The following is a 113,473-nucleotide window of genomic DNA, read 5'->3' on the forward strand; positions in this document are numbered from 1 at the left end:
TCCCCGCATGCGCCTTATTCCTGCGGGCCGGAGATGTTTCGCCGGGTGCGTGAGGTGGCCGATGCCTATGGCCTTGTCATCCACACGCATCTGTCGGAAGGGCCGCAAGAGATCGCCTATGTGGCGGAGACATATGGCACGCGGCCGGTGCAGTGGCTGAACGATCTCGGCTTCCTCAAGCCTGACGTAACGGCGGCGCATTGCACACAGCTCGACGACGCGGATATCCGCATTCTTGCCGAGACAGGCACGAAGATCGCGCATTGCCCCTGCTGCAACGCCAAGCTCGATTCCGGCACGCTTCGGCTGCGCTCGGTCCGCGAGGCGGGCATTACCGTGGGGCTGGCGACGGACGGGCCGGCGAGCCACAACAGCCTCGACATGTTCCAGGAAATGAAGTTCGCGGGGATGATCCACAAGGACAAGAACCACGACGTGGAGTTCCTGAAGACACGGGAATTGCTGGAAATGTCGACCTGCGAGGCGGCGAAGGCGATGAACCGGCCCGAGACGGGAACGCTCACGCCAGGACAGAAGGCTGATGTCATCATCCTCGATCTCGACAAGCCCCATTGCCTTCCTGTCTACGACGTTGCCGCCGCACTGGTCTATTCCGCCCGTGCCGACGATGTGGTGACGACGATCTGCGATGGCCGGATCCTGATGGAGAACCGTGAGGTGGCGGGCATCGATGAGGCGGAAATCAGGGCACGCTTCCGGGAGCGGGCTCTGGCCCTGCGCGACCGCAGCCTGTAGGACGCGGCTCGAGTCCGGTTTCCGGTCCGGCTTTTCCTCGTCAAAGGAGTTTTCATGGCAGACATGCGCGGCAAGGTTCTTCTGGCTTCCGGCTTTCATGCGCCCGTTGCGGGCGAGGTCGATGTTCTGGAGGATGCGCTGATCGCAGTCGATGGCGAAGGGGTGATCCTGTCGGTCACGCGCCGTGGCGAAGCGGATTACGATGCGGTGAAGGCGCGGGCCGTTGCCGAGGGTCGTCTGGAGCGGTTGCCGGAGGGGTCGTATCTTCTGCCGGGCTTTGTCGATTGCCACGTGCATGCGCCTCAGTATCCGCAGCTCGGCGGCGCGCTCGATGTGTCGCTCGAGGTCTGGCTGCAGAAATATACCTTTCCGCTGGAAGCCCGCTATGCCGATCTCGCTTTCGCAAAGCGGGCCTATGGGCTGCTGGTCGAAGACCTGATCGCCAACGGCACGACGACCACGCTCTATTTCGCAACCGTGCATCAGGACGCGACGCGGGCGCTGGTCGACACTTGCCTCGAAAAGGGCCAGCGCGCGCTGATCGGCAAGGTCGTGATGGACAATGTCGAGAGTTGCCCGGACTATTACCGCGATGCATCCGTCGATGCGGCGCTGGAGGGCACGCGGGCGCTGATCGACTATGTGCGCATGCATCCGGATAACGCGGCGGGTCTGGTCAAGCCGGTCGTTACGCCGCGCTTCATTCCGTCCTGTACCGATGCGACGCTGGAAGGGCTTGGCGCGATTGCCGGGGAATGCGGCTGCCATGTGCAGACCCATTGCTCGGAAAGCGATTGGGAGCATGGTTACGTGCTTTCCCGGCATGGCATGACGGATACCGAAAGCCTCGACCGTTTCGCCCTGCTTGGACGGCATACCATGCTCGCGCATTCCAATCTGCTGACCGCAAGCGACATGGAAAAGATCAGGGTGCGGGAGGCGGCCGTTGCCCATTGCCCGCTGTCCAACGCCTATTTCGCCGGTGCGGTCTTTCCGCTCAGGGCCGCGCTGGAAAAGGGACTGCATGTCGGTCTCGGAACCGATATTTCTGGCGGGCCGAGCGCTTCCATGCTGGAAAACTGCCGCGCCGCGGTGACGGTATCGCGGATGCTGGAGACGGGGGTGGACCCGGCTGTAGACGCGGCGACAAGGGCCAATGGCCAGCCGGCACGGATCGATTTCCGTCATGCCTTCCATGTGGCCACGGCCGGCGGCGCCAAGGCGCTCGACCTGCCGGTCGGGCAGTTTTCACCGGGATATCGCTTCGACGCGATCGTCATCGATACCACGGCGAAGGCAGGGTCGATGCGTCTGTGGGACGAGTTCGACAGCGGCGATGGCGTTCTCCAGAAAATCGTATTCACGGCATCGAAGGCGAATATCGCGACCGTGTGGGTCGATGGAAAGACGGTGTCCAGCCGTTGATCATGGCGTCGTGACAACAAAAAACCTCCCCGCATCGGCGGGGAGGTCTTGTGACCTGTTCATCAGGCCGCGTGAGGTTACGACTTGTCGTCGTGTCAACGTTTTGCGTCTACCGCATTGTCCGACGACGAAGCGATCACCGCTTTGGCTGAAATGCTTTAGTGACGTCCGAGCCAGGTGTCGATTTCGCGGTCGGCTTCTTCCTGGGTCTTGCCATAGGCTTCCTGGATCTTGCCCGAGAGCTGCTTCCGGTTACCGTTGATGACATCGAGGTCGTCGCCGGTGAGCTTGCCCCACTGGGCCTGCGCCTTGCCCTTGAACTGCTGCCAATTACCTTCGATCTGATTCCAGTTCATCTTCAGTCTCCTTGGGTTTGGTTCACTTTCAGAGGTCGCGATCTCCGGGGGTCAACGCCTCAGGCCGGCACAGGTTCCTTCTTTAAATGCTGACCAGGAGTTGGATGGTCATTAAGGAAGGAATGAACCAGCCAGGTTTCATTTGCCTCTTGCCAACGCGGAAAAAGCAGATCTTTCTGGAACCGATCCGCACCCGTAAGTGTTCTACGGAGTGGAACGAAAAACAAAGGAGACTTCAGATGGCTTCAGTATCGGGCTCTGAAAAGGCAAACGGCCTTGCCGCCGAAGGTCGTGGCAAGGGCAATAGTGACGATGCCACGGTCCAGGACGTGCAGGCTGAGCTTGAAAGACTTAGAAACGATATCGCAGCGCTCACCCAAACGCTGGCCTCGTTCGGAAACGGCAAGCTCAAGGAAGCGGGAGACCGTGCAAGCCAGCTCGGCGCGGATGTTGCGGAAGCCTCGGCTCAGTATGTCGATACTGCCCGAAATAGTCTGGCCGTCGCCGAACAGGATCTGGAGGCACACATTCGCAGTCGTCCTTTGCAGTCGGTTGCGATTGCAGCCGGCATCGGTTTCGTGGCTGCCCTCCTGACACGACGTTGAGCATGAACAGTATTATCGCACAGATTCTGGCCATGGCGCTGGGGCGGGTTGATATGCGCTCGACTATTATCGAGACAAAGCGTTCCGCCATCGGCGGAGTGCTGATCGCGCTTTTCCTTCTTACGGCCTATGGAGCGCTGGTGACGGCGCTGGCTCTCTGGGTATCCACAGAGGCAGGGGCGGTGGCCGCCGCGCTCGTGGTCGCCGCCGCGGCGATCGCCGCGGCATTGGTCACGCTTGCTGTGGTCGCGGTCATGAACCGTCAGACGGAACAAGCTCGGATCGCGCGTCAGCTAGCGATGCGCAGCCAGGCGGATCCGCTGGCGAGCGGCCTGATGCGGGAACTGCCGGAGATGGTGCGCCAGAGCCCCATTGCATCAACCGCGCTGGTGGCGGCCTTCGTCTATGTTATGGCTAAAAGCCGGGGCTTTGGACGGCCACCCGCGGAATAGCGGCTGGCCGCCAGCATCAATGGCGTGGTGATGGAGGGCTGACGGCGGCGCTAGTCCTTGCTGTTTCGCTCGGCCTCGTCCAGCCGCTCGAGGAGATCGAGAAAATGCGATGGGGTGCCTTCATCGATAATGCTGTCGTAGTAGCTGCGAAGCTTGGAGGCGATAAGAGCGTGGTCGTTCTTTCTTTTCGTTTCGACGGTCCTGCGGCCGTCCTTGCTACCCGAATTCTTGCCTGCCATGATCCTGAAGTCCGTTGAGCGTGTCGCCGAAAATGAAATTAATAAGGTAAGCAAATCCGATGAAAAAAGTTCCTCAGGCGGGGAACTATTTTTGCCGGGGTACGTTCTCAGCCGAAGATTTAATCATACAATGATCCTGATTGGAGGACTTGAATGTCACTGACTGCCCGTGTTGCTGCCCATCTGCCCTATCTGCGACGCTATGCCCGCGCCGTTACAGGGTCGCAGACATCCGGCGATGCCTATGTGGCGGCCGTTCTCGAAGCGCTGATCGAGGATATATCCATCTTCCCTAAGTCGGGCGATGACCGTGTGGCACTCTACAGGCTTTTCGTTACCATTTTCGATTCGACTTCGGTCGAAATCCCGGAGGTCGTGTCGCCCTTTGCCTGGGAAAAACGTGCTGCCGCCAACCTTGCTGCAGTCCCGACGCGGGCGCGCCATGCTTTCCTTTTGATCACCGTCGAAGGTTTCACTCCTGTGGAGGCCGCCGAAATTCTCGGTGTCGGTGAGGAGGAATTCAGCGCGTTGTTCAATGAGGCATCTGTCGAGATTTCGCGTCAGGTGGCAACCGACGTAATGATCATCGAAGACGAACCGCTGATCGCGCTCGATATCGAGCAGATGGTGGAAGATCTCGGGCACCGCGTCACCGGCATTGCCCGCACGCATGGCGAGGCAGTCGATCTCTACAATCGGACCAGCCCGAAGATGGTGCTGGCCGATATCCAGCTTGCCGACGGCAGTTCCGGCATCGATGCGGTGAACGACATCCTGAAGGTGGACTCGGTGCCGGTGATTTTCATCACCGCCTTTCCGGAGCGACTTCTGACCGGAGAACGTCCGGAGCCGGCTTTTCTCGTCACCAAACCGTTCAATCCGGACATGGTGAAGGCCCTGATCAGCCAAGCGCTGTTCTTCAACGAGCGAGTCGCCGAGCAAGCCTGAAAAAAGGTCCTGACAGAAGACAACGGTTCCAGGGGCTGCCTCTGCGACCGGGAACATGGGAACGCTGCCGGAAGTGGATGGCCGGGGCGGCGGTGTGAAGACTTGGTCCATAGGTTGACATGGTTTGAACCTCAGCGCGGCGATGATCAACTGCGCGAGTTTTTCATAACCGCCCTTATCGATATGAGCGCCAGCCTTACGCTGCAGGATTGTCAAGGCAAGTACATCTGCATCACGACCCTGCCGTCACGCTGGTCGCTGCCTGCGGGCATGCAGCCGAGTGACGAGGCGATCTTCGGGCCGGATATCGGCGCTCGCCTAGTGGAGTTGAAGGCTGGCCTGAGCAAGGCGGGAGACCGTGCCGAACTGGAGATCGAGGCAGGCGACGACACGTTCTTCGAATTCCGCTGCCGTCTGATCGAAATGTCGAACCGTAAGCTGCATCTGATAACCATCGTCCTCGACCGGACGGAGGATCGAAGACGCGAACGACTGCTGCGTGCCCTGCTCCGGGAGGTTAGCCACCGCTCCAAGAACCTGCTGGCGATCATCCAGAGTATCGCGTCTCAGACGGCGCGCTATTCAGGCACCCTCGAAATGTTCCTTGGGAAGTTCCGTGGTCGTTTGCACGCGCTTTCGCAATCCCAGGATCTGGTCACCGATTCGAGTTGGCGCGGCGCCTATTTCCGCGATCTGCTCAAGCAGCAGGTCGAACGCTATGTGCCGGATAATCCCGATCTCGTGCGTGCCGTGGGTGAAAACATCCTTCTTACGCCGAATGCATCGCTACATATCGGTCTCGCGCTGCACGAACTCATCGTCAACGCGGTCAGCCATGGCGATTTCGTTGTCCGCCGCAGGCCAATAGAGGTGAGTTGTTCGCGTGTTGAGGGAGAGGGCGGGCCGGAGATCCACATTCTCTGGAAGGAGCCGGTCGACAAGGCGGACAGTGAAAGTCTGGAGGCTTCCCGCGCTGCGCGTTTCGGTAGTACCGTGCTGGAGCGGGTGGTGCCATCGTCGGTGAACGGGACGGCTACTCACACGGTGGAGGGCGGCGAGGTTCGTTACGAACTGAGTTTCCCGCTCGAAGTCATGGATTGATTGACGGTGAGCCGCTCGTTCGTAGCGGGTTTCGGACGCGATCTGCATTTTTCTTTCTTCGCGATATGACGGAGCCTCCCCGATGCGCTTATTCAGTTGCAGCAACTGCGCCAACGTCGTTCATTTCGAGAATGATGCCTGCGTGACCTGTGGCATGGGGCTCGCTTATCGGCCAGGCCATTTTGACATTGTGGCCATTCAGCTATTGCCGGATGGCGGTTGGGCGGATCCCCGCGAGCCGGCGGTGATGGTTCAGCCCTGCGCGAATGCGGCGATGGGAGGCTGCAACTGGCTTGTCGAGGATAACGATCCATCGGGTTTCTGCATCGCCTGCCGGCATAACCTGGTTATCCCCGATCTCGACATTCCCGAGAACGTGGAGAACTGGAAGAAGCTCGAACTTGCGAAGCGCTATCTGTTTTATTCGCTAATGCGTTTCGGCCTGCCTCTGGTTACCCGCACTGACGACCCCACGGGTGGGCTGGGCTTCGAATTTCTGTCCGACAGCAATTCTACCGGCGACGGTCCGGTACTGACCGGGCATGCGAACGGTCTCATCACGCTCAATGTCGCGGAGGCATCAGACGCCGAACGCGAGGCGCGCAGGGTTTCCCTCGGCGAGCCGTTCCGCACGCTGATCGGCCATTTTCGCCACGAGGTGGGACATTATTATTGGGAAAAGCTCGTCCGTGACCGAGGCGCCATCCAAGACTTCCGGGCGCTCTTTGGGGACGAGAGCGAGGACTATGGCGAAGCCCTGCAAAGGCACTACGTCAACGGACCTCTTGCGGGCTGGGAGCAGAGTTTCATCAGTGCCTATGCCGCAAGTCATCCCTGGGAGGATTTTGCTGAAACCTGGGCGCATTACTTCCACATCGTCGATGCGCTCGATACGGCCGATGCCTTCGGTTTGAGAACCAGCCCGGAAACCAATGCCGGCGGCCTGGCTCTGACCACGACATTCGACAGTTATCGTGCAGTCAATGCGCAGGTTTTGATAGATGCATGGGTTCCGCTGACCATTGCCGTCAACAGCATCAACCGAAGCATGGGGCAGCGGGATCTCTATCCGTTTGTGCTTTCGGCTCCCGTTGTGGAAAAATTGCAATATATTCACGATATAATTCATTTGAATTAATTGCAATTGGTGGATTGACGGCCTGCAAACTGCCGTAAATCAATTTCGTGTTATAGTAATACTTTGCGGAACCATCGGTTTTGTTTTGCGTTAAAATCCTGTTCAAGGAGAACGCAGATGGACACGCTCGCAGCACTGATGATTCTCGTTGCATGCCATCCCGAGACCAGCAATTGTCTCGATGAACCGGTTGCCGTTATCTCGTATCAATCGACGGACGAATGTCGCGCCGCGATGCCCGGTGAGATCGAGCGAGCTGAGAAACTTGCCCGGCTTATCTATGGCAACTGTGTTCCTGTCGATCCGGAGTTGCTCGTCGGGCGGCCGCAAATTCACCAGGTCATCGAGCCCGAAAAGCTCGCCAAGCTGTCGCGCGGTGCGAGGCCGGTGGTGAATGCCCAGGCTTTGGCGGATAACCGCACAATGGCGGATCCATTCGCATTGACGAGAGGTCGGCGTTGATCTTCAGCGCGTCGCTTTCGTAGTGAAGGCGTGCTCCGGCGCTTCCCAAATTCACGACCACTCTTCCTACGTAAAACGCCCCGCATCCGGATCTGTCATCCGGATGCGGGGCGTTTCAAATCCGGCGATCAGACCCGACGGAAGAAGCGCGCAGCAAGCGAGATCAGGAACAGGACGATAAAGACCAGGAACAGGATCTTGGCGATGCCGGCGGACGTGCCCGCAATGCCGCCGAAGCCCAGCAGACCGGCGACGAGGGCCACGACAAGAAAAACCAGTGCGTAGTAAAGCATGACGTTCCTCCATTGATGCAGCCGGAAAACGCGGTTTCGCTCCAAATGTTCCACGGTGTCATTGAGCGAAAAAATGAAAACCCTTGGAACCTTAAGGGATTTCCCGCCGTTAAGGCTGCAAACGTAACAAAGTCTGTTGGAACAGAATGACCAAGTCACCAGAAAATGCATCGGCAGTGAGCAAGGGCGATGGTCCTGTCAGCGCGCATACCGGAATTTCCGCCCAGCTTCGCGCCTTCTATCTCTCGGTGGAAGAGGAGGGGATACCGGATCGGTTTCTAACCTTATTAGAGAAGCTGGACATGGCGGAACGACAGGTGAATAATGATTTCAATGTTGAGGACGCAGCACGATGACGGCTGATAACCTCTCGAACGATCGCTCTTTCAAGCGGGAGATGCTTGCTGCTCTGCCGAACCTCCGCGCGTTTGCCGTTTCGCTGACCGGACGCCATCATATGGCAGATGATCTGGTACAGGAAACGATCATGAAGGCGTGGGCCAAGCAGGATCATTTCGAACCCGGTACCAACATGAAGGCGTGGCTCTTCACGATCCTGCGGAACGAATTCTATTCGCAGATGCGCAAGCGTGGTCGCGAAGTGTCCGATAGCGACGGCATTTTTACCGCGCAGCTCGCGACGCATCCCCAGCAATATGGTTCGCTCGATCTTCAGGATTTCAAGCGGGCGCTCGACCAGTTGCCCAGTGACCAGCGCGAGGCGATCATCCTGGTCGGGGCTTCCGGCTTTGCCTATGAAGAAGCGGCAGAGATCTGCGGCTGCGCCGTCGGCACGATCAAGAGCCGTATCAACCGCGCCCGCAACAGGCTGCAGGAAATCCTCGGCGTTAGCGGGCAGGGGGATTACGGTCCCGATGCCGACAGCTCCGCCGTGACGAAGCGTGCTTTCGCCGTCTGATCGTCGCCTCAGACCCGGCGGCTGGCCGCTTCGCGAACAATCGCAATGAGATCGGCTGGGTCGAAAGGTTTTTCCAGTTTTGGAAGGCCGGCCGTGGAGGGGGCTTCCTCGGCGAAATCCTCATAAGATGAAAGCAGAACCGCGGCGGCTCCCGCTGCCCGGATCTGCTCGACGCGGGCGAGGTTCGCCTTCCACGATGGGGCGGCCTCTACCAGAACCACATCGTACGGGCCGTCGGAGAGCGCGTCTTCATATCGGGCAAGGGTGGTTAAGGTAACGTCACATCCCAGCTTTTCCGTGAGGATGTATTCAATCTCCACCGCGATCAGGAGCTGACTCTCCACGACAAGAACACGAAGTAACGGGTTTTGCATGGCTTTTCCTTCCTGTGCCGCGGGACCTTGGCGGACGTCGTCAGCGCGGTCATTTAAAAAAGACATGTCCCAGTCACGGATAAGCACTTCAATGGAACATTCTACGAATGCTACTCTTTTGGGGTAGAAAAGAGGATATTGCATGGCAAGCGACTTCCGCCAGAGTTCCACCCGCGTACGTTGCAGCGAATGCCCGCTTCGGGTGAAGTCGCATTTTCGCGCTTTTTCGGGCGAAGAGCTTGATTTCGTTTCCAATTTCAAACGCGGTGAACTGAACACCGATGCCGGGGCCACGGTGCTGGTCGAGGGAGCCAACAGCGCGCATCTCTATACCGTGCTCGAAGGATGGGGCTTTCGCTACAAGATCCTCGAGGATGGCCGGAGGCAGATCCTCAACTATGTGGTGCCGGGCGACATGGTCGGCCTGCAGGGCGCGGTGATGGCCGAGATGCAGCATTCCGTAGAGGCGCTGACACCAATGGTCCTCTGCATGTTCGAGCGCAGCCGCCTGTTTTCTCTGTTCGAGAGGCATGCGGGGCTTGCCTACGATCTCACCTGGCTTGCTGCCCGGGAGGAGTCGATCCTCGACGAGCACCTGCTCAGCATTGGCCGGCGCACGGCGCTGGAAAGGGCAGCCTATCTTCTGGCCTTCCTTCATGAGCGCGGCAGACTGGCGGGGCTGCTCGATGACGACAGGCGTTATGTGCCAGTGACGCAGGCGCATGTTGCCGACACGCTGGGCTTGTCGGTAGTCCACACCAACAAGACGCTCAAGCGGTTGAGCGATCGGGGGATGATCCGCTGGCTCGACCGCGGCTGCGATATCCTCGACGTCCGGGCGCTGTGCGAGGTTGCGAACTGGCAACCGGATGAGACGCGTCAGCGTCCCTTCATCTGACCCTTCTTCACCCGTTTCTATCGACAAAAGAAATCGGCCGGCTTGTGGGCCGGCCGACAGGGTGAGGAATCATGGCTGAGATTCAACTCGGGCCTCAGGCGACGATGATCACGCCTGTGAAAAGAGCGATGATAAGGATCACGAGAACGATGAAAATGAGGATTTTCGCAATGCCGGCCGAGGCACCCGCAACGCCGCGAAATCCGAGCAGGCTGGCGACGGCGGCAATCAGAAGCAAAATCAGGATCCAGTGCAGCATAATCATCTCCATTATTCAGAAAAACCGAGGGGTTAACAGGAGTTGACGCGAATTGTTCCCTGGTGGCTGATTGCGACGTGTGGGAGGCAAAATCTGTCGCATCTGTGGAAACATTCGGTAATGGAAAATTGCCCCATTGGCAAAACCGAACACATGGGGGTTCATTTGGGCTAGACATGTAACGGCGGTTCTGCTCGTGTCCGCCGACTGAAATTTCGACTTGGCCAAGGATTGGGGATATGGGATTGAAGATCGGTTCGCCAAAGGAGACTTTTGCCGGCGAGGCGCGCGTGGCCATGACGCCGGACAGCGCCCTTCAACTGCAGAAGCTCGGATATGAATGTTTGATCGAGGCCGGTGCCGGCAAGGCTGCGGGTTTTTCCGATGACGCGTATCGTACCGCCGGCGTCACCGTCGTCGAAAATTCCGCGGCGCTTTTTGCGCAGGCCGACGTCGTTGCAAAGGTTCGTCCGCCAGAAACGGCCGAGATCGAACGGTTGGCTTCCGGCAAGACGCTGATCTCCTTCTTCTACCCGGGCCAGAACAAGGAGCTTCTTGAACAGGCCAGGGCGACTGGCGCAAACGTCATCGCCATGGACATGGTGCCCCGCATCAGCCGCGCGCAGAAGATGGACGCTCTCTCCTCCATGGCGAACATCGCGGGTTACCGCGCCGTCATCGAGGCAGGTAACAACTTCGGCCGTTTCTTCACCGGTCAGGTCACCGCCGCCGGCAAGGTTCCCCCGGCCAAGGTGCTGGTCATTGGTGCGGGCGTTGCCGGTCTCGCGGCCATCGGTACGGCTACATCGCTCGGCGCCATCACCTACGCCTTCGACGTTCGCCCCGAAGTGGCCGAACAGATCGAGTCGATGGGCGCGGAATTCGTCTATCTCGATTTCGCGGACCAGCAGCAAGACGGCGCTGCGACCGGCGGTTATGCTGCGCCTTCCTCGCCGGAATTCCGCGAGAAGCAGCTCGCCAAGTTCCGCGAGCTTGCTCCCGATATGGATATCGTCATCACCACGGCTCTCATCCCGGGTCGCGATGCGCCGAAGCTGTGGCTTGCCGATATGGTGGCCGCGATGAAGCCCGGTTCGGTCGTGATCGATCTTGCGGCCGAGCGCGGCGGCAACTGCGACCTGACGGTAGCCGACCAGAAAGTCGTGTCGGACAACGGCGTCACCGTCATCGGCTACACGGACTTCCCGAGCCGCATGGCTACCCAGTCGTCGACCCTCTATTCGACCAACATCCGCCACATGATGACGGATCTGACGCCGGCCAAGGACGGTGTCCTTGTTCACAACATGGAAGACGACGTCATCCGCGGCGCGACCGTGACCTATCAGGGCGAGATCACCTTCCCGCCGCCGCCGCCGAAGGTTCAGGCCATCGCCGCGCAGAAGCCGAAGGAAAAGCCCAAGGAGCTGACGCCGGAGGAAAGGCGCGCTCAGGAAGTCGCTGCCTTCAAGGCCCAGACCCGAAATCAGGCCGGTCTTCTTGCCATCGCTACGGCGCTGCTGCTGATCGTCGGCGCCTACGCGCCGGCCAGCTTCATGAGCCATTTCATCGTTTTCGTGCTCGCCTGCTTCATTGGCTTCCAGGTCATCTGGAATGTCAGCCACTCGCTGCACACGCCGCTGATGGCGGTGACGAACGCCATTTCCGGTATCGTCATCCTGGGTGCGCTCCTGCAGATCGGGTCAGGCAACTGGCTGGTGGTGATCCTTGCCGCGTTGTCGGTCTTGATCGCCACGATCAACATCGTCGGTGGCTTCCTCGTCACCCGGCGCATGCTTGCCATGTTCCAGAAGTCCTGATCGGGGAAGGAATTTTATCATGACGATCGGTATCGTTTCCGCCGCCTACATTGCCGCGGCCGTTCTTTTCATCCTTTCCCTCGGCGGCCTCTCCGGCCAGGAAAGCGCCAAGCGCGCCGTCTGGTATGGCATCATCGGCATGGGCCTTGCCGTCATCGCCACGGTCTTCGGACCCGGCGTCGGCAACTGGTTCATCATCCTGCTGATGATTGCGGGTGGCGCCGTGCTCGGCCACTATGTGGCAAGCCGCGTGCAGATGACCGAGATGCCGCAGCTTGTTGCAGCACTCCACTCCTTCGTCGGTCTTGCCGCCGTCTTCATCGGCTATAACGCCCATATCGAAGCATGGCGCGTGGCAACCATGGACGAGGCGGGCCGCGCGGCGCTTACGGGCTTTGCGGCGATCCTCGCCCACAAGGAGCCTGTCGAACTCGCCATCATGAAGGTAGAGGTCTTCCTCGGCGTATTCATCGGCGCCGTCACCTTCACCGGTTCGGTCATCGCCTTCGGCAAGCTTGCCGGCAAGGTCGACGGCAAGGCCAAGAAGCTGCCGGGCGGCCACATGCTCAATGCTGGCGCGGCGATCCTGTCGTTCATAATGCTGGTGATGTATTTCAACGGCGCGGGCGTCTGGACGCTGATACTGATGACGCTGCTCGCCTTCTTCATCGGTTATCACCTGATCATGGGCATCGGCGGCGCCGACATGCCGGTGGTGGTGTCGATGCTGAACAGCTATTCCGGCTGGGCGGCTGCGGCCATCGGCTTTACGCTGGGCAACGATCTTCTGATCGTCACCGGTGCGCTGGTCGGTTCCTCGGGTGCGATCCTCTCCTACATCATGTGCAAGGCGATGAACCGATCCTTCGTCTCGGTCATTCTTGGCGGCTTCGGCACGACGACGGGGCCGGCGATGGAAATCACCGGCGAGCAGGTGGCGATCGACGCCGAGGGCGTTGCCGCTGCACTCAATGAGGCGGATTCGGTCATCATCGTGCCGGGCTACGGCATGGCCGTCGCGCAGGCGCAGCAGGCGGTTTCCGAACTGACCCGCAAGCTGCGCGCCGCCGGCAAGGAAGTGCGTTTCGCTATCCATCCGGTTGCCGGCCGGCTGCCGGGCCACATGAACGTGCTGCTCGCCGAAGCCAAGGTGCCCTACGACATCGTTCTGGAAATGGACGAGATCAACGACGACTTCCCGAACACGGACGTTGTCATCGTCATCGGCTCTAACGACATCGTCAATCCGGCCGCGCAGGAAGACCCGAACTCGCCGATTGCCGGCATGCCGGTTCTGGAAGTGTGGAAGGCCAAGCAGGTGTTCGTGTCCAAGCGCGGTCAGGGCACCGGCTATTCCGGCATCGAGAACCCGCTGTTCTACAAGGAGAACACGCGCATGTTCTATGGCGACGCCAAGAAGTCGGTTTCCGAACTTCTGCCGATGATCAAGTAGGATCAGGTATCACGCTACATGGAAAGCCGGGTGGAGACGCCCGGCTTTTTTTGTCTCCAGCGATGACCGCTTCAGGATCATATGGCAGCGATCAGGAAGTCGAGGAGTGCGCGCAGCCTCGGCAGACGGCGCATGTCACGGTGGTAACCCAGCCATGTGTCGCGTCCCGGCGGAGGTGCCTGGAGTTCGACGCGGCGAATGCCCGATGTCCTGTTGCCGAGCGGCACCGGGAGAACCGCCATTCCCGCCCCGCCGGCGCATAGGCGGGCCTGGACATCCCGGTTGTTACTGCGCATGGCAACGAATGCGCCGGGAAAGCTCTCGCGGAGCCAGGCCACGTCCGGCATGCTGCCAAACGCCTCGTCCATCGTCACCACGCTCAAGCTCGCGCCGTCGCCAATCACCGGGTCGGGGAAGCCCTCCGGTACGTAAAGCCCGTACTCGACATGCGTGAACTTGCGGGAGATGACATCCACCTCGGTGAAGGGCCGGATGCGAAACACCAGATCGGCCTCGCGGCGGGAAAGGTTGAGCAGCCGCGAATCCGTCAGCAGTTCAATCACGACCTTCGGATGCCGCCGGGAGAACCCGGCAAGCAGGGGGGATAGGACATGGACCCCGAACCAGTCCGAGCTGGAGATCCTGATGAGCCCATCGAGTTCGTTTCGGCTTCCCGCGAGGCCCCGCTCGACGGCAATCGCCTCCTCCTCCATGCGCTCGGCATGGGGTAGCAGCAACCTGCCCTCGTCGGTCAGGACAAAACCGTCGGACGTTCTCTGGAACAGCACGGTGCCGAGTGCTGCCTCCAGGGCTTTCAGCCGCCGACCCATGGTCGGCTGGGTGAGGCCGAGCCGTCGGGCACCCGCCCCCAATGTGCCTTCGCGCGCGACCGCGAGGAAAATACGAAAATCGCTCCATTCCGGCGTCATATGGATTCTCATTCAAAAATGAATGGATATCATGCAATATCTATAATTTCCATTCAATATACGTGAGCGCAATCTCTGCCCATCGCAACTCAAGGAGTGATGGAGATGACCAACATGAAAGCGCTTGTTCTCGAAACCTATGGCGCGCCGTTCCGCCTCGCGCATATTGCCCGGCCAGTTGCCGGCAAGGGGCAAGTCCTTGTCCGCATCAAGGCAAGTGGCGTGAACCCGCTCGATACGAAGATCCGAGCCGGCAACGGCGCGCATGCTCGACAGTCGCTGCCCGCCATTCTCGGCATCGACCTTGCGGGGATGGTGGAGGAGGTCGGTCCCGGTGTGACCGGTTTCCGGCGCGGCGACGAGGTCTACGGGATGACGGGCGGCGTGGGTGGCAATCAGGGATCGCTTGCCGAATTTGCGGCTGTCGATGCGAGACTCCTTGCCATCAAGCCGGCAACATTGAGCATGCGGGAGGCTGCGGCGCTTCCCCTGGTCTTCATCACCGCCTGGGAAGGTCTCGTCGATCGCGTGGGCGTGAAGCCCGGCCAGACCGTGCTCGTTCTGGGGGCGGGCGGTGGCGTCGGTCACATCGCCGTGCAGATCGCCAGGGCGTTCGGCGCCGAGGTCTACGGTGTCGATAGCGCCGGCAAGGCCGATTACCTGCGCAGCCTTGGAGCGGTGCCGATCGACTATGCTTCCGAGGACGTCGAGGCCTATGTGCAGAAATACACCGGCGGGAATGGCTTCGATGTCGTCTATGATACTGTCGGCGGCGCTTCGCTCGACACGGCCTTCAGGGCCGTCAAGCGTTTCGGCCATGTGGCGAGCAGTCTGGGCTGGGGCACCCATGCCCTTGCGCCCCTGTCCTTCAAGGCCGCGACATATTCCGGCGTCTTCACGCTCCTGCCGCTCCTGACTGGCGAAGGCCGAGAACATCACGGCGAGATCATGCGGGAAGCCACAAGACTTGCCGAGGCTGGCAAGATCGTGCCGAGGCTGGACCGGCGTCAGTTCGATTTTTCGACCGCGACCGAGGCGCACGAACTGATCGAAACGCGTGGGGCAGACGGAAAGCTGGTCGTCAACATCGACTGAGGACATCCGTGACCCAATGGCGTGCGTCCGCAGCGGTGCGGACGCACGCCAATGACGTATTTCTTATACCCTGAACGGGTAGTCAGCGATCGATTGCGGCTTCATCTCGATGGAGAAGCCCGGCAGCGACGGGGGCATGTAGGCCGCGTTCTCGATCCGGCAGGGATCGATGAAGTGTTCGTGCAGATGGTCGACGAACTCGATGACGCGGCCTTCCCTAGTGCCGGAGACGGCGATGTAGTCGATCATCGAGAGATGCTGGACGTATTCGCAAAGTCCGACGCCGCCGGCATGGGGCCAGACGGGCAGGTTATACTTTGCGGCCATCAGCAGAACGGCCAGTACTTCGTTCAGGCCGCCCATGCGGCAGCTGTCGATCTGCACGATGTCGATCGCGCCGCCGGCGATCATCTGCTTGAAGATGATGCGGTTCTGGCACATCTCGCCGGTCGCGACCTTGACCGGGGCCACCGCTTCGCGGATCGCCTTGTGGCCGGCCACATCGTCAGGGCTGGTCGGTTCCTCGATGAAGAACGGCTTGTAGACCGAAAGCTCCTTAACCCAGTCGATGGCCTCGCCGACTTCCCAGACCTGGTTGGCGTCGATCATCATGTAACGGTCGTCACCGATGACCTCGCGGGCGATCCTCAAACGGCGCTTGTCGTCTTCCAGATCGCGACCGACCTTCATCTTGATGTGGGTGAAGCCCTGGTCGACGGCCTCCTGGCAGAGGCGACGCAGCTTCTCGTCGGAATAGCCGAGCCAGCCGGCAGACGTGGTGTAGCAGGGATAGCCTTCCTTCTCGAGGAGGGCGATGCGCTCGGCCTTGCCTTCCTCGGCCTTCTTCAGGATCGCCAGCGCCTCATCCGGCGTGATGGCGTCCGTCAGGTAGCGGAAGTCGATGATGGAGAGGATTTCCTCTGGCGTCATCTCTGCGACAAGACGCCAGACCGGCTTGCCGGCCTGTTTGGCAAGGATATCCCAGACGGCGTTGACCACGGCGCCGGTGGCCAGATGCATGGCGCCCTTGTCGGGACCGATCCAGCGAAGCTGACTGTCGCTCGTCACATGCCGCCAGAAGCGGCCGGGATTGGCCTTGACCCAATCAAGATCCAGTCCCACCACCAGATGCTTCATGGCGTCGATCGCGGCGCAGCAGATCTCGTTGCCGCGGCCGATCGTGAACGTCAGGCCGTGGCCTTCAAGGCCGGGCTGGTCGGTTTCGAGCACGACATAGGCCGCGGAATAATCCGGATCCGGATTCATCGCGTCCGAGCCGTCGAGGCTCTGGGAGGTGGGAAAGCGCAGGTCAATACTGCGCAGGCTGGTGATCTTGGTCATGGGTCAAGGCTCTGGGTCTTGAGGGAGGGGATCAGGCGTCGGCTTTGAAGGTCTGCTTCTGGGTGCCGAGGCCTTCGATGCCGAGTTCGACGACGTCGCCGGCCTTCAGGAAGCGCTGCGGCTTCATGCCGAGGCCGACGCCGGGCGGTGTACCGGTGGAGATGACGTCACCGGGATGGAGCGACATGAACTGGCTGAGATAGGAAACGAGATAGGCGACGCCGTAGACCATGGTCTTCGAGGAGCCGTTCTGCATCTTCTCGCCGTTAACCGTCAGCCACATCGAGAGGTTCTGCGGATCGGCGATCTCGTCCTTCGTCACCAGCCAGGGGCCGATCGGGCCGAAGGTGTCGCAGGACTTGCCCTTGGTCCACTGTCCCGCACGTTCCGTCTGGAAGGCGCGTTCGGAAACGTCGTGGGAAACGCAGTAGCCGGCGACGTAGTCCATGGCATCGGCTTCCGAGACGTATTTCGCGGTCTTGCCGATGACGACGCCGAGCTCGACTTCCCAGTCGGTCTTTTCGGAGCCGCGCGGGATCAGCACGTCGTCGTTCGGGCCGACGATGGCCGAGGTCGCCTTCATGAAAATGACCGGTTCCGGCGGAACCTCGGCGCCGGTTTCGGCGGCGTGGTCGGAATAGTTGAGGCCGATGCAGATGAACTTGCCGGTGCCGGCGACGCAGGCGCCGATGCGATCGGCCGTCAGCTCCGGCAGCGATGCAGGGTCGATGGCCGCGATCTTTGCAAGGCCTTCCGGGCCGATTGCCGCGCCACCGATATCGGCGACATGGGCGGAGAGATCACGGATCTTGCCGTCCTTGTCGAGAAGAGCTGGCTTTTCCTGGCCGAGGGGGCCAACGCGCATGAGTTTCATCGGGTATTTCCTTTCAGATGAGATTAGATCGTCCAGCCGCCGTCGATGGCGTAGGCCTGACCAGTGGTATAGGTCGCGGTTGCCAGATGCACCGCCAGATCGGCGATTTCCTCAGGTGTGCCGAGGCGGCCCATGGGTTGGCGGGCGATGAAGGCGGCGCGGGCGGTTTCATAGTCACCCTGGGCCTTCATGCGGTCCTGCAGGGAGGGGCTTTCCACCGTGCCGGGGCAGATGGCGTTGCAGCGGATGCCCTGCGCCACATAATCGGCGGCAACCGACTTGGTGAGGCCGATGACGGCGGCCTTGGTGACGGAATAGGCGCAGCGGTTCGGCACGCCCTTGATAGAGGAAGCGACCGAGGCCATGTTGATGATCGCGCCGCCGCCACGCTCCAGCATGGAGGGCAGCACGGCGCGGATGGTGCGCACCATGGCGCGGACGTTGAGATCGAAGGCGAAGTCCAGATCCTTGTCGGCCATGTCGAGGATCGAGCCGGCATGGACGAAGCCGGCGCAGTTGAACAGCACGTCGAAGGGGCCGGCCTCGGCGATGACGGCCTTCACGGCATCATCGTTCAACACGTCGAGTACACGGGTCTCGATCCTGCCTTCGCCGGAAAGGCTGGCCAGCGCGGCGGCATTGATATCGGTGGCGATTACGGTCGCGCCGGCGCGCGAGAAGGCGAGCGCGCTCGCCCGGCCGATGCCCTGGCCGGCGGCTGTGACCAGCACGCGCTTGTTTTCGAGGGGGAGGGACATGGTTTCTTCCTTTCCTTAAGTCGTCCGATCAGGCGGCCTTGGGCCGGCGCTCGACGATGTGGATATGATCGGCGGCGAGCACGACCTCGCCCTTCTGGTTAATGACTTCGGTGCGCTCGACGACGCGACCGACTTCGGCGCGCTTCGGATCGTCTTCCTTCGAATGAATGGTGACCCGGGTGTGGATGGTGTCGCCGATGAAGACAGGGCGAATGAACCGCAGGCGGTCATAGCCATAGGAGAAGGCAGCCGGATTGATGACGCTGGCGGTCAGGCCGACGCCGATGGAAAAGACCATCGTGCCATGGGCAATGCGCTGGCCGAACGGGGTGGTCTTGGCGAATTCGGCATCCATGTGATGCGGGAAGAAATCGCCGGTATGGCCGGCATGGACGATGAAATCCGTCTCGGTGATGGTACGGCCCGTCGTCAGGCGCTGTGCGCCGAGTTCGTAGTCCTCGAAATATTTCAGCTGTTCCATCGCGATCTTCCTTACTGCGGTAGTGTCTCGAGCGCGGTCGCAGGCGCAGCGTTCGACTGATAGAGCGCCTCGACAAGCGCCATGGTCTTCCAAGCGTCCTCGACCGAGGAAACGAGTTCGGCATCTTCGCCGGAGGCAAAGCGCTGGAGGTTGGCCATGCGGCCGACGAAAGCATCGGGGAACCATGTGCCTTCCAGCGGCACGGTCACCCAGTCGCTGCCGCCCTTCGGATAGATCTCCAGAATGTCCGGTTCGCCGCGCGGATAATCGAGGTTGACGCCGAGCTGGACATATGCCGCACCTTCGGTGCCCGAGACGCGGAACTCGCAGGCCTGATGCTTGCGGCCGAACTTGTGGTCGTGGTTGATCGAGATGGCACAGCGCACCCGGTCGCCATAGTCGAGGATCGCGGTGGTGCGGGTCTGCGCCATCTTGTGATTGGGGTGGCCGATCGACTTTGCATGCACGCCCTTCGGATCGCCCAGAACCTGACGGATCATGTCGAGATAGTGGATCGAGTGCATGGCGATCTCGATGCGCGGCAGTCCCTCGAGGAAGGCCCAGAGCTGCCATGGTGTATCGAGCGCCAGATAGACGTCGAAATCGACGACCTCGCCGAGCAGTCCCTTGGCGATGGCATCCTTCAGGCCCAGCATCATCGGTGCGAAGCGAAGCTGGAAGTTCACGGCCGCCTTGAGGTTCTTGGCCCGGCAGATCTTCAGGATTTCGGTCGCGGCCGCCAGATCCGAACCCATAGGCTTCTGGATCAGCACCGGCGCGCCATCCGGCAGGGCGGATAGCACTTTGGCATGGGCCGCCGGCGGCGTGGCGAGATCGAAGATCGCGTTCTCCACTGCTGCCGCTTCCTCGACGGAGGCATAGGCTGTCACGCCCCATTTATCGGCGAGCGCCTTGGCCTTTTCGTAATCGGGATCGTAGAGCCCGGCGATGGGGAACCCGCCCTTGCCATAGGCGGGAAGATGCGCGTCGCTGACGATTGAGCCGGCGCCGAAGGTGACGATCGGGCGCGGCTTTGCCGGCAGCGGCCAGGACTGGGAGAGGGATTTCGGGTCGAAGGTCATGTGCTTTTCTCCCTCGTCGATACAGCGTTACGCATGGAAGAACACCTCTTCCATCGACGCCCACCACTCACCATCCTTGCGGCTATCGAGGGGCTGCTGACAGGGCATGCAGACGGCCCACCATTCCTGGGTCTTCGGGTCGGCGGCCATCTTTGCCATGTCGGCTTGGTAGTCGGTGCCGTGATATTCGAAGAAGGAGAAGAGCAGGTTCTCCGGCTCTTTCAGAAAGATCGAGTAGTTCTTGATGTTGCAGGCGGAAATCATCGCCAGCACTTCGGGCCAGACGGCCGCGTGTAGGCGCTTGTATTCCTCGAGCTTTTCCGGCCTCACGCCGATCACCATGCCGATGCGCTGCATAGTCGTTTCCTCCTCAGCGGATCTCGCGGTCGAATTCTGTGATCCGGCGGCCGTCGATGGCATCCCAGTCCCATTCGATGCCGAGGCCTGGCGTCTCGGGCGCGAGCGCCATGCCGTCCTTAATCCTCAGGCGCGAGGTGGTGATGTCGTCGAGCTGCGGGATGTATTCGACATATTTGCCGTTCGGCACAGCGCAGGTCAGGCTGACATGCAGTTCCATCAGGAAGTGCGGGCAGACGGGCATGTCGAATGCCTCAGCCGCATGCGCCACCTTGAGCCAGGGAGTGATGCCGCCGATGCGGCCGGCATCCACCTGCACGATGGAGCATGCCCCCTTCTGCATGTATTCACGGAAATGGCGGATCGAATAGAGCGACTCGCCGACCGCGACCGGGGTAGAGGTCGCGCGATTAAGCCTGACGTGACCGTCGATATCGTCGGCGGGGAGCGGTTCCTCCAGCCAGGCGAGGTCGAGTTCCCTCAACCGTTCGGCGCGGCGGATCACCTCATCGACGGCGAAGCCCTGATTGGCATCGGTCATGATCTCGTAGGCGTCGCCGACGGCCTTGCGGACGGCCGACAGGCGGGCGAAATCCTCTGAACCGCTCGGCTTGCCGATCTTGACCTTGGAACCGCGAAAACCCTTGGACTTTGCCTCCAGCGCATCCTCGACCAGTGCTTCGGTCGGAATATGCAACCAGCCGCCTTCGGTGGTGTAGAGCGGGCAGCGATCCTTGGCGCCGCCTGCGAGCTTCCATAGCGGCAGGCCCTGCTTGCGGGCGCGAAGATCCCAAAGCGCGGTGTCGATGGCAGCAAGCGCAATCGAGGTGATCGCGCCGATGGTGGTGGCATGGGTGGCGAATTCCAGCTCATGCCAGATCGCCTCGATCCGGTCTGCATCGCGGCCGATCAGGCGGGGGCTAAGATGATCGGCAAGAAGCCGCATGACGGAGGAGCCGCCGGTGCCGATGGTGTAGCTGTAGCCGGTACCGGTGACGCCGTCGCTGTCGGTGATAGTGACGAGCGGGGTTTCCTGGCTGACGAAGCTCTGGATCGCGTCGGTGCGCTCGACCTTCGGGCGAAGGTCGACCATTTTCAGTTCTATTCGTTCGATCTTCGCCATGGCTCAGCCCCTGAGCGTCCCGCCGGTTTCCCGGTCGAACATATGGGCCTGCGAGAGGTCGAGCGAGAAGGACAGGCCTTCGCCGCCCTTTAGCGTGCGCGGGTTCAGCATGCGGCTCACCCATTCGCTGGCGCCGAGTTCGGCGAAAACCAGTGTCTCGTTGCCGAGCGGCTCGGTGATCGTCACCTTGAGGTCCGCCTTGTGGACGTCGGTTTCCTCACCGGAGTGGATGCCGTGGCCCGTGGGATAGATGTCGTCGGGGCGAAGGCCGAACGTGACCTTCTGGCCGGCGGCGACGCGCGAGGCGAACTGCTGCGGCAGGGGCAGGCTGTCGCCGTTAGCGAAGACGACGCGGCCATCGGCGATCTCTGCGTCCTTGAGGTTCATCGGCGGCGAGCCGATGAAGCCGGCGACGAACTTCGAATTCGGGCGGTGGAATACATCCTCCGGCGTGCCGACCTGTTCGATATAACCGTCACGCATGATGACGATGCGGTCGGCAAGCGTCATCGCCTCGACCTGGTCGTGGGTGACGTAGATCACGGTCGACTGCACCTTGGCGTGTAGCTTCTTGATCTCGGTGCGCATCTGGGTTCTGAGCTTGGCATCGAGGTTCGACAACGGTTCGTCGAACAGGAAGACGTCGGGATCGCGCACAATGGCGCGGCCCATGGCGACGCGCTGGCGCTGGCCGCCGGACAGTTGCGATGGACGGCGGTCGAGAAGGGCGGTCAGGTCCAGGGTGCGGGCCGCTTCCTCGACACGGGGGGCGATTTCCTCCGGCTTCATGCCGGCGATCTTCAGCGAGAAGCCCATGTTCTCGCGCACCGTCATGTGCGGGTAGAGGGCGTAGGACTGGAACACCATGGCGAGGTTGCGAGCGCGTGGCGGCAGGTCGTTGACCACGCGACCGCCGATCTTCAGGTCGCCGCCGGAAATTGGTTCGAGGCCGGCGATCATGCGGAGCGTGGTGGATTTGCCGCAGCCGGAGGGGCCGACGAGCGCGATGAATTCGCGGTCCGCCACTTCGAGGTCGATGCCGTGCACCACTTCGAGCGCGCCGTAGCGCTTGACCAGCTTTTCGAGGGAAACGGTTGCCATGGTCTATCCTTTGACTGCGCCGGAGGTGAGGCCGGATACGAGGTGTTTCTGCACGATGAAGGTCAGCACGAGAGCCGGGATGATCATCACGACGGCGAGCGCGCACATGCCGCGCCAGTCGATGGTGAATTCTGCGGTGTAGTCGAGCAGGCCGACGGGCAGGGTCTTGGAGGTGACGGAACGGGTGAGTTGCGAGGCGAGCGCGAACTCGTTCCACGAGGTGAGGAAGGCGAAGATGCCGGCGGATGCGATACCGGGGCCGGCAAGGGGGAATTCCACCTGCCAGAAGGCCTGCCAGCGGGTGCAGCCGTCGATCTGTGCCGCTTCGGCGAGGTCCTTCGGCACCTGACGGAAGAAGCCGTCGATCAGCCAGATGGTGAAGGGCACGTTCAACGCCACATAGGCGAGGATCAGGCCGAAATGGCTGTCGATGATGCCGAGCTTCGAATAGACGAAGAACAGCGGCAGGGAGAGCGCGATGCCGGGCACCGTGCGGGTCAGCATCAGTCCCAGGAAGATGCCGGACTTGCCCTTGAAGCGGTAGCGGGCAAACGCGTAGCCGCCGGCCATGCCGATGGCGAGCGAGATCACCGTCGAGGTGACCGAGATGATCAGCGAGTTGCGGAAGTATTCGATGACCGGAATGCCGCCTTGGCCGATGCCGGAGAACATGGCGATATAGGCATCGAAGGACAGGTCCTGCGGGATCCAGACCGGGGGCTTCGCCATGATTTCCACCGTCGGGCGGAAGGATGCGAGCACGATCCAGAGGCCCGGCAGGCAGATGATGGTCATCGCCACAAACAGGGTGACCTTGTGGGCAAGCGAAAGCAGCGTTGCCTTGAAGCGGTGTTGTGCGTTCTCGTTCATCTCACCACTCCGCAGCGATCTGGGTGCGGGCTGCCGCCAGCTTCCGGTAGAAATAGACGGTGAAGAGGATCGACAGCAGGATGGCGAAATAGGCCATGGCATTGGCGAGCCCCATGCGGGCGTCGGAATAGGCTGTGCGGGCGACGAGCGTCCAGAGCAGCTCCGTGCGCTTGGCCGGGCCGCCATCGGTCATGATCTTGACGATGTCGTAGGCGCGGGCGACGTCCAGCGAACGGATCGTCATGGCGATATAGGCAAAGGGCATGATGAAGGGCCAGGTGACGTAACGGAAGGTCTGGAAGGGCGTGCAGCCATCGACGCGGGCGGCCTCGATCGGCTCCTTCGGCATGGCGAGCAGGCCGGCGAGGATCAGGATCGCAAAGACCGAGGTGGACGACCAGATCTCGGCGGTCAGGATCGCCCAGAAGGCAAGCTGTCCGTCGATCAGCCACGGGATCGCCTGATCGGTGAGGCCAAGCGACTGCAACGCATTGTTGATCAGGCCGATATTGTCGTTGAACATGAACTTGAACTGGAAGCCGACGAGGATCGGTGAGAACATCATCGGAAACATCATGATGGTTCTCAGGATACGTTGGCCCCGCGTCGCCTTCTCGACCAGCATGGCAAGGCCGAGACCGATCAGCATTTCGAGGTTGAGCGCCACCGTGAGCAGCAGGACGGTGCGCCCGAAGGCGCTCCAGAACTCCAGATCGCTGAGAATGCGCTCATAATTGCGGAAGCCGACCAGCGTGTAGAGCGATGCCGGCTGGGTGAGCCGGAACGCCGTGAAGCTGGAATACAGCGAAAGCAGAAGAGGGATGATGACGACGGCTGCCAGGACGATGAATGCGGGCAGCAGAAGCAGGACGGGTGCCGGTGGTCTCCAGCCTTTCATGAAATGCCTCTCCTGTATGCTTTAATAAAAGTGGTCGGGATGCCGGCGCGGCGGAGCCTCGCATCGCGCGTGGTCCCCGCCCTGTTCCGACTGCCTGTTGATTGGGCCTCGCCCCTCATCCGCCTGCCGGCACCTTCTCCCCGCAAGCGGGGAGAAGGGACTTGCTGCGACCTGTCCGTTCCCTCTCCCCGCTTGCGGGGGGCCGAAGGACGGGTCGAGACACGCGGCTCGACCCGGGTTGGGTCAGGGTGAGGGGCAGATTTTCTTGTCGTAAACGCGCTTACAGCGCGCCGGCGTCTTCGAGGATCTCGGTTGCCTTCTTCGCGGCTGCGTCGAGGGCGTCCTTGGAGGACTTGTCGCCGAGGATGGCGGCCTGCAGTTCCGGATAGACGGCATTGGAGATTTCAATCCACGACGGGGTCTGCGGAACGGCGAAGGCATGCCTGGCCGCTTCCTGGAAAGCGGTCAGAACTTCCTTCTTGTAAGGATCGTTCTCGGCCTGCTTGATGTCCCACTCCCAGACTGCGGTGCGCGTCGGCAGCGGGCCTGCGGCAGCTTCGAGCTTCTGGCTGTCCTCATTGGTGAGGAACCAGACGAGCGAAGCGGCGGCTTCCTTGTTGGCGCAGCTTTCGGTGACCGAGAAGCCATGGTGGCCGGACCAGCCGGTGCGCTTGCCAGAAGAGCCGGCAGGCTGAACCTTTACGCCGACATTGCCGGCAACCTTGGAAGACTTGGGATCGTTGAAGAAGGTCGCCCAGCCAGGCCAGTCGAGGTTGACTGCGATGGTGCCGGAGGCGAAGCCCTGGCCGAGGTCATCCCAGAGATAGTTGGTGGTGCCGGCCGGAACGGCCTTGGCCTTGTAAAGATTGACGAACCAGTCGAGCGCGCGAACGCCGGCCTCGGAATTGAAGGCGGGCTTGCCGTCCTTGTCGAGATATTCGCCGCCTTCAGCCACCAGCATTTCGAAGAAACGGCCGTTGATGGCCTCTTCCTTCCCGGCAAACTGGGTGCCGTAGAAATCCGGCGGGCTTGCGAAGAAGATCGCCTGATCGGTGACCTGCTGCCAGGTATCCGGCGGCGCGAGGTCGTAGCCGTACTTTTCCTTGAAGGCCTTCTGCTTGGCTTCGTCCTGATAGAGGCTCTTCTGGTAGTAGAGCGCCGAGACGTCGAACTGGGCGCGCGGCAGCATGACCAGCTTGCCATCGAGCGTCGAGGCCTTGATATTCGCCGGAACGAAAGCGTCGATCTCTTCCTTGGGCAGGAGTGCGGAGAGGTCGGTGTAGATATCGGGATACTGGGGAGCGAAGGAGGAGTGGTTCGAACCCACGCACCAGGAAATGTTTCCGGTGGCGATGTCCGACTTGATCTCCTTGTCGAGCTCGAAATGGTTTTTCTTGGAAATGACATTGACCTTGGCGCCCGTTGCCTTCTCCCATTCGGCAATGCGGGCATAAAGGGCTTCATACTGCTGACCGCCGATCAGCTTGGCATCAATGGTGACGCCGTCAAACTTGCCGGGCAGGTCGGTTGCGAAGACTGCGCCCGCCCACGCGCATAAAATTGCGCCGGCTGCAACGCCGGTCAAAAATTTTGACATTTTCTCCTCCCAATTGGCTTTCGCCTCAGCCCTCACCCATGAGAGCTTCATTCATATACAAACCATTTATTTATCTGACGTCAAGCCGAAAGTATTGCGGGACCGTATTTCTGCGTATATGAATTAATCTATTCATTGGGGAGCGCGTGGTGACAGAAGACGACAACGACCGCTATCGCGCGCCGGCGCTGGACAAGGGACTGGATATTCTTGAGCTTCTGGCCGCCGTCGATGGCGGGCTGACGCAGGCCGAAATCGCCAAGCGTCTCGACCGCAGTCCGAACGAATTCTACCGAATGCTGGACCGGCTGGTGAAGCGCGGCTACGTGACCCGCATCGACGGTGACCGCTTCGCGTTGACCCTGAAGCTTTTCGGGCTGGCCCAGCTTCATGCGCCCGTGCGTCGGCTCGTCTCCTTCGCCGTACCGCTGATGCGCGAGCTTGCCGAGGCGTCCCGCCAGGCTAACCAGCTCGTCGTTTTCGACCGGGGCTATCCGGTGGTCATCGCCCAGCAGGAAGCGCCGGGTTACTGGGGTATTTCCATTCGCGTCGGCTCGCGGATCAGCCTGTTCGATACGGGCTCCGGCCATGTGCTGCTCGCCTTCCACACAAAGGAAGAGCGCGAGATGATGATTGCCGAAAATCTCGGCAGCAGCGGCGACCACAACAAGGTCACGCCGGAATTCCTGTCGCGGCTCGACCAGATCCGCGCGCGCGGTTACGAGATGATGCCGAGCGCACAAACGGCGGGCGTCATCAACCTGTCGGCACCCGTTCTGGGGGCGGACGGCAAGGTGATCGCCTCGCTGACGGTGCCCTATATCACGCTGATCAATACGCCCGGTGCGCCCGATATCACCAACAGTATTCAGCTCCTGCTGGAGACCACCCGCAAGCTCTCGGAGATGACCGGTTCCGACTTCAAGGCCGAGGGTTGAGACCTCAAAATTCGTATTTGAATAGCTGATTTTTCTGTGGCAGGTTTCTCCTCGAATTCGAGGAGGAGACCTGGATGATCGTCGATACCCATCTGCACCTGATCTACAGGGGACAGCTTTCCTATCCGTGGCTCGCCGGCGTGCCGCCGCTCGATGCCGATTTCACCTATGATACTTACCTGCATGAGGCGCGCCGTCTCGGGATTTCCGCGACCCTGCATATGGAAGTCGATGTGGCGGAGGGAGATATCGAGGCGGAAACGGCGATGATAGAGCGTCTTGCTGCGACCGATGGAAGCCAGCTTGCCGGGGCGATTGCTGCCTGCCGGCCCGAATCAGCGGATTTTCCCGCCTATCTGGAGCGGGTGCTCGGCAACCGTTTCGTGCGGGGCTTCCGTCGCGTGCTGCATGTAATGCCAGACGATTTCTCCGAGGGTGCACTGTTTCGCGAAAACATCCGGCGTCTCTCCGGCACCGGGCTGGTGTTCGATATCTGCGTCCTGCCGCATCAGCTTGAAAAGGCCGCGGCGCTCGCCGATCTCGCCCCCGACGTTTCCTTCGTGCTCGACCATTGCGGCATACCGGATATCAAGAGCGGCGGTTTCGATGTTTGGAAGGGGCCAATGGCGGAAATCGCCCGGCGGCCGAATGTGACCGTCAAGCTTTCCGGTCTGCCGGCCTACGGAGCAGAGAACTGGACGCTGGAAGACCTGAAACCCTATTTCACCCATGTGGCCGAAAACTTCGGTTTCGATCGGATGGTATGGGGCAGCGACTGGCCCGTCTGCACGCTGGGCGGCGGGCTTTCGACCTGGGTGGGCGCGACCCACGCGCTGCTTTCCGGTGTCAGTCTCGAGGAGAAGGCGCGGGTTCTCTCGCGGAATGCTCTGAAACTGTGGAGCATCTGACCCTGTTCGGCCGAAAATCGGCCAGAAACCTGCTCAGGCGGCGCGAGGGGCAAACAGGATGACGGCGGCACCGGCAAGCGCCAGCAGCGAGCCGGTGACGTCCCAGCGGTCCGGCATCTGCCCTTCGACGAGCCACAGCCACACCAGCGAAGCGAGGATGTAGACGCCGCCATAGGCGGCATAGGCGCGGCCGGCGGCTTCGCTCGGCACGAGCGTCAGCAGCGAGGCAAAGGCAATGAGAAGGGCCGCGCCCGGCGCCAGCCAGAGGATGGGTTTCGAGAGTTTCAGCCAGGCCCAGAAGGCAAAGCAGCCGGCAATTTCGCAGAAGGCGGCAGCGGCATAAATGGCGCCGGTGGAAAATATGGGATGCATCAATGTCACCATGAACGAACCCGTCCATGGTGACATTGATGGAGTTGGCGATCCAGAGCGCGGTTCCGCGCTATCCCCGGAAACTCTTCACGAAGCCGTCATTCAGTTGCGCAATCGCCGTGTCGATGGAAATCGCGCCGGTGATGGCATTGTTGACGATATGGGACGCTTCTTCCTGGAACGGCATGTAGCCGTCATGCCGCGGGCGGAGCCATGCGCCCTCCAGTGTGCGGCGGGTGGCGCGGTAGAAATCGAGCGTGGCGGCATTCGCGCCGTCGTCTTCCCATCCGGCGGCATGGCCGGGCTGGCCACCCGAGCGCCAGTAACTGTCAGCCTGCACGGGGCCTCCGGCGATCCAGTAGGCGAAATCGATTGCGGCCTGCCGGTTCTGCGAGAATGCCGAAACAGCGATGCCGGTGCCGCCAAGCGCTGAACCCCTGTACTTGCTGTCTCCAATCAGCGGCATGTCGGCAAAGGCGATGCGAGCCGCGCGGAAACCTTCCAGCGAATAGCTGACATAGCCATAGATGAGTGGAGAGACGGCAACGCGTGAGCTTGTGTCGCCCATAGCGTCGAGCACGGCGATTGGGTCCATCGTCAGGCAGGCCGGATCGATCAGGCTTGCCAGTTCACGGATCATTTCCAGCGCATTGCTGCCGGTCTCATGGTCTGCAAAGGGTGTCTCCCTGTCGACGGAGCAGGGGCGTCCGAGCTGGCCGCAAAGGGTGAAGAAGCTCATCAGCGAATGGGGCGGGCGAAGCGGCAGTAGCACGGCGCCCCGGCGGGCCAGATGGAGCACGTCTTCCCATCTGGTTGGTGGGGCCTCCAGCCGGTCGGGCCGCCATGCAAGCACCTGCGTTGCAGCGTCGACGGGGAAGGCCCATTGATGGCCCTGCCAGTTGTAGCTGGGGAAGGATGCGCCGACGGTGCCCGCCGACAATGCTTCGAATTCGCTCTGTCGCTCGGGCTGTTCCAGCGGGGTGAGGCAGTTTTCTGCGGTAATCTGCCCGACATGAGGGTGATCGATGACGATCAGGTCGTAGCTGCGGGCAAGCTCCTCGACGGGAAAGCTCTCGAAGTCCTGCAGGGAGCGCTTGTCCCACTCGACCGTCACACCGGCTTTTTCCAGCCAGTCGGCAGAGCAGGCCACCATCGGGTCGTAGCCGCGGGGATGGCTCCAGGTCATGCCTTTCAGGGTGATGGCCATTACGCGAACTCCGCCCTGATCTTTGCCGTGTGTTCTCCAACCAGCGGCGCGGCGCGCCCGCCATAGGGCCGCTTGCCATCGACACGAACGGGGCAGCGGGTGGTGCCGATCGCGACATCATCCTCGCGGGTGACCGTCTGCAGCATGTCGAGCAGACGGAAGCCTTCACTCTCCAGCAGTTCCGGCCATTCCATGACCTTCGAGCACCAGATGTCGGCAGGCTCCAGAATGGCGAGCCAGTGCTCGACAGTCTCGGACGCGATGCAGTCGGCGATGATCTTCTTGATCTCGTCGCGGCGGGTGAACCACGATTTCGGCTCGTCGCGGAAGGGAGCCAAGGCGTCGATGCCTAGAAGATCCTGCAGGCGGCCGATCGGGGTCATGGCGATGGCGAGATAGCCATCCTTGGCCGGATAGACGCCGTAGGGCGCGGAGAGATAGGCATTGGCGTTGCGGAAGGACGCGCGCTTCGGAAGGCGGCGTCCGTCGTTCAGGTGCGTGGTCAGAAGCTCGAATTGCAGGTCGACAAGGCTTTCCAGCAGGCTGGTCTGCACATGCGCGCCCTTGCCGGAGACGCCGCGGCGCACGAGCGCGGCGAGGATGGCCTGGCAGGTGTTGGCGCCGGCCAGCATGTCGGCGATGGAGAGGCCAAGCGGCACGGGTCCCTGGTTCTCGTCGCCGTTCAGCCACATCACGCCGGAGCGGGCCTGCGCCAGCAGGTCCTGACCGGGGCGCATGACCCATGGTCCCTCTTCGCCATAGCCGCTGATCGAGGCGTAGACGATCTTCGGGTTGATGGCCTTCACCGCTTCGTAATCTAGCCCGAGGCGCTCGATCACGCCGGGGCGAAAGTTCTGTATCATCACGTCCGCGCTACCCAGCAGCTTGCGCAGGAAAGCGAGATCTTCAGGGTTCTTCAGGTCGATGCCGAGGCTTTCCTTGCCGCGGTTGATGGCGTGGAACAGCGTGGAGTCGCCGCCGACCTCTGTATCCGAGAGGTAGAGGCGACGGGAAAGGTCGCCGCCGTCAGGCCGTTCGATCTTGATGACGCGTGCGCCGAGGTCGAGCAGGCGGAGCGAGCAGTAAGGCCCCGACAGGAACTGGCTCATATCGATCACGGTCAGCCCCGCAAGCAGCGGACCCGCTTCATCCTGCATGTCAATCTCCTCCCAAGATGTCGGCCGGAACGCCGACGGCAGATGCTGGAATGGCGAGTTTGCATTCGCCGAAATTCTTATTTGAATTTATCTTTCACATATGGGTATTTCTTGCAAGCCTGATTTTCCTCAATCCATTGTCAGCGCGCGCGGAAGCATAGCCGCGGCTGTTACGCCGGGGATCATGTCCGGAACGAAGATGTCCTGAGGGGTCAGGCTGCTGACTGGGCGATCAGTTTTTTCAGATAGGCCTGGGTGGTGAAGATCAATGCTTCGACGCTTTCCGAGGCAACGGCGGCGTCACCGAGCGCGAAGTTCTGCAGGATAAGTCCGTCGATGCCGATCAGCATGAAGCGGGTGACGGCGTTGGCGATACGGGTCCGTTCGGGCTCCGGGATGTCGCTGTCGCGGAACACGAACTGGCTGTAGAAATCGATGTAGGTGTTGTACTGCTTGGCCGCCAGCCATTCCGAGCCCTTGGTGCGCAGGGCATAGATCGTCAGCTCGATCTGGGAAATTTCGCGGTTGGGGTTCTCGCCGATATAGCGCCAGATCAGCCGGATAAGCTGGGCGATGCGGTCGTCCATGTCGGCGCTGTTCACTGAGCTGGTGTAGCGCGTGCTCATGTCTGTGACGAGGTCTTCAAGGACCGCCAGCATCAGGCTTTCCTTGCTGTCGAAATAGTAGTGCAGCGTGGCCAGCTGCACACCGGCCCGCGCGGCGATCTTGCGCGTGGTCAGCGATTCCATGCCCTCGCTTTCCACCGCCTCGATCGCGCCCCTGATGATGCGCGCCCGGGTTTCTATCCCCTTTTTCGTCGCGCCGGGGCTCCTTGCCGCGGGAGCTCCGGCCGATTGTCTGCTGTCTTCGTTCATTGCGTAATCAGGGTGCCTCGTAGGTGATGCGGCCGTCGCAAATCGTCGCCACCGGCTTGAGGGCTGCGATTTCCGTGGCCGGGCATGCTTCGATATCGCCGGAAAGGACGACGATATCGGCGAGGAAGTCTTCTTTCAACTTTCCCTTTCTGTCTTCCATGAATTCTACCCATGCGCTTGTGCGGGTGTAGGCGGCAAGGGTGTCCATCAGGGAAAGACGATGGTCGGGCATGTCGTCGGCCCAAGGCTTGCGAGTCATGGCGTCGCCGATGCAGCTCAGCGGTGCTAGCGGCGAGACGGGCCAGTCGGTGGCGAAGACGATCTTCGCGCCGGCCTCGACCAGCGTCTTCCAGGCGAAGGCGAAGGGCCAGCGTTCGCGGCCGATATAGGTGAGGTAAGGTTCAAGCGGCAGCCCGGCCGAGCCCGGCGGATGGGGCGGCTGCATCGAGGCGACGGTGCCCAGTTTTGCAAAACGCGGGACATCGTCGGGATGCACGACCTCGATGTGTTCGATGCGGTTGCGGCTGTCGCGCTTGCCGTTCGCTTCGATGGCTGCTTCGTAACCGTCCAGCACCATGCGGACCGCGCCGTCGCCGATGGCGTGTACGGTGACCGGAAGCCCAAGCCTGTCGGCCTCGACCGCGATGGAATTGAAATGCTCGGCAGAAAACAGCGGCTCGCCCTTCCAGCCGGGCTTGTGGCTGTAATCATCGACGAAGACGGCGGTTTCACCCTCGGTAACGCCATCCATGAACATCTTGACGAAGTTGCAGCGAAGCTTGTCGGTGTCGAAGCGCGCACGCCATGCGGCCGCTTTCTCCTCGATGGCAGAGAGCGGCATGAAGTTCTTCATGTGGAAAGGCATGCGTGCTCGAACTGGAAGCCCTTCCGTATCCTCGATCTCCTGCAGCATTTCGAGCTGGTAGAGGTTGCCGTCCATGTTTTGGAACGAGGTGATGCCGAGAGAGGCGCAATAGGCGAGGCCGCGCTTGATGACCGCGATGTCGGTCGCTCTCTGCTCGGGCGTAACATGGGCGGGGTCGCCTCCGGTCGCGCCGCCGAGCATTTCGCGCCCGCCCGTTTCGCTGAGTGCCATGACCGGACCGAAGGCGTTGCCCTCGCGCAGCTCGCCGGCGGCTAAACCATCCTCGCCCATGACGATCTCGTTGCCGACGCCGACATCGCGGCCTTGCAGGATGCCTGCCTTTTCCAGTGCAATCGTGTTGGCCCATGCGGTGTGGCGGTCCGGCGCCATCATCACGAAGGGGCGATCGGCAATAATCGCATCCAGATGATGTCGAGTGACGCGTTCTTCTTCCGACAGGATGGTGTAGTCGGCATAAAGACCTTCCAGCAGGGGCTTGTCGGGGTTGGCGGCAGCGTAGGCAAGGACGGATGCCTTCAGCGCTTCGAAACCCTTTACACCCATCAACGAAAGCTGGCCGAGGCCGACCGAACCGCCGAAGATATGCATGTGAGCTTCGTTGAAACCGGGCAGGACGGTTGCGCCACCGGCGTCGATGATCCGCGCGCCGGCCTTTGCGAGAGGCAGGATTTCGGCATTGCCGCCAACGGCCAGGATCCTGTTTCCTGCAATGGCAATGGCTTCGGCCCGAGGGCTTTCATCATCCATGGTAAGGATGCGGGCGTTGTGAACGATGAGGTCGGCGGTTGCGGTCATGGTGGCTTGTCCGTTGAAATGGCCGGTCGTGGCAGATCTTGCCGCCCGATTGACGGACGGCAGAAGCCGGTCAGGCCGCTTGATAGGTGATGCGCCCGTCGCAGATCGTGGTCAGCGCGCGAACGGTTGTCATGATCTCGTCGGCCGGCACGCTTTCGATATCGTGGGAAAGGATGACCACGTCAGCGAGGAAGCCGGGCTTCAGCTTGCCCTTGCGGTCTTCCGCAAATTCCACCCAGGCTCCGATGGAGGTGTAAGCCTCGAGCGATTCCTCGAGCGTAAAGCGCTGATCGGGAAGGCCGTCCTTCCACGGCTTGCGGGTAAGCGCATCCTGAATGCACTGGAAGGGAGAAACCGGCGAGACCGGCCAGTCGGATGCGAAGACGACAGGAGCGCCGGCGTCCTTCATCGTCCGCCATGCATAGGCATAGGCCCAGCGATCCTCGCCGATCTTTGCCGTGGTGGGTTCTGCCGGGAAACAGGTGCCGCCCGGATAATGTACCGGCTGCATTGAGGCGACGATGCCGAGTTCCTTGAAGCGCGGGATATCGTCGGGATGGATCACCTCGATATGCTCGATACGATGGCGGAGGTCCTGCTTGCCGTTTGCCTTGACGGCCGCCTCGAAGCCGTCGAGCGTCTGGCGGATCGCGGCGCTGCCGATAGCGTGGACGGCGATCTGCAGGCCCAGCCCGTCAGCCTTGATGGCGATGGTATCGAAGGCCTCAGGCGTGAACAGCGGCTCGTAGGTATAACCCGGTCGGTCGCCATAACCGTCGAGCATATAGGCGGTATGACTGTCGAGAACGCCGTCCATGAAGACCTTGACGAAATCGCCGCGCAGCATGTCGGTGGCGAATTCCTTCTTCCATTCGGCGGCGTTGTCCAGAACGGACACGTCCATGAAGTTCCTGATGTGGAACGGAATGCGGACACGGACCGGCAATTCTCCCGATTGTTCCAGGTCGCGCATGATGCGCAGCTGGTAATGGTTTCCGTCGAAGTTCTGGATCGAGGTGATGCCCCAGGTCGCGCAATATTCGAGACCGGTCTTCAGGATAGCGCGGTCAAGCGCATATTGTTCGGGAGTGACGTTTTCCGGGTCGAGACCGGACACCATGCCGAATTCCTCGCGGCCGCCGGTGGAGGAGAGCGCCACCACAGGGCCAAAGGCATTGCCCTCGCGCAGTTCGCCGCTCGCAAGTCCATCCTCGCCCATCACCACTTCATTGCCAACGCCGACGTCCTTGCCGTGCAACAGGCCGGCCTTCTCCAGCGCCGGGGTGTTGGCCCAGGCGGTGTGGTGATCGGGTGCGAACATCATGAACGAGCGGTCGGGGATAATGGCGTCGAGATGATGGCGGGTGACCGGCTGGTTGAGGCCGATGATCGAATAGTCGGCGGAAAAGCCCATCAGCAGGGGCTCATCGGGATTGGCGGCGGCGTATTCCAGCATGGCGGCCTTCAGCGCCTCGAAGCCCTCGACGCCGTGCAGGTTGAGTTGGCGCAGCGAGACGGAGCCGGGGAAGATGTGCATGTGCGCTTCGTTGAAGCCTGGCATCACCGTTGCTCCGCCGGCATCGACGATTTTCGTCGATGCGGTGGCAAGCGCTTCGATTTCCGAAGCGGTGCCGACGGCGAGAACCTTGTTGCCAGAAAGCGCGATGGCTTCCGCCTTCGGCTTGTCGCCGTCCATGGTCAGGACCCTGGCGTTCTTGATGATGATATCTGCGGTTTTAGTCATGTCTTTTATCCGGATTGAGGCTTCAGGCCGCTGCACGGCACATGGCGCGGAAGAAGGCGAAATTGTCGTGCTTCAGTTCGTCGTCCAGCGGATTGGGCTGCGACGAGAGCTTGACGATGACGGTTTCGGTCGAGGGATCGACATAGAGCCACTGGCCGTGAATGCCGATCGCGCAGAAGGCGCCGTCTGCCTCGCCGGACTGATACCACTTGCTGCGGTAGCGGCCGTTGGGCAGGAATGTCGGACCGGCCTGTTTCCATGCTTCCGGGTCTCCGGCGGTCTTCATGTCCTCGACCCAAGCTGCCGGCACGACCTGCCGGCCACCAGCCGTGCCACCGTCCAGCAGCATCTGCCCGACGCGGGCGAGGTCTCGGGCGGTCACGCAGACGCCGCCGGCCGAACGGGCCGAGCCGGCACCATCGACGCTGACCAACGCATGGTTCTTCGCGCCGAGCGGCTTCCACAACAGGTCGGAAAAAAGATCGACATAGCGGCGACCGCTGGCGCGCTCGATCAGGATGCCGAGCAGGTCGGAATTGGGGGAGGCATAATAGAAGCGTCCGCCATGCGCGCGGTCGGCCTTCTTCAGCGTCAGCAGGAATTCCAGAAGGGTCTCGCTCGGCGTTCCGGGCTCAGCCGGGTTCCAAAGCGTCGCGCGGCGATAGCGGGCAAAGGCGCCCATCTTGTCGAGATAGGCTTCCTCGAAATCGAGGCTGACGCGCATGTCCAGCACGTCGCGGAAGCTGCAGTCGCCGTAAACGGAGCCCTTCGCCTCGGGGAGATAGTCGGTGACCGGGCGGTCAGGGTCGATTGCGCCTTGCCCTTCAAGGATGCCGGAGACCAGAGCGGTCAGCGATTTCGAAATGGAAAAGACGATATGGCGAGCATTGACGTGGCAATGCGGCGCGTAGTGTTCGGCAATGATTGTGCCGCCCTTCATCATCACGAAGGCATCGGTATGGGCGTAATCAAGAAATGCGCGGGCCGTTTTTGCATCGGCAACGCCGGTATCGAGAGGTGCGCCCAGCAGCAGTGAGCTTTCAAGCGCCGTTTCCGGCTGCTCGGCCGTCGCGCGGATCTCGGCGGTCGGCACCATCTCGCGAAGGTTCTGGAAGCTCCAGTGGCTGAAAGGAGCGGTGCGCCAATTGGCGAGCGTTACGTCGCGGCGCTCGAAGCCATAGGCACTCTTGAATTCCGTGGTCATGGAAACAGTTCCCTGAAACGGGAGAGCCGAAAGGCTCCCCCGTCTTGATGCGGGTATCGATATGGACAAGCTTACTTCTGAACTTCGGTCCAGATCTTGGTGTAGAACTGCTGGACCTCAGGCTCGCAGGCCAGGAGGAACTCTCCGGACTTTTCGAATTCTGCCGGGATTACCAGTTCCGGGGCGTCCTTCATGTCAGCCGGCAGGAACTGGTCCGAACCCTTGATGCCGTTCGCATACTTGGCGAAGGCGGAGATGAGGGCGGCGTTTTCCGGGTCCATGACGAAGTTCATGAACAGCTTGGCGTTTTCCGGGTTCTTGGCATCCTTGAGCAGCGCAAGGCTGTCCATGAAATAGGGGAAGCCCTCCTTCGGGTAGCCGATCTTGATATCGGGGTTCTTGGCGCGCGAGCGCATGATCGCGCCGTTCCAGTAGTAAACGCCCGCATAGTCGCCGGCCGGCAGCTTCTCGGTCACGCTGTAGTCCATGGCCAGCCACTTCGGCTTGGCTTCGACCAGCTTGTCGCGAACCTTGCGGAGCACTTCCTTGTCCATGGTGCACCATTCGCCACCGAAGTACTTGATGGTGGCGAACAACACGTCGTTCATTTCAGGGGCGACGTTCAGTTTGCCGACCAGTTCTGCTGGCGGATCGAGGAAAATGGCGGAGGTGTTGAGGTCGCCCTTGTAGACGGACGTGTTCACGCCGATGCCGGTAAAGCCCCACTGCCACGGAACCGTGTAGTGACGGCCCGGATCCCACTTCACGTCAACCCAGCGCTCGTCGACATTCTTGAAGTTTTCCATCTGGTCGGGACGGGCTTCAGCGATGAGGCCTTCCTTGATCCAGATCGGCACGTAGTTTGCCGAGGGGACGACGATGTCGAAGCCGTGGCCGCCAGCGCGGACCTTTGCGAGTGCGGTGTCGTTCGAGTCATAGTCTGTGACGGTCACCTTGACGTCGTACTTCTGCTCGAACTTCTTGATCAGCTCGGGGTTGGTGTAGTCACCCCAGTTGTAGATGTTGAGTTCGCCTGCGGCCGAAGCGGCGCCGGCGCAGGCAAGCATTGCAATCACCGCGGTCGCGGTCGTCGTCATCATCCGTTTCATTTCAGTTCCTCTCACTTGTTTTGGATGTCGAGATGATCATTGCTTACGTTTGTTGATGAAGAAGAAGATCATTACCAGCACGGTCGACAGGGCCAGGAACACCGTCGCGATCGCGTTGATTTCGGGCGTCGTCTCGCGGCGAAGCTGGCCGAGCATGTAGGTCGGCAAGGTGTCCTGTCCGCCGGACTTGACGAATTCGGTGATGACCACGTCGTCGAGCGAGATGACGAAGGCCAGCATGAAGCCGGCGATGATCGCGGGCCGCAGCAGCGGCAACGTCACGCGGCGGAACGTCATCCACGGCGTGGCGTAGAGGTCGGCAGCCGCGCGCTCGAGCGTCAAGTCCATGCTTTCAAGTCGCGCCCGGATCGGAAGATAGGCGAAGGGAATGCAGAATGCGGTGTGCGCGAGGATGAGATAGCCGAGGCCGGAATAGCCGGTCCAGACCTTGATACGCGAAAACACGATCAGGAGCGCAACGGCCGTGACGATTTCCGGCACCATCAGCGGCTGGTTGATGACCGCATATTTGAAGGTCAGCCCGCGATAAGGCTGTGTGCGGGTGGTCGCCAGGGCGGCCATTGTCGCGGCTATCGTGGAGAGGACGGCAGCCCAGATCGCGATAATCATGGAGCGGATCGCGGCATCCTGCACGGCATTGTTTTCCCACGCGGATACGAACCAGCGGAAAGAGAAGCCATCCCATCGGGAAAGCGATTCAGCCGCGTTGAAAGAATAGGCCACCAGCGCGCCGATCGGCAGATAAAGCGCGAAGAAGGTGAACAGCGCGATGAAAACGAAGCCGGGTTGAGTGCGGGTGTTGAAGCGAGGCTTAAGCATGACCGGCTCCCGAGCGCGAGGCGTTCCGCACATAGAAGATCAGGGCGATCATCACGAAAGCCATGAGGGTGATAGACATCGCTGCGCCAAGCGGCCAGTTGCGGCCGGATCCGAACTGCATCTCGATCAGGTTGCCGAGCATCATGTTCTTGCCGCCGCCGAGTACGCGGGGAATGACATAAGCGCCGAGCGAGGGGATGAACACGAGGATGGAGCCGGCGATGAGGCCGGGCTTTACCAGCGGGATGATGATTCGTCTCAAGACCTGGAAGCGGTTGGCATAGAGGTCATAACCTGCTTCTACGAGGCGGAAATCCAGTTTTTCGATCGAGGCATAGAGCGGCAACACCATCAGCGGCAGATAGACATAGGTCATGCCGAGGAGGTTGGCCGTGTCGGTGTATATGATCTGCAAGGGGCTATCGATCACGCCGAGCCAGATGAGCGTGTTGTTCAACAGGCCTTCGTTACGGATGATCTGCTGCATGGCGAAGGTGCGGATGAGCAGGTTGGTCCAGAACGGAATCGTGACAAGGAACACCCAGATTTCTCGGGTGTGTGTCGGCCGCGTGGCGATGAAGTAGGCCGTTGGGAAGCCCAGCAGAAGTGTCAGGACGGTGGTGTAGGCCGACAGCTTGATCGAACGCCAGATGATCGACATGTGGGCGCTGGCGAGGCCGAGCGTGTCGTCAAACATGTCGCGCTGGAAGAAGACGGAGATCCAGCCTTCCGAGGAGAACTGGCCGAACTTCACATCGCCATAGTCGCCCTTGGCCATGAAGGAATAGAGCAGCATGACGAGCAGCGGGCCGGCCGCCCCGATGAGGATGATGAGCAGGGCCGGCGCGCTGAGCAGCCAGCGGTTGCGAATTTCTTGTTTCTGGGCCGCGACAGCGGCTTTCTGTGCGCCGCTCATGGTCAATCCTTCAGGATCTGGGCGACATCGTCGCTGAGCTTGATGCCAACGGTCTGGCCTTCGCTATAGCCGCACGGGCCGCTGCGGCTGTTCTGCTGGCGCACGTTAAATAGCGTGCCGCCATCGAGGCGGACGCCGATGTTTGTGTCGGTGCCGAGATAGACAATGCTTTCGATGGTGCCGGAAAGCGGAGCATCGTCAGTCCGTTCGGATAGCGCCGCATGTTCCGGACGAATGACGATCGTAACCTTGCCGCTCGGCGTTGTCTGCTCGGGGAAGGTCGCGGGGATCTCCTTTCCGGAGCGCAGGCGAACCTTGGCGCTGCCGCCTTCGACAGAGACGACCTCGACTTCGAGAAAATTCGTTTCGCCAATGAAGTTGGCGACGAAGCGTTCGGCCGGATGATCGTAAATTTCCCAGGGATTGCCCACCTGACGAACGGAACCGGCCGACATCACCGCGATGCGGTCGGACATGGTCAGCGCTTCTTCCTGGTCATGGGTGACGAAGATGAAGGTGATGCCGGTTTCGGCCTGCACGCGCTTCAACTCGACCTGCATTTCCTTGCGCAGCTTGTAGTCGAGCGCCGAAAGCGGCTCGTCGAGCAGCAGCACCTTGGGTTTCGGTGCAAGCGCGCGGGCAAGCGCCACACGCTGCTGCTGGCCGCCGGAGATCTGGCTGACCTGTCGATCGCGCATCGCGGTCATATGCACCAGTTCCAGCATCTCTTCGACGCGCGCCTTGATCTCGGCCTTCGGTTTGCCGAGCATCTGCAGACCGAAGCCGATGTTCTCGGCAACCGTCATATGCGGAAAGAGCGCATAGTTCTGGAACACGGTGTTGACCGGACGCTTGAAAGGCGGCAGCGGCGCGATGTCTTGGCCATATAGCAGGATTTCGCCGGAAGTCGGAAAGTCGAAGCCTGCGATCAGTCTCAAGAGCGTGGTCTTGCCGCAGCCGGAGGGGCCGAGCAATGTAAAGAATTCGTTTTCCTGAATGTTCAAAAAGACGCCGCCGAGAGCGGTGACCTGTGCGTTTCCGGCGCCGTAGACCCGGCTTACTCCGCGGATTTCGATCGCGGCCTTCTTCGATGTCGAATTCAAGAAATATCCCCGGTTTTTTAGTGGAATTTTCCGGCACTGTTTCACTTTCGCCGAACTGCGGCAAGGCTTTCACCCTGCGCTTGCCAAGCACGGACACTGACGCAATAAGCGTGCCATGCCCTGAAATGTGCCCGAAAACCTCCCTATTGCTCGCGTTATCCGGGCATTCCAGCCCGGATTCCTGCGGTTTGCTCCTCTATCGCCGGCGAAACGCTCCCTTCGTTTCGGTATCGGCGAGCCTGCCCTCCAGGGACAGGATTTTGGCATGTTGCCTCAAAATTGGTCGTGTGACCATTTTTATTTCAGGTCGTTCAGAAATTTTCCCGCGCTGTTTTTGACCGCGTTTTTATTGCGAAGGTCGATCCTTGACGGACGCCTTGGAAGCGCCTCTGATGGGACCATTCTCCAGTACGGAATGACGATGTGATTGATCCTGCCGACCTCGATGCCCTCTCGCTTTCCCGAGCCATTCACCAGAAGCGGATCACCTGCGAACAGGTGATGGAACGGTCCCTCGACCGCATTCAGCGGCTCAATCCGAAAATCAACGCCATCGTCAGTCTGCGCGGCATCGCCGACCTTCTCGCCGAGGCGCGGGAACGGGACAGGGAGCTTGAGGCAGGGCGGTCGCGAGGGTGGCTGCACGGGCTGCCGTTCGCCATCAAGGATCTGAGCGAGGCGAAGGACATAACCTGCTCCTATGGCTCGCCGATCTACAGGAATTTCGTACCGGATTTCGATGACATTCAGGTCGAGCGGATCAAGCGCGCCGGCGCGATCGTCATCGGCAAGACCAATACACCGGAATGGGGCTTTGGCTCGCATTCCTACAATCCAGTCTTCGGGGTGACGCGCAATCCCTATGACACGTCGAGGAGCGCCGGCGGATCGAGCGGCGGGGCAGGGGCGGCGCTTGCCGCACGGCTCGTGCCGGTGGCCGACGGCAGCGACATGATGGGGTCGCTGCGCAATCCTGCTGCGTTCAACAACGTCGTCGGCTTCAGACCCAGCTTCGGGCGCATTCCGGGTTTGCCGGGCAAGGACGTCTACATGAACCAGTTGGCGGTTCTCGGGCCTATGGCGCGCAACGTCGCCGATGTCGCCGCACTCCTGAACATCCAGTCCGGTTTCGATGTCCGTGATCCGCTGTCGCTTCCTGAGGAGCCGGTGCGCCTGAGCGAGGATTTCGATCCGAAGGGCGTCAGGGTCGGCTGGCTTGGTGATTTCGGTGGCTACCTGCCGTTCGAACCGGGTGTGCTCGAACTCGGCCGCGCCTCGCTTTCGGTTTTCGAACACATGGGTTGCCGTGTGAGCGAGGTGCTGCCGGATTTCGACATGGACCGCCTGTGGTGGGCGTGGACCACGCTACGCGGCTGGCTGACCGCCGGATCGCTGCGCGGCCATTACGAAAACCCAGCGGAACGGGCTTTGCTGAAGCCGGAAATCCTGTTCGAGATTCGCGCCGGCCTGAAGGTGACGGCCGAGGATGTTTATGAGGCTTCGGCGGTCAGGACTGCCTGGCTGCAGGCGGTGCTCAAGCTGTTCGAACGTCATGATTTCCTGATCCTGCCAGCCGCGCAAGTATTTCCTTTCGATGCCGATATTCCGTGGCCGAGGGAAATCGCGGGGCGGAAAATGGATACCTATCATCGCTGGATGGAGGTCGTGATCGGCCCGAGCATGGCGGGTTTGCCGGTTGCGGCCATGCCGGCCGGTTTCGGTACTGGCGGGTTGCCGGCGGGCATCCAGATCATCGGCCGACCGCGCGCCGATGCCGCGGTTCTGGATTTCGCGCAGGCATATGAGCGGGCGACCGACTGGCTGCAGAGGCGGCCGCCGCTTGGATGATGTGCGCGGACTGGCCGGCCTTCGTTCCTTTAGTGGGGTGCCGCTGTCTTCTCTCGCCGTTGTTCGCAATCTCTTTTTTGCACTTGAACACGGTGAGAATTTGGTCCACCCAATAATATATCAGATCGTTGATGTGCCACCGCAGGCTTTTGCCGGTGCGGTCGCCCAGAGGTGATCGGGATCGTCAAGTTTTTGTAATTGCAGGTGCTTTCTCATGGAACTGGTGTTCGACGGACATAACGACGTCTTGCTGAGGCTTTGGCGGAGCCGGGCGGGTGGGGTCGATCCCGTCGGAGAGTTCCGTGACGGCACCAGCGAGGGGCATATCGACGGACCCCGCGCCAAGGCTGGTGGTCTGGCGGGTGGTCTCTGTGCCATCTACATCCCCACGACGGGCGGTGACTTCGTCTTGAAGGAGCCTGACGAAAAGGGGCATTACTCGACGCCGCTCGAGAAGCCTCTCCAGCGCCAGCCGTCGCTCGACATCGCGCTCGACATGGCGTCGATCGCGCTTCGTCTCGACCGGGCGGGCGCGTGGCGGCTCTGCCGCACCACCGCGGATATCCGCAAGGCGATCGACGAGGGTACCTTTGCCGCCGTCATGCACATGGAAGGCTGCGAGGCGATCGATGGCGATCTCGACGCGCTGGAAACCTTCTACGCCGCCGGCCTGCGTTCGCTCGGACCCGTCTGGAGCCGCAACAACATTTTCGGCCATGGCGTGCCGTTTGCCTTCCCCATGTCTCCCGACACCGGACCGGGCCTGACCGATCTCGGTTTCGAACTGGTGAAGGCCTGCAATCGGATGGGTATTCTGGTCGATCTCGCCCACATCACCGAAAAGGGCTTCTGGGACGTGGCGAAGGTCAGCGACCAGCCGCTGATCGCCAGCCATTCTAACGCCCATGCGCTGACGCCGGTGGCGCGCAACCTGACCGACAAGCAGCTCGACGCGATCAAGGAAAGCCGCGGTCTGGTCGGCCTGAACTATGCCGTTACCATGCTGCGAGACGATGCGCGCGACGACGCCAACACGCCGCTTTCGGACATGGTTCGTCACATCGACCATCTCGTGAACCGCATGGGCATCGACTGCGTGGCGCTCGGTTCCGACTTTGATGGCGCGACCGTTCCAGCCGATATTGCCAACGCGGCGGGCAATCAGAAACTGGTTGCGGCCCTGAAAACCGCCGGATACGCTGACGAAGACTTGAAAAAAATCTGCCGGGAAAACTGGCTGAGGGTTCTGGCATCCGCCTGGCACGAATAAGCCGGCGGCTGTCCGAAAGGCACCAACCTTAACAAACAGGGGATACTACGATGATGAATTCGCTGAACAGGCGTATGCGCCTGATGACGACCAGCGCGGCCATGGCGCTGTTGCTGGCCGCAGCTCCGCAGGCTTTTGCCGCCACTCCGGCCGACACGCTGGTCGAGGGTTTTGCCATCGACGACATCATCACGCTCGATCCGGGTGAAGCCTTCGAGCTTTCGACCGCCGAAGTCACCGCCAACACCTACTCGAAGCTCGTCAACCTCGACATGAACGACACGTCGAAGGTCGTCGGCGAGTTGGCCGACAGCTGGACCATTTCCGATGACGGCATGACCTATACCTTTAAGCTGAAGCCGGGCCTGAAGTTTGCTTCCGGCAATCCGATCACTGCCGAGGATGTCGCCTTCTCCTTCGAGCGCGCCGTCAAGCTCGACAAGTCCCCGGCCTTCCTGCTCACCCAGTTCGGCCTTACCGGTGACAACGTTGCCGAAAAGGCGAAGGCTGCCGATGAAAGCACCTTCGTGCTGACCGTCGACAAGGCCTATGCACCGAGCTTCGTGCTGAACGTGCTGACCTCCACCGTCGCTTCGATCGTGGACAAGAAGGTCGTTTTGGAACACGCCAAGGCCGTGACCCCCTCGGACGAATACAAGTACGATACCGATTTCGGCAACGAGTACCTGAAGACCGGCTTTGCCGGTTCCGGCCCGTTCAAGATCCGCGAATGGCGCGCCAACGAAGTCGTGGTGCTGGAGCGCAACGACAACTTCTTCGGCGAAAAGCCGAAGCTTGCCCGCGTCATCTATCGTCACATGAAAGAAAGCGCCGGCCAGCGTCTCGCTCTTGAAAACGGCGACATCGACGTTGCTCGTAACCTTGAACCGGGCGATGTAGATGCCGTGACCAAGAAGGAAGGCATCGCGACGACGTCTGCTCCGAAGGGCACGCTCTATTACTTCAGCCTCAACCAGAAGAACGAGAAGCTGGCGAAGCCGGAAGTCATCGAGGCCTTCAAGTACCTCGTCGACTATGACGCAATCGGCGAAACCCTGATCAAGGGCATCGGCACCATCCACCAGACCTTCCTGCCGACCGGCCAGCTCGGCGCGCTCGAAGACAAGCCCTACAAGCTCGACGTTGCCAAGGCCAAGGAACTGCTGGCCAAGGCCGGTCTCGCCGACGGTTTCACCGTCACCATGGACGTGCGCAACACGCAGCCGGTCACCGGCATTGCTGAAAACGTCCAGCAGACTCTCGCCCAGGCCGGCATCAAGCTGGAAATCATTCCAGGCGACGGCAAGCAGACACTGACCAAGTATCGTGCACGCCAGCACGACATCTATATCGGCCAGTGGGGCTCGGACTATTTCGACCCGAACTCGAATGCCGAAACCTTCACCTTCAACCCGGACAATTCCGACGAAGGCAAGAACAAGACGCTGGCATGGCGCAATGCCTGGGATCCGAAGGACCTCACCGTCCAGACGCAGGCCGCTCTTCTGGAAAAGGACAGCGCCAAGCGCGCCGCCATCTATGAAGGCCTGCAGAAGGAAGTTCTGGCCAGCGGTCCGTTCGTGATGCTGTTCCAGCAGATCGAAGTTGCCGGCTATTCCAGCAAGCTCAAGGGCTTCAAGCTCGGCCCGAGCTTCGACACCAACCTCGTCTACACCATCTCCAAGGACTAAGCGCCCTTGGCCCTGATGGAAACAAAGACCGAGGCGCGGCGCTCCGGCGCCCGCGCCTCGGCGCTCGCCTTTTCGTTGCTGCGGTTCCTGCTGACCGTGGTGACGACCTATCTCGGCCTGCTCGCCGTGACTTTCTTCATCGGCCGCGTCGTGCCGATCGATCCGGCGCTGGCGATTGTCGGCGACCGCGCTCCGGCTCATGTCGTCGAGCGGGTGCGCGAAGAGCTGGGGCTCAATCTTCCGCTCTACCAGCAGTTCATCATTTACATTCGTCAGGCGCTGACGGGTGACTTCGGGACGTCGGTGCTGACCACCAATCCGGTGATGACCGATATCCGCCGCGTGTTTCCGGCAACCATCGAGCTTGCCACGGTCGGCACCCTGATTGGTGCCTTTTTCGGCGTGCCGCTCGGTGTTCTCGCTGCCGTCAAGCGCGGCAGCTTCGCCGACCAGATCGTGCGTATCATCGGGTTGATCGGTTATTCCGTGCCGATCTTCTGGCTCGGCCTTCTGGCTCTGGTGCTGTTCTATGCGCAGCTCAAATGGGTGGCCTATCCGGGGCGCGTGGACATCGTCTACGAGTATTCGTTTACGCCCGTGACCGGCTTCTTCCTGCTGGATGCGGCGATGCAACGGCAATGGGACGTGTTCTGGGACGTGTTCCGCCACATCATCCTGCCCGGCGCGCTGCTCGGCTATTTCTCGCTCGCCTATATCAGCCGCATGACGCGCAGCTTCATGCTGAACGAGCTGTCGCAGGAATATATCGTCGCCGCCCGCGCCAAGGGGCTGTCCGAGACCCGGATCATCTGGTTCCACGCGCTCAGAAACGCAGCCGTGCCGCTGATCACGGTGATCGCGCTTTCCTATGCCGGCCTTCTCGAAGGCTCGGTGCTGACGGAAACGATCTTCTCGTGGCCGGGGCTTGGCCTCTACATCACCAATTCGCTGCAGAATGCCGACATGAATGCCGTGCTCGGCGGGACGATCATCATCGGTTCCGTCTTCATCGCCATCAATATCCTGTCGGACGTTCTCTATCGCATTCTCGATCCGAGGACCCGCAGCCGATGACCGCAAACGAAATGACTGCAAAACCGACCCTGCGCGAATGGCTGCTGTCCGACCGGCCGCAATCGCGCCGTCAAGCCCGGCTCGGTCGGCTCTACGTGATATGGCGGCAGTTCTCCGCAAACCGGCTGGCCGTTCTCGGTCTCGGCATCATCATTGCGTTGCTGCTCGTTGCCGTCTTCGCCGATGTGCTGGCGCCGCATTCGCCGATCCAGGGAGACCTTCGCGGAGCGCGGCTTCTGCCTCCGGGTTCGGAAGGCTATCTGCTCGGAACAGACGACCAGGGGCGCGATATCCTTTCGCGCCTCATTCATGGCTCGCGGCTGACGCTGTTCGTCGTGGTGCTCGTCGCCATCATCGCCGCGCCGATCGGCCTTATCGTCGGTACGGTTTCCGGTTATGCCGGCGGCTGGGTGGACGGCGTGCTGATGCGGATCACCGACATCTTCCTTGCCTTCCCGAAACTCGTTCTGGCGCTGGCGCTGGTGGCGGCTCTCGGTCCCGGCATCGAGAATGCGGTGCTTGCCATCGCGATTACCTCGTGGCCGCCTTACGCCCGTATCGCGCGGGCCGAGACGATGACGTTCCGTAACTCCGATTACATCTCGGCGGTCCGGCTGATGGGCGCGTCGCCGATGCGCATCGTGTTCTTCCACATCATGCCGCTCTGCATCTCGTCGCTGATCGTGCGTGTGACGCTCGACATGGCCGGCATCATTCTGACTGCGGCCGGTCTCGGCTTCCTCGGTCTCGGTGCGCAGCCGCCGCTGCCGGAATGGGGGGCGATGATCGCGTCGGGCCGGCGCTTCATTCTCGATCAGTGGTGGGTCGCGGGCATGCCGGGCTTCGCCATTCTCATCGTCAGCCTCGGCTTCAACCTGCTCGGCGATGGCCTGCGCGATGCGCTCGATCCGAAGGAGGCGGGACAGTGACCCCACTCCTGACCGTCGAAAATCTGCGGGTCAGTTTCCCGACCCGGACCGGCATGGTCGAGGCCGTGCGTGGCGTGAACTTTACTCTTGGCCGCGAGCGGCTGGGCATCGTCGGCGAATCCGGTTCCGGCAAGTCGCAGACGGGCCGTGCGATCATGGGCCTGACGCCGAAGCATGCGCACATCACCGCCGACCGCCTTGCCTTCGGGGAGGCCGATCTTCTGGGCATGCAGGCGTCGGAGCGGCGCAGGCTGCGCGGCAAGAAGATCGCGATGATCCTGCAGGACCCGAAATACTCTCTGAACCCGGTCATGCCGATCGGTCGGCAGATCATGGAAACGCTGAAGACGCACGAGAAGGTCTCCCGCTCCGAGGCGAAGGCGCGCGCTCTTGCCATGCTGGAGGCGGTGCAGATCCGCGATCCAGAGCGCGTGTTCGATCTCTATCCGCACGAGGTTTCCGGTGGCATGGGGCAGCGCATCATGATCGCTATGATGCTGGTCTGCGGTCCCGAACTCCTGATTGCCGACGAACCAACCTCCGCGCTCGATGTGACCGTGCAGCTCGAAGTGCTGGCCATTCTCGACAAGCTGGTGGTCGAACGCGGCATGGGGTTGGTGTTCATTTCGCACGACCTGCGTCTGGTTTCCTCCTTCTGCGACCGCGTGCTGGTGATGTATGCCGGCAAGGTGGTGGAGGAGCTGGCGGCATCGCGGCTTTCCGAGGCGCAGCATCCCTACACGAGAGGGCTTCTCAACTGTCTTCCGAAGATCGAGGGCGACCGGCATCCGCTTCCGGTTCTGGAGCGTCAGGCGGAGTGGAAGCTATGACGATGTCAGCACTTTCCATTCGCAACATGGTCGTGAGCTTCGACGAATTCCGGGCGCTCGATACGGTCAGCCTTGAGATTCCGGTGGGCGAGTCCTTCGGCATCGTCGGTGAATCCGGCTCGGGCAAGTCGACGCTGCTCAGGGCCGTCGCCGGGCTGAACCGCTTCGAAAGCGGTAGCCTCGAAGTCAATGGCCGCTCCTATTCTGGCTGGCGGCGGGATCATGAGTTCTATCGCACCGTACAGATGGTGTTCCAGGACCCCTATGGTTCCCTGCATCCGCGCCAGACTGTCGACCGCTTGCTGCTGGAGCCACTGGCGATCCATGGTTTCAGCGACACGGAGGCGCGCATCGAGCGTGCACTCGATGAGGTGGGCCTCGGTTCCGGTTTCCGCTTCCGCTTCTCGCACCAGCTTTCCGGCGGTCAGCGTCAGCGTATCGCGATTGCGCGGGCGCTGATCCTCGAGCCGAAGATCCTGTTGCTCGACGAGCCGACGTCTGCGCTCGACGCGTCGATCCAGGCGGAAATCCTCAACCTGCTCGAACAGGCCCGCAAGGATCGCGGCCTGACCTTCATCATGGTCAGCCACGACCTCGCGGTCATTAGCCATATGTGCGAGCGGCTCGCGGTGATGAAGTCCGGCAGGGTGGTGGAGACGCTCAACGTGGAGCAGTTGCGCCGCCACGATGTCGCGACCGATTACACCCGCAAGCTCATGGTGGCGAGCGAGGGCTTTGTCCGTCACGAAGCGTGAGTGTGAGATTAGAATATTTCCGGCGAAAACAGAATCGCCTGCAATGCTCTATCTCTTTAGTTTTGCGCAATTCCGGACGCAAAACCGGTTCCCGCTTTTGCTGGATTTGCTTTAGCGGCCGCGCCTCAAGCGACCCGCATACCCTGTCGCCAGACGGCTTTCAGGAAGGGATGTCCATCATGGAGGCCGACATGCAACAGGTCGGCCCGCTTGCCCTTGGCGATCTCGCCGCGATCGCCAAGGCCGGCTGCTTCCGCCGGCGTTTTCGTCACCATGCGCAGCGCTGCCGGCAGGTCGTAGTCCAGGGCGGGGTCGGCGGCGATCATGAAAGCTGCATCCAGCAGCGAGCGCGGCACGTAATCCGATGCGAGGATATCGACCAGCTTTTCGTTGAGCAGGTCGCGCACGGCGATGTTGCCGGACTGGGAACCGCCGCGCAGGATGTTGGGGGCGCCCGCCACAATCAGCATGGCACGGGCGCGCGCTTCGCGGGCGGCTTCCATCGTGCAGGGGAATTCGGAGATGGCGACGCCTTCGTCTGCGGCCAGATCGACGTGTTCGATATCGGTGTCGTCATGGCTCAACAGCGGCAGGCCGCGCGAGCGGGCGAGCTCGACCACCTTCGGGCGGACGGTTTCGCCGATATGGCTCTTTTCGGCAACCAGAAGCTTGATCTTCTCGCGCACGATTGCGTGGCTTTCGCCGGTCGACTTGGAAGCGCGGGAGACATAGGCATCGACGTCGCGGCTCTGGCGGATTCCCGGCAGATGCTCCATCACGGAGATGACCTTCACGATGGGGCGGTCGATATTGGCCTGCATCAGCGCAGGCGTCTCCGGATCGGTAATTTCGCAGCGAAGATGGATGAGGTGCTCGGAGCGCAGCATGCCGCCGGCCTGCGCCCGCTCCAGCGCATCGATCATCGGGGCGAGGATCTGGGCGCGTTCCGGATTGTCGGTCGTGGCGCCGACGCAGAGGCTGTCGAAGACGGTGGTAACGCCGCCGCCGATGATCTGCGCGTCATGGGCAAGGGCCGCGCGCATGAAATCCCAGCGCACATGGGCGCGCGGATAGACGTGCTTTTCGAAATGGTCGGTGTGGATGTCGACGAGGCCCGGCACGAGATAGTCGCCGCCGAGGTCGATGGCACCCGCCGCGGTCAGTCCGGCGTCGATGGAGACGACGCTGCCGCCTTTTACGGTGACGGTGCCATGAACGATTTCGTCGGCAAGCACGATGCGGGCGTTGGTGAGAACCAGAGTGGAGGTTTCGCCGGCAGCGCCGTTGTCGGAAGTCATGTCCATCAGCACTGTCTCATCCCTTTCCTGTCATCGCGGCAAAAGCGGACGGTGCGACTCACCGGCCGGCTCTGCGCCCGTCCTCGAAGGGTGTCGCGATCTTTCAGATTCGCTCTGTCCGCTTCAAGCCCTCGTCCTATCGCATGTCGCTGCCGCAAAACCGCTGCACACTTTTGCGCGCCATGCTTTAGCCTCGCTACGTGACGCTTCTGTGTCAAAGGACTGAAAGAGCCTCATCTGCGATGACCTGTTCCTCGTCGGTGGCGATGACCATGACGGCGACGGGGGAAACGGGCGAGGAGATCGTTTCCGCATTCGCCGCGTTGGTGTCGTCGTCGATTTCGATGCCGAGGAAGGCGAGGCGGTCGCAGACGGCCTGACGGATGAGCGGCTGGTTTTCGCCGATGCCGGCCGTGAAGATGAGCGTGTCGAGCCCACCGATGGTGGCGGTCAGTCTGGCGATTTCGCCGGCGATACGAAAGGTGAAGACGTCGATCGCCTCCCGTGCGGCGTCGGCATCGGTTTCCAGCAGCACACGGCTGTCGGCGCTGATGCCGGAAAGGCCGATGAGGCCGGACTTATGGTAGACGATGTCCTCGACTTCCTCGCGGGAGAGGGCAAGTTCGCCCATCCAGTGGAAGATAACGCCCGGATCGAGCGCGCCGGAGCGCGTGGCCATGGGGATGCCGTCGATAGTGGAAAAGCCCATGGAGCTGTCACGGCTCAGCCCGCCCTCGATTGCGCAGATGCTTGCGCCGCTGCCAAGATGGGCGACAACGGTGCGCGCCCCGGCGCGCTCGGGATGTGCTTTCGCCAGCGCGCCGGCAATGAACTTGTAGGATAGACCGTGAAAGCCGTAGCGCTTGATGCCCCTGTCGTGGAATTCGCGGGGAATGGCGAAGCGCCGGACGGTGGGTGACTGGCTGCGGTGGAAGGCGGTGTCGAAGGAGGCCGTCTGCGGCAAATGGGGCTTGAGATGCCGGATCGCCTCGATCAGCCGCAGGTTCTGCGGCTGGTGCAGGGGCGCAAGCGACGTCAGAGAGGCGATCTTCGCGATTGCCTGGTCATCGATCAGGACAGGTCCGGGGAAGATATCGCCGCCATGCACGACGCGATGGCCGACGGCGGTGACGGCATTCAGGTCGAAGTGATTGGCAAGCCAGCCGAAGGTTTCGTCGAGCACTTCGTGCAGCACGTCTCCGCCTTCTGCTTCCAGCGGAACATCGAAAGTCTCGGGTCCCTCGACCAGATGGAAGGTGAGGGGCTTGTGGCGAAAGTCGATCATGCCCTTGCCGATGCGCCGGGCGTGGCCATCCTCGCGCCGGAACAGACCGATCTTGACCGTCGATGAGCCGGCGTTGAAGGTCAGCAGGAGTTTTTCACTCATAGGGGCGCCAGTCCGTGCTGGGCATTTCTGGCGGCAACCAGTTTTGCCAGAGCGGCAGAGGCGATGCGGACCTTCACGCTGTCGGCGCGGCTTGTGAGGATGATCGGAACGCGCGCGCCAAGCACGAGGCCGGCGGCATCCGCGCCGGCGAAATAGATCAGCTGCTTTGCGAGCATGTTGCCGGCTTCGAGATCGGGGACAAGCAGGATGTCTGCCTGCCCGGCGACCGGTGAAACGATGCCCTTGGTGCGGGCGGCGTCGAGATTGATGGCGTTGTCGAATGCAAGCGGGCCGTCGACCTTCGCGCCGGTGATCTGCCCGCGGGAGGACATCACGGTGAGCGCTGCCGCATCGAGCGTCGCCTGCATCTTGTCGTTGACCGTCTCGACGGCGGCGAGCACGGCGACCTTTGGCTCGACAAGACCGAGCATGTGCATGAGATCGACGGCGTTCTGGCAGATGTCGCGCTTCTGTTCGAGGGAGGGGGCGATGTTGATCGCGGCGTCGGTTACGGCCAGAAGCTTGGAGTAGGCGGGCACGTCCATCATGTAGACGTGGCTGATCCGCCTCTCGGTTCTGAGGCCCGAACCGGCCGCGACGACGGCGCCCAGCAGTTCGTCGGAATGCAGGCTGCCCTTCATCAGCGTCGAGACCTTGCAGGCAGCCGCGAGCTCCGCGCCCCTAGCTGCGGCGGCGTGGCTGTGTTCTACGGCGATAATCTCGAAACCGTTGAGTGCAACGCCCGCCTTTTCCGCGGCCGCGCGGATCTTCGCGTCGGGTCCGATGAGGATGGGATCGAAAAGGCCTTCCTCGCGTATTTCGACGGCCGCCTGAATGGCCTCCGGCGAACAGGGATGGACGACGGCCGTTTTCGCCAGCGGAAGGGCCCGGGCCTCTTCCACGATCGGATCAAAACGGTTGTGTCGCTGCACGGCGATGGCGGTGGGCGCGCTTTGCGGCCAGGCGATGCGTTCCGACGGGGCAATCACGGTTGCCGTGCCGAGCAGGACTTCTTCGCCATGCTGGTTGGTGCAGCGGGTGTCGAGCAGCACGATGTTCCTGTCTGGCCGCTTTTCCTTGACCGTTACCTTTGCGGTGATGGTGTCTCCTGGGGAGACAGGCTTGCGGAACTGCAGCTCCTGTCCGAGATAGATGGTGCCGGGGCCGGGCAGTCTTGTGCCGAGAACGGAGGAGACGAGCGCCGCTGTCCACATGCCATGGGCGACGATGTGGCCGAAGAAATCCTTGGCGGCGAATTCAGGATCGACATGCGCCGGGTTGTAATCACCGGAGACGCTGGCGAAGAGGTCGATGTCGTCGCGTCCGATGGTGCGCTCGAGGCTGGCACTGTCGCCGATTTTCAGCTCCTCGAAAATGCGGTTGGTCAGCAGGGGCTGGTGCATTTCGACCTCACTTCTGGTGGACATAGGTACCCGGAGCCGCTTCCTTGGCGCCATAGCCGTTTTCGCTCGATCCCATCGGTGGCGGGATCACCTTCTCCGGCGAGGAATGTTCGGCAAGCCAGGCAGACCACTGCGTCCACCAGGAACCTTCCTGCGCAGGGGCATCGGCCGCCCATTCCTCGGCACTCAGGCATGGATCGACGGCAAGCTTGGTGGTGATGCGGTAGTGACGGTGGGGATGGCCGGGTTCGCTGACGATGCCGGCATTATGGCCGCCGCTGGTCAGCACGAAGGTGACGTCGGTATCGGTCAGGTAGTGGATCTTGTAGACGGATTTCCATGGCGCGACATGGTCACGTTCGGTGCCGACGGAAAAGACGGGGACGCGGATGTTCTGCAGCGCCGCAGGATGATCATCGACCATGAAGCGGCCGGCGGCAAGTTCGTTGTCGAGATAGAGCCGCTGCAAATATTCCGCATGCATACGGAAGGGCATGCGGGTCGTGTCCGCATTCCACGCCATGAGGTCGATCATGGGGGAGCGTTCCCCCATCATGTAGTCGCGCACCACGCGCGACCAGATGAGGTCGTTGGAGCGTAGGAGCTGGAAGGCGCCGGCCATCTGGTCGGCGGAGAGATAGCCCCGGTTCCACATGACGCTTTCGAGGAAGTGTAGCTGGCTGTGGTCGATGAAGAGCGCCAGTTCGCCGGGTTCGGAAAAATCGGTCTGGGCGGCAAACAGCGAGACGGAGGCCAGCCGATCGTCCTTCGCCCGCGCCATGGCGGCGGCGGCAATGGAAACAAGGGTTCCGCCGAGGCAATAGCCGGTCGCATGCACCTTGCTGCCGGGCACTATGGCGTTGATCGCATCGAGCGCGGCCATCACGCCGAGGCGGCGATAGTCGTCCATGCCGAGTTCGCGGTCTATGGCGGTCGGGTTGTGCCAGGAGATGCAGAAAACCGTATGGCCCTGCGCGACAAGATAACGGATCAGCGAGTTCTGCGGCGACAGATCGAGAATGTAATATTTCATGATCCAGGCCGGGACGATCAGCACGGGTTCGGCGTGGACCGTCTCCGTCACAGGCGAATACTGGATGAGTTCGATCAGACGGTTACGATAGACGACGCGGCCGGGTGTCGTCGCGACCGTTTCTCCGGGTATGAAGTCCTCGGTGCCGGCGACCGGCTGTTTCGTCAGTTCACGATTGGCGTCCTCAATGAAATTCCTGAAACCTTCGATGAAGTTCATGCCGCCTGTTTCGAAGGCGCGTTTCATGACAACAGGGTTGGTCAGCGGAAAGTTCGAGGGCGAGAAGACGTCGAGGATCTGGCGGGCGGCAAAGGAAATCACGTCTTCATGGTGGGGAGTGACGCCGGGAACGTCGCGGGTGACGTTGTGCCACCATTGCTGGTTCAGGAGGAAGCACTGTGCCATGGCGTTATAGGGAAAGTGCTGCCACTCCTCGGCGGTGAAGCGGTCGTCGCCCGGCAGTGGTTCGATGCAGGGTGGCGTCATGGGGTCCGCGACCGTTGCCGCGAGATGCGTCAGCAGGCGGTTGCTCTTGCGCAGGGCCTTCTGCACCAGTTCGAGACGCTTGCCCGGAGCCATGCCGAGATGGATCGCCCAGTCGTAGATGGCAAGCGAAATCGCGGACGGCGAAAGGCCGCCGGTCAGGGGCGCGATCATCGCCTCGCTCATGCGGGTGAGGGCTTCGAAGGCTTCGGCTTCTGAACCTTCATCAGGCCCGAATGCCTCGATGGCTGTTTCGATGTTGGAAAGGGATGGATTTCCGGCCCGGATCACGCTGGCAGTCGACATGCTTTTCCTCTCTTCCGACAGGAGGCAACACACTTTCACGTCATGAAGCGATAGAACGTCTTCATGACGAATTCGCGAAGCCGAAGCTCCCGCATTCAGTGCCGGCGGCCGAACACGCGCTGCTACCGGCACTATAGTCACCCACCCGAATGGCGGTCAATCACAAGTAGTATGCGTCTCATCTGCAAGCGCCTTCAGTCCACCCAGCATGAAGGTGGTCATACTGCGGGTCAATTGCGGCAGTTCGTCCCGCGACAGGCCGAGGTCGGGGAAGAGCGTCGGAATGACGGTCTTTTCGCCGATCAGTAGCATCAGGAAGGGGCCGACGCAGGCGATGGTGGTGGGAGCGACTATGGGATGTTCAGCGGGGAGGCCCAAAGTCTCCGCGACAAGGTTCGTCACAACCCGTTTCTTCGGAAGAATGGCCTTCTGCCTCAATACTTCGAAGGCGGGAGAGGGCGAAAAGATCTCCCGCATCAGCAGGCGGATGGATGCCGCCTCTCCCGGTGATGCCAGCAGAATGGTGGCGACCATTTCGATCAGGCGCGTCAGTCTTTGCTGCGGTGGGATGTTGAGACTGGCAATGGCCGTCAGCTTGTCGAGGCTGACCAGCCTATCGTGGGCGTCGACAAGCAGTTCCTCGTAGAGCTTGCCGATGCTGCCGAAATAGTAATTCACCGCTGCCGTGTTGGTGCCGGCAGCCGCGGTGATTTCCTTGCTCGTGGTGCGGCCGACGCCCTTCTCCGAGAAGATCCTCGCTGCTTCGTCGAGCAGCAATCGGCGAGTGGCGACGCCGTCGTCGCGCCTGCGCCGCTTTCCCGTTTCGTTCAAGCTTTCTTTCATGCCCGGCAGGCTAGCGGATTGCGACAAAAAAGTAAAATTCAAATTTGAATTTGACTTGTTGCGCGAGAGGGCGTTAGCTGAAGGGAGATTCCGGAGACTTACGATGCGAAAAGCGCTTGTTGTGGTGGTTCTGCTTGCCCTGGCCGGAGCGGCCGCCTGGTATTATCGTGAAAGCCAGATGGCTTCCGCGGACTTTGCACTCTATGGCAATGTGGAGTTCGATCAGGCCGACCTCGCATTCCATGCGAGCCGCCGCGTCGCGGAAATCCTGGTGGACGAGGGTGCGTCGGTTCATGCGGGACAGGTGCTCGCCCGGCAGGATACCGGCAATATCGAGCCCCAGATCGCGCAGGCCGAAGCGACGATTGCCTATAACGAGGCGGTCGTGGCCGAGTTGCGCAATGGCAGCCGTCCTGAGGAGATTGCCCAGGCGCGGGCGAACCTTGTTGCCTCGGAAACCGATGCGGCCAATCTCAAGCAGCAATATGATCGCGTTCGCCAACTCGTCAGCACAAGCACGGCGAGCCAGCAGTCGCTCGACGAGGCGAAGGCGGCTTCCGAAATCGCAGCTGCCAAGGTGATCGTCAGCCGCAGGACCCTCGATCTGGTTCTCGCCGGTCCGCGGGAGGAAAAGATATCGCAAGCGGAAGCGCAGCTTGACGGCGCAAAGGCCCAGCTTGCCGTTCTCAAGGAGCAACTGGCCGACATGGAGCTCAAGTCTCCGGCCGATGGTGTCATCCGCTCGAAGCTGATGGAGCCGGGCGAGATCGCGACCCCCAGCCGTGCGGTGCTGTCGCTTGCGATGACCGGCGACAAGCGGGTCCGGGCCTATGTCTCGGAAAAGGAACTCGGCCTGATCCGCGAGGGCATGGCGGCGCAAGTGGCCATCGACAGCGCGCCCGACAAGACCTTCGTCGGACGGGTCGGCTTCATCTCGCCGGTTGCTGAATTCACACCGAAGACGGTGCAGACCGAGGAACTGCGCTCCAGCCTCGTCTACGAAGTGCGGGTGCATGTGGAAGATCCCCACGATCAGCTGCGGCTCGGCATGCCGGCGACGGTGACATTTCCTGCCGCCGCTGACAGCAAGCCTGCCGAAGGAGCCGGATCATGACGGACGGCGGCCGGGAGAGCCTCGTTCTCGTCGAGGATCTTCGCAAGGCTTTCCACAACAAGGCGGGCGAGGTGACCGAAGCTCTTGCCGGGGTATCCTTTGCGGTCGAGCAGGGTACGCTGACGGCGCTGGTCGGTCCTGACGGAGCGGGCAAGACGACGCTGATCCGTCTGGTGGCCGGCCTGATGCCGGCCGATAGCGGGCGGCTCGATGTCTTCGGCCGGCCTGTTGCCGACGATCCCCAGGCAGTGCAGAGCCGCATCGGCTACATGCCTCAGAAATTCGGTCTCTATGAAGACCTGACCGTTCAGGAAAACCTCGATCTTTATGCCGATCTCCATGGTGTCGATCGGGCGGCCCGCAAGGACATCTATGCGCGGTTGATGGAAATGACCGCGCTCGGCCGCTTCACGGGCCGGCCGGCGGGAAAGCTTTCCGGCGGCATGAAGCAGAAGCTCGGTCTCGCCTGTACGCTGGTGCGCGCACCGGATCTGCTTCTTCTCGACGAGCCCACGGTCGGCGTCGATCCCCTGTCACGCCGGGAGCTTTGGGAAATCGTGCTGCGGCTGGTCAGGGAGGACAGGTTGTCGGTGATCGTCGCCACCTCCTATCTCGATGAAGCCCAGTTCTGCGACCGCGCCGTGGTCATGCATGAAGGCGCGATGCTGACGCAGGGGACGCCCGATGAGATAACGGAAAAGGCGAGGGGCAGGGTTCATCTGGTCGCGCCGCCGACGGGGACGAACGCCCGTAGTCTGCAGGTGAAGCTTGCGCGCGAGGCTGATGTCATCGATGCGGTCCCGGAGGCGGGGAAGGTGCGGCTGGTGATGAACGGGCCGGAGAGGCCGGTTCCGCCGATTTCAGGCGAGCCGCTTGCTTCCACAATCGCCGCCCCGCGTTTCGAAGACGGCTTCATGGCGATTTTTTCCGAGGTGGCGGGCGAACGGAAGGAGGCCAAGGTTTCCTTCACGCCGCGGACGGGCAAGGACGGCGATGTCACCGTCGCGGCCGAGCATCTGACGCGCCGTTTCGGCGACTTCACTGCCGTCGATAATGTCAGCTTCTCGGTACGGCGCGGCGAGATCTTCGGTCTGCTCGGGCCGAATGGTGCGGGCAAGAGCACGACGTTCCGCATGCTTTGCGGCCTTCTTCCCGCAACCGACGGGAAGCTGCAGGTGGCGGGTGCCGACTTGTTTACGGCAAGGGCGGAGGCCCGTCGGCGGCTTGGTTATGTGGCGCAGAAGTTCTCCCTCTATGGCAGCCTCAATGTCGATGAGAACCTCGATTTCTTCGCCCGTGCCTATGGCCTTTCCGGCAAGCTGAGGCGCGAGCGGATTGCATGGGCGAAGGCTGAATTCGAGCTGGCCGATCATGCGAGCATGCCGAGCGGGCAATTGCCAGGCGGGTACAAGCAGCGGCTGGCGATGGCGGCCGCGCTGCTGCACGAGCCGGATATCCTGTTTCTCGACGAGGCGACCAGTGGCGCCGACCCTCGGGCGCGGCGCGAATTCTGGGCGCGGATTTCGGCGCTGTCGGAGCAGGGCGTAACCGTGATCGTCACCACCCATTTCATGGAGGAGGCCGAATACTGCGACCGCATCGTCATCATGGATGGCGGGCGGGATCTGGCGCAGGGAACGCCGGCCGAGATCCGGTCGCATGCGCCGATGATTGATGGACGCGAGCCGACCATGGAGGACGCTTTCATCGCCATCATCGATGGCGGCGCGCAAAAGCAGGGATGGTGTCAAGGAGGAGCAGGCGGCATGAGCGGCGCGACGTCCGGCACTGGAGGAACTCTTGCGAGCCTTGCGCGGATCGCGGCCCTGATCCGCAAGGAAAGCTATCAGGTGCTGCGCGACCCGAGCAGCATCATCGTCGGCATCGTCATGCCGATGCTGCTGCTCATTCTCTTCGGTTACGGCCTGAGCTTCGACGTCAAGCGGGTGCCTCTTGCGGTGGTGATGGAGGAATCGAGCGATGAGGCGCGTGAGCTTGCCGCCGGTTTCAGCCTGTCGGAATATTTCTCGACCATCGACGTGAAAACCATGGTGGATGCCGAGCGGATGCTGAAGACGGCGAAGATCGACGGCATCGCGCGCATTCCGGCTGATTTCGCCCGCGATCTGGCGCTTGGCAAGGCCGAGGTTCAGGTGGTGGTCAACGGAACCGACGCCAACACCGCCCGCATCGTGCTTTCCTATGCGCAAGGGGCTGTCGGAAGCTGGGCGGCGCGGCATCAGGCGGATGGCCGTCTTGCGGCCGGCGTGCCGCAGGTCGCCGTCGAAACCCGTCTGTGGTTCAACTCGGCCAATAACAGCCAGCATTTCCTCGTTCCCGGCCTGATCGTGCTGGTGATGACCCTGATCGGCGCACTTCTGACCTCTCTCGTGGTGGCGCGGGAATGGGAGCGCGGCACGTTCGAGGCGCTGTTCGTCACGCCTGTCCGGCCCATCGAGATCCTGCTCGGCAAGACGGTTCCCTATTTCGTGCTTGGCATGCTGGGGCTCGGGCTTTCGATTGCCGGAAGTCAGGTGCTGTTCAATGTGCCGATGCGCGGTTCGCTGCTGCTCCTGATTTTCGTCTCGGCGCTCTATCTGCTGGTGGCGCTCGGCATGGGGCTGGTGATTTCGTCCGTGACGCGCAACCAGTTCGTGTCGAGCCAGATCACGTTGATCGTCTCCTTCCTGCCGGCGATGATCCTGTCCGGCTTCATCTTCGACATCCGCAGCATGCCGGAAGTGGTCCGGCTGATCTCCTACATCTTCCCGGCGCGCTACTTCGTCTCCGTTCTCCAGACGCTTTTCCTCGCCGGCAATGTCTGGAGCGTCGTGCTGCCCAATGCGGCCGTGCTGGCGGGTATGGCCGTTCTGCTGATGACGATTGCGGTTCGTTCGACGCAGAAGAGCCTGAGGTGATCGGCATGGATATGGTCTTTCGCATCGTCGCCCTGATCCGCAAGGAACTGCTCGCCATGCTCAAGGATCCGCGGGCGCGGTTTCTTCTGGTGGTGCCGCCGCTGTTGCAGAGCATGATCTTCGGCTATGCCGCAACCTATGACCTGAACGACGTGCCCTATGCCGTGCTCGATCTCGATCACAGCGGCGCATCGCGAGAGCTGATCGGGCATTTCGATGGCTCCGGCGTTTTCCGCAGGGTGGCAATGCTGCGCAACGACACCGATATCGCGCCGCAGATCGATGCGCAGCGGGCGGTGGTAGTCATCGTCATCGAGGATGGTTTCGAACGGAAGCTCAACGCTGGCGATACGGCTTCGGTGCAGGCGATTGCTGACGGGCGCAATTCGAATACTGCCGGCACCGCGCAAGGCTATGTCTCGCAGATCGCGCAGAGGTTCGCGGAAGACTGGCGTGAGGACCACGGCATTTCCGCGCCGGGTCAGGTGAAACTTTCGACCCGCGCATGGTTCAATCCCAATCTCGAGACGCGCTGGAACATGATCACGTCCATGGTCGCGATGATCACCATGACGATGACCATGGTGCTGACATCGCTGTCGGTGGCGCGCGAGCGGGAAGAGGGGACGTTCGAGCAGCTGCTGGTAACGCCCTTCCGGCCGGGCGAGGTGATGATCGGCAAGGCGATCCCGTCGATGATGGTGGGCCTGCTTCAATCGACCATCATCCTGCTGGTGGCGCAGTTCTGGTTCCGCATCCCGTTCGAAGGCAATTATTTCCTGCTCTATGCGGGGCTCGTGCTGTTCCTGACGGCGGTGGTTGGGGTTGGCCTTTTCCTGTCGGCTCTCGCGCTCACCATGCAACAGGCCATGATCTCGTCCTTCGTCACCATCATGCCGTTCACGCTGCTGTCGGGCATGACGACGCCAATCGAGAACATGCCCGATGTCCTGCAATACCTGACCCTCATCAACCCGCTGCGCTATGCGATCAGCATCGTGCACCAGGTCTATCTTGAAGGGGCGGGGTTGGCGGAGGTGAAATATGAATTCCTGGCGCTGACGGCCATCGCCTCGGTCACGCTGCCGGTCTCGGCCTGGCTCTTCCGTCACAGGCTTTGAAGCTCTGATTCATCGCATCCTCTACCATATGGAACTGCCCGGTATGCTTCAGCCGAAGCGGTCGCGCCATGCGGGTTGGGCATTTTCCACCGGAAGCGCGGTTGCCTCGTAGACGCCGCGGGCGATGGCGCGGGCCGTGACGATGGTTGCCAGATGGCACAGTTCCATGAAACTGGCGAGATCCGCGAGCGGCCGGGCCCTTGTCGCTGCGGCAAAGATGGTGTCGCCATCGGCCGGAAGATGGGCGGGAAGGACTGCGCGGGCAAGGCCGTCATGGGCCGTGATAGACAGACGATGGGCCTGCGCCTTGGTGAGCACGGCATCGGTGACGACCGCGCCGATGGTGGTGGCGGTGAGGTTTACGCCCTTTGCCCTCAGCGCGATGTCGGATGCGGTGAAGGTCTGCGGCATGCCGTTGCCGCCGAACTCGCCGTCCTGTTCGAACGGGGCCGACCAGAAATGCGGACCGGTGCCGATAGTGGCCGACCCCATGGCGTTGACGGCGACGATGGCCGCGATCCGGTGGCCGCTCGATGTTTCCGCGCTGGCCGAGCCGAGGCCGCCCTTCACCGTTGCCGTCGTCGCGCCGGTGCCGGCTCCCACCGTTCCAAGCTCGAACGGGCCTTTCGCGGCGGCCTTGAAGGCTTCGTAACCCATGTCGCGATAGGGCGATTGCAGACCCCAGTCCTTGTTGCCGCCGTTCAGGAGGTCCATGAGGATAGCCTGCGGCACGATCGGCACTCTGGCGTTGCCGACCTGAAAGCCGCGTCCGATGGAGCGCAGACCCGCCTGCACACCGCCCGCCGCATCGAGACCGAAGGCGGAGCCGCCGGAAAGCACCAGCGCATCGACCGCCTCCACCACCATCGACGGATCGAGCAGGGCCGTTTCCCGCCCACCCGGCGCACCGCCGAGCACTGTGCCGGATGCGACCGCCGGCTCATCGAAGACGATGGCCGTGACGCCGGAGCCGAGCGCAAGATCGGTGGCATGACCGACAGAGACCCCGTCGATATCGGTGAGCAGATTGGTGAGGGCGGGCATGCAGAATTCTTCCTGTGATCGGCTGAGCTGACGCTAGGCGGAAGAGGAGTGGGAGGCAAGGGGCGAGGTTTTTCGGAGGTGACGGTTTTGCCCCTCATCCGGCTACCGCCACCCGGCCGGCCTTTCTCTTTGGCTCAAGGCGTTCGTCGCTGCAATCGATTCACAGGATCGATTGCTTCGCTTCGCGGACCGCGCCTCACCCCTTGCAAGAAGAAGGGATCGGGGCATTCGACCTCTCTTTTACAGGAGAGGTCGAATGCCCCAGGCCGTCACATGGTCTTGCCGCCGAAGTTGGCGGCGATGCGCATCTGCAGGTAGTCGTGCGCGGTCATCGGTTCGTACTTCTTTTCCGGGCCCTGGATCACGGCGTCGCAATTGGCCTGGCAGAAGAAGGCGAGCGAGTAGCGCGGGCCGTGCGGCTCGTCCGGACGAGGCATGCGGACCCGGTGGAGCGTCGACTTCAGCTTGTCGTCGCTCCAGCGCATCAGCATGTCGCCGATGTTGCAGGTGACGACGCCCGGCAGCGGCGGGATCGAGGTCCAGGCCTGGCTCTCGTATTCATGGCCGGGGCATACCTGCAGGCCGCCCTGACCGGGGCGCTGGTGGAGCAGCGTCAGGCAATCGTAGTCAGTGTGGGCACCGGCGCGCCACGCCTTGTAGTCTTCCGGCTTCGGATCGACGAGCGGCAGGTAATGCAGGAGCCGCAGCGTGCTCTGGTATTCCTTCGACGAGGGTTCATGCAGCGTGGTGAAGAAATCTTCCGGGAAGCCGAGCTTCAGCGCGAAGCAGGAGAGAACCTTCATGCCGAGTTCCCAGTTGACGCGCTCGAAGGCCAGCATCTTTTCCTTGAAATCCGGCAGCTCCTCCTCGCTCGGCCACAGCACGCTCATGCGGGGAAGGGTGATCTGGTAGCTTTCCTTCTGGTCGGCGGTGCCGGTGGAGGGGCGGACCTGCGCCTTGTATTCCCAGCCGGAATTGGTGCCCTTGAGCAGCGGATATTTGCCCTTCACCTCGGCCGGCAGGTCGAAGAAGCGGGCTTCGTATTCGAAGGCTTCGTCGATCTGTTCCTGCGGGATGCCGTGGTTGACGAGCTGGAAGAAGCCGACCGTGGTTGCGGCTTCCCAGAGCTGGTCGGCGATCTCGGCCTTGCGGTTTTCGAAATCGCTCATGTCGATCTGGCGGATTTCGCGCTCGGCCTCGAGGCCTTCGCCGCCGACGGTGGTTTCCTTGTTCAGTTCTGCAAGGCCATAGGAATTAGCACTCATTTCAGTCTCCATAGAGGTTTCGACGCCGGACCGTCCGGCGCCTTCCAAAAGGAGCAATGACCCGGCGCCCGAAGAAATCCCTGAGGGCGCTTGACTGCTTCTACTCCTGCCTCCGTCTCCGACCGAGCGGCCGGGGACGGAATTTCATGGCCGGCATTCACCGGCTGCTTACTGCCCCTTGGGAATGCTCCAGGGGAAGAACACGCGCTGAACCAGCGAGACGAGCTGGAACAGGATGAGCGACATCAGCACCAGCACCGAAAGTCCCGCCCAGGCCTGAGGCAGCTTGAAGAAGGATGTCGAGAACTGGATGAAGTAGCCGATGCCCTTTTCCGCCGCGACGAACTCGGCAACCACCGCACCGATGACGGCAAGCGTCACCGATATCTTCAGGGCCGAGAAGATGTAGGGGATCGCATAGGGCAGCCGGATCTGGGTGATTTCCCGGTGGGTCGGCGCCTTGAGGCTCTTCGAAAGTTCGATCAGTTCGGGCGGTGTCGCCATCAGGCCTGTGGCCGTCGAGACGACCAGCGGGAAGAAGGTGATGAGGCAGGTGATGACGATACGCGGTGCATCGCCCGAGCCCAGAACCACGATGATGATCGGCGCGACGGCGACGATCGGAGTGGACTGGACGACTACGAGGATAGGATAGAGCGCGTCCGACAGCATCTTCGAGCGGGTGAGCATCACAGCGATTGGGAGCGCGATGGCAATCGACAGGAAATAGCCGATCAGCGCGACGCGCAGCGTTGCCCACACATGTTCGATCCAGCGCTTGACCTCGATGTCGCCGAAGCCCTCCATGACGATGCGCGAAGGAGCGGGCAGGATGAAGGACGGGATGGCGAATACGCGGGTCGAAGCTTCCCAGAGGATCAGGATCAGCAGGAAGGTTCCTGCCGGCAATACGCCCGGTATGTCCAGAAATCGGCGGAGAGCGCTCTGGTTGTTCACGGTCAGGCCTCCCTCTTCAAAAGGAGATTGCGCAGATAGCCCGAGTAATCCTGCATTGCCTTCGACCCCGTGGTTTCGACGCCGCGCGGGCGCGGGATGTCGATGGCGAGGTTTTCCGCGACCGTACCGGGCCGGCCGCTCATCACCAGAACCCGGTCTGCGAGAAGCACGGCCTCGCTGATCGAGTGGGTGATGAAAAGAACGGTCTTGGGCTGGGATTCCCAGATGCGCAGGAGTTCGAAACCCATTTCCTCGCGGGTCAGGGCATCGAGCGCAGAGAAGGGCTCGTCCATCAGCAGGATATCGGGGTTGAGGTGCAGGGCGCGGGCAATGCCGACGCGTTGCTGCATGCCGCCGGAAAGTTCCGATGGAAGGCGCTTCTCGAAGCCGGCGAGACCAACCTTGGCCAGCAGTTCGCGAGCGCGAACGCGATCTTCCGCCGAAACACGCCCGGTCTTGTGGCGGATCGGGAAGACGACATTATCCTCGATAGATGCCCACGGCAGGAGTGTCGGCTTCTGGAAGACGATGCCGACATCGTCACGCGGTTCGGTGACGGGATGGCCGAACACGTCGACCGAGCCGGAAGTCGGCGGCAGCAGGCCGGCGATCGAGCGCAGCAGGGTGGACTTGCCGCAGCCCGAGGGGCCGAGAACCGCCACGAACTTGTGGCGGCTCACGTCGAAGGTCACCGCCCGCAGCGCCTCGAGCGGGCCTGAGGAGGTCTGGTAGACCTGCCCCATACCCTTGAATGACAAAGCGGGAGGAGAAAGGGAACTGGCCATCCGCGATGCTTACTCGGCGAGGAAGCTGCGATTGACGCTCTTTTCCGGGTCAAGCGCTGACGGATCGAGCTTCTGAGAGGCGGCGACGCGCTTCCAGGTTTCGGCAAGGCGCGCGGTTTCGAAGACGCCGAGGCCGTCCTTGTCCGTGACTTCGTTGAATTCGAGGACCATGGTGTCCTTGATCGCGCCCTTGACTACGTCGACAGGCAGTTCAGGCACGATCTTGTTGACCGAGACGGCGGATTCGTCAGGATTGGTCTTCACGTATTCCAGCGACTTCTTGAAGGCTTTGACGAAGCGCTTGGCGACATCAGGCCGCTCGGTGATGAACTTGTCGGAGGCGAGCAGCGAGGCGGAATAGAGATCGAGGCCGGCGGCGTACCACGGCATGATTTCCAGTTCCTTGCCGGCCTGTGCAGCCTGACCGTTGAAGATCGAGACGTTGGTCATCCATGCGATGATGACGTCGGTCGCGCCGGTCATCAGCATCGGGCCGAGAGCGCCGGGGTCGGCCTTGGTCAGGGTGATGTCGGATTCTGCGAGGCCCTTGTCGGCGAGAACGAGCGGCAGGAAGACGTTGGAAGAGGTGAAGGGCGAGGTGGCGACCTTCTTGCCCTTGACGTCCTCGATCTTGGAGATGCCGCTGTCCTTCAGCGCGAAGAAGGCATGCGGTCCCTTGTTGAAGATCGACATGATGCCGGTGACGGCAACCCTTTCGGTGACCTGGGCGGCCATGAGCGCGCCGATATCTGCCGAACCGACATCGGAGGTGCCGGCGGCCAGACGGGTGATCGCTTCGGTGGAGCCGCGGCCCGGCTCGACCTTGATCTCGATGCCTTCCTCGGCACAGAAGCCCTTGTCGATGCACACGTAGATCGGCGCCTTGTCGCCGCCCGGCAGCCAGTCGAGCTGGAAGACCACGGTGTCGGCAGCCGAAGCGGTGCCGGCAAGCAGCGTTGCGAAAAGCGAGACGTAAAAACGTTTGGCAAAGCGGGCTTTGGTCATTCCTGATTCTTCTCCTGTGCTCACGGGGCCTTCGATCCTGCGACTTGCGGCGTCAGGCGGCTCTATGGTTCGTTGGGATTGGCGATGCGATGTGAAGCGGCATTTTTCCGGCGAAAAGCAAAAGGTCTCTCACTCGAGCAATGTCCCAGGCTCCGGGCCCTGACCGCTTCTACTCGCCAATTTCCCTGTGCATGTTCCGTGCCAGGTCGGATTTTCCGGCAGTTTCGGGGAAGTTCGTCATGGTGGCGAAAAATGGAGACTGCGCATTGAGCAAACAGGACCGGCTGTCGAGTTTTTTTGCTCAGTTTGTATGCATTTTAATCGATGCTTTTTATTTCGGCATTCTCGCCCCTGCGGCGAAGGTCGGCGTCAAAATCCGCTTCTGTAGTATTGTGATAATACCCGCCGGTTTCCGATCTTTGTTAGCGTCCGCCCGACATATCTGAAAGGGAGGATGACATGTCGAAGAAGATCCTGATGATCGTCGGTGATTTCGCCGAGGATTATGAAACCATGGTGCCGTTCCAGACGCTGCTTGCCGTCGGGCACACGGTTCATGCTGCCTGCCCCGGCAAGAAGGCCGGCCAGTCGATCGCGACCGCCATTCACGATTTCGAGGGTGACCAGACCTATAGCGAAAAGCGCGGTCACAATTTCGCGCTCAACGCCACCTTCGCCGATATCAAGGCTGCTGATTACGATGCGCTGGTGATCCCGGGTGGCCGCGCGCCGGAATATCTGCGCCTCAATCCTGACGTCATCGCCGCCGTGAAGCACTTCTTCGATGCCGACAAGCCGGTTGCTGCCGTTTGCCACGGTGCGCAGATCCTTGCCGCCGCCGGCGTTCTCTCCGGCCGCACCTGCTCGGCCTATCCGGCCTGCCGTCCCGAAGTCGAACTTGCCGGCGGCAAATATGCGGAGATCGCCATCGATGCCGCCGTGACCGACGGCAAGCTGGTGACGGCGCCCGCTTGGCCGGCGCATCCGGCATGGCTTTCGCAGTTCATGGCGGTTCTTGCCGCCTGATGTTGGCCCGGACAAACGAGGCGGCGGGAGCTTCAAGCGCCCGCCGTTTCGAATAGGCCTGTTGAGTGGCGCACCGTGCTTTCCGAAAATCGATTCCGCTTTTCGGGCCTATGCGCTAGGTTCGGGTTGTCGGAGGACATGGCACATTGGGAGGAAACATGTGCAAGCTCTTCATTCAGGCGGATCCCAATCTCTGGGAGAGCCATACCAAGTCGATGCGCATCGACGGCATGGTCACCAGCGTTCGGCTGGAAAACTTCTTCTGGATGACGCTGGAGGAGATCGGCCGGCGTGACCGCATGACGGTTATCCAGCTCATCGCCAAGCTCTACAATGAATCGATCGATGCGGGACATGACCTCGGCAACTTCACGTCGTTCCTGCGCGTGTGCTGCGGTCGTTACCTTGCGCTGCAGCTTTCCGGCGATATTCCCGACAATACCGATCTGCCGATTTCCTCGCTCGATGCCGACAGCATCCTGAATGCGGAGCAGGCCAAGTATCACTGACATCCGTCGACTGCCGCAGGGTGTGGACGCTATCCCGTTCCTCACCTCGATTGCTTCAGGAGAAAGGGCGCCGAGGCGCCCTTTTCGTTGTCTGATTGGCTTCCGGCGGTTCTACCGTTTCAGCATTCTCGGATCGAGCGCGTCACGGATGGCGTCGCCGATATAGTTGACGCTCAAAACGGTGAGCGAGATCGCCAGCCCCGGCCAGAGCACGCGGGACGGGTTGATCTGCAGGAAGTTGGCGCCGTCATAGAGCAGGCGTCCCCAGGTCGGGAAGTCCGAGGGGAAGCCGAGGCCGAGGAAGGAAAGCGCGGATTCCGTGATGATGGCCGAGGCAATGCCAAGAGTTGCCGAAACCATGATCGAGCTCATGACATTGGGCAGGATGTGCTTGAGGATCACGCGATATTCATGCATGCCGCTCGACTTGGCGGCGAGGATGAATTCCTGGCTTTTGACCGCCAGCACGTCGCCGCGCACGATACGGGCGGTATGCATCCAGCTCGTGATGCCGATGACGAAGACGATCAGGATGAATATCCCGGTCTCCGGCCCGAAGGCTGCTCTCAGCGTATCTCGAAAGAGCATGATGATGACGAGCAGCAAGGGCAGCAGCGGCAGCGCGAGAAAGAGGTCGGTCAGGCGCATCAACGGCCCATCGATCCGCTTCATGTAACCTGCGAGAACCCCAACAAATGTGCCGAGAAGCAGAGACAGCAGCATGGCCGTTATGCCGACGGCGAGCGAGATCTGCCCGCCGGCGAGAACCTGGGCCAGCATGTCGTGGCCGAGATTGTCGGTGCCGAAGGGGTGGGCGAAGGATGGTCCCTGGTTCTTGGCCTTGATGTCGATCTTGTTCGGATCGATCGTGTGGATGAATGGGCCGAGATAGACCGCGATGACGATGAAGCCGAAGACCACAAGGCCGGCGACGCCGCCGGGATGGGCGCGGAACTGATGCCAGAGATCTGCGAGCGGCGAACTCTTCCTCTCTGTGGCGGGAGCGACTGCGACGGTGGTGTCAGTCATAGCGGATCCTCGGATCAAGGATGCCGTAGAGGACATCGGCAATCAGGTTGAAGAACACGATCAGGAAGGCGAAGATGAAGGTTAGCGTCTGGACCAGCGGAATGTCGGCCCCCTGGATCGCTGTGATCAAAAGCTGGCCGAGACCGTTCACCCGGAAGATCTGTTCGGTGATGATGGCGCCCGAAAAGATCGTCGGCACGCCGAGCGCGATGACGGTGACGACCGGGATCAGGCTGTTGCGCAGGACGTGCACCAGCAGCACGACCTTTTCCTTCACACCCTTGGCGCGAGCGGTGCGGACGTAATCCTGATGCAGGTTGTCGAGCATGGAGGCCCGCACGAAGCGGCTGATCTGCGAGGTGTTGTAGAGTGTCAGCACGAGTACCGGCAGAAACATCTGCCTGACCTGGGCAACGAAGCTCGACCAGTCATTGACCACCAGATTGGTGTCGTAGATCGACGGAAACCAATGCAGGTATGAACTGAACACGACGATCAGCAGCACACCGGTGAAGAAGGTCGGAACCGAATAGCCGACCATCGAGACGAAGGTGCCGATCTGGTCGAACAGCGAATATTGCCTGTAGGCCGAGATGACGCCGATCGGGATCGCCAGCATGACGCCGAACAGATAGGACAGGCCGACCACCCAGAGCGTTTGCGGCAGGCGTTGGACGATCAGGTCGACCACCGGGCTGCGGGTTGCCCATGAGAGCACGCGCAGGCGGTTGCCGTCGCCGACGGTTATGCCGGTGATCTGTTCGAAGATATTGAGCGGCTCATTGATAAAAAATTGCTGCAGCCATTTCAGATAGCGGATGAAGAAGGGCTGATCGATGCCCATTGCTTCCCTGATCTGGGCGCGGACCTCGGGAGGAATGGTGAGCGGCAGGTCGCTCAGCGGATCGCTCGGGGCAAGGTCGAGCAGGGCAAAGATGATGAAGCTGATGACCAGCAATGTCGGGATTGCAAACAGCAATCGCCTGATGGTGAAGGTGAACATTGGTTGGTCCCCGGACTGTCACGAAGGAAATGATTTCGCCGGGCCGAAGGTTCGGCCCGGCGAAATGGCACTTACTTCTTGCGAGACCAGTCGGCGACGTTCCAGAGTTCGCTGTCCCAGGCGTTCATCTTGACGCCATCGAGGGTGACCGAATGGGACGAGACGCTACCGCGGTGAATGAGCGGAATCTGCGCCACGTCGTTGGTCAGCATGTCGTTGAGCTTCTTGGCGATGACGGCGCGTTCCTCAAGCTTGGAGGTCTTGCCGAGTTCGAGGACGAGTTTGTCGTATTCCGGGTTGCAGTAGCGGACGATGTTTTCACCCTGCCAGCCATTGGCCGGGCTCGGGATCTTGTCGCACATCCAGCCGGCCATGTACTTCTCCGGGTCGGTGCCGTCGAAGTTGTTGGTGTACATCTGCACGTCGGCATAGAACTTCTGGAAGGTGTCCGGGCTTGCCGGGTCGCCGCCGAAGAAGACCGAAGCCGCGACGTTGCGCAGTTCGACCTCAACGCCGATCTGCGACCACATGTCCTTGACCAGCGCTTGTGTCGCCTGACGCACGGAATTGGTCGAGGTCTGGTAGAGGAAGGAGAGCTTGGTGCCGTTCTTGGCGCGGATCCCGTCCGAACCCTTCACCCAGCCGGCGTCGTCGAGCAGCTTGTTGGCGGCATCGAGATCTTGTTTCAGGCACCAGTCGACATCGGTCGACTTGTAGATATCCGGAGCGGGCAGGATGTTGCAGGTCGGCTGGCCGGCTTCGCCGTAGCCGGTCTCGTCGATGACATCGCGGTCGATGGCGAGCGACAGGGCCTTCTTCACGGCCGGATCGGAGAGTGCCGGATGCGGGCCTGCCTCCTTGGTGGAGCGCTTGTCGCCAAGCGAGGGATCGACCGCATAGGGGTTGAGGTCAATACGCTCGACCTGGGTGCCGAAAGCGGTGACGAGCACGCCCTTGCCGGCGGCGACCATGGTCGCGAGGATTTCAGGTTCCACCTGCATGTTCCAGGCGTAGTCGTATTCGCCGGTCTCCAGAACAGCGCGGGCGGCCGATGCCGCATCCCCGCCGCCCTTGATGGTGGCGGTGGCGAAGGCGGGCTTGGCCGGATCGCGATAGTTCGGGTTGGCTTCGAAGGTGATGACGTCGTTCGGCTTGAATTCCTTCACCTTGAACGGGCCGGTGCCGATCGGGCCGAAGTTGGCCGAGGTGCATTCCGGAGCCTTGGCGCCGAGGCAGTCCTTGAACTGGGCTGCCTGGATGATCGGCGACTGGGCACCGACGAAGGCGCTGTAGGGATAGGGTTTCGGTTCGGAGAAGGAGACCTTGATGGTGGAGGGATCAATGGCCTCGACGCTGGTCACGCCTTCGTAATAGGCGGCCTGGGCGCAGCCGCCGTCAGGCGCGGTGCAATACTTCCAGGTGAAGATCGCGTCGTCGGCGGTGACCGGCGTGCCGTCGGACCACTTGAGATCGGGTTTCAGCTTCCAGGTAATGCTTTTCAGGTCGGCGGATACGCCGCCGTTCTCGACGGTCGGAATTTCAGAGGCGAGCATCGGCACAAGTGCGCCGGTTTCGTCGTAACGCGCCAGCGGTTCGATGACCATCGAGGCGCCGTAGACTTCCTTGGTGCCGCCGGAGAGATAGGGGTTGAGGGTGGAAATCGCCTGCCAAAAGAGAATTTTCAGCTCGCCGTCCGAGCCTCGCTCGGCCATTGCCGGCGCCGCCGAGAAGGCCAGTGCCGCTACCGATGCCGCCAATGCAATACGAAGTCTGTTCATATGCTGTTCCCCTATTTTTTTGTTGGAGCTGTATGAAACATGTATCCGCGGGAGAGTTCCCGGCTCTCCGGGATATGCAAGGTCAGGCGTTTCTTATGTCTCTGACCCTGTTTGCTAATTTTGATTCGTTGGCCTCCACTCGAATACTGGACCCACACCTGACGGTTGTTGCAGCTGGCGGGCCTGATCAAAATTTGGGCCATCTAAGCATAGGCCTATTTTCCGTTCAAGGCGGAAAATTGCGGCTTGCAAAGGCGCTTCAAGGCGGCGCAGTATGGCTGCATAAAAAGTGGGAACTGAACAAAAAAACGAGGAAAAACAATGCCCGTGCTCAATCGCGCCAGCGAGTTGCAGCAGGAGGTGGCCGGTTGGCGGCGCCATCTGCATGAGAATCCGGAACTGTTGTTCGACGTTTACGACACCTCGAATTTCGTGGCCGAGAAGCTGAAGGAATTCGGTTGCGACACAGTCCAGACGGGAATCGGGCGCTCCGGCGTGGTGGGGATCATCAAGGGCAGTCGCGGCAGCGGGCCGGTCGTCGGTTTTCGCGCCGACATGGACGCGCTGCCGATCTACGAGACGAGCGGCCGTGAATGGTCGTCCAAGACCCCGGGCAAGATGCATGCCTGCGGTCATGACGGGCATACGGCGATGCTGCTGGGTGCTGCGAAGTATCTGGCGGAGACTCGCAATTTTCGCGGCTCCGTCGCGGTGATCTTCCAGCCGGCGGAAGAGGGCGGCGGCGGCGGCCTCGAAATGGTCAATGACGGCATGATGGAGACGTTCGGTATCTCCCAGGTTTACGGCATGCACAACGCGCCGGGCCTGCCGGTCGGACATTTCGCCACCCGCAACGGATCGGTGATGGCGGCAGCCGACGAATTCGAAATCATCGTTCACGGACGCGGCGGGCATGCCGCCCAGCCGCATACGACGATCGACCCGGTACTCGTTTCCTCCCATGTGGTCATCGCGCTGCAGGCAATCGCCTCGCGCGAGGTGGATCCGCTGAAATCCGTCGTCGTCACCGTCGCGACGGTGCATGGCGGGGAAGCCTCAAATGTGATTGCCAATACCGTCAAGCTTTCAGGCACCGTGCGCACGCTGCTGCCTGAGACGCGCGACCATGCGGAAAAGCGTCTCGGAGAGATCGCGCGCGGCATCGCCGGCAGCTTCGGGGCGAGCGTCGATGTGCATTATCGCCGCGGTTATCCCGTCACCTTCAATCATGCGGATGAGACCGAATTCGCGCTCGGCATCATGCGCAAGGTGGCGGGCGAAAAGGCGGTTGAGGGCAACATGCCGCCTCTGATGGGGGCGGAGGATTTCTCCTACATGCTTGAGGCCCGACCGGGCGCCTTCGTCTTCATCGGCAATGGCGACAGCGCGAACCTTCACCATTCTGCCTATGATTTCAACGACGAGGCTATCCCCTACGGCATCAGCTACTGGGTCATGCTTGCGGAAAATGCGCTCGCCGCCTGATTTCGGGACGGCGGGTGTTTTCTATATCAATCGTCGTGGAACGGAGTGTGCAATGGTGAATGCCACGAATGACGGCAATCCGCAGGCAGGCAATGCAGTCCCCGTCCTTTCCGTGAGGGGGCTTACGACATCCTTCAGGATCGGCGACGAATGGCGCCCGGTGGTGCGCAACATGAGCTTCGACATCGCGCCGAAGGAAACGGTGGCGATCGTCGGGGAATCGGGTTCGGGAAAGAGCGTGACATCGCTCTCTGTCATGCGGCTTCTGCCGAAAGGTGCTAGCCGCATCGAAGGCAGCGTGCGCCTCAATGGCCGGGAACTGCTGACGCTCGACAGCGAGTCGATGCGCCGGGTTCGTGGCAACGACATTTCGATGATCTTCCAGGAGCCGATGACCAGCCTCAATCCGATCTTTCCGATCGGCAAGCAGATTGCCGAGGCGATCACCTGCCATCGTGATATCTCTTCGGCTGAGGCGAAGTCAGAGGTGCTGCATCTTCTGGAGAAGGTCCGTATCCCGAACGCCAAGGGCCGCTTCGACGACTATCCGCACCAGTTTTCCGGCGGCATGCGCCAGCGTGTGATGATCGCCATGGCGCTGGCGTCGAAGCCGAAGCTGCTGATTGCCGACGAGCCGACGACGGCGCTCGACGTGACGATCCAGGGACAGATTCTCGACCTGATCAAGCTGCTGCAGGAAGAGGAGGGCATGTCGGTTCTCTTCATTACCCATGACATGGGCGTGGTGGCGGAAGTGTCCGACCGCACGATCGTGATGTTTCGTGGCGAGGCGGTGGAAACCGGCACGACGGACGACATCTTCAATCGCGGCAAGCATCCCTATACGCGGGCGTTGCTCTCGGCGGTGCCGAAGCTCGGATCGATGGGCGGGCGGGAGCGCCCGATGCGTTTTCCGGTGATCGACATTTCGACCGGGCAGACCACCACACCGGAAACGGAGGCTGGAAGTGTCGACGAACGCAAGCGGCCGCTTCTGGAGGTGAAGAACCTGACGACGCGGTTCGACATCCGCTCGGGGCTCCTCGGCCGCAAGAGCGGGGCCGTTCATGCGGTGGAGAATGTTTCCTTCAATCTGAGGGAAGGGGAGACGCTATCCCTCGTCGGCGAATCCGGCTGCGGCAAGTCGACGACCGGACGTTCGATCACGCGGCTGGTCGAGCCGACAGCCGGCCAGATTTCGCTCGATGGTTACGACGTTGTGCGGCTGGATCGCGGCTCGTTGCGCAAGATGCGTCGAAGCATCCAGATGGTGTTCCAGGATCCCTTCGCCAGCCTCGATCCGCGCATGAGCGTGGGATCGGCGGTGATGGAACCTTTCATCGAGCATGGTCTCGGCAGCAAGGCGCAGGCGCGGGAAAAGGCAGCAGGCCTTCTGGAGCGCGTGGGCCTGAAGGCCGACATGATGCGGCGCTATCCGCACGAGTTCTCCGGCGGCCAGCGCCAGCGCATCGCGATTGCCCGATCACTGATGCTTGATCCGAAAGTGATCGTCGCGGACGAGGCCGTGTCTGCACTCGACGTGTCGATCAAGGCGCAGGTTTGCAACCTCCTGCTCGACCTGCAGCAGAGCTTCAATCTCGCCTATCTCTTTATCTCCCATGACATGGCCGTGGTGGAGCGGGTGTCGCATCGGGTGGCGGTCATGTATCTCGGGGAGATCGTCGAGATCGGGCCTCGGCAGGCCGTCTTTGAGAACCCGCAGCATCCCTACACCCGCAAGCTGATGGCGGCGGTGCCGGTGCCGGATCCCGCTCGACGAAACGTGAAGAGAAACCTCTCGACGGATGAGATCAAAAGCCCTATCCGGCCTGTCGGGTTCGTGCCGCCGCAGCGGCAGTACCGCGAGGTGTCCGCCGGTCATCTCGTTCAGGTTTGACTGCGCGCCAAGTGGCATCGTTCCATCAAACAACCGTCATTGTCAGCGGTTAAGGCGATACTACATAGGGCACTGGTATCGTTCGACAGGGAGTTGGAATGGGCGAGATGCTTGGGGATGAGGCCGATCTCGCCGCAGATGGCGGCCGGCGGAAACGGGGCGGTCGCTTGTCCGAAATCCTTGCCAGCCTCGCAGAGGATACCAGCCGGGAGCGCGTTTCGGTCGCCGATATCTTTCAGGCGATGGGCGACCGGGCCTTCGGCGCCCTGATCCTGATCTTCGCGCTTCCCAACGTCATTCCCTCGCCGCCGGGAACATCGGCGCTGACGGGCGCGCCGCTGGTCTTTCTCTCCGCGCAACTGATGCTCGGCCAATCGCCCTGGCTGCCGAAGATCATTGCTAACCGGTCGATTGCGCGCTCCGATTTTTCCGCCGTCGTCAGCCGTGTCTCGCCATGGCTTGCCCGGGGCGAAAGGATGCTGCGGCCGCGGCTCGGTTTCCTGATCCATCCGCCGGCCGAATATCTGACCGGCTTCCTCTGTCTGATCCTGTCGATCATCCTGATGCTGCCGATACCGCTCGGAAACATCCTTCCAGCCATCGCGATCTGTCTGTTTTCCTTCGGCATCCTCGAACGTGACGGTCTCTGCGTGCTGCTCGGCATGGTTATGTTCGCCATTTCCGTGACCGTGGTGGCCGGCGTGCTGTTCGCCCTGATCAAGGGCGTGATCCTGCTTTTGACGACCCTGCTCTTCTGAGGCTGGAAAGCTGTCGGCAATGCATCTGGCGCTTTGCAAAGCGTTGCGGACAGGCCTATCTTCCGTCCGTCGCAATGCCGTTTCAGGAATGTCCCATGCTGATTTCGCTTTTCCAGATGCAACCCGTCTCCGGCGATATCGCCGAAAACCTGATGAAGATCGCAAGGGCAGCCGAAGCTGCGTCCGACATGGGAGCCGATCTTCTGGTGACACCGGAGCTTTCGACAAGCGGCTATGCGCTGGGAGAACTCTTCGACGAAATCGCGGAAACACGGGATGGGGCGCTGATCGACGCTCTCGCAGATATCGCCGAAACGTTCGATCTCGCCATCTGCGCCGGTTTTCCCGAGCGCGAGGGCGATGCCGTCTATAATTCCGCAGTGTTGATGCGGCCGGACGGCAGCCGCGAATTCTATCGCAAGGGGCATCTCTACGGCGATGCGGAGCGGGCGGCATTCACCCCCGGAAACGATATCCCGCATGTCTTCGACCTTTGCGGCATGAAGACCTCGATGCTGATCTGCTACGATGTCGAGTTTCCCGAATATGTGCGCAGCGTGGCGCTGGCCGGCGCCGAACTGGTGCTGGTGCCGACCGCTCTTCCGGCCGGTGTCATCAGCCGGCGTGTCGCGGATGCCGTCGTGCCGACGCGCGCCTTCGAAAACGGGGTGTTTATCGTCTATTCCGACCTTTGCGGCTCGGAGAACTCGGCGGAATATTGCGGCCGCTCGGTGATCGTCGGTCCCGATGGCGACGAGCTTGCGCGCGCGGGTGCAAGAGAGGCGCTGCTGGTCGCGGAGGTCGAGCCATCGGCCTACGACGAATGCCGCGAACAGAACCCTTATCTCGCGGAGCGGCGCTCGGAGCTTTATCGCCTCTAAGACCGGAGTGCCGCGCCGGAATCCGGCTGTGAGATGGTTTGCGAGAGCAGGCTTCCTGATCCGCTCTTCCTGAACGCGCTTCCGATTCTCGGGCGATGCGACGGAAAGGCTTGTGGCGTGTCCCGCCGCTTCCTACATCGGAACAGGCTTCACGGAGATGTCCATGATTATCGAAGCGGCCCGGCTGGCCCTTAACAATCTCTTCGCTCCCGAAACACGCAAGGTCTTCTGGAAGGTGATGGGGCTTACCGTCCTCGTCCTCGTCGGCCTGTGGGTGGCGGTGCGCGAGAGTTTCATCGCCTATGTCATGCCATGGATAGAAGGCTTTCTGCCCGGCATGCCGGATTGGGCCGGCTGGCTCGGCTTCGTCTTCGGTGTTTTCGCGAGCATCGGGCTTGCGCTGGCGCTTGCCCTGCTGCTCTCTTCCGTCACCGCGATCATCGCCGGTCTCTTCCTCGACGATGTGGCCGAGGTGATCGAGAAACAGCATTATCCCGATGACGCGCCGGGTGTTGCCATGCCGCTCGGCGATGCCATCCTGTCGTCGCTGAAATTCTTCGGCGTGGTGGTGCTCGGCAACATCGTGGCGCTGATCCTGCTCTTCGTTCCGGGCGTGAACCTGATCGCCTTCTTTCTGGTGAACGGCTATCTGCTCGGCCGGGAATTCTTCGAATTCGCCGCCATGCGCTTTCGCTCGCCGCAGGAGGCGCGACTGTTCCGGGCAAAGAATTCCTCGGCCGTCTTCATCGGCGGACTGGTGATCGCCGGCTTTCTCGCCATTCCGATCGTCAACCTGCTGACGCCGCTCTTTGCCGCGTCGATGATGGTGCATCTGCACAAGATGCTGAGCCGCCGCGACGCGGGCTTCCGGGTTTAACGGAAGCCCCGGCGCATTTAGAGCGCCGATCTGATTGAATCAGCTCGGCGCTCTAAACTCTTTTGTTTGAAGCATAATCTTGTCGATCCTCGTTTCACTCCGGCCGGATTATGCTCTATTCCGTCGCTCCGATGATTTGCTGCGGCAGTTCCACCAGCGGTGCCGGCACGTCGCAGGTCTTTTCCCCTGATTTGCAGACGTCGGCGATGACGCAGCGCTCGCATTCGGGGCGCCGCGCCTTGCAACAGTACCGCCCGTGCAGGATGAGCCAGTGGTGGGCGTGAAAGAGCCAGTGCTTCGGAATGATCTTGAGCAGCTTGTCCTCCACCTCGTCCGGTGTCTTGCCGGGTGCAAGACGGATGCGGTTGGCGATGCGCAGGATGTGGGTGTCGACGGCAATCGTCGGAATGCCGAAAGCCATTGACATCACCACATTGGCGGTCTTGCGGCCGACGCCGGGCAGGGTGACCAGTTCCTCGCGGGTTTTCGGCACCTCGCCGCCGTAGACGTCGACGAGACGCTGCGAGAGTGCGATGACGTTCTTGGCCTTGTTGCGGTAGAGGCCGATGGTCTTGATGTAGTCGCGGACCTTTTCCTCGCCGAGATCAAGCATCTTCTGCGGCGTATCCGCCACCTTGAAGAGCGCGCGGGTCGCCTTGTTGACACCGGCATCCGTTGCCTGCGCGGAAAGAGCGACCGCGACGACGAGCGTGAAGGGATTGACGTGTTCAAGCTCCCCCTTCGGCTCAGGACGCTGGATGGAAAAGCGCCGGAAGATTTCTTCCAGTTCCGCGCGGCTATAGGCGCTGCGGAAGGCTGGCGCCTTGCGTTTCGCCCCGCCCGGATTTGACTTTTTCAAAGTTTGGGTGCTGGATTTCTTGATCGGACTCGTCATGGACAATCTATAGTCGGGTGGAATGACCGAAGGCAATGTGAACAGCACCGCCGAGCAGCCGATATTCGCTGCCGAACTGATCCCCTATCGCTCGCTCGGCCGAAAGGGGTTCCGCATTCTGCTGATGTTGACGGGGGCGATCTGTTGCGTTCACGCGATCTTCTTTACGGTGACGGGCGCCTGGCCCATCGCCTTCTTCTTCGGGCTGGATTTTCTGCTGCTCTATGGCGCTTTCTGGCTCAACTACCGTGCTGCCCGTGCGCGCGAGGAAGTCACGGTTTCCCGAACCAGCCTGTCGATCCGCAAGTTCACGCCTTCAGGCCGCATGACCGAGCACCGGTTCAATCCGTTCTGGGCGCGTTTCTTCGTGCGCCGACATGACGAAATCGGCATTATTTCCATGCATGTGGTGGGCGAGGGGCGGCGTACCGACATAGGTTCCTTCCTGAATCCTGATGATCGGGAGAGTTTCGCGCGTGCGTTCAAGGGGGCACTGGCGACGGTGAAGCGGCGGATTTGAAAGTGGTGCTGTCCACGCAAGAAACGGGTGGCATCCGTCGCGTGCCCGTGGTGAAGTTTTCCTCAAGATGAGGATCATGCCATGACGTTCGCACCACAGATCGACCTTTCGAAAATCAGCGACATCACCCCGGCGGGCTCGGATTACGAAACCGTCCGCAAGGTGATCGAGATGCTGTCGCTCGATTATCAGGAACAGCCGTCGCTCGAGACCATTGCGGCAAGGCTCGGCCAGTCGCCGACTCAGTTGCAGAAGACGTTTACCCGCTGGGCGGGGCTTTCACCGAAGGCTTTCCTGCAGGCCGTGACCCTCGATCACGCCAAGCGGCTGCTCGGCCAGGAAGGCATGCCGCTTCTCGAAACGTCCATCGAGCTCGGGCTTTCCGGCCCCGGCCGCCTGCACGATCTCTTCGTCACGCATGAGGCTATGAGCCCCGGCGAATGGAAAGCGAAGGGCGGCGGGCTGACGATCCGCTACGGGTTTCATTCGTCGCCCTTCGGTCAGGCTCTGGTGATGGTGACGGACAGGGGGCTCGCCGGCCTTGCCTTTGCCGATCCGGGCGAGGAGACCGCCTGTTTTGAGGATATGGCCGGGCGCTGGCCGAATGCGAATTTCATTGCCGACAACTCGGCAACGGAGCCCTATGCCGGCCGTATCTTCGATCCCGCGCGCTGGTGCGATGACCAGCCTTTGAGGGTGGTGCTGATCGGCACGGATTTTCAGGTCAGGGTGTGGGAAAGCCTGTTGCTGATTCCGCTCGGCAAGGCGGTCACCTATTCGGATATCGCCACGAAAATCGGCCAGCCGACGGCGAGCCGTGCGGTGGGTGCGGCCGTCGGCCGCAATCCTGTTTCCTTCGTGGTTCCCTGCCACAGGGCGCTCGGCAAGAGCGGCGCGCTCACCGGATATCACTGGGGCCTGACGCGCAAGCGCGCCATGCTGGGCTGGGAAGCCGGTCAGGTCGAAAAATAGGCGGGAAACCGTGGATCCGTAAATCGATTGAAACGTTATCCCAAGCGTTCTTGACTTTGCCGTCTTCGGCTGGTGATAGTCTGGCACATTCCGGCCGGGCCGGTCTAAACCGAGGATGACGACCATGACTTCCAAACTCGAACAGCTTCGCTCCATGACGACGGTTGTCGCCGACACAGGCGATATCGAGGCCGTTGCGCGGCTGAAGCCGGTGGATTGCACCACCAACCCGACCATCGTTCTGAAGGCGCTGGGGACGGATGCCTTTGCCGATGCCTTCAAGGAGGCGATTGCCTGGGGCAAGGGCAAGGGTGGTTCGAGCGAAGCCGTCACCGCTGCGGTCGCCGACCGTCTGGCGATCTCCGTCGGTGCAGCACTTGCCGGACTGGTTCCGGGCCGCGTCTCGACCGAAGTCGACGCCGATCTTTCCTTCGACACCAAGGGCTCGATTGCCAAGGCGCATGAAATCATCGCCGGCTACAAGGAACGCGGCATTGAGCGGGACCGCATCCTGATCAAGCTCGCCTCCACCTGGGAAGGCATCCGCGCTGCGGAAGTGCTGCAGAAGGAAGGCATCGACTGCAACCTGACGCTTCTCTTCTCCAAGGCTCAGGCAATCGCCTGCGCCGAGGCGAATGTCTTCCTGATCTCTCCCTTCGTCGGCCGTATTCTCGACTGGTACAAGAAGTCGACGGGCGAGAACTACACCTCGGAAACCGATCCGGGCGTCGTGTCCGTGCGGTCGATCTACAACTACTACAAGGTCAACGGCATCAAGACGATCGTGATGGGCGCGTCCTTCCGCAACGCCGGAGAGATCGAAGCGCTGGCCGGTTGTGACCGTCTGACGATCAGCCCGGCGCTGCTCGATGAGTTGGACAAGGACACGGGCACACTGACCCAGGTTCTGTCGGCAGACAAGGTAACGGCGGATCCGCTGGTTACCCTCGACGAAAAGGCCTTCCGCTGGGCGCTCAACGAAGATGCGATGGCGACCGAAAAGCTTGCCGAAGGCATCCGTGCATTCGCCAAGGATCTCGGCACGCTGCGCGGCCAGGTCGCCAAGGCTCTCTCTGCCTGACCGTGACAATTTCACCTCCCTGCCTTTCGGGCGGGGAGGTGTTCCTCACCAGTTCATCACGACATTGTCGGGGATGAAGTAGGTTTCCACTCCCCCGATCGTCACGACTGCATTTTCGCCTTCTTTGCGGGAGCGCACCTCCGCGCCGTCTTCGCTGGTAAAGCGACCGGCACGATAGATCAGCGAGCGGACGACACCATCCGGTGTCTCTATGGCGATTTCGGCGCTGGTGCCGCGACGTTGCAGTCCGAAGGGGCAACGGAAGAGCCGCGGGTCACGACCGAAGCGGCAGTTGAAAGCGCCGGTTCGTTCGTAGCCGTTAGCACCCGGCCATGACGGATCGGCGGGATAGGGCCGATAGGCGCCGTCGGGTTCCACATATTCATCGCTGACAAACCGGCCGTTGACCCAGCCGCTCAGCCGCGGCCGGTCATAGGTGGCGATCCGGCACCAGTAGCCGCCTTCGCGGTCCCGGCAGCCGAGATTACGGATCGGCGTTCCTTCCTCCAGCGCTCCGATGATGCGAAATGCCGGTCCCGGACCGGAGCGCACGTTCAGCGTGTCGCCGGGGCGAAGCCCCATGACGTGCCAGTAGGAGGCATCATCCGAAGGGTTCGAATAGAGGTTCGGAGCCGGGATAACCCGTGGTTCTTGCGCCCCGAGCGTTTGCGGGAGCAGGGCGGCGGTAACTGCCAGAAGGACGGTTGAGAGAAAGTGGGGCAGGGCGCGGCGCATACAGGAACTCCGTTGATCGTCACAGACGATAATACAGCGGCGGCTTTGCTGCCGGATTATCCACGGCGAAGGTAAACGCCAGCCTTGCATGCGCCTTAGGGGGCAATTCTCATCAAAATTTTGCGATGCAGCAAATATACTTGCTATCAAAATAGTTTTGATGCAAATCAACCGGCATGGATGCGAAATTGCGTAGAGAATTCGGTTTTCGACTCGTCGGGCTGTCGCGCCGATGGCGCCAGCACGTGGACGAAGGTGTGGCCGCTGTCGGCTTGAGCGATGCGACATGGTCGCCGCTCTTTCATCTGCACAGGATCGGTGATGGTCTGACGCAGAAGGAACTCGCTGCCCGTATCGGTCTCGACGGATCGAGCCTCGTGCGGCTGATCGATATTCTGGAACGGCAGGGATTGGTGGAACGGCGGACCGAAACAGAGGACCGCAGGGCCAAACGTCTCTACCTGACGTTTGCTGGAGCGGAGCGTGTATCCGCCATTCTGGAGCGCCTGTTGCCTATCGAGAATGAGATGCTGCAGGATCTTGATGATGCCGAGATCGCCGTGCTGCTCGGCGCTTTCCAGAAGATTGAGGCCCGCATCGGAGCCGCGCGCGAATCCGGGGAACACTGAACTATGGTTCTGGAGCAGCACATGGCTAAATTCGGTTTCGATCTGCCCCGTTTGAATTTTGCGTTCAGGACCGCCGTTGCCGCCTGTCTGGCGCTGTTCATCGCATGGTTGCTCGGGCTGGAGCATCCCCAGTGGTCGGCGATGACGGTCTGGGCTGCGGCACAGCCCACTCGCGGCCAGCTTCTGGAAAAGAGCCTCTTTCGTACAGTGGGTACGCTCATCGGTGCCATTGTCGGGGTCGCTCTCGTCGCGGGTTCAGGCGGTGATCCCCGACCGCTCGTCATCGGCCTTTCGGTCTGGATTGGCCTTTGTGTCGCGGCGGGCAATCTGCTGCGCGGTTACGTCTCCTACGGCGCGATGTTGTCAGGTTACTCGGCATCCATGGTGGCGTTGCTCGATACCGGGCATCCGGACCATGTCCTTTCTCTCGGTGCCGACCGCGCGGCGACGATCATGGTGGGCGTCGTTACCGCGTTGGCGGTTGGCTGGCTGCTGACACCGGCTGCCGCCGAAAATGAGATGACCGGCCGGATGCGCCGGGTGACGGCTCGGATGTTGCGCGACCTCGCAATTGCGCTCAGGGCCGGGGATACTAGGATGCTCGGGGACGAGCAGCGGGACTTGCTGGCCGAGATGGCGGCAATCGACGAGGTTCTGGATCCTCATGGCGCAGGTTCGTTTCGTTCGCGTCAGGCGGTTCGCGCCATGCGCACGGTGCTGTCCGTGCAGATATCGCTGCTGCTTGCCAGTCGTCGGGGTAGTCATGGCCAAAACGGAGGCGTTGCCGATCTACTCGACGAGGCCGCGGCCGGTTTCGAGGCGGGGAGTGGTTCAGACGGCCCGCTGGCCCGTATCGGGGAGGCGGCGGCGCTCGCCGGCCGCGACACTGATCTGGGAGAGGCGTTGCAAGCGCTGAGCAGGGCCATTAGCGCTCATCGAGCGGCTCTTGGTCAGGATGTTGGAACGACCGCACATGCGGGTCACGTCAGCCATCCGGTTGTGCTGCATCGTGACTGGATCGGGGCGCGCCAGGCATCCATCCGCGCAACGCTCTGCATGCTGCTCGTTGGGCTTCTGTGGGTCGCGACTGGATGGGCAGCCGCGCCCTTCCTGTTGCTGGGCCTGTCGATCATGACGACGATCTTCTCGACCTTCGACAACCCCGCCCACACGATGCGTTTTGTGCTGATTGGGCAGATTTTCGGCGCGCTCGGGGCGCTCGCCTGCCGGTTCCTCGTCTGGCCGTTTGCGGGCAACGAGCTTCAGGTTGTGCTGCTGACGATGCCGTTCATCCTGGGGGCGTCGTTGTTTTTCTCCCATCGACGCACGCTTCCCACTGCATTCGACTACGCCATGGTGTCGCTGCTTCTGCTGCATCCGGTCTATCCACTGACGGGTGATTTTCCCTCGATGCTGTCGGGCGCGATTGCCGTCGTGCTGGCGCCGGTCGTGGCGCTTATCGCCTACAGACTGATTTTTCCGCTCAATGCAGGCAAGCGCCTGGAGACGCTCATCGTCATGATGGTGCACGAGTTGCAGGACATGGCGCGGACGGAGGACGCCTCGCAGCACCGCCTGACGTGGCGAGGTCGCCTGTACCACAGGCTGTTCCGGATGATCCGGTTTGCCGAGCGCAGCGGCGATACGCATCGCGACGTCACTGACGGCGGGCTTGCTGTTCTTTCTGTCGGCTATTCGATACTCTCCCTGCAGGATCTCGTCCGTTCGGGTGCGTTGGCCGATGGCGAGGAACGGGCTGCCAAGGCCGCCCTGCAGCGGTTGAAGAGGGTGAGTTCGGAGCCTGAAAAGGCCGCGGCCGCGCTGGCGCGGGCCGGTGGCCGGCTCTCCACGGCGCACCCGCGCGAAAGCGCTTCCGTCGCGGGAGCCGCCGAGGCGCTTCGGGCCAATGTCGCTTTCATGAAGCGGGCCGGGTAGGCTGAGAGAGAGGGGTGTTGCAAAAGCCGCACTGCCGCCGACCGCAAGTTTCAGGCTCCAGTGAAGCGCAAAGCATCTCCCCCGTCATGCCGGACTTGATGTACGGCATCCAGCGACCCGACCTCCGTCGGGTCAAAAGACTCTTCCAGCCCAAGGACTTGGGCTGGCTGGATGCCTGTGACGAGCACAGGCATGACGGCGTGGCAAGCGCCCGTACACCGTCGGGCGCAAACGTGTGGATTTGCCGGTCGTCTGACAGCGCGTTCGATACCGCGCTGTTGCCTGCTGTTCAATGCGCGATCATGACGTGGCGGACGGCGGTGTAGTCCTCCAGAGCATAGACCGACATGTCCTTGCCATAGCCGGACTGTTTCAGGCCGCCATGGGGCATTTCGTTGCACAGCATGAAGTGGGTGTTGATCCAGGTGCAGCCGTAGCGTAGGCGGGCGGCGGTCTTCATTGCGCGGGAAATGTCCTTGGTCCAGACGGACGAGGCGAGGCCGTAGTCGCTGTCGTTCGCCCAGGCGATGGCATCCTCGGGCTCGGAGAAACGGGTGACGGACACGACCGGGCCGAAGACCTCGCGGCGGACGATTTCGTCGTCCTGCAGGGCACCGGCGATGACGGTCGGGGTGTAGAAGAAACCCTTGTCACCCGACACCTTGCCGCCGGCGACGACTTCCATGTGCTTGTGTTCGGCGGCGCGGGTGACGAAGCTTTCCACGCGGTCGCGCTGGCGTTTCGAGATCAGCGGGCCGATCTCGTTTTCGGTGTCGTCGGCCTGGTTGAACTTCAGCGTCGAGACGGCGGAGGCGAGGTCGGCGACGAACTTGTCATAGACCTTGTCGGCGGCGTAGATGCGGCAGGCGGCGGTGCAGTCCTGACCGGCATTGTAGTAGCCGAAGGTGCGGATGGCGGAGACGACGGCGTCGATGTCGGCATCGTCATAGACGATGACCGGGGCCTTGCCGCCGAGTTCGAGATGGGTGCGCTTGACGGTCTTGGAAGCGGCGGCCAGCACCTTCTTGCCGGTTGCGATGTCGCCGGTGATCGATACCATGCCGATCTTCGGGTGGTTTATGAGCGCGTTACCGACGCTTTCGCCGCGGCCGAGCACGATGTTCACCACGCCTTCCGGCAGGATGTCGGCGAGAAGCTTCGCCATCTTCAGTGCGGTGAGCGGGGTCTGTTCGGAGGGCTTGAAGACCACGGTGTTGCCGCCGGCGATTGCCGGAGCGAGCTTCCACGCCATCATCATCAGCGGATAGTTCCACGGCGCGATGGAGCCGACGATGCCGACCGGATCGCGTCGGATCATCGAGGTGAAGCCCGGCAGATATTCGCCGGCGACCGGCGCATGCAGCGAGCGGATGGCGCCGGCGAAGAAGCGCCAGCAATCGACGATGGCGGGGATCTCGTCATTCCTCACGGCATTGATCGGCTTGCCGCAATTGAGGCTTTCCAGCGCAGCGAAGCCATCGGCATCCTTCTCGATGGCATCGGCAATCGCCAGCAGGTAGGCGGAACGCTGGCCGGGCGTGGTGGCGGCCCAGTCGTCGAAGGCCTTTTCGGCAGCGTCGACTGCGGCGTCGATCTGGCCGAGCGAGGCTTCGGGCAGGTCGAGGATCACTTCCCCGGTCTTGGGGTTGAGGATTTTTTCCTCGGTTTCCGTGCCGGCTTCGAATTGCGCGCCGATCAGCATTTGAGTGTCCATGTTGGTTCTCCCTCAGTCTTGAATGGTTGTTATTTCCCGCTGCCGGCAACGCTGTCGGTATCGCGGGTCAGGTAATAGGCGCCGAGAATCGGCAGGAAAGTGACGATCACCACGAGCATGGCGACGACGTTGGTCACCGGGCGCTGGCGCGGACGGATCAGTTCTTCCAGCATCCAGATCGGCAGGGTTGATTGTTGTCCGCCAGTGAAGGTCGTGACGATGACCTCGTCGAAGGATAGGGCGAAGGCCAGCATGCCGCCGGCAAGAAGCGCCGTCGCGATGTTCGGCAGGACCACATAGCGGAAGGTCTGGAAACCATCGGCGCCAAGGTCCATCGAAGCCTCGATCAGCGAGCCTGAGGTGCGGCGGAAGCGGGCGACGGCATTGTTGTAGACCACAACCACGCAGAAGGTGCCGTGACCGAGAATGATCGTCCACATCGAATAAGGGATTTCGGCAATCGAGAAGGCCGAGCGCAACGCTATACCAGTAATGATACCAGGAAGTGCGATCGGAAGTATGACGAGCAGCGAAATCGCTTCCCGGCCGAAGAAGGCGGTGCGCGCGACGGCTGCGGCTGCTAGTGTGCCAAGCACAAGTGCAATCGCGGTAGCGATGGAGGCGACCTTGATCGAAAGCGTCAATGCTTGCCACACGTCCGCACGGTTCCACGCAACGGCGAACCATTGGGTGGTGAAGCCTGGCGGTGGCCACTGGAAGCTCTTCTCCTCCGTGGTGAAGGCGTAGACGAAGATCAAGAGGATCGGCAGGTGCAGGAAGGCTAGCCCGCCAGCGGCTGCAAGCTTCAGGGGCCAGCCGGCGTCGGTGTTCTTGTCAGAGCGCATCGAAGGCCCCCATGCGTTTGGCGATCCAGAGATAGATGCCCATGATGACGATCGGCACCACGGAAAAGGCGGCGGCGAGCGGCACATTACCGGCCGTGCCCTGCTGCGTGTAGACGGCCTGCCCGATGAAGAGGCGCGAAGAGCCGATGATCTGCGGGATGATGTAATCGCCAAGCGTCAGCGAGAAGGTAAAGATGGAGCCGGCGATGATGCCCGGTAGTGCAAGCGGAAACAGCACGTGGCGGAATGTCTGATCCGGCTTCGCGCCGAGATCTGCGGAAGCCTCGATCAGATTGCCAGGCACACGTTCCAGCGCAGCCTGCGTCGGCAGGATCATGTAAGGCAGCCAAACATAGACGAACACGATGAAAGTGCCGATATAGCTGATCGAAAGGGAGTTGCCGCCAATGACGGGCAGAGCGAGCACTCCATCGAGCAGCCAGGACAGGTGAAGCTTGGCAAAGGCCCAGGTTAGAATACCTTCCTTGGCGAGTATCAGCTTCCAGGCATAGACCTTGACAAGATAGCTCGACCACAGCGGCAGCATGATGCCGATATAGAAGAAGGCTTTCCATTTACCCTTGGCATAGCGGGCCGCGTAATAGGCTATGGGAAAGGCGAGTGCCGCGGAGGCGAGCGTGACGGCAAGCGCCATCAGCAATGTGCGCAGGATGATGTCGAAATTCGAGGGTATGAGCAGTTGCTCATAGGTCGCGAGCGTGAACTCGTAGTTGATCATCCCCGAAAACTCATCGATAGCGAAGAAGCTTTGCAGCAATAGCGCGATCAGCGAGCCGACGTAGATGACGCCGAGCCAGAGCAGCGGTGGCACCAGCATCACCGTCAGCAAGAGGGCGGGGCGGCGCCAGAAGAGATCCGATACCCGGCGCATGGGGCCGTTGCCGGCCGGCAGAATCGATGTTGCTGAAAGATCTGTCATGCCGCGCCATCCATGTAGTGGAGGTCGGCGGGCTTCCAGCCGATGGCTGTGCTATCACCGACCGCGGGAACCGGCTGTCCGGCAGGAACCATGATGTTCAGGGAAATCCCGTTGACGGTGACCGCCACGCGGGTCGCAGCACCGAGGAAACTGTGGGAACGAACGGTTGCCGGCAGGCCGTTGTCGGAAACCAGCCGGATCGCCTCCGGGCGAAGGCTTGACCATTTCTCGTCTCCGCCGAGCTTCTTTGTTTCTGCGGGGGAAAGGACGTTGGACGAGCCGACGAAATCCGCGACGAACCGGGTCTTCGGGCGATTGTAGATTTCTTCCGGCGTCCCGGCCTGGACGATCTTGCCCTCGTTGAAGACGGCGACGCGATCGGCCATGGAGAGGGCCTCGCCCTGATCGTGTGTGACGAAGATGAAGGTGATCCCGAGAGAGCGTTGCAGGGTCTTGAGTTCTTCCTGCATGCGCTCGCGAAGCTTCAGGTCGAGCGCGCCGAGTGGCTCGTCGAGCAGCAGGACCTTGGGTTTGTTGACGAGGGCGCGGGCCAGCGCAACGCGCTGGCGCTGGCCGCCGGAGAGCTGACCGGGCTTGCGGGCGCCATAGCCGGGGAGCTTGACCAGATCCAGCGCCTGTTCGGCCATCTGCAGCCGCTCGGATTTCTCGACGCCTTTGACCATCAGCCCGTAGGCGACGTTGTCTAGGATGTTGAGGTGCGGAAAGAGAGCATAGTCCTGGAATACCGTGTTGACGTTGCGGCGGTAGGGCGGGACGCCCTCCGCCGTCTCGCCGAAGATCTCGATATGGCCGGAGGTGGGCTGCTCGAAACCGGCAATCAGGCGCAGGCATGTCGTCTTGCCGGAACCGGACGGGCCAAGCATGGCAAAGAATTCGCCGGGCGCGATCACGAGATCGACGGCATCCACGGCTTTGACGGTGCCGAAATGGCGCGACACCTGCGAGAACTCAACGGCTGCGGTCATGGGTACTCCGGGAGAAAATTTGTTCAGCACGAGGCCGATGGGGCCTGGCCCTCCCCTTGAGGGAGAGGGGAGCCGAAGGGCCTGGGTGGGGTGATGTCTTCATAGGCTGTTGCCGGCAGGATCACCCCACCTCGCATTCGCGCGACCTCCCCTCAAGGGGAGGCTTGGGGATCAGCGGCCGCCGATCACGCCGATGTAGTCCGATACCCAGCGGTGGTAAGGCACGCACTCGCCCTGGCTTTCGCACTTGGACGTCGGGGTACGCCAGAACTTGATCTTGTCGAAGTTGTCGTAGCCATTGGTGGCGCAACCTTCGTCGGTCAGAAGTTCATTGCCCTTGCAGGCGGCACCTACGGAGGGGTTGGCGCCGAACCAGGCGGAAACGTCGCCCTGCACCTTCGGAGAGAGCGAATGCTCCATCCACATGTAGGCGCAGTTCGGATGTTCGCTGTCGACATGAAGCATGGTCGTGTCCGCCCAGCCGGTCACGCCTTCCTCAGGGAAGGTCGAGGCGATCTTGGCGCCTTCCGACTTCATCAGGTTGACCTGGAAGGGCCATGAGCCGGACGCCACAACGCCTTCGTTCTTGAAATCGTCTACCTGGATCATGGCGTCGTGCCAGTAGCGGCCGACGAGCTGGCGCTGGCCGCGCAGCAGGTCGAGGGCGGCCTTGTACTGGTCCTCGTTCAGCTCGTATGGGTCCTTGATGCCAAGTTCCGGCTTGTGCTTCATCAGATAGAGGGCGGCATCGGCAATATAGATCGGGCCGTCATAGGCTTGCACACGACCCTTGTTGGACTTGCCGTCCGGCAGGGTTTGCTCTTCGAAAACGACACTCCAGCTTTTCGGAGCTTCGCCCTTGAAGGCTTCAGTATTGTACATCAGCACATTCGGACCCCAGACATAGGGCGTTCCGTAATGCACGCCCTTGACGGTGTGCCACGGGGCGTTCTGCAGGCGTTCGTCGATGGTCTTCCACGAGGGGATGAGGTCGGTGTTGATCGGCTGGACGCGCTTGCCGGCAACGAGGCGCAGCGATGCGTCTCCCGAGGCGGTGACGAGGTCGAAGCCGCCTTCATTCATCAGGGCGACCATTTCGTCGGAGGTGGCTGCGGTCTTGACCGATACCTTGCAGCCCGTCTCTGCTTCGAACTTGGTGACCCAGTCATAGCTTTTGTCGGTTTCGCCGCGTTCGATGTAACCGGCCCAGGCAACGATGGAGAGCGCGCCTTCACCCTTGCCGAGCTCCTTCAGGGGCTCCTGGGCGACGGAAGCTGTGGCAAAGCTGAGGATGGCAGTGATGGCAGTGCAGGACTGCAAGAATTTCTTCATGACAATTTCTCCCGGTTGGGGCCGCCTTATCGCGGCGTTTGTTCCCGAGGATGAAGGTGACGCGAAATTGCCGCATTCGCAAATTCATTTGTCAGAAAGTCGCTATCGGTTTTTCCGAATGGCGCTGATGCAGGCCCCTCCCCACAAGGGCGGCTTCACCCGCAAATGCTACGGCAAGGTTAATATGAGACGCGGCCACGCATTTTATCCCACCCCTTGTGGGGGAGATGGCCGGCAGGCCAGAGGGGGATTTGTCAATGCGTATGGGTCTACCGTCCGCGGCCGCTTCTGAGCGCTTCGGCAATGCCGACGAAGTCGCGGGCGGCCTGGGGCAGACTCGAGCCCTTGCGCCAGACCATGCCGACCTGAACGACGGGCAGTGCGCCGGAGACGTCTCGGCTTTCGATACGGTCGCCTTCCAGTGACCATGGGCGGTAGACGAGATCGGGCAGCAGGGCGACGCCGGCACCGGTCGCCACGAGACTTCGGACCGCTTCGACCGAGCGGGTTCGGAAGGCGACGTGTGGTCGGGCGCCGAGTGCGGCGAGCAGCTTGCCGGTGTTTTCCTCGATTTCGTCGATGGTCAGCATGATCAGGGGTTCGCGGGCGATGTCGGCGCTCGAAATGATATCCGCCGACACCAGCGGATGGCCCATGGGCAGCCAGAGGCGATAGGGAGATGTCTCGAGAATTTCCGCCTGCAGGGCCATGCGGTCGCGCAGGTTGGAAATAACCATGACCGCCACGTCCAGTTCGCCGCCGATCAGCAGATGTTCGAGATAGGAGCCATTGTCCTCGATGGCCGAGACCTCGACGCCGGGACAGGCGCGGCGATAGCGCGCGAGAAGATCGGAAAGCACATAGCCCGCAACAAGCGAGGTGACGCCGATATTGAGCTTGCCGCCGGTATTCTCCTTGGTTTCCGAAAAGGCGTTGCGGGCGTCCGAGACCGTTGCAAGGATCTTCGTTGCGTGGCGCAGGAACTGGTGCCCATTGTGAGTGATCGACAGACCGCGCGGATGGCGCTCGAACAATTCCACGCCAAGGTCGCCTTCGAGTTCCTTGATCGCCTCGGTGACCGAGGACTGGGAAATGGAGAGATTCTGGGCGGCGCGTGTCACCGAACCTTGTTCGGCGACGGCGATGAAATACTGCAACTGGCGAAGGGTGAAGGCCATGCGGTGTTTAGACCATGGCTTGCAGAGTGTCGCAAGCGGGGCAGGAGACCATCATTACCGCAGGGCAGCCTTGCAAAGATGCGACTTTGCAAATGTCGGGATGCCGATAATATGAAATCCTCTCCCATTGTGCTCAATGCATTTTTCCGACTGCGATCCCCGATGAAATCCACGCCGCTTGGCTATCTGTTTGCCCTTACGGCTTTTACCGTTTTTGCCGTTCAGGACGGGATCTCGAAACATCTCGGGGAAAGTTATTCTCCTGTCGTCGTGGCGGTCGTGCGTTACTGGGCGTTTGCCGCCTTCGCCGTGTTTCTTGCCCTGCGTTCGGGCGGCGGTTTGAGGACTGCGGTCCGGACACAAAGGCCGATCCTGCAGATCCTGCGTGGGTTGCTGCTCGGTGGACAGATCCTCGTATCGGTTGCCGCGTTTCATTATGCGGGTTTGGCGCAGTCGCAGGCGATCTTCGCTTCGGCTCCGATTTTCGTGGCGCTCTTGTCGGTGCCGCTTCTCGGCGAAAAGGTCGGCTGGCGACGGTGGACGGCGATCGGCGTCGGCCTGTGCGGCGTGGTCCTGATCCTGTCTCCGGGGCCGGCCGGCTTCAACGGCTATGTCGTCCTTCCGCTGATGTGCGCGATCTTCGGCGCGGTCTACGGCATTCTGACCCGGCTCGTCAGCCGGGTGGATCAGCCGGTGACGAGCTTCTTCTATATGTGCATGGTCGGCTTCGTCTGTACCAATGCGATCGCGCCCGCCTTCTTCACGCCGATTGCCGCAAAGGACTGGGGCTGGATGCTGGCGCTGTGCTGCACCGGCATCATCGGGCATTTCTCCCTCATCAAGGCCTATGACAAGCTGAGCGCCGTGGTGCTGCAGCCGATCGCCTACTGGCAGCTTGTGCTCGGTTCCGGGATCGCCGTCGCGGTGTTCGGCGAAACGCTTCGCTTCAACATGATTCTCGGATCGGTGATCGTTGTCGCTGCAGGAATTTTCACCGTCTGGCGGGAGCAGGTGGTGGCCCGCAGGAATGCGGCGGAAGCTGCTGCAGGTCGTTGATCGCGAAAACGGATCCCGATTGCAGTCCCCTTCGACTAATTTAGGGTCTAAGTACTAATTTATCAGGAACCTTATTGACCGATTCGCGCCGTTATTCGAGAACGGACGGAAAGATTCTGCTTATATATTCGAAGTTGGTAATTTATTCGCGCGATGTTGTTCGCACGGATGAGTGCTTCGGGGGAGGCTTCTTCGTGAAATTCAATCGTTATGCTCGGCTCCGTCGTCTGTCTTCGACAAGCATTCTGGCTCTTTCACTTGGTTGCGGAATATCTTCGGCGGCGAGGGCGGATTCCGTATATTGGTCTGGTACGGCGGGCGATAACAACTGGTTCAATAACGCCAACTGGGTTTGGGATGGGCACACGCCGGGTACAGGAGACGATGCGCGCATCGATGCGACAGGCGTTTTGCTTGGTGGCTCCGCCGGTCATGCGGGCAATCTTTTTGTTGGCCTTGGTTCAACGGCTGATCTGACCATTCAAAGTGATTTGACAACCGGATCAGCTTCGCTCGGCTGGAGCGCCGGTTCGCAGGGGACGGTATCGATCAGCGGGGTCGGAAATGTCTGGAACAATTCTTCCTCGATCACGGTTGGCAATGAAGGAAGCGGCTTCATCAATATTCTGGACGATGCAGAGGTTGCTTCGGGTTCGTTCTATATAGGCGGAGGCCCCACAGGCGCGGGAACCGTGACGCTTCAGGACAATTCCAAGCTCTTCGCGACGGGGTATCTTTACGTTGGCTACGGCGGCGGTTCTGTGGATGGGGCGGACGGGCACCTTTATATCTATTCCGGCTCGGATGCGACGAGCGTGAATGGCGTTATCGCGGATGGCCTGAATACCACGGGTGCCGTGCTCGTCGACGGCGCGGGGTCAACCTGGAACAATCTCTCTCTTCTGGTGGTCGGTGGCGGCGGTGTCGGTACGCTCGATATTACCGACGGCGGTTATGTTCACAGCGGCAGCGCGACGATTGCCAATCTGGCCACGGCTTCCGGCAGTATTGTCAGAGTGATGGACGCCGGTAGCCGCTGGGAGATCGATAACGACCTCGTCGTCGGTGGAAGCACCGACGGCCAACTTCGGATCACCGACGGCGGCGTCGTTGAGGCGGCTAGTGCTTCGCTCGGCTATACGGGTGACGGCGACGGCACCATTTATATCTCCGGTACGGACAGCGCCTTCACAGTTGCCAACGATCTTAATGTTGGCGTGGATGGGTTCGGCAGGCTGACCATAGAAAACGGCGGCTACGCGAGCGCCGGGGCGATCTATGCCGGTTACGGAGCACTTGCCGACAGCCGGATCACAGTTTCCGATTCGACGCTTGATGTCACCAACCGCATCGGCATCGGTTATGACGGCGAAGGTACAATGGTCATCCAGAGCGGAGGCCAGGTGAATTCGGCCGGTGCGATCCTCGGCTGGAACGCGACGGGGGACGGAAGGGCGGCGGTGACCAATGCCGGCAGCCGTTGGGACAATACCGGCACGCTCTATGTCGGTAACCTCGGTACGGGTTTCCTGCTGGTTTCCGACGGTGGCGTCGTCACCAGCACGGACGGTTATGTCGGTACCGAAAACGGATCGGACAGCGAGGCGACAGTGACGGGCGCGGGCTCGTCCTGGGAGATGAGCGGCGCGTTCCTCGTCGGCCACAATACCGGTTCGCAAGGCACGGTGACCGTTTCCGCCGGCGGCTCCATCAGTGGGCTTCAGGGCATTCTTGGCGATCTTGCCGGTTCCGTCGGTATGATGACGGTCACGGGAGCAGGCTCGACATGGTCCGCACTCGTCGATTCCTCCGTGCTCTATTCGGGTGATCTGAATGTGGGCCGGTTCGGCACGGGTTATCTGACCGTCACCGATGGCGGCTCCGTCGTCGGCAATCGCTTGCATATCGGCAATGAAGCCGGCTCCTCCGGTACCGTAGCCGTGTCGGGCGCCGGTTCGAACCTCACGATCGCCGAGCGGCTTTCGGTCGGGATTGAGGGCGATGGCGTGTTGACGGTGTCGAATGGCGCGACCGTCAGTGCGGACCGGATCGTAATCGCCGACGACGCGACATCGAGCGGTACACTCAATATCGGCGCAGCGAGGGGGCAGACTGCTTCCGCTGCCGGCACGATCAATGCCTCCACCGTGGTCTTAGGAGACGGGGACGGCGAAATCGTCTTCAATCACACGGGCAGCAGCTATGTCTTCGCCTCCGATGTGGAGGGCACGGGGACTCTGTCCTTCCTGTCCGGCCTTACCAAGCTGACCGGCGACTATTCCGCTTTCACCGGGGACCTGAGCATCGCGGGCGGTCTGGTTTCTGTGAATACCTCGACGCTGACTGCTGTCGCCAACGTTCTGTCGGGCGCAACGCTCGGCGGTTCCGGCACGCTCGGCAACGTGGCTGTCGCAAGCGGCGGTACGGTCGCGCCCGGCAATTCGATCGGCACGCTGACGGTTGCCAATATCAGCTTCGCATCGGGCTCCACCTATTCCGTCGAGATAGACAATGCCGGCCGCAGCGACCTTCTGCATGCGACGGGAACGGCCACCATCAACTCCGGTGCCAGCGTCTATTTCGGTCCGGAGAACGGCACGGACGACGGCAGCACCTATTCCATCGGTACCGTCTATACGATCCTGACGGCGGATGGCGGGGTGTCCGGCACCTTCGGTTCGATCTCGGACGGCTTCGTCTTCCTCGATGGCACGCTGATCTACGATGCCAACAACATCTACCTGACGCTGTCGCGCAACGCTACGAGCTTTGCGAGTCTTGGCCAGACCCGCAACCAGATCGCCGTCGGTACAGCGCTCGACAGCATGGCGAGCGGCGATCCGGTGCAGAGCGTCGTGGCGGGCCTCGGTGAAAGCGCCGTCCGTCCGGCCTATGATGCGCTGTCGGGAGAAATTCACGCCTCCGCCAAGGGCATGCTGGTCGATGACAGCCGCTTTGTCCGTGACGGCCTGAATGCCCGGCTTCTCGCCGGCGAGGCGACCGGCGAGCACGGTTTCTGGGTGTCGTCCTTTGGTTCATGGGCAAAGGCAGATAGCGACGGCAACGCCGCCTCGCTCGAACACAATACCGGCGGCTTCCTGGGCGGTGCCGATGCGGTATTCCTCGAAGACTGGCGTCTCGGTCTTGCCGGCGGCTACAGCCGGACCAGCTTCGACGTGAACGGCCGCGATTCATCGGGCACGTCGGACAATTACTCCTTGGGCGTCTATGGTGGCCGTTCGCTCGGCGCGTTCGATCTGAGGTTCGGCGGGGCCTATACCTGGCACCAGATTTCCACGGACCGATCCGTCGATATCGGCAGCTTCAGCGAGGATCTCGATGCCGATTACGATGCTTCGACCGCACAGTTCTTCGGCGAGGCAAGCTACGGCATAGACACGGGCATGGGCCATTTCTCGCCTTTCGCAGGACTTGCCCATGTGCTGCTGCACACGGACCGCATGAGCGAGACAGGTGGCGATGCGGCGATTTCCGCGGCAAGCGACGACTACGCCGTGACCTATTCGACGCTTGGTCTCAGGGCCTCCGCTCCGGTCGATATGGGTGGCATGCCCATCGGTTTGCAGGGCATGGTCGGCTGGCGTCATGCGTTCGGCGATGCAACGCCGACCTCGGAACACGCCTTTGCGACGGGCGACGCCTTTACTGTTGCCGGTACACCGATTGCGCGCGATGTCGCGGTCTTCGAGGCGGGCCTTTCCGTTTCGCTGTCCAAGACGGCGACCTTCGGGGTTTCCTATGCCGGCCAGGCCGGTGGTGGCGATTGGGAACAGCAGATCAAGGGCCGCTTCGACGTTCGGTTCTGATCGACCCTCATCAGATTTCGGGCAGTCCGGGTTCCTGTGGCTCCGGGGTTCCCGCTCCCAACAGGGCTTTCATCGCCGCGATGACGCGGCGATGCTGGTGCGCGTGGCGTGTCCGAACACCAGTTGCAGCATAAACCGTCTGCGGGATCGGTGCGACCTCCTCGACGATATAAGTGATGCCGGCGCGGTGAAATTCGTCGGCCGTGGCTTTCGTCACGAAAGCGCCGCCGCCCAGACTTTTCAGCATGCCTGAAATGGTGACGTTCTGCCCGGAAGACAAAGCCGTGGTGGCAAGTTGCGGCAGGGCCAGCCGATGCATCCTGTCGAAGGCCGGGGAATAGCTCGCGCTGATGTAGTTGTCCCGATTCAGGTCGTCCACGCTCGGCGACAGGGTGCTGACCAGCACATAGGTCATTTCCCCTATCCGCTCGTAATGCAGGTCGGGCAGGAAATGGGGCGTGTAGAGGATCGCAAGGTCGAGATCGCCGCTCGCAAGATCCCGGTTCATCTGGTTCGAATAGTCGGCCTCGATATAGATCGAAGTTCCGGGCAGGTCGGCGCGGATTGCCTTCAGCCAGGGACCGGCGAATTCTTCCGCCACATCCTGCTGGGCGCCGATGCGCATGGCATGTTCGTAGGCGCCGGCGCTTTCGACCGTCCGGGCCGCCTCGTGCCATTGGCGTTGAAGAGCGCGCGCGTGGTCGAGAAAACGCAGTCCTGCGGGCGTCGGTGCCGTGCCGCCCTTGTTGCGGGTGAAGAGCGAACGGCCGAGGGCTGCCTCCAGCGCCCTGATGCGGTGGGAAACCGTCGACTGCCTGAGGTTCATTCGCTCGGCGGTGCGGTTGAAGCTGCGTGTCTCCATCAGGTCGAGATAGGTTTCGATCAGCTCGATCTGCACGTGGCCGCTCCGCTTGGACTCAGGTTTCTCGCGCCATCTGCCGAAGGTCCGAGAGGCCCCGGGGCGGATGCGCGCGGAAGTCGACGCCATAGACGCGGCTGGCGAAATGTTCGCGGACGCGGGCGATCTGGGAAGCTTCTCCTGTGATCCTCGACCGCAACAGGGGATCGCAGGTGCCGGTGATCGCCATCGACTTGTTGATCACCCAGCCATAGGGCTCGATATGGGCACGGCGCAAATCGTCCTGTAATGCGCCGGCCTCGGAGACCGGCGTGGTTTCCGGCAGTGTGACGAGGATGACCTTGGTATAATCGGGGTCCTGCAGGCGCATTAACGGGGTGACCATCCGTCCCGGGGCATCGGGATCAAGATGGCGGGTCATCTGGCGATGATATGCGCCAGTGGCATCCAGCAGCAGAAGCGTGTGACCCGTCGGCGCGGTATCGATGACGACGAAATTGCCGCGGGCCTCCCCGACGACGCGGGAAAATGCATGAAACACCGCCACCTCCTCCGTACAGGGAGAGGCGAGGTCTTCGCGCAGGAGCGCCTTGCCTTCCTCATCCAGATCGCGACCGCGCGTCGACATGATCTTGGCAATGTATCGCTCCGTCTCGACCTCGGGGTCTATCCGGTCGACTGTCAGGCCGGGCATGGTTTCGGCGCCAACGACGAAGGAAAGATGGGCGGCCGGATCGGTGGTCGTCAGATGGACGGAATGCCCTTTCGCAGCAATGCCGGCGGCAAGGGCCGCCGCAATCGTGGTCTTGCCGACGCCACCCTTGCCCATCACCATGACCAACCCCTTGCCGCTTGCGGCGATCTCGTCCACCAGTGTCGACAGTCGTGGCAGGTCCGGAGTGGCAAGCGGCGGCAGGTCTTGCATCGGTGGCGCGGAGGGCGTTGAGAGCAGGGCGCGGAGGGCCGGCAGGCCGACCATGTCGAAAGGCAAAAGCGGGATTTCGTCGCGCGGCAGACCGGCGAGCGAAGCCGGCATTTCGGAAAGCGCCGATGTCTGTTCGGCTGCGAAGGCGATGGCGATCCTGTCTTCCGGCTCCGTCGGCGTGAACCGGCCATTGACGGCGAGCATCTGATTGGAGAGGCCGAGTTCGGCGAGTTCTCCTGCGGTGCGGGCCGCTTCCCGAATGGCGCCGCGGTCCGGGCGCGTGACGAGTACGATGGCGGTGCGTGCGGGGTCCGCGAGACAATCGAGCGCCGCGCGAAAACGTGTCTCCTGCATCTTGAGGCCCGAATGCGGCCCGAGGCAGGATGCGCCACGCTCATTGGCTTCGAGAAAGCCTGTCCAGGCCTTGGGAAGACTGAGGAGCCGCAGGGTGTGACCGGTCGGAGCCGTATCGAAGATGATGTGATCGAAGTCACTCGCGTCTCCGGTCAGAAGTCCTACGAATTCGTCGAATGCGGCAATCTCGGTGGTGCAGGCGCCGGACAGTTGTTCCCGAACGGTGGCTTTGTCGCTGGCGCTTGCAGAGGGAGCCATCTGTTCGAGAACGCGGTTGCGGTAATCCTCCGCCGCCGTTTCGGGATCGATGTTCATGGCCGACAGTCCCGGAATGCCGGGTACCGACCGTGGTTCGTCGGTGAGCGTCGTGCCGAGCATTTCATCGAGGTTCGAGGCCGGATCGGTGCTCACCAGCAGAACCTTGAGACCGCGGTCAGCCAGCGCGATAGCCACGGCGCAACTCAGGGACGTCTTGCCGACACCGCCCTTGCCCGTGAAGAAAAGGTGGCGATTGGGTCTGTTCAATAGCGTCAGCCGTTCCATTTGCTATTCCCTGATTTTTGCAGTGCATCCAGCCTATGGCATCGACCGCAGTCACAGCTTGATCTGTGGCAAGCAATCTAATCGACTTCTTCGATCAATAAAGCGAAATTCGCTTGCTTGATGAATGTCATTTCCTTCTGCAAGCTCACGCCAAAACAAGAGGGGAATAAGAATGTCTCAACTGCCCGGATCGGCACGCGTCGTCATCATCGGGGGCGGGGCCGTGGGGGCCTCGTCGCTCTATCATCTGGCGAAGGCCGGATGGACGGATTGCGTGCTTCTGGAAAAGAACGAGCTGACTGCAGGCTCGACCTGGCATGCGGCCGGCAATGTGCCGACCTTTTCCTCCTCATGGTCGATCATGAACATGCAGCGCTATTCGGCCGAGCTTTATGCGAAGCTTGGCGAGCTGGCCGACTATCCGATGAACTATCACGTCACGGGATCGCTCCGGATCGGTCACACGAAGGAGCGGCTGCAGGAGTTCCGGCGCGTCGTCGGCATGGGCCGTTATCAGGGCATGGACCTCGACATCATGTCGCCGGACGAGATGCGGTCGAAATACCCATTCCTCGAAACCCGTGACCTGACCGGAGCGCTCTACGATCCCTATGACGGCGATATAGATCCGGCGCAGCTGACGCAGGCTCTGGCCAAGGGCGCGCGCGACATGGGGGCGAAGATCATCCGCTTCTGTCCCGTTACGGCGGCGCGCCGGGAAAACGGCGAGTGGGTGCTGACCACGCCGCTTGGCGAGATCCGCTGCGAATATGTCGTCAACGCCGCCGGTTATTATGCCCGCGAGGTCGGCAAGCTGTTTGGTCGCGATGTGCCAATGATGGTGATGAGCCATCAATACATGCTGTTCGACACAATTCCCGAACTGGAGGCATGGTCGCGGGAGGCAGGCCACAAGCTGCCGCTGCTGCGCGATGTCGACAGCTCCTATTATCTCCGGCAGGAAAAGTACGGCATGAATCTCGGGCCCTACGAAAAGGCCTGCCGGGCGCATTGGGTGACGAAGGACGACCCGATGCCCGAGGATTTTTCTTTTCAGCTCTTCCCCGACGATCTGGAGAGACTGGAGTGGTATCTCAACGATGCCGTCGAGCGCGTGCCGATCCTTGGCACGGCGGGTCTCTCCAAGATGATCAACGGTCCCATTCCCTATGCCCCGGATGGCAATCCGCTGATCGGCCCGATGCCCGGCGTGCCGAATGCCTTCGAGGCTTGCGTCTTCACATTCGGTATCTGTCAGGCCGGCGGGGCCGGCAAGGTGCTGGCCGAATGGGTGACCGAGGGCGAAACGGAATGGGACATGTGGTCCTGCGATCCGCGCCGCTACACCTCCTTCGCTTCCGATCCCGATTATTGCGTCGCCAAGGGCATGGAAATCTACGGCCACGAATATGCGATGCATTTCCCGAAGCATTATTGGCCGGCGGGGCGCAATCGCAAGCTTTCCCCGATCCATGACCGGATCGCGGCGCTCGGTGCGCAGTTCAAGCCGTATAACGGCTGGGAACGGGCGATGTGGTATGCGAAGCCGGGCGATAACACCTCCGAGGCTGCGACCCAGACCTGGGATCGCAAGGGGCCGTGGAGTCCGCGGATCGAGGAGGAATGTCTTGCGGTGCGTGACGCGGCGGGCATTCTCGATCTGCCGGGTTTCTCTCGCTACCGAGTGAAGGGTTCCGGTGCGCGCGACTGGCTTTCCTCCATCATCACCGGCCGCGTGCCGAAGCCGGGTCGGATCGGGCTTGCCTATTTCGCCGACGATAAGGGCCGGATCGTCACGGAGATGTCGGTGATGGCGATCGAGGAGGATTTCTTCTTCCTCATCACGGCTGCGACCGCCCAGTGGCACGATTACGAATGGCTCCTGAAGCTGAAACCGGCCGATGCCGCTTTCGTTATCGAGGACGTGACCGAGGCCTTCTCCTGCCAGATCCTGACCGGCCCTTACTCTCGCGCGATCCTCGCCGATGTCACGGACGCCGATCTTTCCCGCCCGTGGCTCACGCATCAGTCGGCGCAGATCGGCGGGCGCTGGTGCCAGCTCGTGCGTGTTTCCTTCGCCGGTGAACTTGGATGGGAAATCCACACCAGAGTCGAGGATACGCCCGATGTTTTCGACGTGGTCTGGATGGCGGGCAAGAGCCACGGGCTGAAGCCCTTCGGCATGGAGGCGCTGGACAGTCTCCGCGTGGAAAAGGGCTATCGCGCCTGGAAGGGCGATCTTTCGACCGATTATACCGTGCTGCAGGGCGGGCTTGAACGTTTCGTCGACTGGTCGAAGCCGGACTTCAAGGGCAAGGCGGCGCTTCTGGCCGAGAAGCAGCGGGGCGTGTCGAAGCGTTTCGTGACACTGGTCGTCGAGGCCGGCGATTGCGATGCGCCCTACATGTCGACGCTCTTGCATGACGGACAGGTGGTTGGCGAGACGACCTCCGGTAACTGGGGTTACCGGGTCGGCAAATCCATCGCGCTCGGCATGCTGCGCGCCGATCTCTGCGAGCCCGGCACCACGATAGAAGTCGAGATTTTCGGGGACCGGTTCAAGGCGGTGGTGCAGCCGGATCAGGCGATCTGGGATGCATCGAACGAGAGGCTGAAGGCATGAACAATACCACGTCCCCGAAGCCTGTTCCGTCCAGGGCGCGGGCCGTCATCATCGGCGGCGGCGTATCCGGTTGTTCGGTTGCCTATCACCTCGCCAAGCTCGGCTGGAGCGATGTGGTGCTTCTGGAGCGTAAACAACTGACCTCCGGCACCACCTGGCATGCCGCCGGCCTGATTGGCCAGCTTCGCGGCAGCCAGAACATGACGCGGCTCGCGAAATATTCGCGCGATCTTTACGTGCGGCTCGAGGCGGAAACCGGCATCGGCACGGGCATGAAGCAGAACGGCTCGATCACCGTTGCGCTGACGGACGAGCGGCGCGAGGAGATCTACCGGCAGGCCTCGCTGGCGCGGGCTTTCAATGTCGACGTGCAGGAAATCGATCCGGCGCGGGTGAAGGAGCTTTATCCCTATCTGAACGTCTCGGACGTCAAGGCGGCGGTGCATCTGCCGCTCGACGGCCAGTGCGATCCGGCCAATATCGCGATGGCGCTGGCGAAGGGCGCCCGGCAGCATGGCGCGACGGTGATCGAAGGCGTCAAGGTCATCGATGTCCTGACGAAGGATGGCCGCGTGACGGGTGTCGTCTGCGAGCAGGCCGGCGAGCGCCATGTGATCGAGACAGAGAACGTGGTGAACGCCGCCGGCATGTGGGGGCGCAATCTTGCCGCGCAATCCGGTGTGACCGTACCGCTGCATGCGGCGGAGCATTTCTACATCGTCACCGAGCCGGTGCCGGGACTTGGCCAGCTTCCGGTGCTGCGAGTGCCGGACGAGCAGGCCTATTACAAGGAGGATGCCGGCAAGATGCTGCTCGGCGCCTTCGAGCTGAAGGCCAAGCCATGGGGCATGGATGGAATCTCCGAGGATTTCTGTTTCGACCAGCTTCCCGACGATTTCGATCACTTCCAGCCGATCCTCGAAATGGCGGTGAGGCGCATGCCGATGCTGGAGACGGCCGGCATCCATACCTTCTTCTGCGGACCGGAAAGCTTCACGCCCGACGATCGCTATTATCTCGGGGAAGCGCCGGAGTTGAAGGGATACTGGGTGGCAGCCGGATACAACTCCATCGGCATCGTCTCTTCCGGCGGTGCCGGCATGGCGCTGGCCCAATGGATGAACGACGGCGAGCCGCCCTTCGATCTCTGGGAGGTCGATATCCGCCGTGCGCAACCTTTCCAGAAGAACCGGCTCTATCTGCGGGAGCGCGTCACCGAGACGCTCGGCCTGCTTTATGCCGACCACTTTCCCTACCGGCAGATGGCGACGGCGCGGGGCGTGCGCCGCTCGCCGATCCACGAGCACCTGAAGAAGCGTGGCGCTGTCTTCGGCGAGGTGGCGGGCTGGGAAAGGGCGAACTGGTTTGCCGGGCTCGGCCAGGAAAAGGAATACCGCTACAGCTGGAAGCGGCAGAACTGGTTCGACAACCAGCGCGCCGAACACATGGCGGTGCGCGAAGGCGTGGGCCTGTTCGACATGACATCCTTTGGCAAGATCCGCGTGGAGGGCCGCGATGCGCTCGCTTTCCTGCAACGGCTTTGCGCCAACCAGATGGACGTCGAGGCAGGACGGATCGTTTATACGCAGATGCTCAACCGCCGGGGCGGCATCGAAAGCGACCTGACGGTGACGCGTCTCTCGGAGACGGCCTTCTTCCTCGTGGTTCCGGGCGCAACGCTGCAGCGCGACCTTGCCTGGCTGCGAAAGAACCTTCTGCCTGACGAGTTCGTGGTGGTGACCGATGTGACTGCTGCGGAAAGCGTTCTCTGCGTCATGGGGCCGAAATCGCGTGAACTGCTCAGCAAGGTGAGCCCGAGCGATCTCTCCAACGCGGCCCATCCGTTCGGTTCGGCCAGCGAGATCGAGATCGGTTATGGCCTCGCCCGCGCTCACCGTGTCACCTATGTCGGCGAACTAGGTTGGGAGCTTTATGTCCCGTCGGATCAGGCGGCGCATGTTTTCGAGACATTGGAACATGCCGGCGAAGGTCTGGGGCTGAAACTCTGCGGTCTGCACGCGCTCGACAGCTGCCGCATCGAAAAGGCCTTCCGCCATTTCGGGCATGACATCACCGACGAGGACCATGTGCTGGAGGCGGGGCTGGGCTTTGCGGTCAAAACCGGCAAAGGCGATTTCATCGGCCGGGATGCGGTGTTGAAGAAACAGGAAGAGGGGCTGAAGCGCCGGCTTGTGCAATTGCGTCTCACCGATCCCAAGCCTCTGGTTTTTCACAACGAGGCGCTGGTCCGCGACGGAAAGATCGTCGGAACCATCACCTCGGGCAATTACGGCCATTTTCTCAAAGGCGCGATCGGTCTCGGCTATGTGCCCTGCGAGGGCGAGAGCGCAGCCGACGTTCTGGCATCGAAATACGAGATCGAAATCGCCGGGGAACGGTTCGCGGCCGAGGCTTCGCTTGCGCCGCTGTACGACCCCAAGGCGGAGCGGGTGAAGATGTGAGCGTGGGTTTCAAACCCTTATCGAAATTCCGGGTTCCACCAAGGAGGCAAATGCAATGCTGGCGTCCGATCTGAAGAATGACCCTGTGCTGGTAGACCCCATCGACAGGCTCGTTTCCGCATACCGGCCGGGCTATGCGCTGGAGCGCCCGTTCTATTTCGATCCCGCGATCTTCGAGAGGGATATGGAACGGGTGTTTTTCCGCCACTGGCACTGTCTGGCGCATGAAAGCGTCATTCCCAATCCCGGCGATTTCGAGGTATTCAAGCTTGCCTCGGAAGCGGTGATCCTGACGCGCGGAGCGGATGGCAGCGTACATGCGCTGCTCAATCTCTGCCGTCATCGCGGGGCGGAGGTCTGCACCAAGGAGAAGGGCAATGCCAAGGCCTTCGTCTGTCCCTATCACGCCTGGACCTATGGCAATGACGGTGCGCTCAGGGCGGCACGACTGATGCCGAAGGACTTCGACCGGCAGGCGCACGGGCTGAAGAAGGTGCATGTGCGAGTGGTCGAAGGGCTGGTCTTCATTTCCTTTGCGAAGGAACCGCTCGATTTCAGCGAGGTCGAAGCGCTGCTGCACGCGACGTGCGGTCAATATGGCTGGGCGAGCGCGAAGGTCGCGCATCGGCAGAGCTATACGATCGACGCGAACTGGAAGCTTGCGGTCGAAAACTACGTCGAGTGCTATCACTGCGGGCCGGCCCATCCGGAGTATTCCGAAACGCATGCGCTGGAACAGCCGCTGCATATGATCGAGGAATTGAATGCGGTCATGGAAGCGCGGACCTGCGCGCTTGGCATCGAGATCGGATCGGGCAATCACTGGCAGTCTTCTGCCGGCGGCAAGGAAACGATCCATGCCTTCCGCTATGCCCTCTATGATGGCGTGAAGACCGGCAGCAAGGATGGCCAGCCGCTCAGCACCCTGATGGGGCGCTTCTCCGATTTCGATGGCGGCGTCACCTCGATCCATCTCGGCGGCACGAGTTTCCTCGTCTGCTATGCCGACCACGGCATGATCTATCGCTTCATCCCGAAGACGGTCGATACCTGCGAGATGGAACTGATCTGGCTGGTCGACGGCAAGGCCGAGGCGGGCATCGACTACGATTTCGAGAAGCTCACCTGGCTCTGGCGGGTGACGACCGACGAGGACAAGGCGATCATCGAACACACGGCGCGGGGCGTACGCTCGCATTTCTACGAGCCCGGACCGATTGCACCCATGGAGCAGAACGAGCTGCGCTACATCAACTGGTACCTCGAGGAGATCAGCCGTCCGTGACGACGGCTGATCGCTGGCTGTTGCGCGTCTTCCAGATGGTGCGCAGGAAGGCGGCGACGAACATGGCCGACATCAGGAGAACGATGGTCGGGGCGGGGGCGCTGTCGATCAGGAAGCTCAGATAGATCCCGGCGACCGATGCGGTCACGGCCACCGCCACGGCCGTCACCAGCATCGCCTGAAACCGTCGGGTGATCAGGAAGGCGATCGCGCCCGGAGCCACCAGCATGGCGACGGAAAGGATGATGCCGACGGCCTTCAGTGCGCCAACAACCGTGAGCGACAACACCGCCAGCAGGCCGTAATGCAGCAGCCGGACCGGCAGGCCGATGGCGCGGGCGTGCTGCGGATCGAAGGCCTGCACCAGAAGATCCTTGCGCAGGATCACCAGAAAGACCGTTGCGGCAAGCGCGATCAGGCCGGTTTCCAGAAGGTCGGACGGCAGGATGCCGAGCATGTCGCCGAACAGGATATGGTCGAGATGCACGTCGCTCTCTATCTTCACGTAAAGCACCAGTCCGAGGCCGAACATGCCGGAGAAGACGATGCCGAGGACGGTATCTTCCTTGATGCGGCTGTTTTCCTTGAGATAGCCGGTCAATAGCGCGCAGGTGAGGCCGGCGATGAAGGCACCGATGGCGAGCGGGATGCCGGCGATGTAGGCGATCACGATGCCCGGCAGGACGGCATGGGAGACCGCATCCCCCATCAGCGACCACCCCTTCAGCACCAGCAGGCAGGAGAGCAGCGCCATCGGCACGGCGATCATCAGGGTGATGACGAAGGCCGACTGCATGAAGGGAAGCTGGAAGGGCAGGATGAGAAGTTCGAGCGTGTCGTTCACCGGGCCGCCTCCGCTGATGCTGTGGGGCTGGCAAGCGCTGCGCGGGCGCGGCGGCGGGCGGCGAGGAGACCGTGCTTCGGCGCGAAGACGAAGGCGGTCAGGAAGATTGCGGTTTGCAGCACGACGATGACGCCGCCGGTCGCTCCGTCGAGGAAATAGCTGATGTATGCGCCGATAAAGCTCGTGGCCGCGCCAATTACGAAGGCCATGAGGATGAGGCGCTGGAAGCGGTCGGTGAGCAGGTAGGCGGTTGCACCCGGCGTCACCACCATGGCGATTACGAGGAAAGCACCGACTGTCTGGAGGGCGGCGACGGTCGAACCGGCGAGCAGAGTGAAGAAGATCACCTTCAGCAGATCCGGCCTGAGGCCGATCGAGCGGGCGTGGTTCTCGTCGAAGAAGGCGACCATGAAGTCCTTCCACTTGGCCGTCAGCACGATGAGGCTGACGCCGCCGATGATGACGAGCTGCAGCGTATCGGCCGGCGTGATCGCGAGGATGTTGCCGAGCACGATGGTCTGGATGTTCACCGAAACGGGGGAGAGCGAGACCATGAAAAGGCCAAGCCCGAAGAAGGAGGTGAAGATCAGGCCGATAATGGCGTCTTCCTTGAGGCGGGTTCGCTGGTTGAGGAAAAGCATGGCGGCTGCCGCGAGACCGCCGGAGATGAAAGCGCCGAAGGCGAAGGGCAGACCGAGCATGTAGGCACCGGCGACGCCCGGCACGATGGCATGAGAGAGGGCGTCGCCGATCAGCGACCAGCCCTTCAGCATCAGGTAGGAGGAAAGAAAACCGCAGACGCCGCCGACAAGCGCGCTGACGAAAATGGCGTTGCGCATGTAGTCATAGCCGAAGGGCTCAAGAAGGACGTCGATCATCGATGCCCTCCGCTTCCGGTATTTCCGTTCGGCTTTCCGTCGTGTTTTCTGTTTCCGGTGTGCTGTAGATGACGAAGGGACGTTCGTCGTCGGTGATGACCTTGACCTGCCGGCTGTCGGCATCGTCGTGCAATTCGGCGCCGCCCAGAACGAAGTGGCGGAGCGCGCCGCCGAAGGCGATCTTGAGGTTCTCTTCGTTGAAAGTTTCCTCCGTCCGGCCGGATGCGATGACGGTTCCTTTGACGAAGATGGCACGGTCGCAGAATTCCGGCACGCTGCCGAGATTGTGGGTGGAAACCAGCATGACGCGGCCTTCGGCCCTCAGATCCCGCATCAGCGCGATGATCTGTTCCTCGGTGGTGACATCGACGCCGGTGAAGGGTTCGTCGAGCAGGATCACTTGCCCTTCCTGGGCGAGCGCGCGGGCGAGGAAGACGCGCTTGCGCTGGCCGCCCGAGAGTTCGCCGATCTGGCGCTTGCGAAAATCGCTCATGCCGACACGGGCGAGCGCCTTGTCCACCATCTGGTGATCGCGGCGGCCGGGAATGCGCAGGAAATTCATGTGGCCGTAGCGGCCCATCATGACCACGTCCTCGACCAGAACGGGGAAGTTCCAGTCGACCTCCTCGGCCTGCGGAACATAGGCGACCAGGTTCTGGCGCAGGGCCTCGCGCACCGGCATTCCGAGCACCGAAATCTTGCCGGCCGCCAATGGTACGAAGCCCATGATGGCCTTGAAGATGGTGGACTTGCCGGCGCCATTGACGCCGACGAGTGCCGTGATCGTGCCCTTGGGAACGGCAAAGCTCGCATGGCGAAGTGCCGTGTGGCCGTTGCGATATGTGACGGTGATGTCGTCGGCGCGGATACCTTCCCGGGCGGCGGCCCTGCCTGCGTTTCCGGCGATCCCCGAGCTTCCCATAATCATTGTGTCAGGCCTTTTGCGACGGTGGCGACGGTCACGCGAAGAAGATCGATATAGGCGGGAACGGGGCCGTCGGCTTCGCTGAGGGAGTCGACATAGAGCACGCCGCCATATGTCGCGCCGGTTTCGGCGGCGACCTGACGGGCGGGCTTGTCGGACACCGTGCTCTCGCTGAAGACGACATGGATATTGTGTTCCCTGACAGCATCGACGACGGCGCGCACCTGCTGCGGGGAGCCCTGGCTGTCGGCATTGATCGGCCATAGATAGAGTTCCTTCAGGCCGAGATCGCGGGCGAGATAGGAGAACGCGCCTTCGCTGGTGACAAGCCAGCGCTTGTCGTCCGGCAGTGTGTCGATCTCGGCTTTCAACGGACCGATCTCCGCCTTGATCTTTTCGGAATAGGCGGCGGCATTGGCGGCATAGGCGGCGGCATTATCCGGGTCGGCATCGCTCAGCGCCTTGCGGATGTTCTCGACATAAAGAACCGCGTTTTCCGGAGACATCCATGCGTGCGGGTTCGGCTTGCCGTCATAGGCACCACCGGAAATGCTCATCGGCTGGATGCCGTCGCTGACGACAGCGGAGGGAACGTCACCGAGATTGGCGAGGAATTTCTCGAACCAGCGTTCGAGATTGAGGCCGTTCCACAGCACGAGGTTCGCGTCGCGGGCCTTCAGGATATCGCGCGGCGTTGGCTGGTAATTGTGGATCTCCGCGCCCGGCTTGGTGATGCTTTCGACATCCGCCGCATCGCCCGCAACATTCTTCGCCATGTCGGCGATGACCGTAAAGGTGGTGATGACCTTCAGGCGTTCGACCGCACCTGCTCCTTGAGGCAAGACGAACATTGCCAGAGCCGCCAGGGCTGGGAGGATGCGTAGCGACATTCAGGACTCCGAACGGTTTTTGCGAATAATTCGCAATAAAAGGTAGCGTGGATTTTCAGGTTGTCAACGCTATTGCGAATTATTTGCAACTAATCGCGAAGGGCGTGCCTCGATTGGTAGGGAGCGGAGCGTCAATTGAAGAGGATTGTTTCGCCGAGATTAAACCTTCTTCAACAACGTTGTGGCAAGTATCGCCCCAGTATTGCGTGAAACAGCGGGGCATCGCGATGTTGGGGTTTTCGGCGTGAAGGGTATCGGCAAGATCCATATCTCACGCAAACTTGTCCTCGCATTTGGCGGCGTGTTGGTGCTGTGCGGCACGACCGGCGCCGCTGCCGTCTATATCGGTGCGGACAAGATCCTTGGTCCTTCCTATGCCCAGCTTAACGGCCTTGCCTGTACTGAGGTAAAGACCGTCACGATAAAGAAGAAGGATCGTTTCTGGATCCGCAAGTACATCACCACAGTCGAAACCGAGGACGGCCTTGCGCGCGTCAAGACGGCATTGCGGGTGGCGAGTGCCATTCACGACCAAATGAAGCCGGACCTGATCCAGGTAGTGGTGCTCGATACCAAGGGGCCGAAGGCGCTGCCGGATATGCGCGGCCGTGCGGTGGGTGCTGATGTGCTCTTCATAGCTGACCCTTCCCATGTTCCCGGGGATGTGGGTGGACAGATGTTTACCGCCCGTTACATCGACAAGCAGGCGAATGAAATTGGCCAGTTCTACGGCGAGAAGATCAATCTGACGGAAGACGATATCGGCGAGTTGCTTTCCCGGCTCGACGACCAGGCGGACTGCATCAAGCCGGAAGTCGCTGCACCGGAAGGGCACGGTGCCGCTTCCGAGGGGCATGCCGAGGCAAAACCTGCCGAAGGTCATGGGGGAGCCAAGGAGGAAGGCGCGTCGTCGGGCCATGGCGAAGCGTCCGGCCATGGAGAAGCGCCCCCAGCCGAAGGTCATGGTGCGGAGGCTTCTGCCGAAGGACATGGCGAGGCTGCACCGGAAGGAACTGAGGCCACGAGCAAGGGCTGGTTCGCCTCGATCAAAGGCATGATCCTCGGAGGCGATAAGGAAGAAGCGGCCGCTCCCGGTTCTGAAGACCATGCAGCCGCACCTGCCGCCGAAGGCGAAGCGGGCCATGGTGAGCCTGTCACCGAACAGGCTGCAACCGAAGAAGGTGCCGGGCACGGCGAAGCGAAGCCGGTAGCTGCGGAAATGCCGCACGACACGACGGCGGGCAAGCAGGCCAGCGCCCATGGAGCCGAGGCGTCTGCTCCGGAACATGAAGTTGCCACCGCTCCGGTCGCTGCCGAGGCGACTAAGGGCTGGCTCGGCTCGGTCACTGGCATGATCTTCGGGGAGAAGGAAGCAAAGCCGCTGCCATTCGGAGGCGCTGGCCAGAAGATCGTACCTGCCGAGCAGGCGAGCGTTCCGGCAGCTCCGGCGGAAGAAGACGGTTCGCATGGCGAGCAGGCCGGTGAGCAGGCCCATGCGCCGGCAGCGAAGCCCGAGGAAGCGAAAAAGGCCGAAGCCCCCGTGACGGATCATGGGGGTGGCGAGATGAGCACCGAAGCCGATGCGGCGGGCGCTGCGTGGCTCGCGAAGATGCGTGCCGCCCCGGTCAAGGCTGCGACGGCTCCGGCGGAGCATGAGCCCTCCACCGATGCAGCAAAGGCGCATGACGAACCGCCGGCTGCCGGTATCCCGGCCGAGGACAGCCTCGTGCTGCCGCCCAAGGCAAGCGAGAGCAAGGATGCCAAGCAGCAGGCGGAAGCCAGTCACTGAGTGATATCGCGGAATGCCGCCCGGGCGGCATTCCGCGATGCCGCGGCCATGTTCGTCGCTATATGCAGTAGTAGGCTGGACTGCATAAGTCTTTGCGCTCCGGACACAGGCAAAAAAGGCGACCATGAGCGCCAGGCGCTAACTGAAATGTCGAATCCAAGTGGTTACTCGTGCTGTTTCTCTCTGTATCATGGGGCTTCGGGCGGTTTTCTGGTTGAAAATATCTTCGTGAAACGTTCCGCGTACTCACCTGTCGCAGGACGTTGATTTGCGACGTTGAGGCCATAATCCATGAATTATTCGGATTTGACTGGTGGCGGTGAACTTTTGACATGGTTCGGAGAGGTGCCAACCTTTCACGATGCCGAAATCATCAGCTTATCTCTTAACAGAAGCGGGACCAGCGAGCTGAGGATTCATGGTTGGGTCATGACCGATGACATTGATCCTGATGGCTACATCGTGCTCGACAAGCACGCGGTTGTAACGTTCACGTTCACCGACATCATGGATCTACAATTGGATGGTTTCAGCCGCCAAAACGTCATCGGAGGTCTCGTCCTTCAACGTGCGACGGATAGAGGTCGTGCCAGTTATTACGCCTTGCCAGAAGAGGAAGGTGACATCGAGATTGAATTGCTTCCCAGCTGCGGATTGGACGGTTTCATCAGAGCGAAACGGGTAGCGATTTCCTTCACGCCAAGGCGACCTGAAAAGGGATGACCAATCTCAGACTATCGTCTTCTTTTGGCGCGAAGCAGTAGGTTCGTCGCGCAAGTCCCAAATCTTGCGACAAAACGCCAACAGTAAATCCTCCTGGAAACTCCTGTCGCAAAACTCACTCGCATAAGTCAGAGTCTTGCGACAGAAAGCATTCCATATTTAGGTCCGGAGCGAGGCTATGAGCTGCCCTCCGGATTCCGGTCCCGCCTCAGTCCTTGTTGCGGCGGGCAGGGAAGAGGATGACGTCGCGGATCGACGGGGCGTTGGTCAGCACCATGATCAGGCGGTCGATACCGATGCCGAGACCGCCGGCGGGTGGCATGCCCTGGTCCATGGCGTCGAGGAACTCGTCATCGAGCGCCTTTTCCTTCTCGCCGCGAGCGTGGGCCTGGGTAAGCTGCTCGACCATGCGGGCGCGCTGTTCTTCCGGATCGTTGAGCTCGGAGAAGGCGTTGCCGAGTTCCCAGCCGTTGACATAAGTCTCGAAGCGCTCGACGAGGCGCGGTTCGCCCGGGACCTCCTTGGCGAAGGGCGATATGTCCTTCGGGAAGTCGATGACGTGAGCCGGCTGGATGAGGTCGCCTTCGACGGTTTCCTCGAAGATGAAGGCAAGGCATTCGCCCCAGGTCGCATCCTTCTCGACTTCGAAGCCGGCGTGGCGGGCAGCGGCGCGGGCTTCCTCATCCGTCTTGATGGCGAGGAAGTCGATGCCGGTCTTTTCCTTGACGGAACCCGGCATGGAGATGCGGCGGAACGGACCCTTGAAGGACAGGACCTTGTCGCCGTAGGGCACTTCCGTGGTGCCGTGGATGGCCGTCGCGAGGCTGGCGAACAGCCGCTCGACGAGGTCCATCACGTCCTCGTAGTCGGCATAGGCCCAGTAGCACTCCATCATGGTGAATTCGGGATTGTGCCGGGTCGAGACGCCTTCGTTGCGGAAGTTGCGGTTGATCTCGAAAATCTTGTCGGCAAGGCCGGAGACCAGCGTGCGCTTGAGGAACAGTTCCGGCGCGATGCGCAGGTACATGTCCATCTTCAGCGTGTTGTGGTGGGTTTTGAAGGGTTCGGCCGTCGCGCCGCCATAGATGGTCTGCAGCATTGGGGTCTCGACTTCCATGAAGCCGTCCGTTTCCATGAAACGGCGAACGCCGGAGATGATCTTAGACCGCTGCAGGAAGCGAAGCTTCGATTCCTCGTTGGTCAGAAGATCGAGGTGACGCTTGCGGTAGCGGATTTCGATGTCGGAGACGCCGTGCCACTTTTCGGGCATCGGCAGCAGCGTCTTCGTCAGCATGGTGATTTCGCGAGCGTTGATCGACAGTTCGCCGCGCTTGGTGCGGCGCACGGTGCCGGTGACGCCGATGATGTCGCCAAGGTCGATCAGCGCCAGCATGTTGCGGGCTTCTTCCGGGGTGACGTCCTTGTGGCTGAAGATCTGGATCTTGCCCGAGGCGTCATGGATGTCCATGAACATGCCGGAATTGCGCGAGGAATAGACGCGGCCGGCAACGGTCACGACGTCCTGCGTCTCGGTATCGGGCTCCAGGCCTTCGTATTTCGCCGAAAGCTCCGCGTTCGTCATGGTGCGGTGGAAATGCGCCGGATAGACGTCACCGATGGTTTCGCGCAGCTTGGCCAGCTTCTGGGCGCGCACTTCTGTGGCGTCGGAGGAAAGGGCGGTTTCGTTCTTCGTTTCAGACATTCATTCGTTCCTGTAACGGCTGTTTGCCGATCGAGACTTTCTTACTGCGCGCCGACCATCGAGGTCAGCACCTGCGATGCCACCTTGAGGCGCTGGCGCACGACCGAGCGGCCGAGAAGCGCCATGGAGTCGAACAGCGGAAGAGAACGCGAGCTGCCGGACACGGCGACGAAGAGCGGCGGGGTGACGACGCGCAACTTCTTGCCGAGACGGTCGGAAATGTCGCGCAATTCCTGCTCGATCGTCTCGACGTTCCATTCGAGGATCTTTTCGAGATCGAAAGCCACCGTGTTGACGATCTCAAGCGTTTCGGCCGGGGAAGTCTTGAGACCGGCGAAGGATGCGGGCGTCAGGCCGACATCATTCGCCAGCAGGAAGCCGGCGAGCTGCGGCAATTCGCCGAGCTTGGAGATGCGGCTCTGGGCAAGCTTCAGGCCTTCCGTCAGGCGATCGTTTTCCGATGCCCATTCGAAGACGCGCCCGAGGAACTCCTCGGGCGTCAGCTTCTCGCGCATCCAGCGGCCGTTCAGCCAGTCAAGCTTCTGCACGTCGAAGATCGCGCCGGCCTTGGAAAGGTTGTCCGGGTCGAACTTTTCGGCAAGCTCGTCCATATCAAGCATCTCCTCGCCTTCGGCGATCTGGATGAAGAACAGGCCGAGGAAGTTCATCAGGGCTTCCGGCAGATAGCCGAGGGCCGAGTAATAGGAGATCGAGGTCGGGTTCTTGCGCTTCGACAGCTTGGACTTGTCGGCATTGCGCATCAGCGACAGGTGCATGAACTTCGGCGGCTCGAGACCGAGATACTTGTAGATCAGGATGTGCTTCGGCACCGAAGCCAGCCATTCCTCGCCGCGGGCGACGTGGGTGATCTTCATCAGGTGGTCGTCAACGACGTTCGCCATGTGATAGGTCGGCATGCCGTCGGCCTTGAGCAGAACCTGCATGTCGACGGCTTCCCACGGGATAGAGACGTCGCCATAGACGCCATCGTTGAAGTCGCAGGAGCCTTCGGTCGGGATCTTCATGCGCACGACGGAGGGCTCACCGGCTTCCATGCGCTCGGTGACTTCCTCGGCCTTGAGGTTCAGGCAGTGACCGTCATACTTCGGCGGCAGGCCCTTGGCGCGCTGGGCTTCCCGCATCATTTCCAGGCGTTCCGGCGTGCAGAAGCAGCGGAAGGCGTGGCCGTCGCGAACCATCTGCTCGACGAAGGGGCGGTAGATATCCTTGCGCTCGGACTGGCGGTAGGGGCCATAGGGGCCGCCGACATCGGGGCCTTCGCTCCATTTCAGTCCCGTCCATTTGAGCGCGTCCAGCACCTTCTGCTCGAATTCCGGCGTCGAGCGGGTGGCATCGGTGTCCTCGA

The 113,473-nt window shown here is 61.5% G+C and carries 104 protein-coding genes and 2 pseudogenes (2 of these 106 cut by a window edge); 49 read left to right on the top strand and 57 right to left on the bottom strand.

The window, feature by feature from the left end; all coding sequences use genetic code 11:
• Positions 1–756: the 3' portion of an amidohydrolase family protein gene (locus tag H4I99_RS07430; RefSeq protein WP_244624972.1), read on the top strand. Its footprint begins 594 nt before the window's first position; only the last 756 of its 1,350 coding nucleotides appear in the window; the start codon falls outside the window, past its left edge; the stop codon is at positions 754–756.
• A 54-nt stretch (positions 757–810) separates the two neighbouring features.
• Positions 811–2,181 (top strand): guanine deaminase, encoded by a 1,371-nt coding sequence (gene guaD / locus H4I99_RS07435; protein ID WP_206110886.1) that lies wholly within the window; start codon positions 811–813, stop codon positions 2,179–2,181.
• A 158-nt stretch (positions 2,182–2,339) separates the two neighbouring features.
• Here guaD and H4I99_RS07440 read toward each other — a convergent pair whose 3' ends face one another.
• Positions 2,340–2,537, bottom strand: coding sequence for a CsbD family protein (locus H4I99_RS07440; protein ID WP_099058990.1), 198 nt, complete (start codon positions 2,535–2,537; stop codon positions 2,340–2,342).
• A gap of 239 nt (positions 2,538–2,776) precedes the next feature.
• On the opposite strand from H4I99_RS07440, the gene H4I99_RS07445 reads away from it, so the two are divergent.
• Positions 2,777–3,142: an ElaB/YgaM/YqjD family protein gene (locus H4I99_RS07445; protein WP_163901175.1), complete on the top strand. Its 366-nt coding sequence runs from the start codon at positions 2,777–2,779 to the stop codon at positions 3,140–3,142.
• 2 nt (positions 3,143–3,144) lie between these two features.
• Positions 3,145–3,594, top strand: coding sequence for a hypothetical protein (locus H4I99_RS07450; protein WP_163901173.1), 450 nt, complete (start codon positions 3,145–3,147; stop codon positions 3,592–3,594).
• A gap of 50 nt (positions 3,595–3,644) precedes the next feature.
• On the opposite strand, the gene H4I99_RS07455 is transcribed toward H4I99_RS07450, so the two are convergent.
• Entirely contained in the window at positions 3,645–3,833 is a 189-nt protein-coding gene (locus H4I99_RS07455; RefSeq protein WP_163901172.1) for a NepR family anti-sigma factor, read from the bottom strand.
• A gap of 153 nt (positions 3,834–3,986) precedes the next feature.
• Here H4I99_RS07455 and H4I99_RS07460 point away from each other — a divergent pair, with 153 nt between their 5' ends.
• The 4 genes from H4I99_RS07460 to H4I99_RS07475 all read left to right on the top strand — a co-directional run bounded on the left by H4I99_RS07460 (position 3,987) and on the right by H4I99_RS07475 (position 7,482).
• Entirely contained in the window at positions 3,987–4,781 is a 795-nt protein-coding gene (locus tag H4I99_RS07460; protein ID WP_163901170.1) for a response regulator, read from the top strand.
• 183 nt (positions 4,782–4,964) lie between these two features.
• Entirely contained in the window at positions 4,965–5,882 is a 918-nt protein-coding gene (locus H4I99_RS07465) for a sensor histidine kinase (protein ID WP_244624973.1), read from the top strand.
• Positions 5,883–5,964: 82 nt separating this feature from the next.
• Entirely contained in the window at positions 5,965–7,020 is a 1,056-nt protein-coding gene (locus H4I99_RS07470; protein WP_163901166.1) for a zinc-binding metallopeptidase family protein, read from the top strand.
• Between the two features lie 117 nt (positions 7,021–7,137).
• Positions 7,138–7,482 (top strand): hypothetical protein, encoded by a 345-nt coding sequence (locus H4I99_RS07475; protein WP_163901164.1) that lies wholly within the window; start codon positions 7,138–7,140, stop codon positions 7,480–7,482.
• A gap of 128 nt (positions 7,483–7,610) precedes the next feature.
• On the opposite strand, the gene H4I99_RS07480 is transcribed toward H4I99_RS07475, so the two are convergent.
• Positions 7,611–7,775, bottom strand: a complete 165-nt coding sequence (locus tag H4I99_RS07480) for a DUF1328 domain-containing protein (protein WP_163901162.1) — start codon at positions 7,773–7,775, stop codon at positions 7,611–7,613.
• 146 nt (positions 7,776–7,921) lie between these two features.
• On the opposite strand from H4I99_RS07480, the gene H4I99_RS07485 reads away from it, so the two are divergent.
• Together H4I99_RS07485 and H4I99_RS07490 are read left to right on the top strand one after the other, a co-directional pair.
• Entirely contained in the window at positions 7,922–8,131 is a 210-nt protein-coding gene (locus H4I99_RS07485) for a NepR family anti-sigma factor (protein ID WP_163901160.1), read from the top strand.
• A complete protein-coding gene (locus H4I99_RS07490; RefSeq protein WP_163901158.1) occupies positions 8,128–8,694 on the top strand; it encodes an RNA polymerase sigma factor in 567 nt (188 codons plus the stop codon). Before H4I99_RS07485 ends, H4I99_RS07490 begins: the two co-directional genes overlap by 4 nt.
• Before the next feature lie 8 nt (positions 8,695–8,702).
• Here the strand turns inward: H4I99_RS07490 and H4I99_RS07495 are convergent, their stop codons facing one another.
• Complete coding sequence (locus H4I99_RS07495; RefSeq protein ID WP_163901156.1) at positions 8,703–9,212, bottom strand: ANTAR domain-containing protein; 510 nt, start codon at positions 9,210–9,212, stop codon at positions 8,703–8,705.
• Here H4I99_RS07495 and H4I99_RS07500 point away from each other — a divergent pair.
• On the top strand, positions 9,211–9,966 hold the full coding sequence (locus H4I99_RS07500; RefSeq protein ID WP_163901154.1) for a Crp/Fnr family transcriptional regulator: 756 nt from the start codon (positions 9,211–9,213) through the stop codon (positions 9,964–9,966). The genes H4I99_RS07495 and H4I99_RS07500 overlap by 2 nt on opposite strands.
• 94 nt (positions 9,967–10,060) lie before the next feature.
• Here H4I99_RS07500 and H4I99_RS07505 read toward each other — a convergent pair whose 3' ends face one another.
• Positions 10,061–10,225: a DUF1328 family protein gene (locus tag H4I99_RS07505; RefSeq protein WP_163901152.1), complete on the bottom strand. Its 165-nt coding sequence runs from the start codon at positions 10,223–10,225 to the stop codon at positions 10,061–10,063.
• A 245-nt stretch (positions 10,226–10,470) separates the two neighbouring features.
• On the opposite strand from H4I99_RS07505, the gene H4I99_RS07510 reads away from it, so the two are divergent.
• Together H4I99_RS07510 and H4I99_RS07515 are read left to right on the top strand one after the other, a co-directional pair.
• Complete coding sequence (locus H4I99_RS07510) at positions 10,471–12,045, top strand: Re/Si-specific NAD(P)(+) transhydrogenase subunit alpha (protein WP_163905845.1); 1,575 nt, start codon at positions 10,471–10,473, stop codon at positions 12,043–12,045.
• 19 nt (positions 12,046–12,064) lie between these two features.
• The gene (locus H4I99_RS07515) at positions 12,065–13,498 is read left to right on the top strand and encodes an NAD(P)(+) transhydrogenase (Re/Si-specific) subunit beta (protein ID WP_163901150.1); all 1,434 of its coding nucleotides are present in this window, start codon (positions 12,065–12,067) and stop codon (positions 13,496–13,498) included.
• Between the two features lie 77 nt (positions 13,499–13,575).
• Here the strand turns inward: H4I99_RS07515 and H4I99_RS07520 are convergent, their stop codons facing one another.
• Positions 13,576–14,439, bottom strand: coding sequence for a LysR family transcriptional regulator (locus H4I99_RS07520; protein WP_244624975.1), 864 nt, complete (start codon positions 14,437–14,439; stop codon positions 13,576–13,578).
• A gap of 93 nt (positions 14,440–14,532) precedes the next feature.
• Between H4I99_RS07520 and H4I99_RS07525 the strand changes: the two genes are divergently transcribed.
• Complete coding sequence (locus H4I99_RS07525) at positions 14,533–15,522, top strand: zinc-dependent alcohol dehydrogenase family protein (protein ID WP_186663253.1); 990 nt, start codon at positions 14,533–14,535, stop codon at positions 15,520–15,522.
• A 63-nt stretch (positions 15,523–15,585) separates the two neighbouring features.
• On the opposite strand, the gene H4I99_RS07530 is transcribed toward H4I99_RS07525, so the two are convergent.
• The 11 genes from H4I99_RS07530 to H4I99_RS07580 form a co-directional block, all read right to left on the bottom strand.
• On the bottom strand, positions 15,586–16,863 hold the full coding sequence (locus H4I99_RS07530) for an L-fuconate dehydratase (RefSeq protein ID WP_186663255.1): 1,278 nt from the start codon (positions 16,861–16,863) through the stop codon (positions 15,586–15,588).
• Positions 16,864–16,894: 31 nt separating this feature from the next.
• Positions 16,895–17,737 carry a fumarylacetoacetate hydrolase family protein gene (locus H4I99_RS07535; protein ID WP_163901145.1) on the bottom strand — a complete coding sequence of 281 codons (843 nt, stop codon included), beginning with the start codon at positions 17,735–17,737 and terminating at the stop codon, positions 16,895–16,897.
• A gap of 23 nt (positions 17,738–17,760) precedes the next feature.
• On the bottom strand, positions 17,761–18,495 hold the full coding sequence (locus tag H4I99_RS07540) for an SDR family oxidoreductase (RefSeq protein ID WP_163901143.1): 735 nt from the start codon (positions 18,493–18,495) through the stop codon (positions 17,761–17,763).
• A gap of 28 nt (positions 18,496–18,523) precedes the next feature.
• On the bottom strand, positions 18,524–18,976 hold the full coding sequence (locus tag H4I99_RS07545; protein ID WP_163901141.1) for a MaoC/PaaZ C-terminal domain-containing protein: 453 nt from the start codon (positions 18,974–18,976) through the stop codon (positions 18,524–18,526).
• A gap of 11 nt (positions 18,977–18,987) precedes the next feature.
• The gene (locus H4I99_RS07550; RefSeq protein WP_163901139.1) at positions 18,988–20,058 is read right to left on the bottom strand and encodes a Gfo/Idh/MocA family protein; all 1,071 of its coding nucleotides are present in this window, start codon (positions 20,056–20,058) and stop codon (positions 18,988–18,990) included.
• A gap of 27 nt (positions 20,059–20,085) precedes the next feature.
• Positions 20,086–20,415 carry an L-rhamnose mutarotase gene (locus H4I99_RS07555; RefSeq protein ID WP_163901137.1) on the bottom strand — a complete coding sequence of 110 codons (330 nt, stop codon included), beginning with the start codon at positions 20,413–20,415 and terminating at the stop codon, positions 20,086–20,088.
• Between the two features lie 13 nt (positions 20,416–20,428).
• Positions 20,429–21,538 (bottom strand): mandelate racemase/muconate lactonizing enzyme family protein, encoded by a 1,110-nt coding sequence (locus H4I99_RS07560; protein WP_163901135.1) that lies wholly within the window; start codon positions 21,536–21,538, stop codon positions 20,429–20,431.
• A 3-nt stretch (positions 21,539–21,541) separates the two neighbouring features.
• Positions 21,542–22,639, bottom strand: a complete 1,098-nt coding sequence (locus H4I99_RS07565) for an ABC transporter ATP-binding protein (protein WP_163901133.1) — start codon at positions 22,637–22,639, stop codon at positions 21,542–21,544.
• A gap of 3 nt (positions 22,640–22,642) precedes the next feature.
• A complete protein-coding gene (locus H4I99_RS07570; RefSeq protein ID WP_163901131.1) occupies positions 22,643–23,509 on the bottom strand; it encodes a carbohydrate ABC transporter permease in 867 nt (288 codons plus the stop codon).
• A 1-nt stretch (position 23,510) separates the two neighbouring features.
• Positions 23,511–24,407: a carbohydrate ABC transporter permease gene (locus H4I99_RS07575; RefSeq protein WP_163901129.1), complete on the bottom strand. Its 897-nt coding sequence runs from the start codon at positions 24,405–24,407 to the stop codon at positions 23,511–23,513.
• Between the two features lie 280 nt (positions 24,408–24,687).
• Entirely contained in the window at positions 24,688–26,004 is a 1,317-nt protein-coding gene (locus H4I99_RS07580; RefSeq protein WP_163901128.1) for a type 2 periplasmic-binding domain-containing protein, read from the bottom strand.
• 149 nt (positions 26,005–26,153) lie between these two features.
• Here H4I99_RS07580 and H4I99_RS07585 point away from each other — a divergent pair, with 149 nt between their 5' ends.
• Together H4I99_RS07585 and H4I99_RS07590 are read left to right on the top strand one after the other, a co-directional pair.
• Positions 26,154–26,942, top strand: a complete 789-nt coding sequence (locus H4I99_RS07585; RefSeq protein ID WP_163901126.1) for an IclR family transcriptional regulator — start codon at positions 26,154–26,156, stop codon at positions 26,940–26,942.
• Positions 26,943–27,016: 74 nt separating this feature from the next.
• A complete protein-coding gene (locus tag H4I99_RS07590; protein ID WP_163901125.1) occupies positions 27,017–27,850 on the top strand; it encodes an amidohydrolase family protein in 834 nt (277 codons plus the stop codon).
• A gap of 33 nt (positions 27,851–27,883) precedes the next feature.
• Here the strand turns inward: H4I99_RS07590 and H4I99_RS07595 are convergent, their stop codons facing one another.
• The 11 genes from H4I99_RS07595 to H4I99_RS07645 form a co-directional block, all read right to left on the bottom strand.
• The gene (locus H4I99_RS07595; RefSeq protein ID WP_163901123.1) at positions 27,884–28,222 is read right to left on the bottom strand and encodes a YnfA family protein; all 339 of its coding nucleotides are present in this window, start codon (positions 28,220–28,222) and stop codon (positions 27,884–27,886) included.
• Positions 28,223–28,292: 70 nt separating this feature from the next.
• Positions 28,293–29,429: an extracellular solute-binding protein gene (locus tag H4I99_RS07600; RefSeq protein WP_163901121.1), complete on the bottom strand. Its 1,137-nt coding sequence runs from the start codon at positions 29,427–29,429 to the stop codon at positions 28,293–28,295.
• Entirely contained in the window at positions 29,429–30,586 is a 1,158-nt protein-coding gene (locus H4I99_RS07605; RefSeq protein WP_163901119.1) for a CaiB/BaiF CoA transferase family protein, read from the bottom strand. The genes H4I99_RS07600 and H4I99_RS07605 overlap by 1 nt, the downstream gene beginning before the upstream one ends.
• 212 nt (positions 30,587–30,798) lie before the next feature.
• The gene (locus tag H4I99_RS07610) at positions 30,799–31,461 is read right to left on the bottom strand and encodes a TetR/AcrR family transcriptional regulator (protein ID WP_163901117.1); all 663 of its coding nucleotides are present in this window, start codon (positions 31,459–31,461) and stop codon (positions 30,799–30,801) included.
• Positions 31,462–31,468: 7 nt separating this feature from the next.
• Positions 31,469–33,142, bottom strand: coding sequence for an amidohydrolase (locus tag H4I99_RS07615; protein WP_163901115.1), 1,674 nt, complete (start codon positions 33,140–33,142; stop codon positions 31,469–31,471).
• A 70-nt stretch (positions 33,143–33,212) separates the two neighbouring features.
• A complete protein-coding gene (locus H4I99_RS07620; RefSeq protein ID WP_163901113.1) occupies positions 33,213–34,886 on the bottom strand; it encodes an amidohydrolase in 1,674 nt (557 codons plus the stop codon).
• 22 nt (positions 34,887–34,908) lie between these two features.
• Positions 34,909–36,090, bottom strand: coding sequence for a serine hydrolase domain-containing protein (locus H4I99_RS07625; RefSeq protein ID WP_163901112.1), 1,182 nt, complete (start codon positions 36,088–36,090; stop codon positions 34,909–34,911).
• Between the two features lie 71 nt (positions 36,091–36,161).
• Complete coding sequence (locus tag H4I99_RS07630) at positions 36,162–37,199, bottom strand: extracellular solute-binding protein (protein ID WP_164490782.1); 1,038 nt, start codon at positions 37,197–37,199, stop codon at positions 36,162–36,164.
• Positions 37,200–37,235: 36 nt separating this feature from the next.
• A complete protein-coding gene (locus H4I99_RS07635) occupies positions 37,236–38,039 on the bottom strand; it encodes an ABC transporter permease (RefSeq protein ID WP_163901110.1) in 804 nt (267 codons plus the stop codon).
• Positions 38,032–38,955 (bottom strand): ABC transporter permease, encoded by a 924-nt coding sequence (locus H4I99_RS07640; protein WP_163901108.1) that lies wholly within the window; start codon positions 38,953–38,955, stop codon positions 38,032–38,034. The genes H4I99_RS07635 and H4I99_RS07640 overlap by 8 nt, the downstream gene beginning before the upstream one ends.
• A 2-nt stretch (positions 38,956–38,957) precedes the next feature.
• Positions 38,958–40,058, bottom strand: a complete 1,101-nt coding sequence (locus tag H4I99_RS07645) for an ABC transporter ATP-binding protein (RefSeq protein ID WP_163901106.1) — start codon at positions 40,056–40,058, stop codon at positions 38,958–38,960.
• Positions 40,059–40,481: 423 nt separating this feature from the next.
• Between H4I99_RS07645 and H4I99_RS07650 the strand changes: the two genes are divergently transcribed.
• The 7 genes from H4I99_RS07650 to H4I99_RS07680 all read left to right on the top strand — a co-directional run bounded on the left by H4I99_RS07650 (position 40,482) and on the right by H4I99_RS07680 (position 48,455).
• Positions 40,482–41,906, top strand: coding sequence for an amidase (locus tag H4I99_RS07650; protein ID WP_163901104.1), 1,425 nt, complete (start codon positions 40,482–40,484; stop codon positions 41,904–41,906).
• A gap of 214 nt (positions 41,907–42,120) precedes the next feature.
• A complete protein-coding gene (locus tag H4I99_RS07655) occupies positions 42,121–43,176 on the top strand; it encodes a dipeptidase (protein ID WP_163901102.1) in 1,056 nt (351 codons plus the stop codon).
• A gap of 50 nt (positions 43,177–43,226) precedes the next feature.
• Complete coding sequence (locus H4I99_RS07660; protein WP_163901100.1) at positions 43,227–44,867, top strand: ABC transporter substrate-binding protein; 1,641 nt, start codon at positions 43,227–43,229, stop codon at positions 44,865–44,867.
• 6 nt (positions 44,868–44,873) lie between these two features.
• A complete protein-coding gene (locus H4I99_RS07665; RefSeq protein ID WP_163901099.1) occupies positions 44,874–45,941 on the top strand; it encodes an ABC transporter permease in 1,068 nt (355 codons plus the stop codon).
• Positions 45,938–46,870, top strand: coding sequence for an ABC transporter permease (locus H4I99_RS07670; protein WP_163901097.1), 933 nt, complete (start codon positions 45,938–45,940; stop codon positions 46,868–46,870). The genes H4I99_RS07665 and H4I99_RS07670 overlap by 4 nt, the downstream gene beginning before the upstream one ends.
• Positions 46,867–47,700, top strand: coding sequence for an ABC transporter ATP-binding protein (locus tag H4I99_RS07675; protein WP_163901095.1), 834 nt, complete (start codon positions 46,867–46,869; stop codon positions 47,698–47,700). Before H4I99_RS07670 ends, H4I99_RS07675 begins: the two co-directional genes overlap by 4 nt.
• The gene (locus H4I99_RS07680) at positions 47,697–48,455 is read left to right on the top strand and encodes an ABC transporter ATP-binding protein (protein ID WP_163901093.1); all 759 of its coding nucleotides are present in this window, start codon (positions 47,697–47,699) and stop codon (positions 48,453–48,455) included. Before H4I99_RS07675 ends, H4I99_RS07680 begins: the two co-directional genes overlap by 4 nt.
• Before the next feature lie 125 nt (positions 48,456–48,580).
• Here the strand turns inward: H4I99_RS07680 and H4I99_RS07685 are convergent, their stop codons facing one another.
• The 5 genes from H4I99_RS07685 to H4I99_RS07705 form a co-directional block, all read right to left on the bottom strand.
• Positions 48,581–49,759 (bottom strand): alpha-D-ribose 1-methylphosphonate 5-triphosphate diphosphatase, encoded by a 1,179-nt coding sequence (locus H4I99_RS07685; protein ID WP_206110885.1) that lies wholly within the window; start codon positions 49,757–49,759, stop codon positions 48,581–48,583.
• A gap of 208 nt (positions 49,760–49,967) precedes the next feature.
• Positions 49,968–51,140 (bottom strand): acetate/propionate family kinase, encoded by a 1,173-nt coding sequence (locus tag H4I99_RS07690; RefSeq protein ID WP_163901091.1) that lies wholly within the window; start codon positions 51,138–51,140, stop codon positions 49,968–49,970.
• Positions 51,137–52,543 (bottom strand): bifunctional enoyl-CoA hydratase/phosphate acetyltransferase, encoded by a 1,407-nt coding sequence (locus H4I99_RS07695; protein WP_186663257.1) that lies wholly within the window; start codon positions 52,541–52,543, stop codon positions 51,137–51,139. Before H4I99_RS07695 ends, H4I99_RS07690 begins: the two co-directional genes overlap by 4 nt.
• Before the next feature lie 7 nt (positions 52,544–52,550).
• Positions 52,551–54,365 (bottom strand): PHA/PHB synthase family protein, encoded by a 1,815-nt coding sequence (locus H4I99_RS07700; RefSeq protein ID WP_163901087.1) that lies wholly within the window; start codon positions 54,363–54,365, stop codon positions 52,551–52,553.
• Between the two features lie 156 nt (positions 54,366–54,521).
• A complete protein-coding gene (locus H4I99_RS07705) occupies positions 54,522–55,196 on the bottom strand; it encodes a TetR/AcrR family transcriptional regulator (RefSeq protein ID WP_163901085.1) in 675 nt (224 codons plus the stop codon).
• Between the two features lie 115 nt (positions 55,197–55,311).
• Here H4I99_RS07705 and H4I99_RS07710 point away from each other — a divergent pair, with 115 nt between their 5' ends.
• The 4 genes and pseudogenes from H4I99_RS07710 (at position 55,312) to H4I99_RS07720 (ending at position 60,361) form a co-directional block, all read left to right on the top strand.
• The gene (locus H4I99_RS07710; protein WP_163901083.1) at positions 55,312–56,322 is read left to right on the top strand and encodes an HlyD family secretion protein; all 1,011 of its coding nucleotides are present in this window, start codon (positions 55,312–55,314) and stop codon (positions 56,320–56,322) included.
• A pseudogene (locus H4I99_RS24450) lies at positions 56,319–58,040 on the top strand (ATP-binding cassette domain-containing protein); the annotation flags it as partial. The gene H4I99_RS07710 and the pseudogene H4I99_RS24450, both read left to right, overlap by 4 nt.
• A 117-nt stretch (positions 58,041–58,157) precedes the next feature.
• Positions 58,158–59,240 (top strand): annotated as a pseudogene (locus H4I99_RS24455) (ABC transporter permease); the annotation flags it as partial.
• Between the two features lie 5 nt (positions 59,241–59,245).
• Entirely contained in the window at positions 59,246–60,361 is a 1,116-nt protein-coding gene (locus H4I99_RS07720; protein WP_163901079.1) for an ABC transporter permease, read from the top strand.
• A gap of 48 nt (positions 60,362–60,409) precedes the next feature.
• On the opposite strand, the gene H4I99_RS07725 is transcribed toward H4I99_RS07720, so the two are convergent.
• The 5 genes from H4I99_RS07725 to H4I99_RS07745 form a co-directional block, all read right to left on the bottom strand.
• Entirely contained in the window at positions 60,410–61,405 is a 996-nt protein-coding gene (locus tag H4I99_RS07725) for a P1 family peptidase (protein ID WP_163901077.1), read from the bottom strand.
• Between the two features lie 269 nt (positions 61,406–61,674).
• A complete protein-coding gene (locus H4I99_RS07730) occupies positions 61,675–62,670 on the bottom strand; it encodes an isopenicillin N synthase family dioxygenase (RefSeq protein ID WP_163901075.1) in 996 nt (331 codons plus the stop codon).
• A 168-nt stretch (positions 62,671–62,838) separates the two neighbouring features.
• Positions 62,839–63,627 carry an ABC transporter permease gene (locus H4I99_RS07735; protein WP_246225626.1) on the bottom strand — a complete coding sequence of 263 codons (789 nt, stop codon included), beginning with the start codon at positions 63,625–63,627 and terminating at the stop codon, positions 62,839–62,841.
• Positions 63,628–63,629: 2 nt separating this feature from the next.
• Positions 63,630–64,412, bottom strand: a complete 783-nt coding sequence (locus tag H4I99_RS07740; protein WP_163901073.1) for an ABC transporter ATP-binding protein — start codon at positions 64,410–64,412, stop codon at positions 63,630–63,632.
• A 9-nt stretch (positions 64,413–64,421) separates the two neighbouring features.
• Complete coding sequence (locus H4I99_RS07745) at positions 64,422–65,417, bottom strand: ABC transporter substrate-binding protein (RefSeq protein WP_163901070.1); 996 nt, start codon at positions 65,415–65,417, stop codon at positions 64,422–64,424.
• Between the two features lie 239 nt (positions 65,418–65,656).
• On the opposite strand from H4I99_RS07745, the gene H4I99_RS07750 reads away from it, so the two are divergent.
• From H4I99_RS07750 to H4I99_RS07760, 3 genes are all read left to right on the top strand, one after another.
• A complete protein-coding gene (locus tag H4I99_RS07750; RefSeq protein WP_163901068.1) occupies positions 65,657–65,863 on the top strand; it encodes a hypothetical protein in 207 nt (68 codons plus the stop codon).
• A 13-nt stretch (positions 65,864–65,876) separates the two neighbouring features.
• Entirely contained in the window at positions 65,877–66,443 is a 567-nt protein-coding gene (locus H4I99_RS07755) for a DJ-1/PfpI family protein (protein ID WP_163901066.1), read from the top strand.
• Positions 66,444–66,601: 158 nt separating this feature from the next.
• Positions 66,602–66,952, top strand: a complete 351-nt coding sequence (locus H4I99_RS07760; RefSeq protein ID WP_163901064.1) for a ribbon-helix-helix domain-containing protein — start codon at positions 66,602–66,604, stop codon at positions 66,950–66,952.
• Between the two features lie 111 nt (positions 66,953–67,063).
• Here H4I99_RS07760 and H4I99_RS07765 read toward each other — a convergent pair whose 3' ends face one another.
• The 3 genes from H4I99_RS07765 to H4I99_RS07775 form a co-directional block, all read right to left on the bottom strand.
• Positions 67,064–67,981, bottom strand: coding sequence for an ABC transporter permease (locus H4I99_RS07765; protein ID WP_163901062.1), 918 nt, complete (start codon positions 67,979–67,981; stop codon positions 67,064–67,066).
• Positions 67,974–68,984 (bottom strand): ABC transporter permease, encoded by a 1,011-nt coding sequence (locus H4I99_RS07770; RefSeq protein WP_163901060.1) that lies wholly within the window; start codon positions 68,982–68,984, stop codon positions 67,974–67,976. The genes H4I99_RS07765 and H4I99_RS07770 overlap by 8 nt, the downstream gene beginning before the upstream one ends.
• 71 nt (positions 68,985–69,055) lie before the next feature.
• Positions 69,056–70,762 (bottom strand): peptide ABC transporter substrate-binding protein, encoded by a 1,707-nt coding sequence (locus H4I99_RS07775; protein WP_163901058.1) that lies wholly within the window; start codon positions 70,760–70,762, stop codon positions 69,056–69,058.
• Positions 70,763–70,857: 95 nt separating this feature from the next.
• Between H4I99_RS07775 and H4I99_RS07780 the strand changes: the two genes are divergently transcribed.
• The 6 genes from H4I99_RS07780 (at position 70,858) to H4I99_RS07805 (ending at position 76,660) form a co-directional block, all read left to right on the top strand.
• The gene (locus tag H4I99_RS07780) at positions 70,858–71,151 is read left to right on the top strand and encodes a hypothetical protein (protein ID WP_163901056.1); all 294 of its coding nucleotides are present in this window, start codon (positions 70,858–70,860) and stop codon (positions 71,149–71,151) included.
• Positions 71,084–72,247, top strand: coding sequence for a M20 aminoacylase family protein (locus H4I99_RS07785; protein WP_163901054.1), 1,164 nt, complete (start codon positions 71,084–71,086; stop codon positions 72,245–72,247). Before H4I99_RS07780 ends, H4I99_RS07785 begins: the two co-directional genes overlap by 68 nt.
• Before the next feature lie 52 nt (positions 72,248–72,299).
• Complete coding sequence (locus H4I99_RS07790; RefSeq protein ID WP_163901052.1) at positions 72,300–74,144, top strand: ABC transporter ATP-binding protein; 1,845 nt, start codon at positions 72,300–72,302, stop codon at positions 74,142–74,144.
• A gap of 107 nt (positions 74,145–74,251) precedes the next feature.
• Positions 74,252–74,902 carry an exopolysaccharide biosynthesis protein gene (locus tag H4I99_RS07795; protein ID WP_186663275.1) on the top strand — a complete coding sequence of 217 codons (651 nt, stop codon included), beginning with the start codon at positions 74,252–74,254 and terminating at the stop codon, positions 74,900–74,902.
• A gap of 95 nt (positions 74,903–74,997) precedes the next feature.
• Entirely contained in the window at positions 74,998–75,783 is a 786-nt protein-coding gene (locus tag H4I99_RS07800) for a carbon-nitrogen hydrolase family protein (protein WP_163901048.1), read from the top strand.
• Positions 75,784–75,946: 163 nt separating this feature from the next.
• Complete coding sequence (locus H4I99_RS07805) at positions 75,947–76,660, top strand: sulfate transporter family protein (RefSeq protein ID WP_163901046.1); 714 nt, start codon at positions 75,947–75,949, stop codon at positions 76,658–76,660.
• A 115-nt stretch (positions 76,661–76,775) separates the two neighbouring features.
• Here H4I99_RS07805 and nth read toward each other — a convergent pair whose 3' ends face one another.
• Positions 76,776–77,555, bottom strand: coding sequence for an endonuclease III (gene nth / locus H4I99_RS07810; protein ID WP_163901044.1), 780 nt, complete (start codon positions 77,553–77,555; stop codon positions 76,776–76,778).
• Positions 77,556–77,577: 22 nt separating this feature from the next.
• On the opposite strand from nth, the gene H4I99_RS07815 reads away from it, so the two are divergent.
• The 3 genes from H4I99_RS07815 (at position 77,578) to tal (ending at position 80,128) form a co-directional block, all read left to right on the top strand.
• On the top strand, positions 77,578–78,075 hold the full coding sequence (locus H4I99_RS07815; protein WP_163901042.1) for a DUF2244 domain-containing protein: 498 nt from the start codon (positions 77,578–77,580) through the stop codon (positions 78,073–78,075).
• An 81-nt stretch (positions 78,076–78,156) separates the two neighbouring features.
• Complete coding sequence (locus tag H4I99_RS07820; RefSeq protein ID WP_163901040.1) at positions 78,157–79,047, top strand: methylated-DNA--[protein]-cysteine S-methyltransferase; 891 nt, start codon at positions 78,157–78,159, stop codon at positions 79,045–79,047.
• A gap of 124 nt (positions 79,048–79,171) precedes the next feature.
• Positions 79,172–80,128 carry a transaldolase gene (gene tal / locus H4I99_RS07825; RefSeq protein ID WP_163901038.1) on the top strand — a complete coding sequence of 319 codons (957 nt, stop codon included), beginning with the start codon at positions 79,172–79,174 and terminating at the stop codon, positions 80,126–80,128.
• A 45-nt stretch (positions 80,129–80,173) separates the two neighbouring features.
• Here tal and H4I99_RS07830 read toward each other — a convergent pair whose 3' ends face one another.
• Positions 80,174–80,863, bottom strand: coding sequence for an SH3 domain-containing protein (locus H4I99_RS07830; RefSeq protein WP_163901036.1), 690 nt, complete (start codon positions 80,861–80,863; stop codon positions 80,174–80,176).
• A 188-nt stretch (positions 80,864–81,051) separates the two neighbouring features.
• Here H4I99_RS07830 and H4I99_RS07835 point away from each other — a divergent pair, with 188 nt between their 5' ends.
• Together H4I99_RS07835 and H4I99_RS07840 are read left to right on the top strand one after the other, a co-directional pair.
• Positions 81,052–81,492, top strand: coding sequence for a MarR family winged helix-turn-helix transcriptional regulator (locus H4I99_RS07835; RefSeq protein WP_244624977.1), 441 nt, complete (start codon positions 81,052–81,054; stop codon positions 81,490–81,492).
• A 21-nt stretch (positions 81,493–81,513) separates the two neighbouring features.
• A complete protein-coding gene (locus tag H4I99_RS07840) occupies positions 81,514–83,427 on the top strand; it encodes an FUSC family protein (protein ID WP_163901031.1) in 1,914 nt (637 codons plus the stop codon).
• Positions 83,428–83,716: 289 nt separating this feature from the next.
• On the opposite strand, the gene H4I99_RS07845 is transcribed toward H4I99_RS07840, so the two are convergent.
• The 5 genes from H4I99_RS07845 to H4I99_RS07865 form a co-directional block, all read right to left on the bottom strand.
• Positions 83,717–85,141, bottom strand: coding sequence for a gamma-aminobutyraldehyde dehydrogenase (locus H4I99_RS07845; RefSeq protein ID WP_163901029.1), 1,425 nt, complete (start codon positions 85,139–85,141; stop codon positions 83,717–83,719).
• Between the two features lie 29 nt (positions 85,142–85,170).
• Entirely contained in the window at positions 85,171–85,986 is an 816-nt protein-coding gene (locus tag H4I99_RS07850; protein ID WP_163901027.1) for an ABC transporter permease, read from the bottom strand.
• Positions 85,976–86,926, bottom strand: coding sequence for an ABC transporter permease (locus tag H4I99_RS07855; RefSeq protein WP_163901026.1), 951 nt, complete (start codon positions 86,924–86,926; stop codon positions 85,976–85,978). The genes H4I99_RS07850 and H4I99_RS07855 overlap by 11 nt, the downstream gene beginning before the upstream one ends.
• Positions 86,923–87,912, bottom strand: a complete 990-nt coding sequence (locus H4I99_RS07860) for an ABC transporter ATP-binding protein (RefSeq protein ID WP_163901024.1) — start codon at positions 87,910–87,912, stop codon at positions 86,923–86,925. Before H4I99_RS07860 ends, H4I99_RS07855 begins: the two co-directional genes overlap by 4 nt.
• A 171-nt stretch (positions 87,913–88,083) precedes the next feature.
• Positions 88,084–89,244, bottom strand: a complete 1,161-nt coding sequence (locus H4I99_RS07865; protein WP_163901022.1) for an ABC transporter substrate-binding protein — start codon at positions 89,242–89,244, stop codon at positions 88,084–88,086.
• Here H4I99_RS07865 and H4I99_RS07870 point away from each other — a divergent pair.
• Positions 89,213–89,536 carry a hypothetical protein gene (locus H4I99_RS07870; RefSeq protein WP_163901020.1) on the top strand — a complete coding sequence of 108 codons (324 nt, stop codon included), beginning with the start codon at positions 89,213–89,215 and terminating at the stop codon, positions 89,534–89,536. The two genes, H4I99_RS07865 and H4I99_RS07870, sit on opposite strands and share 32 nt — an antisense overlap.
• Here the strand turns inward: H4I99_RS07870 and H4I99_RS07875 are convergent.
• Positions 89,514–90,422, bottom strand: a complete 909-nt coding sequence (locus tag H4I99_RS07875; protein WP_099058914.1) for a LysR family transcriptional regulator — start codon at positions 90,420–90,422, stop codon at positions 89,514–89,516. The genes H4I99_RS07870 and H4I99_RS07875 overlap by 23 nt on opposite strands.
• 162 nt (positions 90,423–90,584) lie before the next feature.
• Here H4I99_RS07875 and H4I99_RS07880 point away from each other — a divergent pair, with 162 nt between their 5' ends.
• Together H4I99_RS07880 and H4I99_RS07885 are read left to right on the top strand one after the other, a co-directional pair.
• Complete coding sequence (locus tag H4I99_RS07880) at positions 90,585–91,478, top strand: DMT family transporter (RefSeq protein ID WP_163901018.1); 894 nt, start codon at positions 90,585–90,587, stop codon at positions 91,476–91,478.
• A 491-nt stretch (positions 91,479–91,969) separates the two neighbouring features.
• A complete protein-coding gene (locus tag H4I99_RS07885; protein WP_163901016.1) occupies positions 91,970–95,305 on the top strand; it encodes an autotransporter domain-containing protein in 3,336 nt (1,111 codons plus the stop codon).
• A gap of 10 nt (positions 95,306–95,315) precedes the next feature.
• Here H4I99_RS07885 and H4I99_RS07890 read toward each other — a convergent pair whose 3' ends face one another.
• Both H4I99_RS07890 and arsA read right to left on the bottom strand, forming a co-directional pair.
• On the bottom strand, positions 95,316–96,203 hold the full coding sequence (locus H4I99_RS07890; RefSeq protein WP_163901014.1) for a LysR family transcriptional regulator: 888 nt from the start codon (positions 96,201–96,203) through the stop codon (positions 95,316–95,318).
• A gap of 19 nt (positions 96,204–96,222) precedes the next feature.
• Positions 96,223–97,986, bottom strand: coding sequence for an arsenical pump-driving ATPase (arsA, locus tag H4I99_RS07895; RefSeq protein WP_163901013.1), 1,764 nt, complete (start codon positions 97,984–97,986; stop codon positions 96,223–96,225).
• 172 nt (positions 97,987–98,158) lie between these two features.
• Between arsA and H4I99_RS07900 the strand changes: the two genes are divergently transcribed.
• From H4I99_RS07900 to H4I99_RS07910, 3 genes are read left to right on the top strand one after another with little or no spacing between them, the layout of a single operon-like run.
• Positions 98,159–100,609, top strand: coding sequence for a GcvT family protein (locus H4I99_RS07900; RefSeq protein ID WP_163901011.1), 2,451 nt, complete (start codon positions 98,159–98,161; stop codon positions 100,607–100,609).
• Positions 100,606–103,071, top strand: coding sequence for a GcvT family protein (locus H4I99_RS07905; RefSeq protein ID WP_163901009.1), 2,466 nt, complete (start codon positions 100,606–100,608; stop codon positions 103,069–103,071). Before H4I99_RS07900 ends, H4I99_RS07905 begins: the two co-directional genes overlap by 4 nt.
• Before the next feature lie 55 nt (positions 103,072–103,126).
• Positions 103,127–104,356 carry an aromatic ring-hydroxylating oxygenase subunit alpha gene (locus tag H4I99_RS07910; RefSeq protein ID WP_163901007.1) on the top strand — a complete coding sequence of 410 codons (1,230 nt, stop codon included), beginning with the start codon at positions 103,127–103,129 and terminating at the stop codon, positions 104,354–104,356.
• Here the strand turns inward: H4I99_RS07910 and H4I99_RS07915 are convergent.
• From H4I99_RS07915 to H4I99_RS07930, 4 genes are read right to left on the bottom strand one after another with little or no spacing between them, the layout of a single operon-like run.
• On the bottom strand, positions 104,343–105,200 hold the full coding sequence (locus H4I99_RS07915; RefSeq protein ID WP_163901004.1) for a metal ABC transporter permease: 858 nt from the start codon (positions 105,198–105,200) through the stop codon (positions 104,343–104,345). The two genes, H4I99_RS07910 and H4I99_RS07915, sit on opposite strands and share 14 nt — an antisense overlap.
• On the bottom strand, positions 105,197–106,078 hold the full coding sequence (locus tag H4I99_RS07920; protein WP_163901002.1) for a metal ABC transporter permease: 882 nt from the start codon (positions 106,076–106,078) through the stop codon (positions 105,197–105,199). The genes H4I99_RS07915 and H4I99_RS07920 overlap by 4 nt, the downstream gene beginning before the upstream one ends.
• Positions 106,059–107,006 (bottom strand): manganese/iron ABC transporter ATP-binding protein, encoded by a 948-nt coding sequence (locus H4I99_RS07925; protein ID WP_244624978.1) that lies wholly within the window; start codon positions 107,004–107,006, stop codon positions 106,059–106,061. The genes H4I99_RS07920 and H4I99_RS07925 overlap by 20 nt, the downstream gene beginning before the upstream one ends.
• Positions 107,003–107,893, bottom strand: a complete 891-nt coding sequence (locus H4I99_RS07930) for a metal ABC transporter substrate-binding protein (RefSeq protein WP_163901000.1) — start codon at positions 107,891–107,893, stop codon at positions 107,003–107,005. The genes H4I99_RS07925 and H4I99_RS07930 overlap by 4 nt, the downstream gene beginning before the upstream one ends.
• A 244-nt stretch (positions 107,894–108,137) precedes the next feature.
• Between H4I99_RS07930 and H4I99_RS07935 the strand changes: the two genes are divergently transcribed.
• Positions 108,138–109,682 carry a putative sodium/potassium/calcium exchanger gene (locus H4I99_RS07935; RefSeq protein ID WP_163900998.1) on the top strand — a complete coding sequence of 515 codons (1,545 nt, stop codon included), beginning with the start codon at positions 108,138–108,140 and terminating at the stop codon, positions 109,680–109,682.
• A 291-nt stretch (positions 109,683–109,973) separates the two neighbouring features.
• Positions 109,974–110,405 carry an Imm50 family immunity protein gene (locus tag H4I99_RS07940; protein WP_163900996.1) on the top strand — a complete coding sequence of 144 codons (432 nt, stop codon included), beginning with the start codon at positions 109,974–109,976 and terminating at the stop codon, positions 110,403–110,405.
• A gap of 208 nt (positions 110,406–110,613) precedes the next feature.
• On the opposite strand, the gene lysS is transcribed toward H4I99_RS07940, so the two are convergent.
• Both lysS and gltX read right to left on the bottom strand, forming a co-directional pair.
• Positions 110,614–112,107, bottom strand: coding sequence for a lysine--tRNA ligase (gene lysS, locus H4I99_RS07945; RefSeq protein ID WP_163900994.1), 1,494 nt, complete (start codon positions 112,105–112,107; stop codon positions 110,614–110,616).
• Between the two features lie 41 nt (positions 112,108–112,148).
• Positions 112,149–113,473, bottom strand: the 3' portion of a protein-coding gene (gltX, locus tag H4I99_RS07950) for a glutamate--tRNA ligase (protein ID WP_163900992.1). 130 nt of this gene lie beyond the right edge of the window; 1,325 of the gene's 1,455 nt are visible here — the last part of the coding sequence; its start codon lies off the right edge, out of view — the gene reads right to left on this strand; its stop codon occupies positions 112,149–112,151.

Origin of the sequence: Paenirhizobium daejeonense, assembly GCF_014280875.1 — a bacterium.
Taxonomy (GTDB): domain Bacteria; phylum Pseudomonadota; class Alphaproteobacteria; order Rhizobiales; family Rhizobiaceae; genus Allorhizobium; species Allorhizobium daejeonense.

What these genes read in the sequence shown, in the direction of transcription:
- H4I99_RS07860 (WP_163901024.1), bottom strand. Translation starts at nt 87,912, where the DNA reads ATGACCGCAGCCGTTGAGTTCTCGCAGGTGTCGCGCCATTTCGGCACC.
- H4I99_RS07765 (WP_163901062.1), bottom strand. Translation starts at nt 67,981, where the DNA reads ATGACTGACACCACCGTCGCAGTCGCTCCCGCCACAGAGAGGAAGAGT.
- H4I99_RS07725 (WP_163901077.1), bottom strand. Translation starts at nt 61,405, where the DNA reads ATGCCCGCCCTCACCAATCTGCTCACCGATATCGACGGGGTCTCTGTC.
- H4I99_RS07530 (WP_186663255.1), bottom strand. Translation starts at nt 16,863, where the DNA reads ATGACCAAGATCACCAGCCTGCGCAGTATTGACCTGCGCTTTCCCACC.
- H4I99_RS07460 (WP_163901170.1), top strand. Translation starts at nt 3,987, where the DNA reads ATGTCACTGACTGCCCGTGTTGCTGCCCATCTGCCCTATCTGCGACGC.
- H4I99_RS07795 (WP_186663275.1), top strand. Translation starts at nt 74,252, where the DNA reads ATGCTTGGGGATGAGGCCGATCTCGCCGCAGATGGCGGCCGGCGGAAA.
- H4I99_RS07815 (WP_163901042.1), top strand. Translation starts at nt 77,578, where the DNA reads ATGACCGAAGGCAATGTGAACAGCACCGCCGAGCAGCCGATATTCGCT.
- H4I99_RS07660 (WP_163901100.1), top strand. Translation starts at nt 43,227, where the DNA reads ATGATGAATTCGCTGAACAGGCGTATGCGCCTGATGACGACCAGCGCG.
- H4I99_RS07615 (WP_163901115.1), bottom strand. Translation starts at nt 33,142, where the DNA reads ATGACCGCAACCGCCGACCTCATCGTTCACAACGCCCGCATCCTTACC.
- H4I99_RS07850 (WP_163901027.1), bottom strand. Translation starts at nt 85,986, where the DNA reads ATGCGCTCTGACAAGAACACCGACGCCGGCTGGCCCCTGAAGCTTGCA.
- H4I99_RS07605 (WP_163901119.1), bottom strand. Translation starts at nt 30,586, where the DNA reads ATGCAGGATGAAGCGGGTCCGCTGCTTGCGGGGCTGACCGTGATCGAT.
- H4I99_RS07840 (WP_163901031.1), top strand. Translation starts at nt 81,514, where the DNA reads ATGGCTAAATTCGGTTTCGATCTGCCCCGTTTGAATTTTGCGTTCAGG.
- H4I99_RS07470 (WP_163901166.1), top strand. Translation starts at nt 5,965, where the DNA reads ATGCGCTTATTCAGTTGCAGCAACTGCGCCAACGTCGTTCATTTCGAG.
- H4I99_RS07730 (WP_163901075.1), bottom strand. Translation starts at nt 62,670, where the DNA reads ATGAGTGCTAATTCCTATGGCCTTGCAGAACTGAACAAGGAAACCACC.
- H4I99_RS07865 (WP_163901022.1), bottom strand. Translation starts at nt 89,244, where the DNA reads ATGAAGAAATTCTTGCAGTCCTGCACTGCCATCACTGCCATCCTCAGC.
- H4I99_RS07775 (WP_163901058.1), bottom strand. Translation starts at nt 70,762, where the DNA reads ATGAACAGACTTCGTATTGCATTGGCGGCATCGGTAGCGGCACTGGCC.
- nth (WP_163901044.1), bottom strand. Translation starts at nt 77,555, where the DNA reads ATGACGAGTCCGATCAAGAAATCCAGCACCCAAACTTTGAAAAAGTCA.
- H4I99_RS07545 (WP_163901141.1), bottom strand. Translation starts at nt 18,976, where the DNA reads ATGGAACAGCTGAAATATTTCGAGGACTACGAACTCGGCGCACAGCGC.
- H4I99_RS07555 (WP_163901137.1), bottom strand. Translation starts at nt 20,415, where the DNA reads ATGCAGCGCATCGGCATGGTGATCGGCGTGAGGCCGGAAAAGCTCGAG.
- H4I99_RS07475 (WP_163901164.1), top strand. Translation starts at nt 7,138, where the DNA reads ATGGACACGCTCGCAGCACTGATGATTCTCGTTGCATGCCATCCCGAG.
- H4I99_RS07820 (WP_163901040.1), top strand. Translation starts at nt 78,157, where the DNA reads ATGACGTTCGCACCACAGATCGACCTTTCGAAAATCAGCGACATCACC.
- H4I99_RS07450 (WP_163901173.1), top strand. Translation starts at nt 3,145, where the DNA reads ATGAACAGTATTATCGCACAGATTCTGGCCATGGCGCTGGGGCGGGTT.
- H4I99_RS07870 (WP_163901020.1), top strand. Translation starts at nt 89,213, where the DNA reads ATGGCAGTGCAGGACTGCAAGAATTTCTTCATGACAATTTCTCCCGGT.
- H4I99_RS07560 (WP_163901135.1), bottom strand. Translation starts at nt 21,538, where the DNA reads ATGGCGAAGATCGAACGAATAGAACTGAAAATGGTCGACCTTCGCCCG.
- H4I99_RS07830 (WP_163901036.1), bottom strand. Translation starts at nt 80,863, where the DNA reads ATGCGCCGCGCCCTGCCCCACTTTCTCTCAACCGTCCTTCTGGCAGTT.
- H4I99_RS07695 (WP_186663257.1), bottom strand. Translation starts at nt 52,543, where the DNA reads ATGCACCAGCCCCTGCTGACCAACCGCATTTTCGAGGAGCTGAAAATC.
- H4I99_RS07630 (WP_164490782.1), bottom strand. Translation starts at nt 37,199, where the DNA reads ATGAAACGGATGATGACGACGACCGCGACCGCGGTGATTGCAATGCTT.
- H4I99_RS07745 (WP_163901070.1), bottom strand. Translation starts at nt 65,417, where the DNA reads ATGACCAAAGCCCGCTTTGCCAAACGTTTTTACGTCTCGCTTTTCGCA.
- H4I99_RS07495 (WP_163901156.1), bottom strand. Translation starts at nt 9,212, where the DNA reads ATGCAATATCCTCTTTTCTACCCCAAAAGAGTAGCATTCGTAGAATGT.
- H4I99_RS07505 (WP_163901152.1), bottom strand. Translation starts at nt 10,225, where the DNA reads ATGCTGCACTGGATCCTGATTTTGCTTCTGATTGCCGCCGTCGCCAGC.
- H4I99_RS07845 (WP_163901029.1), bottom strand. Translation starts at nt 85,141, where the DNA reads ATGGACACTCAAATGCTGATCGGCGCGCAATTCGAAGCCGGCACGGAA.
- H4I99_RS07610 (WP_163901117.1), bottom strand. Translation starts at nt 31,461, where the DNA reads ATGAACGAAGACAGCAGACAATCGGCCGGAGCTCCCGCGGCAAGGAGC.
- H4I99_RS07565 (WP_163901133.1), bottom strand. Translation starts at nt 22,639, where the DNA reads ATGGCAACCGTTTCCCTCGAAAAGCTGGTCAAGCGCTACGGCGCGCTC.
- H4I99_RS07925 (WP_244624978.1), bottom strand. Translation starts at nt 107,006, where the DNA reads ATGATTATGGGAAGCTCGGGGATCGCCGGAAACGCAGGCAGGGCCGCC.
- guaD (WP_206110886.1), top strand. Translation starts at nt 811, where the DNA reads ATGGCAGACATGCGCGGCAAGGTTCTTCTGGCTTCCGGCTTTCATGCG.
- H4I99_RS07570 (WP_163901131.1), bottom strand. Translation starts at nt 23,509, where the DNA reads ATGAACGAGAACGCACAACACCGCTTCAAGGCAACGCTGCTTTCGCTT.
- H4I99_RS07590 (WP_163901125.1), top strand. Translation starts at nt 27,017, where the DNA reads ATGATCGTCGATACCCATCTGCACCTGATCTACAGGGGACAGCTTTCC.
- H4I99_RS07655 (WP_163901102.1), top strand. Translation starts at nt 42,121, where the DNA reads ATGGAACTGGTGTTCGACGGACATAACGACGTCTTGCTGAGGCTTTGG.
- H4I99_RS07785 (WP_163901054.1), top strand. Translation starts at nt 71,084, where the DNA reads ATGCCCGTGCTCAATCGCGCCAGCGAGTTGCAGCAGGAGGTGGCCGGT.
- arsA (WP_163901013.1), bottom strand. Translation starts at nt 97,986, where the DNA reads ATGGAACGGCTGACGCTATTGAACAGACCCAATCGCCACCTTTTCTTC.
- H4I99_RS07930 (WP_163901000.1), bottom strand. Translation starts at nt 107,893, where the DNA reads ATGTCGCTACGCATCCTCCCAGCCCTGGCGGCTCTGGCAATGTTCGTC.
- H4I99_RS07780 (WP_163901056.1), top strand. Translation starts at nt 70,858, where the DNA reads ATGTCTCTGACCCTGTTTGCTAATTTTGATTCGTTGGCCTCCACTCGA.
- H4I99_RS07700 (WP_163901087.1), bottom strand. Translation starts at nt 54,365, where the DNA reads ATGTCGACTGCCAGCGTGATCCGGGCCGGAAATCCATCCCTTTCCAAC.
- H4I99_RS07580 (WP_163901128.1), bottom strand. Translation starts at nt 26,004, where the DNA reads ATGTCAAAATTTTTGACCGGCGTTGCAGCCGGCGCAATTTTATGCGCG.
- H4I99_RS07445 (WP_163901175.1), top strand. Translation starts at nt 2,777, where the DNA reads ATGGCTTCAGTATCGGGCTCTGAAAAGGCAAACGGCCTTGCCGCCGAA.
- H4I99_RS07940 (WP_163900996.1), top strand. Translation starts at nt 109,974, where the DNA reads ATGAATTATTCGGATTTGACTGGTGGCGGTGAACTTTTGACATGGTTC.
- H4I99_RS07595 (WP_163901123.1), bottom strand. Translation starts at nt 28,222, where the DNA reads ATGCATCCCATATTTTCCACCGGCGCCATTTATGCCGCTGCCGCCTTC.
- H4I99_RS07575 (WP_163901129.1), bottom strand. Translation starts at nt 24,407, where the DNA reads ATGAAAGGCTGGAGACCACCGGCACCCGTCCTGCTTCTGCTGCCCGCA.
- H4I99_RS07640 (WP_163901108.1), bottom strand. Translation starts at nt 38,955, where the DNA reads ATGAGCGGCGCACAGAAAGCCGCTGTCGCGGCCCAGAAACAAGAAATT.
- H4I99_RS07760 (WP_163901064.1), top strand. Translation starts at nt 66,602, where the DNA reads ATGTGCAAGCTCTTCATTCAGGCGGATCCCAATCTCTGGGAGAGCCAT.
- H4I99_RS07750 (WP_163901068.1), top strand. Translation starts at nt 65,657, where the DNA reads ATGGTGGCGAAAAATGGAGACTGCGCATTGAGCAAACAGGACCGGCTG.
- H4I99_RS07600 (WP_163901121.1), bottom strand. Translation starts at nt 29,429, where the DNA reads ATGGCCATCACCCTGAAAGGCATGACCTGGAGCCATCCCCGCGGCTAC.
- H4I99_RS07440 (WP_099058990.1), bottom strand. Translation starts at nt 2,537, where the DNA reads ATGAACTGGAATCAGATCGAAGGTAATTGGCAGCAGTTCAAGGGCAAG.
- H4I99_RS07480 (WP_163901162.1), bottom strand. Translation starts at nt 7,775, where the DNA reads ATGCTTTACTACGCACTGGTTTTTCTTGTCGTGGCCCTCGTCGCCGGT.
- H4I99_RS07680 (WP_163901093.1), top strand. Translation starts at nt 47,697, where the DNA reads ATGACGATGTCAGCACTTTCCATTCGCAACATGGTCGTGAGCTTCGAC.
- H4I99_RS07620 (WP_163901113.1), bottom strand. Translation starts at nt 34,886, where the DNA reads ATGACTAAAACCGCAGATATCATCATCAAGAACGCCAGGGTCCTGACC.
- H4I99_RS07455 (WP_163901172.1), bottom strand. Translation starts at nt 3,833, where the DNA reads ATGGCAGGCAAGAATTCGGGTAGCAAGGACGGCCGCAGGACCGTCGAA.
- H4I99_RS07685 (WP_206110885.1), bottom strand. Translation starts at nt 49,759, where the DNA reads ATGGACATGACTTCCGACAACGGCGCTGCCGGCGAAACCTCCACTCTG.
- H4I99_RS07880 (WP_163901018.1), top strand. Translation starts at nt 90,585, where the DNA reads ATGAAATCCACGCCGCTTGGCTATCTGTTTGCCCTTACGGCTTTTACC.
- H4I99_RS07770 (WP_163901060.1), bottom strand. Translation starts at nt 68,984, where the DNA reads ATGTTCACCTTCACCATCAGGCGATTGCTGTTTGCAATCCCGACATTG.
- H4I99_RS07805 (WP_163901046.1), top strand. Translation starts at nt 75,947, where the DNA reads ATGATTATCGAAGCGGCCCGGCTGGCCCTTAACAATCTCTTCGCTCCC.
- H4I99_RS07465 (WP_244624973.1), top strand. Translation starts at nt 4,965, where the DNA reads ATGAGCGCCAGCCTTACGCTGCAGGATTGTCAAGGCAAGTACATCTGC.
- H4I99_RS07540 (WP_163901143.1), bottom strand. Translation starts at nt 18,495, where the DNA reads ATGTCCCTCCCCCTCGAAAACAAGCGCGTGCTGGTCACAGCCGCCGGC.
- H4I99_RS07900 (WP_163901011.1), top strand. Translation starts at nt 98,159, where the DNA reads ATGTCTCAACTGCCCGGATCGGCACGCGTCGTCATCATCGGGGGCGGG.
- H4I99_RS07905 (WP_163901009.1), top strand. Translation starts at nt 100,606, where the DNA reads ATGAACAATACCACGTCCCCGAAGCCTGTTCCGTCCAGGGCGCGGGCC.
- H4I99_RS07525 (WP_186663253.1), top strand. Translation starts at nt 14,533, where the DNA reads ATGACCAACATGAAAGCGCTTGTTCTCGAAACCTATGGCGCGCCGTTC.
- H4I99_RS07910 (WP_163901007.1), top strand. Translation starts at nt 103,127, where the DNA reads ATGCTGGCGTCCGATCTGAAGAATGACCCTGTGCTGGTAGACCCCATC.
- H4I99_RS07490 (WP_163901158.1), top strand. Translation starts at nt 8,128, where the DNA reads ATGACGGCTGATAACCTCTCGAACGATCGCTCTTTCAAGCGGGAGATG.
- H4I99_RS07635 (WP_163901110.1), bottom strand. Translation starts at nt 38,039, where the DNA reads ATGCTTAAGCCTCGCTTCAACACCCGCACTCAACCCGGCTTCGTTTTC.
- H4I99_RS07800 (WP_163901048.1), top strand. Translation starts at nt 74,998, where the DNA reads ATGCTGATTTCGCTTTTCCAGATGCAACCCGTCTCCGGCGATATCGCC.
- H4I99_RS07755 (WP_163901066.1), top strand. Translation starts at nt 65,877, where the DNA reads ATGTCGAAGAAGATCCTGATGATCGTCGGTGATTTCGCCGAGGATTAT.
- H4I99_RS07550 (WP_163901139.1), bottom strand. Translation starts at nt 20,058, where the DNA reads ATGACCTTCGACCCGAAATCCCTCTCCCAGTCCTGGCCGCTGCCGGCA.
- H4I99_RS07875 (WP_099058914.1), bottom strand. Translation starts at nt 90,422, where the DNA reads ATGGCCTTCACCCTTCGCCAGTTGCAGTATTTCATCGCCGTCGCCGAA.
- H4I99_RS07485 (WP_163901160.1), top strand. Translation starts at nt 7,922, where the DNA reads ATGACCAAGTCACCAGAAAATGCATCGGCAGTGAGCAAGGGCGATGGT.
- H4I99_RS07740 (WP_163901073.1), bottom strand. Translation starts at nt 64,412, where the DNA reads ATGGCCAGTTCCCTTTCTCCTCCCGCTTTGTCATTCAAGGGTATGGGG.
- H4I99_RS07670 (WP_163901097.1), top strand. Translation starts at nt 45,938, where the DNA reads ATGACCGCAAACGAAATGACTGCAAAACCGACCCTGCGCGAATGGCTG.
- H4I99_RS07710 (WP_163901083.1), top strand. Translation starts at nt 55,312, where the DNA reads ATGCGAAAAGCGCTTGTTGTGGTGGTTCTGCTTGCCCTGGCCGGAGCG.
- tal (WP_163901038.1), top strand. Translation starts at nt 79,172, where the DNA reads ATGACTTCCAAACTCGAACAGCTTCGCTCCATGACGACGGTTGTCGCC.
- H4I99_RS07790 (WP_163901052.1), top strand. Translation starts at nt 72,300, where the DNA reads ATGGTGAATGCCACGAATGACGGCAATCCGCAGGCAGGCAATGCAGTC.
- H4I99_RS07520 (WP_244624975.1), bottom strand. Translation starts at nt 14,439, where the DNA reads ATGAGAATCCATATGACGCCGGAATGGAGCGATTTTCGTATTTTCCTC.
- H4I99_RS07625 (WP_163901112.1), bottom strand. Translation starts at nt 36,090, where the DNA reads ATGACCACGGAATTCAAGAGTGCCTATGGCTTCGAGCGCCGCGACGTA.
- H4I99_RS07690 (WP_163901091.1), bottom strand. Translation starts at nt 51,140, where the DNA reads ATGAGTGAAAAACTCCTGCTGACCTTCAACGCCGGCTCATCGACGGTC.
- H4I99_RS07535 (WP_163901145.1), bottom strand. Translation starts at nt 17,737, where the DNA reads ATGAAACTCATGCGCGTTGGCCCCCTCGGCCAGGAAAAGCCAGCTCTT.
- H4I99_RS07515 (WP_163901150.1), top strand. Translation starts at nt 12,065, where the DNA reads ATGACGATCGGTATCGTTTCCGCCGCCTACATTGCCGCGGCCGTTCTT.
- H4I99_RS07855 (WP_163901026.1), bottom strand. Translation starts at nt 86,926, where the DNA reads ATGACAGATCTTTCAGCAACATCGATTCTGCCGGCCGGCAACGGCCCC.
- H4I99_RS07720 (WP_163901079.1), top strand. Translation starts at nt 59,246, where the DNA reads ATGGATATGGTCTTTCGCATCGTCGCCCTGATCCGCAAGGAACTGCTC.
- H4I99_RS07500 (WP_163901154.1), top strand. Translation starts at nt 9,211, where the DNA reads ATGGCAAGCGACTTCCGCCAGAGTTCCACCCGCGTACGTTGCAGCGAA.
- lysS (WP_163900994.1), bottom strand. Translation starts at nt 112,107, where the DNA reads ATGTCTGAAACGAAGAACGAAACCGCCCTTTCCTCCGACGCCACAGAA.
- H4I99_RS07920 (WP_163901002.1), bottom strand. Translation starts at nt 106,078, where the DNA reads ATGATCGACGTCCTTCTTGAGCCCTTCGGCTATGACTACATGCGCAAC.